123 protein-coding genes and 2 pseudogenes (2 of these 125 running past the window's edge) are annotated in these 107906 nt (G+C 61.1%); 58 read left to right on the top strand and 67 right to left on the bottom strand.

Annotated elements, in window-relative coordinates; all coding sequences use genetic code 11:
• From ACMVPR_RS08445 to ACMVPR_RS08435, 3 genes and pseudogenes are all read left to right on the top strand, one after another.
• A protein-coding gene (locus ACMVPR_RS08445; protein ID WP_416882478.1) for a DUF6455 family protein crosses the window boundary here: on the top strand, positions 1–788 show its 3' portion. It extends 10 nt beyond the left edge of the window; the window shows 788 of its 798 coding nt (coding positions 11–798); its start codon lies off the left edge, out of view; it ends in the stop codon at positions 786–788.
• Between the two features lie 287 nt (positions 789–1075).
• Positions 1076–1213, top strand: a pseudogene (locus ACMVPR_RS08440) (transposase); the annotation flags it as partial.
• 559 nt (positions 1214–1772) lie between these two features.
• The gene (locus ACMVPR_RS08435) at positions 1773–2483 is read left to right on the top strand and encodes a GntR family transcriptional regulator (RefSeq protein WP_416882477.1); all 711 of its coding nucleotides are present in this window, start codon (positions 1773–1775) and stop codon (positions 2481–2483) included.
• Between the two features lie 3 nt (positions 2484–2486).
• Here the strand turns inward: ACMVPR_RS08435 and pqqE are convergent, their stop codons facing one another.
• From pqqE to pqqA, 5 genes are read right to left on the bottom strand one after another with little or no spacing between them, the layout of a single operon-like run.
• Positions 2487–3560, bottom strand: coding sequence for a pyrroloquinoline quinone biosynthesis protein PqqE (pqqE, locus tag ACMVPR_RS08430; protein WP_416882476.1), 1074 nt, complete (start codon positions 3558–3560; stop codon positions 2487–2489).
• A complete protein-coding gene (gene pqqD / locus ACMVPR_RS08425) occupies positions 3553–3831 on the bottom strand; it encodes a pyrroloquinoline quinone biosynthesis peptide chaperone PqqD (RefSeq protein ID WP_416882475.1) in 279 nt (92 codons plus the stop codon). The genes pqqE and pqqD overlap by 8 nt, the downstream gene beginning before the upstream one ends.
• Complete coding sequence (gene pqqC / locus ACMVPR_RS08420) at positions 3828–4562, bottom strand: pyrroloquinoline-quinone synthase PqqC (RefSeq protein ID WP_416884639.1); 735 nt, start codon at positions 4560–4562, stop codon at positions 3828–3830. Before pqqC ends, pqqD begins: the two co-directional genes overlap by 4 nt.
• A gap of 5 nt (positions 4563–4567) precedes the next feature.
• A complete protein-coding gene (gene pqqB / locus ACMVPR_RS08415; RefSeq protein ID WP_416882474.1) occupies positions 4568–5455 on the bottom strand; it encodes a pyrroloquinoline quinone biosynthesis protein PqqB in 888 nt (295 codons plus the stop codon).
• Between the two features lie 16 nt (positions 5456–5471).
• Positions 5472–5579 carry a pyrroloquinoline quinone precursor peptide PqqA gene (gene pqqA, locus ACMVPR_RS08410; protein ID WP_416882473.1) on the bottom strand — a complete coding sequence of 36 codons (108 nt, stop codon included), beginning with the start codon at positions 5577–5579 and terminating at the stop codon, positions 5472–5474.
• Between the two features lie 242 nt (positions 5580–5821).
• Here pqqA and ACMVPR_RS08405 point away from each other — a divergent pair, with 242 nt between their 5' ends.
• The 18 genes from ACMVPR_RS08405 (at position 5822) to ACMVPR_RS08320 (ending at position 25406) form a co-directional block, all read left to right on the top strand.
• Entirely contained in the window at positions 5822–6223 is a 402-nt protein-coding gene (locus ACMVPR_RS08405) for a c-type cytochrome (protein ID WP_416882472.1), read from the top strand.
• 77 nt (positions 6224–6300) lie between these two features.
• Positions 6301–8031, top strand: coding sequence for a PQQ-dependent dehydrogenase, methanol/ethanol family (locus ACMVPR_RS08400; protein WP_416882471.1), 1731 nt, complete (start codon positions 6301–6303; stop codon positions 8029–8031).
• Positions 8032–8102: 71 nt separating this feature from the next.
• On the top strand, positions 8103–8900 hold the full coding sequence (locus ACMVPR_RS08395) for a hypothetical protein (RefSeq protein WP_416882470.1): 798 nt from the start codon (positions 8103–8105) through the stop codon (positions 8898–8900).
• On the top strand, positions 8897–10201 hold the full coding sequence (locus ACMVPR_RS08390; protein ID WP_416882469.1) for an ABC transporter substrate-binding protein: 1305 nt from the start codon (positions 8897–8899) through the stop codon (positions 10199–10201). The genes ACMVPR_RS08395 and ACMVPR_RS08390 overlap by 4 nt, the downstream gene beginning before the upstream one ends.
• Positions 10202–10204: 3 nt before the next feature.
• Entirely contained in the window at positions 10205–11203 is a 999-nt protein-coding gene (locus tag ACMVPR_RS08385; protein WP_416882468.1) for a beta-propeller fold lactonase family protein, read from the top strand.
• Entirely contained in the window at positions 11193–11960 is a 768-nt protein-coding gene (locus ACMVPR_RS08380; protein ID WP_416882467.1) for a hypothetical protein, read from the top strand. The genes ACMVPR_RS08385 and ACMVPR_RS08380 overlap by 11 nt, the downstream gene beginning before the upstream one ends.
• Complete coding sequence (locus tag ACMVPR_RS08375) at positions 11957–12748, top strand: ABC transporter ATP-binding protein (protein ID WP_416882466.1); 792 nt, start codon at positions 11957–11959, stop codon at positions 12746–12748. The genes ACMVPR_RS08380 and ACMVPR_RS08375 overlap by 4 nt, the downstream gene beginning before the upstream one ends.
• Positions 12745–13626 (top strand): ABC transporter permease, encoded by an 882-nt coding sequence (locus ACMVPR_RS08370; RefSeq protein ID WP_416882465.1) that lies wholly within the window; start codon positions 12745–12747, stop codon positions 13624–13626. Before ACMVPR_RS08375 ends, ACMVPR_RS08370 begins: the two co-directional genes overlap by 4 nt.
• A 42-nt stretch (positions 13627–13668) precedes the next feature.
• On the top strand, positions 13669–15258 hold the full coding sequence (locus ACMVPR_RS08365) for a class I adenylate-forming enzyme family protein (RefSeq protein WP_416882464.1): 1590 nt from the start codon (positions 13669–13671) through the stop codon (positions 15256–15258).
• Positions 15255–16982: a thiamine pyrophosphate-binding protein gene (locus ACMVPR_RS08360; RefSeq protein WP_416882463.1), complete on the top strand. Its 1728-nt coding sequence runs from the start codon at positions 15255–15257 to the stop codon at positions 16980–16982. The genes ACMVPR_RS08365 and ACMVPR_RS08360 overlap by 4 nt, the downstream gene beginning before the upstream one ends.
• Positions 16979–17782, top strand: a complete 804-nt coding sequence (locus ACMVPR_RS08355; RefSeq protein ID WP_416882462.1) for an SDR family NAD(P)-dependent oxidoreductase — start codon at positions 16979–16981, stop codon at positions 17780–17782. The genes ACMVPR_RS08360 and ACMVPR_RS08355 overlap by 4 nt, the downstream gene beginning before the upstream one ends.
• 11 nt (positions 17783–17793) lie before the next feature.
• On the top strand, positions 17794–18771 hold the full coding sequence (locus ACMVPR_RS08350; RefSeq protein WP_416882461.1) for a quinone oxidoreductase family protein: 978 nt from the start codon (positions 17794–17796) through the stop codon (positions 18769–18771).
• 11 nt (positions 18772–18782) lie between these two features.
• A complete protein-coding gene (locus ACMVPR_RS08345; protein WP_416882460.1) occupies positions 18783–19247 on the top strand; it encodes an Ohr family peroxiredoxin in 465 nt (154 codons plus the stop codon).
• A gap of 3 nt (positions 19248–19250) precedes the next feature.
• Positions 19251–20477: an acyl-CoA dehydrogenase family protein gene (locus tag ACMVPR_RS08340; RefSeq protein WP_416882459.1), complete on the top strand. Its 1227-nt coding sequence runs from the start codon at positions 19251–19253 to the stop codon at positions 20475–20477.
• Positions 20474–21499 carry a phosphotransferase family protein gene (locus ACMVPR_RS08335; RefSeq protein ID WP_416882458.1) on the top strand — a complete coding sequence of 342 codons (1026 nt, stop codon included), beginning with the start codon at positions 20474–20476 and terminating at the stop codon, positions 21497–21499. Before ACMVPR_RS08340 ends, ACMVPR_RS08335 begins: the two co-directional genes overlap by 4 nt.
• Before the next feature lie 102 nt (positions 21500–21601).
• A complete protein-coding gene (aldA, locus tag ACMVPR_RS08330) occupies positions 21602–23035 on the top strand; it encodes an aldehyde dehydrogenase (RefSeq protein ID WP_416882457.1) in 1434 nt (477 codons plus the stop codon).
• 55 nt (positions 23036–23090) lie between these two features.
• Complete coding sequence (gene bktB / locus ACMVPR_RS08325) at positions 23091–24287, top strand: beta-ketothiolase BktB (RefSeq protein ID WP_416882456.1); 1197 nt, start codon at positions 23091–23093, stop codon at positions 24285–24287.
• A 3-nt stretch (positions 24288–24290) separates the two neighbouring features.
• The gene (locus ACMVPR_RS08320; RefSeq protein ID WP_416882455.1) at positions 24291–25406 is read left to right on the top strand and encodes an epoxide hydrolase family protein; all 1116 of its coding nucleotides are present in this window, start codon (positions 24291–24293) and stop codon (positions 25404–25406) included.
• Between the two features lie 433 nt (positions 25407–25839).
• Here ACMVPR_RS08320 and ACMVPR_RS08315 read toward each other — a convergent pair whose 3' ends face one another.
• The 4 genes from ACMVPR_RS08315 to ACMVPR_RS08300 form a co-directional block, all read right to left on the bottom strand.
• Positions 25840–26085: a hypothetical protein gene (locus tag ACMVPR_RS08315; protein ID WP_416882454.1), complete on the bottom strand. Its 246-nt coding sequence runs from the start codon at positions 26083–26085 to the stop codon at positions 25840–25842.
• Entirely contained in the window at positions 26082–27719 is a 1638-nt protein-coding gene (gene groL, locus ACMVPR_RS08310; RefSeq protein ID WP_416882453.1) for a chaperonin GroEL, read from the bottom strand. The genes ACMVPR_RS08315 and groL overlap by 4 nt, the downstream gene beginning before the upstream one ends.
• Before the next feature lie 44 nt (positions 27720–27763).
• Positions 27764–28051, bottom strand: a complete 288-nt coding sequence (locus ACMVPR_RS08305; protein ID WP_416882452.1) for a co-chaperone GroES — start codon at positions 28049–28051, stop codon at positions 27764–27766.
• Between the two features lie 195 nt (positions 28052–28246).
• Positions 28247–28483, bottom strand: a complete 237-nt coding sequence (locus ACMVPR_RS08300) for a hypothetical protein (protein ID WP_300583006.1) — start codon at positions 28481–28483, stop codon at positions 28247–28249.
• Between the two features lie 158 nt (positions 28484–28641).
• On the opposite strand from ACMVPR_RS08300, the gene ACMVPR_RS08295 reads away from it, so the two are divergent.
• Both ACMVPR_RS08295 and ACMVPR_RS08290 read left to right on the top strand, forming a co-directional pair.
• The gene (locus tag ACMVPR_RS08295; protein ID WP_300583008.1) at positions 28642–28770 is read left to right on the top strand and encodes a hypothetical protein; all 129 of its coding nucleotides are present in this window, start codon (positions 28642–28644) and stop codon (positions 28768–28770) included.
• Positions 28771–28794: 24 nt separating this feature from the next.
• Positions 28795–29367 (top strand): annotated as a pseudogene (locus ACMVPR_RS08290) (Crp/Fnr family transcriptional regulator).
• 58 nt (positions 29368–29425) lie between these two features.
• On the opposite strand, the gene ACMVPR_RS08285 reads toward ACMVPR_RS08290, so the two are convergent.
• The 3 genes from ACMVPR_RS08285 to ACMVPR_RS08275 all read right to left on the bottom strand — a co-directional run bounded on the left by ACMVPR_RS08285 (position 29426) and on the right by ACMVPR_RS08275 (position 30664).
• Positions 29426–29743, bottom strand: coding sequence for a hypothetical protein (locus ACMVPR_RS08285; protein ID WP_416882451.1), 318 nt, complete (start codon positions 29741–29743; stop codon positions 29426–29428).
• A gap of 85 nt (positions 29744–29828) precedes the next feature.
• A complete protein-coding gene (locus tag ACMVPR_RS08280; RefSeq protein WP_416882450.1) occupies positions 29829–30242 on the bottom strand; it encodes a hypothetical protein in 414 nt (137 codons plus the stop codon).
• Positions 30239–30664, bottom strand: coding sequence for a hypothetical protein (locus tag ACMVPR_RS08275; protein ID WP_416882449.1), 426 nt, complete (start codon positions 30662–30664; stop codon positions 30239–30241). The genes ACMVPR_RS08280 and ACMVPR_RS08275 overlap by 4 nt, the downstream gene beginning before the upstream one ends.
• 276 nt (positions 30665–30940) lie before the next feature.
• Between ACMVPR_RS08275 and ACMVPR_RS08270 the strand changes: the two genes are divergently transcribed.
• Together ACMVPR_RS08270 and ACMVPR_RS08265 are read left to right on the top strand one after the other, a co-directional pair.
• Positions 30941–31249, top strand: a complete 309-nt coding sequence (locus tag ACMVPR_RS08270) for a hypothetical protein (RefSeq protein WP_416882448.1) — start codon at positions 30941–30943, stop codon at positions 31247–31249.
• The gene (locus ACMVPR_RS08265; protein ID WP_416882447.1) at positions 31246–31590 is read left to right on the top strand and encodes a hypothetical protein; all 345 of its coding nucleotides are present in this window, start codon (positions 31246–31248) and stop codon (positions 31588–31590) included. The genes ACMVPR_RS08270 and ACMVPR_RS08265 overlap by 4 nt, the downstream gene beginning before the upstream one ends.
• A gap of 434 nt (positions 31591–32024) precedes the next feature.
• On the opposite strand, the gene ACMVPR_RS08260 is transcribed toward ACMVPR_RS08265, so the two are convergent.
• Entirely contained in the window at positions 32025–32240 is a 216-nt protein-coding gene (locus ACMVPR_RS08260; protein WP_416882446.1) for a hypothetical protein, read from the bottom strand.
• A gap of 14 nt (positions 32241–32254) precedes the next feature.
• Between ACMVPR_RS08260 and ACMVPR_RS08255 the strand changes: the two genes are divergently transcribed.
• Positions 32255–32725: a hypothetical protein gene (locus ACMVPR_RS08255; protein ID WP_416882445.1), complete on the top strand. Its 471-nt coding sequence runs from the start codon at positions 32255–32257 to the stop codon at positions 32723–32725.
• A gap of 283 nt (positions 32726–33008) precedes the next feature.
• A complete protein-coding gene (locus ACMVPR_RS08250) occupies positions 33009–33974 on the top strand; it encodes a transglutaminase family protein (RefSeq protein WP_416882444.1) in 966 nt (321 codons plus the stop codon).
• A gap of 177 nt (positions 33975–34151) precedes the next feature.
• On the opposite strand, the gene ACMVPR_RS08245 is transcribed toward ACMVPR_RS08250, so the two are convergent.
• The 3 genes from ACMVPR_RS08245 to ACMVPR_RS08235 form a co-directional block, all read right to left on the bottom strand.
• Complete coding sequence (locus ACMVPR_RS08245; protein ID WP_416882443.1) at positions 34152–35402, bottom strand: cation:proton antiporter; 1251 nt, start codon at positions 35400–35402, stop codon at positions 34152–34154.
• A gap of 6 nt (positions 35403–35408) precedes the next feature.
• Positions 35409–35753: a hypothetical protein gene (locus ACMVPR_RS08240; protein ID WP_416882442.1), complete on the bottom strand. Its 345-nt coding sequence runs from the start codon at positions 35751–35753 to the stop codon at positions 35409–35411.
• An 89-nt stretch (positions 35754–35842) separates the two neighbouring features.
• Entirely contained in the window at positions 35843–36079 is a 237-nt protein-coding gene (locus tag ACMVPR_RS08235; protein WP_416882441.1) for a hypothetical protein, read from the bottom strand.
• 153 nt (positions 36080–36232) lie between these two features.
• Here ACMVPR_RS08235 and ACMVPR_RS08230 point away from each other — a divergent pair, with 153 nt between their 5' ends.
• The gene (locus tag ACMVPR_RS08230; RefSeq protein WP_416882440.1) at positions 36233–36961 is read left to right on the top strand and encodes a Crp/Fnr family transcriptional regulator; all 729 of its coding nucleotides are present in this window, start codon (positions 36233–36235) and stop codon (positions 36959–36961) included.
• Positions 36962–36984: 23 nt separating this feature from the next.
• On the opposite strand, the gene ACMVPR_RS08225 is transcribed toward ACMVPR_RS08230, so the two are convergent.
• The 10 genes from ACMVPR_RS08225 to ACMVPR_RS08180 form a co-directional block, all read right to left on the bottom strand.
• Positions 36985–37149 (bottom strand): DUF3309 family protein, encoded by a 165-nt coding sequence (locus ACMVPR_RS08225; RefSeq protein WP_416882439.1) that lies wholly within the window; start codon positions 37147–37149, stop codon positions 36985–36987.
• Between the two features lie 80 nt (positions 37150–37229).
• Positions 37230–37370, bottom strand: a complete 141-nt coding sequence (locus tag ACMVPR_RS08220) for a hypothetical protein (protein ID WP_165617216.1) — start codon at positions 37368–37370, stop codon at positions 37230–37232.
• 117 nt (positions 37371–37487) lie between these two features.
• Positions 37488–37661, bottom strand: a complete 174-nt coding sequence (locus ACMVPR_RS08215; protein WP_416882438.1) for a CsbD family protein — start codon at positions 37659–37661, stop codon at positions 37488–37490.
• A gap of 92 nt (positions 37662–37753) precedes the next feature.
• The gene (locus tag ACMVPR_RS08210) at positions 37754–38389 is read right to left on the bottom strand and encodes an OmpA family protein (protein ID WP_416882437.1); all 636 of its coding nucleotides are present in this window, start codon (positions 38387–38389) and stop codon (positions 37754–37756) included.
• Positions 38390–38755: 366 nt separating this feature from the next.
• Positions 38756–38977: a hypothetical protein gene (locus ACMVPR_RS08205; protein WP_416882436.1), complete on the bottom strand. Its 222-nt coding sequence runs from the start codon at positions 38975–38977 to the stop codon at positions 38756–38758.
• A gap of 102 nt (positions 38978–39079) precedes the next feature.
• The gene (locus ACMVPR_RS08200; RefSeq protein WP_416882435.1) at positions 39080–39802 is read right to left on the bottom strand and encodes a GNAT family N-acetyltransferase; all 723 of its coding nucleotides are present in this window, start codon (positions 39800–39802) and stop codon (positions 39080–39082) included.
• Positions 39799–40788, bottom strand: coding sequence for a carbamate kinase (gene arcC / locus ACMVPR_RS08195; RefSeq protein WP_416882434.1), 990 nt, complete (start codon positions 40786–40788; stop codon positions 39799–39801). The genes ACMVPR_RS08200 and arcC overlap by 4 nt, the downstream gene beginning before the upstream one ends.
• 1 nt (position 40789) lies before the next feature.
• Positions 40790–41791: an ornithine carbamoyltransferase gene (gene argF / locus ACMVPR_RS08190; RefSeq protein WP_416882433.1), complete on the bottom strand. Its 1002-nt coding sequence runs from the start codon at positions 41789–41791 to the stop codon at positions 40790–40792.
• A 10-nt stretch (positions 41792–41801) separates the two neighbouring features.
• Complete coding sequence (locus tag ACMVPR_RS08185; RefSeq protein ID WP_416882432.1) at positions 41802–43025, bottom strand: arginine deiminase; 1224 nt, start codon at positions 43023–43025, stop codon at positions 41802–41804.
• The gene (locus tag ACMVPR_RS08180; RefSeq protein ID WP_416882431.1) at positions 43022–44473 is read right to left on the bottom strand and encodes a YfcC family protein; all 1452 of its coding nucleotides are present in this window, start codon (positions 44471–44473) and stop codon (positions 43022–43024) included. The genes ACMVPR_RS08185 and ACMVPR_RS08180 overlap by 4 nt, the downstream gene beginning before the upstream one ends.
• Positions 44474–44723: 250 nt before the next feature.
• Here ACMVPR_RS08180 and ACMVPR_RS08175 point away from each other — a divergent pair, with 250 nt between their 5' ends.
• A complete protein-coding gene (locus tag ACMVPR_RS08175; RefSeq protein ID WP_416882430.1) occupies positions 44724–45059 on the top strand; it encodes a DUF1992 domain-containing protein in 336 nt (111 codons plus the stop codon).
• A 73-nt stretch (positions 45060–45132) separates the two neighbouring features.
• On the opposite strand, the gene ACMVPR_RS08170 is transcribed toward ACMVPR_RS08175, so the two are convergent.
• The 11 genes from ACMVPR_RS08170 to atpD form a co-directional block, all read right to left on the bottom strand.
• Positions 45133–45495, bottom strand: a complete 363-nt coding sequence (locus ACMVPR_RS08170) for a hypothetical protein (RefSeq protein ID WP_416882429.1) — start codon at positions 45493–45495, stop codon at positions 45133–45135.
• A gap of 44 nt (positions 45496–45539) precedes the next feature.
• Positions 45540–45956, bottom strand: coding sequence for a hypothetical protein (locus tag ACMVPR_RS08165; RefSeq protein WP_416882428.1), 417 nt, complete (start codon positions 45954–45956; stop codon positions 45540–45542).
• Between the two features lie 182 nt (positions 45957–46138).
• Positions 46139–46993 carry a F0F1 ATP synthase subunit gamma gene (locus ACMVPR_RS08160; protein ID WP_416882427.1) on the bottom strand — a complete coding sequence of 285 codons (855 nt, stop codon included), beginning with the start codon at positions 46991–46993 and terminating at the stop codon, positions 46139–46141.
• On the bottom strand, positions 46990–48513 hold the full coding sequence (locus tag ACMVPR_RS08155; protein ID WP_416882426.1) for a F0F1 ATP synthase subunit alpha: 1524 nt from the start codon (positions 48511–48513) through the stop codon (positions 46990–46992). Before ACMVPR_RS08155 ends, ACMVPR_RS08160 begins: the two co-directional genes overlap by 4 nt.
• Positions 48503–49240 (bottom strand): F0F1 ATP synthase subunit delta, encoded by a 738-nt coding sequence (locus ACMVPR_RS08150; RefSeq protein WP_416882425.1) that lies wholly within the window; start codon positions 49238–49240, stop codon positions 48503–48505. Before ACMVPR_RS08150 ends, ACMVPR_RS08155 begins: the two co-directional genes overlap by 11 nt.
• A gap of 4 nt (positions 49241–49244) precedes the next feature.
• A complete protein-coding gene (locus ACMVPR_RS08145; RefSeq protein ID WP_416882424.1) occupies positions 49245–49493 on the bottom strand; it encodes a F0F1 ATP synthase subunit C in 249 nt (82 codons plus the stop codon).
• Positions 49490–50188: a F0F1 ATP synthase subunit A gene (locus ACMVPR_RS08140; protein ID WP_416882423.1), complete on the bottom strand. Its 699-nt coding sequence runs from the start codon at positions 50186–50188 to the stop codon at positions 49490–49492. Before ACMVPR_RS08140 ends, ACMVPR_RS08145 begins: the two co-directional genes overlap by 4 nt.
• The gene (locus tag ACMVPR_RS08135; RefSeq protein WP_416882422.1) at positions 50185–50475 is read right to left on the bottom strand and encodes an ATP synthase subunit I; all 291 of its coding nucleotides are present in this window, start codon (positions 50473–50475) and stop codon (positions 50185–50187) included. Before ACMVPR_RS08135 ends, ACMVPR_RS08140 begins: the two co-directional genes overlap by 4 nt.
• Positions 50472–50765, bottom strand: a complete 294-nt coding sequence (locus tag ACMVPR_RS08130; RefSeq protein WP_416882421.1) for an AtpZ/AtpI family protein — start codon at positions 50763–50765, stop codon at positions 50472–50474. Before ACMVPR_RS08130 ends, ACMVPR_RS08135 begins: the two co-directional genes overlap by 4 nt.
• Positions 50762–51172, bottom strand: a complete 411-nt coding sequence (locus ACMVPR_RS08125; protein ID WP_416882420.1) for a F0F1 ATP synthase subunit epsilon — start codon at positions 51170–51172, stop codon at positions 50762–50764. Before ACMVPR_RS08125 ends, ACMVPR_RS08130 begins: the two co-directional genes overlap by 4 nt.
• A complete protein-coding gene (gene atpD, locus ACMVPR_RS08120; RefSeq protein ID WP_416882419.1) occupies positions 51169–52647 on the bottom strand; it encodes a F0F1 ATP synthase subunit beta in 1479 nt (492 codons plus the stop codon). Before atpD ends, ACMVPR_RS08125 begins: the two co-directional genes overlap by 4 nt.
• Positions 52648–52915: 268 nt before the next feature.
• Between atpD and ACMVPR_RS08115 the strand changes: the two genes are divergently transcribed.
• The 5 genes from ACMVPR_RS08115 (at position 52916) to ACMVPR_RS08095 (ending at position 57033) form a co-directional block, all read left to right on the top strand.
• Positions 52916–54736, top strand: coding sequence for a PHA/PHB synthase family protein (locus tag ACMVPR_RS08115; RefSeq protein WP_416882418.1), 1821 nt, complete (start codon positions 52916–52918; stop codon positions 54734–54736).
• Between the two features lie 245 nt (positions 54737–54981).
• Positions 54982–55413, top strand: coding sequence for a cupin domain-containing protein (locus ACMVPR_RS08110; protein ID WP_416882417.1), 432 nt, complete (start codon positions 54982–54984; stop codon positions 55411–55413).
• Positions 55414–55419: 6 nt separating this feature from the next.
• Entirely contained in the window at positions 55420–55806 is a 387-nt protein-coding gene (locus tag ACMVPR_RS08105) for a hypothetical protein (protein WP_416882416.1), read from the top strand.
• Positions 55807–55922: 116 nt separating this feature from the next.
• The gene (locus tag ACMVPR_RS08100; RefSeq protein WP_416882415.1) at positions 55923–56192 is read left to right on the top strand and encodes a hypothetical protein; all 270 of its coding nucleotides are present in this window, start codon (positions 55923–55925) and stop codon (positions 56190–56192) included.
• Between the two features lie 85 nt (positions 56193–56277).
• Complete coding sequence (locus ACMVPR_RS08095; RefSeq protein ID WP_416882414.1) at positions 56278–57033, top strand: SDR family NAD(P)-dependent oxidoreductase; 756 nt, start codon at positions 56278–56280, stop codon at positions 57031–57033.
• 18 nt (positions 57034–57051) lie between these two features.
• Here ACMVPR_RS08095 and ACMVPR_RS08090 read toward each other — a convergent pair whose 3' ends face one another.
• From ACMVPR_RS08090 to ACMVPR_RS08080, 3 genes are read right to left on the bottom strand one after another with little or no spacing between them, the layout of a single operon-like run.
• Complete coding sequence (locus ACMVPR_RS08090) at positions 57052–57729, bottom strand: ABC transporter ATP-binding protein (RefSeq protein WP_416882413.1); 678 nt, start codon at positions 57727–57729, stop codon at positions 57052–57054.
• Positions 57726–58931 (bottom strand): ABC transporter permease, encoded by a 1206-nt coding sequence (locus ACMVPR_RS08085; RefSeq protein ID WP_416882412.1) that lies wholly within the window; start codon positions 58929–58931, stop codon positions 57726–57728. Before ACMVPR_RS08085 ends, ACMVPR_RS08090 begins: the two co-directional genes overlap by 4 nt.
• The gene (locus ACMVPR_RS08080; protein WP_416882411.1) at positions 58931–60004 is read right to left on the bottom strand and encodes an efflux RND transporter periplasmic adaptor subunit; all 1074 of its coding nucleotides are present in this window, start codon (positions 60002–60004) and stop codon (positions 58931–58933) included. The genes ACMVPR_RS08085 and ACMVPR_RS08080 overlap by 1 nt, the downstream gene beginning before the upstream one ends.
• 297 nt (positions 60005–60301) lie before the next feature.
• On the opposite strand from ACMVPR_RS08080, the gene ACMVPR_RS08075 reads away from it, so the two are divergent.
• Both ACMVPR_RS08075 and ACMVPR_RS08070 read left to right on the top strand, forming a co-directional pair.
• Positions 60302–61246, top strand: coding sequence for a DnaJ C-terminal domain-containing protein (locus ACMVPR_RS08075; RefSeq protein WP_416882410.1), 945 nt, complete (start codon positions 60302–60304; stop codon positions 61244–61246).
• Positions 61243–61572, top strand: a complete 330-nt coding sequence (locus ACMVPR_RS08070; protein WP_416882409.1) for a chaperone modulator CbpM — start codon at positions 61243–61245, stop codon at positions 61570–61572. The genes ACMVPR_RS08075 and ACMVPR_RS08070 overlap by 4 nt, the downstream gene beginning before the upstream one ends.
• Positions 61573–62726: 1154 nt before the next feature.
• Here the strand turns inward: ACMVPR_RS08070 and ACMVPR_RS08065 are convergent.
• The 7 genes from ACMVPR_RS08065 to ACMVPR_RS08035 all read right to left on the bottom strand — a co-directional run bounded on the left by ACMVPR_RS08065 (position 62727) and on the right by ACMVPR_RS08035 (position 68683).
• Positions 62727–63428, bottom strand: coding sequence for a VIT1/CCC1 transporter family protein (locus tag ACMVPR_RS08065; RefSeq protein WP_416882408.1), 702 nt, complete (start codon positions 63426–63428; stop codon positions 62727–62729).
• A gap of 62 nt (positions 63429–63490) precedes the next feature.
• Complete coding sequence (locus tag ACMVPR_RS08060; protein WP_416882407.1) at positions 63491–64444, bottom strand: FAD:protein FMN transferase; 954 nt, start codon at positions 64442–64444, stop codon at positions 63491–63493.
• Positions 64425–66632, bottom strand: a complete 2208-nt coding sequence (locus ACMVPR_RS08055; protein WP_416882406.1) for a PepSY domain-containing protein — start codon at positions 66630–66632, stop codon at positions 64425–64427. The genes ACMVPR_RS08060 and ACMVPR_RS08055 overlap by 20 nt, the downstream gene beginning before the upstream one ends.
• A 12-nt stretch (positions 66633–66644) precedes the next feature.
• A complete protein-coding gene (locus ACMVPR_RS08050) occupies positions 66645–67115 on the bottom strand; it encodes a DUF2271 domain-containing protein (protein ID WP_416882405.1) in 471 nt (156 codons plus the stop codon).
• Positions 67116–67159: 44 nt separating this feature from the next.
• The gene (locus ACMVPR_RS08045) at positions 67160–67558 is read right to left on the bottom strand and encodes a hypothetical protein (RefSeq protein ID WP_416882404.1); all 399 of its coding nucleotides are present in this window, start codon (positions 67556–67558) and stop codon (positions 67160–67162) included.
• Positions 67559–67746: 188 nt separating this feature from the next.
• Positions 67747–68406 carry a cytochrome b/b6 domain-containing protein gene (locus ACMVPR_RS08040; RefSeq protein ID WP_416882403.1) on the bottom strand — a complete coding sequence of 220 codons (660 nt, stop codon included), beginning with the start codon at positions 68404–68406 and terminating at the stop codon, positions 67747–67749.
• Positions 68399–68683 carry a PepSY domain-containing protein gene (locus tag ACMVPR_RS08035; RefSeq protein ID WP_416882402.1) on the bottom strand — a complete coding sequence of 95 codons (285 nt, stop codon included), beginning with the start codon at positions 68681–68683 and terminating at the stop codon, positions 68399–68401. Before ACMVPR_RS08035 ends, ACMVPR_RS08040 begins: the two co-directional genes overlap by 8 nt.
• Before the next feature lie 145 nt (positions 68684–68828).
• Between ACMVPR_RS08035 and ACMVPR_RS08030 the strand changes: the two genes are divergently transcribed.
• The 3 genes from ACMVPR_RS08030 to ACMVPR_RS08020 all read left to right on the top strand — a co-directional run bounded on the left by ACMVPR_RS08030 (position 68829) and on the right by ACMVPR_RS08020 (position 71287).
• The gene (locus tag ACMVPR_RS08030) at positions 68829–69488 is read left to right on the top strand and encodes a response regulator transcription factor (protein WP_416882401.1); all 660 of its coding nucleotides are present in this window, start codon (positions 68829–68831) and stop codon (positions 69486–69488) included.
• Entirely contained in the window at positions 69485–70825 is a 1341-nt protein-coding gene (locus tag ACMVPR_RS08025; protein ID WP_416882400.1) for an ATP-binding protein, read from the top strand. Before ACMVPR_RS08030 ends, ACMVPR_RS08025 begins: the two co-directional genes overlap by 4 nt.
• Before the next feature lie 300 nt (positions 70826–71125).
• Positions 71126–71287, top strand: a complete 162-nt coding sequence (locus ACMVPR_RS08020; RefSeq protein ID WP_416882399.1) for a hypothetical protein — start codon at positions 71126–71128, stop codon at positions 71285–71287.
• Between the two features lie 187 nt (positions 71288–71474).
• Here the strand turns inward: ACMVPR_RS08020 and ACMVPR_RS08015 are convergent, their stop codons facing one another.
• Positions 71475–72860 carry an IS1182 family transposase gene (locus ACMVPR_RS08015; RefSeq protein ID WP_416882398.1) on the bottom strand — a complete coding sequence of 462 codons (1386 nt, stop codon included), beginning with the start codon at positions 72858–72860 and terminating at the stop codon, positions 71475–71477.
• 367 nt (positions 72861–73227) lie between these two features.
• Here ACMVPR_RS08015 and dusA point away from each other — a divergent pair, with 367 nt between their 5' ends.
• From dusA to ACMVPR_RS07995, 4 genes are all read left to right on the top strand, one after another.
• The gene (dusA, locus tag ACMVPR_RS08010) at positions 73228–74235 is read left to right on the top strand and encodes a tRNA dihydrouridine(20/20a) synthase DusA (RefSeq protein WP_416882397.1); all 1008 of its coding nucleotides are present in this window, start codon (positions 73228–73230) and stop codon (positions 74233–74235) included.
• Between the two features lie 116 nt (positions 74236–74351).
• Positions 74352–75014: a hypothetical protein gene (locus ACMVPR_RS08005; RefSeq protein ID WP_416882396.1), complete on the top strand. Its 663-nt coding sequence runs from the start codon at positions 74352–74354 to the stop codon at positions 75012–75014.
• 164 nt (positions 75015–75178) lie between these two features.
• A complete protein-coding gene (locus ACMVPR_RS08000; protein ID WP_416882395.1) occupies positions 75179–76282 on the top strand; it encodes a calcium-binding protein in 1104 nt (367 codons plus the stop codon).
• A gap of 101 nt (positions 76283–76383) precedes the next feature.
• Complete coding sequence (locus ACMVPR_RS07995) at positions 76384–76842, top strand: hypothetical protein (protein ID WP_416882394.1); 459 nt, start codon at positions 76384–76386, stop codon at positions 76840–76842.
• Between the two features lie 91 nt (positions 76843–76933).
• On the opposite strand, the gene ACMVPR_RS07990 is transcribed toward ACMVPR_RS07995, so the two are convergent.
• The 3 genes from ACMVPR_RS07990 to ccmI are packed head-to-tail and all read right to left on the bottom strand — an operon-like array spanning position 76934 to position 78889.
• The gene (locus ACMVPR_RS07990) at positions 76934–77164 is read right to left on the bottom strand and encodes a DUF1289 domain-containing protein (RefSeq protein WP_416884638.1); all 231 of its coding nucleotides are present in this window, start codon (positions 77162–77164) and stop codon (positions 76934–76936) included.
• A gap of 14 nt (positions 77165–77178) precedes the next feature.
• Positions 77179–77610, bottom strand: coding sequence for a Holliday junction resolvase RuvX (gene ruvX / locus ACMVPR_RS07985; protein ID WP_416884637.1), 432 nt, complete (start codon positions 77608–77610; stop codon positions 77179–77181).
• Positions 77611–77659: 49 nt separating this feature from the next.
• A complete protein-coding gene (gene ccmI / locus ACMVPR_RS07980; RefSeq protein ID WP_416882393.1) occupies positions 77660–78889 on the bottom strand; it encodes a c-type cytochrome biogenesis protein CcmI in 1230 nt (409 codons plus the stop codon).
• A 184-nt stretch (positions 78890–79073) separates the two neighbouring features.
• On the opposite strand from ccmI, the gene ACMVPR_RS07975 reads away from it, so the two are divergent.
• From ACMVPR_RS07975 to rarD, 9 genes are all read left to right on the top strand, one after another.
• The gene (locus ACMVPR_RS07975) at positions 79074–80318 is read left to right on the top strand and encodes a sarcosine oxidase subunit beta family protein (RefSeq protein WP_300580975.1); all 1245 of its coding nucleotides are present in this window, start codon (positions 79074–79076) and stop codon (positions 80316–80318) included.
• Entirely contained in the window at positions 80318–80587 is a 270-nt protein-coding gene (locus ACMVPR_RS07970) for a hypothetical protein (protein WP_416882392.1), read from the top strand. Before ACMVPR_RS07975 ends, ACMVPR_RS07970 begins: the two co-directional genes overlap by 1 nt.
• Positions 80578–80907 carry a sarcosine oxidase subunit delta gene (locus ACMVPR_RS07965; RefSeq protein ID WP_292307667.1) on the top strand — a complete coding sequence of 110 codons (330 nt, stop codon included), beginning with the start codon at positions 80578–80580 and terminating at the stop codon, positions 80905–80907. The genes ACMVPR_RS07970 and ACMVPR_RS07965 overlap by 10 nt, the downstream gene beginning before the upstream one ends.
• 68 nt (positions 80908–80975) lie before the next feature.
• A complete protein-coding gene (locus tag ACMVPR_RS07960) occupies positions 80976–83993 on the top strand; it encodes a sarcosine oxidase subunit alpha family protein (protein ID WP_416882391.1) in 3018 nt (1005 codons plus the stop codon).
• Positions 83986–84558 (top strand): sarcosine oxidase subunit gamma, encoded by a 573-nt coding sequence (locus ACMVPR_RS07955; RefSeq protein WP_416882390.1) that lies wholly within the window; start codon positions 83986–83988, stop codon positions 84556–84558. The genes ACMVPR_RS07960 and ACMVPR_RS07955 overlap by 8 nt, the downstream gene beginning before the upstream one ends.
• A 65-nt stretch (positions 84559–84623) precedes the next feature.
• Positions 84624–85031 carry a hypothetical protein gene (locus ACMVPR_RS07950; RefSeq protein ID WP_300580964.1) on the top strand — a complete coding sequence of 136 codons (408 nt, stop codon included), beginning with the start codon at positions 84624–84626 and terminating at the stop codon, positions 85029–85031.
• A gap of 166 nt (positions 85032–85197) precedes the next feature.
• Positions 85198–85806, top strand: coding sequence for a superoxide dismutase (locus tag ACMVPR_RS07945; RefSeq protein WP_416882389.1), 609 nt, complete (start codon positions 85198–85200; stop codon positions 85804–85806).
• A 70-nt stretch (positions 85807–85876) separates the two neighbouring features.
• Positions 85877–86524, top strand: coding sequence for a glutathione S-transferase family protein (locus ACMVPR_RS07940; protein WP_416882388.1), 648 nt, complete (start codon positions 85877–85879; stop codon positions 86522–86524).
• 73 nt (positions 86525–86597) lie between these two features.
• A complete protein-coding gene (rarD, locus tag ACMVPR_RS07935) occupies positions 86598–87548 on the top strand; it encodes an EamA family transporter RarD (protein WP_416882387.1) in 951 nt (316 codons plus the stop codon).
• Here rarD and ACMVPR_RS07930 read toward each other — a convergent pair.
• Complete coding sequence (locus ACMVPR_RS07930; RefSeq protein ID WP_416882386.1) at positions 87455–88006, bottom strand: TIGR00730 family Rossman fold protein; 552 nt, start codon at positions 88004–88006, stop codon at positions 87455–87457. The genes rarD and ACMVPR_RS07930 overlap by 94 nt on opposite strands.
• A gap of 113 nt (positions 88007–88119) precedes the next feature.
• Between ACMVPR_RS07930 and ACMVPR_RS07925 the strand changes: the two genes are divergently transcribed.
• Entirely contained in the window at positions 88120–89754 is a 1635-nt protein-coding gene (locus tag ACMVPR_RS07925; RefSeq protein ID WP_416882385.1) for a LysM peptidoglycan-binding domain-containing protein, read from the top strand.
• A 167-nt stretch (positions 89755–89921) separates the two neighbouring features.
• A complete protein-coding gene (locus ACMVPR_RS07920; protein WP_292266997.1) occupies positions 89922–90506 on the top strand; it encodes an HNH endonuclease in 585 nt (194 codons plus the stop codon).
• Between the two features lie 47 nt (positions 90507–90553).
• Here the strand turns inward: ACMVPR_RS07920 and eda are convergent, their stop codons facing one another.
• Together eda and edd are read right to left on the bottom strand one after the other, a co-directional pair.
• Complete coding sequence (eda, locus tag ACMVPR_RS07915) at positions 90554–91195, bottom strand: bifunctional 4-hydroxy-2-oxoglutarate aldolase/2-dehydro-3-deoxy-phosphogluconate aldolase (protein WP_416884636.1); 642 nt, start codon at positions 91193–91195, stop codon at positions 90554–90556.
• Between the two features lie 44 nt (positions 91196–91239).
• Positions 91240–93051 (bottom strand): phosphogluconate dehydratase, encoded by a 1812-nt coding sequence (edd, locus tag ACMVPR_RS07910; protein ID WP_416882384.1) that lies wholly within the window; start codon positions 93049–93051, stop codon positions 91240–91242.
• Between the two features lie 205 nt (positions 93052–93256).
• Between edd and ACMVPR_RS07905 the strand changes: the two genes are divergently transcribed.
• Genes ACMVPR_RS07905 through ACMVPR_RS07895 form a run of 3 tightly spaced genes read left to right on the top strand, consistent with a single transcriptional unit; the run spans position 93257 to position 95721 of the window.
• On the top strand, positions 93257–93895 hold the full coding sequence (locus tag ACMVPR_RS07905) for a DUF6778 family protein (protein WP_416882383.1): 639 nt from the start codon (positions 93257–93259) through the stop codon (positions 93893–93895).
• A gap of 51 nt (positions 93896–93946) precedes the next feature.
• Positions 93947–95143 (top strand): RSP_2647 family RNA methyltransferase, encoded by a 1197-nt coding sequence (locus tag ACMVPR_RS07900; RefSeq protein ID WP_416882382.1) that lies wholly within the window; start codon positions 93947–93949, stop codon positions 95141–95143.
• Entirely contained in the window at positions 95140–95721 is a 582-nt protein-coding gene (locus ACMVPR_RS07895; RefSeq protein WP_416882381.1) for an RSP_2648 family PIN domain-containing protein, read from the top strand. The genes ACMVPR_RS07900 and ACMVPR_RS07895 overlap by 4 nt, the downstream gene beginning before the upstream one ends.
• A gap of 38 nt (positions 95722–95759) precedes the next feature.
• Here ACMVPR_RS07895 and ACMVPR_RS07890 read toward each other — a convergent pair whose 3' ends face one another.
• The 4 genes from ACMVPR_RS07890 to ACMVPR_RS07875 form a co-directional block, all read right to left on the bottom strand.
• Positions 95760–96956 carry a peptidoglycan DD-metalloendopeptidase family protein gene (locus ACMVPR_RS07890; RefSeq protein ID WP_416882380.1) on the bottom strand — a complete coding sequence of 399 codons (1197 nt, stop codon included), beginning with the start codon at positions 96954–96956 and terminating at the stop codon, positions 95760–95762.
• Between the two features lie 58 nt (positions 96957–97014).
• The gene (locus tag ACMVPR_RS07885) at positions 97015–97656 is read right to left on the bottom strand and encodes a protein-L-isoaspartate(D-aspartate) O-methyltransferase (protein ID WP_300580934.1); all 642 of its coding nucleotides are present in this window, start codon (positions 97654–97656) and stop codon (positions 97015–97017) included.
• Positions 97656–98441: a 5'/3'-nucleotidase SurE gene (surE, locus tag ACMVPR_RS07880; protein WP_416882379.1), complete on the bottom strand. Its 786-nt coding sequence runs from the start codon at positions 98439–98441 to the stop codon at positions 97656–97658. The genes ACMVPR_RS07885 and surE overlap by 1 nt, the downstream gene beginning before the upstream one ends.
• 130 nt (positions 98442–98571) lie before the next feature.
• Positions 98572–99228, bottom strand: coding sequence for an SDR family NAD(P)-dependent oxidoreductase (locus ACMVPR_RS07875; protein WP_300580930.1), 657 nt, complete (start codon positions 99226–99228; stop codon positions 98572–98574).
• A gap of 111 nt (positions 99229–99339) precedes the next feature.
• Between ACMVPR_RS07875 and ACMVPR_RS07870 the strand changes: the two genes are divergently transcribed.
• Positions 99340–99897 carry a biotin transporter BioY gene (locus tag ACMVPR_RS07870; protein WP_416882378.1) on the top strand — a complete coding sequence of 186 codons (558 nt, stop codon included), beginning with the start codon at positions 99340–99342 and terminating at the stop codon, positions 99895–99897.
• Between the two features lie 131 nt (positions 99898–100028).
• On the opposite strand, the gene ACMVPR_RS07865 is transcribed toward ACMVPR_RS07870, so the two are convergent.
• The 9 genes from ACMVPR_RS07865 to ACMVPR_RS07825 all read right to left on the bottom strand — a co-directional run.
• Positions 100029–100295: an amidophosphoribosyltransferase gene (locus ACMVPR_RS07865; protein WP_416882377.1), complete on the bottom strand. Its 267-nt coding sequence runs from the start codon at positions 100293–100295 to the stop codon at positions 100029–100031.
• Positions 100296–100391: 96 nt separating this feature from the next.
• Positions 100392–101846, bottom strand: coding sequence for an amidophosphoribosyltransferase (gene purF, locus ACMVPR_RS07860; RefSeq protein ID WP_416884635.1), 1455 nt, complete (start codon positions 101844–101846; stop codon positions 100392–100394).
• A gap of 120 nt (positions 101847–101966) precedes the next feature.
• Positions 101967–102539, bottom strand: coding sequence for a CvpA family protein (locus ACMVPR_RS07855; RefSeq protein WP_292267024.1), 573 nt, complete (start codon positions 102537–102539; stop codon positions 101967–101969).
• 32 nt (positions 102540–102571) lie between these two features.
• A complete protein-coding gene (gene radA / locus ACMVPR_RS07850) occupies positions 102572–103939 on the bottom strand; it encodes a DNA repair protein RadA (RefSeq protein ID WP_416882376.1) in 1368 nt (455 codons plus the stop codon).
• Positions 103940–103996: 57 nt separating this feature from the next.
• Positions 103997–104830 (bottom strand): DNA repair protein, encoded by an 834-nt coding sequence (locus ACMVPR_RS07845; protein WP_416882375.1) that lies wholly within the window; start codon positions 104828–104830, stop codon positions 103997–103999.
• A 165-nt stretch (positions 104831–104995) separates the two neighbouring features.
• A complete protein-coding gene (locus tag ACMVPR_RS07840) occupies positions 104996–105436 on the bottom strand; it encodes a paraquat-inducible protein A (protein ID WP_416882374.1) in 441 nt (146 codons plus the stop codon).
• 3 nt (positions 105437–105439) lie between these two features.
• Positions 105440–105826 (bottom strand): hypothetical protein, encoded by a 387-nt coding sequence (locus ACMVPR_RS07835; protein WP_416882373.1) that lies wholly within the window; start codon positions 105824–105826, stop codon positions 105440–105442.
• 13 nt (positions 105827–105839) lie between these two features.
• The gene (gene alr / locus ACMVPR_RS07830; RefSeq protein ID WP_416882372.1) at positions 105840–106877 is read right to left on the bottom strand and encodes an alanine racemase; all 1038 of its coding nucleotides are present in this window, start codon (positions 106875–106877) and stop codon (positions 105840–105842) included.
• Positions 106878–106991: 114 nt separating this feature from the next.
• Positions 106992–107906: the 3' portion of a replicative DNA helicase gene (locus ACMVPR_RS07825; protein ID WP_292267040.1), read on the bottom strand. It continues 576 nt past the right edge of the window; 915 of the gene's 1491 nt are visible here — the last part of the coding sequence; the start codon falls outside the window, past its right edge; it ends in the stop codon at positions 106992–106994.

Genomic DNA, 107906 nt, shown 5'->3' with positions numbered 1-107906 from the left:
CGAACAGAGAATTGTTGATGGAGCGCATGGCGTTCAGATGCGGCGTCGATCTGGATCAACAAATTTTGGTCGGTTCGATAAACCCAGACGATCTGAGCGTTGCAACTCAAGAGTGTTACTTGTGTTCCAAATGGTGCGAATGCCAAAGCCTGCTGAACAGTGGCATACCTTTGGTCAACGTGCCATCTTACTGCGTTAACTCTGCATTCTTCAAAAAGATTGAACAGTTGGCTTTCTCATTCTGGAGCGAAATTGAGCTCGACGGCTCAGATGGTACTGCCGTCATCTCGAGCGAATTACATGAAGAACATCTTTCTGGCGTCGAGACATATCTCGAATTGGAAGGCGAAGGCCTTTGGGTAGAGAGTTGGGTGCGCCTTGAAAAACAAAGCCGCTCTTGGGAGTGGCACTACAAATGTGAAAATTGGTTGTTAGAGAACGCGGAGCCCAGTGGCCAGGCTGCAATCGAGGGACACACGTCTGCAAGTCAATCACAGGCAGGCCACACCCTTGGCTTGATCGTGCAGAATGCCGAGTTTTGCTTTTGGCTGGCTCTGAGCGTGACAAGGGCGATGGGCCTGAATCTTAAGGCCGCGGTCGAAACCGAAACGCTAACGCAAACCCAATATGCAAATGTGGTTTTGAAGTGTTGTTCCTGTCCATTGCATGAGCAATGCCAGACATGGTTGAACGAAACCAAGGTGCCCGCAGATACAGCTCCACCGGGTTGCGCCAACGCTTCGGCATTTGAACGGCTCTCTACCATCGGGACGGTGTCGTCACGTTAAGTTGCGCAATCTTCAAGTTGGTGCACCGATGGTATCTCAAGAGACCCTTGCTGCGGATGTCCACGCTTGGGATACTTCGAGCGGATAGTGAGCGTGGAACGACGGCGGGCTGGGGTTTTCGGAGGTGAGGTGCAAACTTGCGCCAATAAAAAGCTCTGGCTGAATGTTTTTTTGGGCGTGATCGATGGCTTCCCGGGCACAAAAGAGGTGGCCCGAGAAATCTGAACAGTTGGCTAGGTGGATTTTCCGCTCCTGATCCGGCAGCATGCCGGGATGAAGCAGCGAGCATGGCAAGACGACCAAGACGGAACCACAGCCCAGCATTTAAGGCGAGCGCCGCGTTGGCGGCGTTGAAAGGCGACAGAACGATGAGCGAGTTGGCGACGCAGTTTGATGTGCATCCCAACCAGATTAAGCATTGGAAAAGACACCCGTGGCCCGTGAACAGATTGAGTTTCGGGGTTGGTGTCAGCTGTGGACCCACCCAAAAACCGCCTATTGCCTGTCTTTGCACGGGGCAGGGTGGCGGTACGTCTTTCGTGTGCGTATGATGTGCACAGTGGGTCCGTCCCAAGCGATGGTGGACCCTTGGAGATTGCTGAATGCCTTTGAACGCAGCCACCGAGGCGGCGCGCCTTTCTTCTGCGCCGATGATGGATGGCTGCGATTTCGTCTTGATTTCAGATACTTGCGAGATGCCGTGTGCAGCGCATGTGCATGTTCCGATCGCTTGATTTCGCACTGTGTCGTGTCGGCGTCGGTCAATTGAGGCCGTTTTTGATCAATGATACTGACAAAACCCTCTCCGTCGCGATAACGAAGGTTGGGCTGCTGGAAATGCGTGCATGGTGATTCAATTGCCGCCCGCAATAGAAACGCAACTTTTTCCGGTCTTCCACGGTCTAGCGTCGTGACAAGAATTCATTATCTGCCTAAAGTCTCCTAAGACTAGTGAATTCAGAACTCAAAGCTGTTGGAGAACCCGTGGAAAAACTGTCCAGTGTCCCCAGCAGAACGGAACAGGTCTACCATTCCGTTCGCGAAAGTATTTGCGATTGTGTCCTCGAACCCGGCACGCATCTGGTGCAGGAGGAGCTGGCGGAGATGCTCGGTGTTTCGCGGCAGCCAATCCAGCAAGCCATGCTGCTTCTCAAGAACGACGGACTTGTTGTCGAAAGTGGCAAGCGCGGGCTTTATGTGGCGCCGATTGACCGGGTCGGGATGCAGGATCACTATCAGATCCGCCTCGTGCTTGACCAGCTTGCGGCGCGGCTCGTTGCGGAACGGGCTCGCATCGATCCAGGGTTTCAGGCGCGGCTCCGGCGTGAAGGCGATGCGATCCTAGCCGTAGGTCAAGGCGCGGAAAAATCCGGAAGTGCGGCAGAGGCGGTGCGGCACGACGTGGCATTTCACACCTTCGTTTACGAGATGTCGGGCAATCCGCTAATCCAGCCCACGGCGGAGGCGCATTGGATGTTTCTGCGCCGCGTGATGATCGGGGTGCTTCTGCATGCCGAGCGCGGCCCATTGGTCTGGGCGCAGCACGAACACATTCTTGATGCTCTGGTCGCGGGCGACATCGATGTTGCTGTCTCGCTTGCCACCGAGCATGTGACCGGGGCACAAAACGCGCTGTTGCAGGCCATGGCCTCCGGCAAGGCGGACCATATCTTCGGGCCACCGTCCTATGACTGAGGCTCAGGCCCTGCGGTAGATGTATTCCGCGTCCTGACCTGATTCCTCCGTCAGCAGGGTGTCGAGCAAGGCGCGGCCCGGACTTTTGCGGCAGACAGGGTCCGGCGCGGAAGCATCACCGAGGATCGCCATCGCCTGACAGCGGCACCCGCCGAAATCCACGTCGCGCCGGTCGCAGGACTGACACAGCGGCGGCAGCCAGTCGGTGCCGCGATAGGCGTGGAAGGCCGCGCTGTCATGCCAGATCTCGGCCAGGGGACGATCCTTGACCAACTCGTAGGTCAAATGCGGGATTGTCTGCGCCGCGTGGCACGGAAGAACTGTGCCGTCCGGGGTAACATTCAACCCGGTCGTGCCCCAGCCGCTCATGCAGGCCTTTGGAAAGTCGGAATAGTAATCGGGCGGTACGAAATCGATCACCAGCGTCCCGGCGGTATCGTGGATCGCATCGCGCACCACCGCCTTGGCACGCTCCACTTGCGCGCGGGTGGGTTGCAGGCGCGCGCGATTGGCCAGCGCCCAGCCCTGGAATTGCACGCAGGCTATCTCGATCCGACGCGCGCCCAGCCGCTCGGCCATGGCGATGGTTGCGGGCAGGTCGCCGATATTGTCGCGATGCATGACCGCATTCAGCGTCAGGGGAAAGCCAAGCCTCGCAATGTGTTCGGCCACGTGCATCTTGCGGTCGAACCCGCCTTTGTAACCGCCGATCCGGTCGGCGATGTCGGCGTTGACGCCCTGCACCGACAGTTGGATATGATCCAGCCCAGCCGCATTCAGCGCTTCGAGCCGCGCTTCGGTCAGGCCGATCCCCGATGTGATGAGATTGGTGTAAAGGCCCACCTCGCGGGCGGCGATCACCAGATCGAGCAGATCGCGGCGCGAGGCCGGTTCGCCCCCCGACAGGTGGAGTTGCAGCACGCCCAAAGCCGCCGCCTGCCGGAATACGTCCGTCCATTGCTGCGTCGTCAATTCCGCCTCGCGCGCTGTCAACTCTTGCGGGTTCGAACAATAGGGGCACATCAGCGGGCAGCGGTGCGTCAGTTCGGCGAGCATTGCCAGCGGCAGGTCAGCCATCGCGGGTCTCCAGAAGGCGTTTCTTGGCCAGATCACCCAGATAGGCCAGAACATCGGTTTCGATCTCGTTGCGCGGTGCGGAAAACGTCTGGGCCAGGTCTTCGCTGATCGCACGCACTGACTGGGCTCCATCGACGCGGGACAGCACCGCATTGCCGATCTGGTCCAGAATCAACACCCGCTCGGGCCCCAGCAGGACGCGCAGGCCGCGCACCCGGTCGTTGGCTAGTCGCACGCCGCGCGGTAGGTAAGGCACGCACAGCGGGGTCACAGCAGACCCTCGCCGGGCTGCCATGCGCCGGGTGGGATGCGACCCGGCCCAACATAGGCCGACCACAGCGCATCCAGCTGCGCCCAGAGCACCTCGGTCTTGAAGGTCAGGGCGCGCGCGGCGGCGTCCTGATCGGCCTTGGTCACGGCGTGATCCAGCACCCAGGCGAGTCCGAATGCCACGTCCTGCGGAGCCTCGGTCAGTCGGTGCTGGAAATAGGAGATCGTGGTCTCATTGGCGAAAGCGTAGTGTTTCAACAAACCGGTGATGCGGTCCGTGTGGATCTTGGGTGCAAACAGTTCGGTGAGCGAAGAGGCAACGGCGGGCAAAAGCGGCTCATCCCGTACAAAGCGCACATAGGCGTCCACGGCAAAGCGCGTCGCGGGCAGGATACCTGCCTCGGAGGCGACATAGTCAGGATCCAGCCCCACGCCTTCGGCCAGCTTCAACCAGCGGGCAATGCCGCCTTCACCGGGTGCGCGGCCGTCGTGGTCTTCGATCCTCGACCGCCACGCGCGGCGCAGGTCAGGGTCGGACACGCGCGACATGAAGGCGGCGTCCTTCATCGGGATGCGCGATTGGTAATAATATCGGTTGATCACCCAGGCACGGACCTGATCCGGCGTGCAGCCGCCCGAATGCAACAGGTGATGGAACGGGTGTTTGTCGTGATAGCGCTCTGCGCCGATGGCGCGCAGGCGTGCCTCAAAAAGGGTGCGGCTGTCGGGCATGGCGGTCATGGCATGATCTCCTGTCCGTCCTGCGCGATCTCCCATCCGGCGGCGGCAAGCGCGGCGCGCTCTGGACTGTCCGGTTGCAGCACGGGGTTGGTATTGTTGATATGGATGAACATCTTGCGCGCGTTCAGACGGGACAGCCGGGCAATGCTGCCTTCGGCCCCTTGCATCGGCAGGTGGCCCATGCGGGCGCCGGACTTTTGGCCCGTGCACGTGCGAGCCATGTCGTCGTTTTCCCAGACCGTGCCGTCAAACAGCAGCAGGTCGATCCCGTCGAGCCGATCCAGCAGCCAGTCGGGCAGGGCGGCGCAGCCGGGGATATAGGCGACGCGTCGCATGTCGTCTTCGATCATCAACCCGACGGTCTGTTCGCCGACCTCCTGAAGCCCGACGCTGTCGCCTTCAAGAAACAGCGCCACCTTGCCCGGCACGGCAAAGGGCGTAAGGGTCAGGCCGGGCACGGGCGTGAAGGGGGTATCAAGCGCAATGGTGCGGCGGGGGATCAGGCCGCGATCCATCACGTCGAAAACGCGGTTCGCATGCAGCGTGGCGTGGATGTAGGCGGTGGCATAGAGGTCAAACCCGGTCTTTTCCCGCAAGGTCAGCAGCCCGGCGATATGGTCCACATCCGCGTTGGTCACGATCACGGCCTTGACCGGCGTGTCACGCAGGCCCCGCGGATGCAGGCCAGGGGTGGCCGCCAGTTGCGCGCGGATGTCGGGTGAGGCGTTCAGCACCACCCAATCCTCGCCATCCGGTGAGACCGCGATGGACGACTGGGTCATCGGTGCGATCCGCCCGGCGCGGGCATCTGCGCAATTAAGGCAGCCGCAGTTCCATTGGGGCAGCCCACCTCCGGCGGCTGCCCCAAGCACCTTCACATACATGGGTATGTCAGGTGTTTCAGATCACGTCGCGGCCGGACTGGCGATCGTCATCTTCGCCGGGGCCGTACATGTTGATCTCCATGCCGCACTTGATTTCGCGGGCGATTGGTTTGCTCCAGGCCATGGGTTCCTCCTCTTGGTGAAAGCGATTCGAGAATACCGAACTCTGAATTCAAGACAAGGCCGTTTGATCAGGGAAGACTTCGAACCCGTGCGGTTTAAGGGTGATTCGGAGTGGGGTTGTGCGGTAAGTCCCTGAAAAATAGCAAAGATAGGGCTGGAATTTTTGTTTTCTTGACAGCCGCATCGCTTCTCGTAATTCTGAATTCAGAATGCCGAACTCTGATTTCGGCTTGGGAGAACATCATGATCACCAGCAAGAATGCGCTGTTGTCAGTGCACGCTATCGCCTTGTCTGCCGCACTGTCTGGCCTGCCCCAATCGGGTGCCGCGGCCGAGGAGGCCGCAGGTGCAGGGCATGCCGCCATCCCGGTCGACATCATGGAACAAGGCAAGGCGCTTTACCTGAAGAACTGCCGCCTCTGCCATGGCTCAAAGGGCACCTCCGGCAAGCCGCTGAAGGGCAATGAGATGATGGAAGACGCCGAATACGTGGCCAGCGTGATCCTTGTCGGACCCGGCTACATGGCCGCTTTCGAGGATCACCTGACCGACGATGAGATCGCACTGATCGTGACCTATGTACGCAACGCCTGGGGCCATTCTTACGGCCCGGTCGATGCGTCACTCGTGGCGCCTTTGCGCTGAGATTGCCCGGGCGGAGGAGCCCCGGGTTTTTGTGAATGCCCATCGGCAACAGGCCGGGGCGAACAAGGGAGACTGACATGAAACGCACATCCTGGCTCTGGGCCACGTCCTTTGTGGCCCTGGCGGCAGGCCTGCCGGTGCAGGCAAGCGAGATCGCCGACTACGCACCGGTGACCGCCGAGCGGCTCGCTGCGCCGGAAGACGGCAATTGGCTGCTCACGCGCCGCACCTATGATGGTCAGGCGCACAGCCCGCTGACCGAGATCACGAAGGACAATGTGGCCGACCTGCAGGTCGCCTGGAACCTGCCGACAGGGCCCTACGCCAAACTGTCGGACTTTGCGGCCCTGCCTGCGCGCCCGGCGCATCAGTCGCCCGCGCTGGTGAATGACGGCGTGATGTTCATGACGACGCCCGACCAGCAGATCATCGCCCTCGATGCGGCCACCGGCGAAGAGCATTGGCGCTTCCGCCACGATCTGCCTTCTGACATCATCCCCGTGCACCCGACCAACCGTGGCGTGGCGCTGTGGGAAGACAAACTCTTCATGGCGACGCTGGATGCCAAGGTTGTGGCCGTGGACGCCAAGACCGGCGAAAAGCTGTGGGAAGCCACGATGGAAGACTGGCGCAACGGCTATTACAGCACGCTTGCTCCACTGGTCGTAGATGGCGTTGTGATGGCCGGTGTTTCGGGCGGCGAGTTCGGCATTCGCGGCTTTGTGCAGGGCTTTGATGCCCAGACCGGCGAAAGTGTCTGGAAGACCTACACCATTCCGTCACCCGAAGAGGCTGGCGGCGACACCTGGCCCGGCGACACCTGGAAGACCGGTGGCGGGTCCGTCTGGATCACCGGCAACTACGACGTCAAGAACGGCCTTGCCATGTGGGGCGTCGGCAACGCAGCGCCCTGGATCGGTGACATGCGACCGGGTGACAACCTCTATACCACCGGCACGATCGGGCTCGACCCGAAAACCGGTGAGATCAAGACTCACTTCCAGTATCACCCGAACGGCAATTGGGACTGGGACGAGGTCGTTCCGCCCACGCTGATGGAACTGGACGGAAAGGACCTTGCTGTGCGCTTCGCGCGCAACGGCTGGATCTACAAGCTGGACCGCACTGGCGGCGAATTCAGCTTCATCGACGGTCGTCCCTATGTTTATCAGGATGTGTTCACAGGACTGGATCCGGTAACCGGCCGCCCTTCCTACCGCGCAGAAAAGGTGCCTGGCACCGGAAAGCGTGCGAATTTCTGCCCCTCTGCCTGGGGTGGCCGTGATTGGCCGGGCGACGCCTATAACCCGGGCAGCGCGACGCTGTTCATCTCGGTGAACGAGAACCATTGCGGTTCAGCCGAAGGCGCGGTTGTCGAATATGAACCCGGCGTTCTGTATCTTGGCTCGGGGCTTGAGATGTATCCGACCGAAGACGCCAAGGATCACATTGGCGCGCTTCAGGCCTGGGACATCCGCACGCTCAAGAAGAAGTGGCAGGTCAATTTCAAGATGCCGAACTGGGGGCCTGTCCTGTCGACCGAAGGTGGCTTGGTCTTTGTCGGCGGCACCGGCGACGCGATGTTCCGTGCCTTCGATGCCGAAACGGGCGACCTGCTGTGGTCGCGTGAAATGGATGGCGGCATCGTTGCGCCGCCCACCAGCTTTGAAGTTGACGGGAAACAATACATTGCCGTGACCACCGGCTGGGGCGTCGACGGCGACCGTTTCCAGGGCTTCATTGATGCCGGAATGGGCATCGAAACGAAAATCCCGCAAGGCGGCTCCATCTGGGTGTTCGCACTCTGATCCTCCCACGGGGCGGACGCTGCCTGTCCGCCCCGCTCCTACCTGTCTGACTATCCCCGAGGTTAAAGGCCATGTTTAGCAAAATTGCCATCCCGATGCTGACGCTGGCACTGGCCACACCGGCTGCGGCGTGGGAGCTTGCGGTCTGTGCCGATCCCTCGGGGCTTCCTTATTCTGCGCAGGACCAAAGCGGCTATGACAACCGCATCGTCGCGATCCTCGCGGATGAACTTAGCGCCGATCTGCGCTTTGTCTGGATGCCGGATCATCGCAGCCGCACAGCGCGGGGCTTCCTGCACGAGGGAGCCTGCGACGTTGTCATGGGGGTAATGGATGGCCAGAAGGGCACGCTGACCTCCCACGCTTACTATCGCACGACCTATGTTTTCCTCAGCCGCGACGTCAGTGTGACCTCGCTGGACGATCCGTCGCTGACGGGCAAGCGCATCGGCGTTCCGGGCGGTGCGCGGCGCACCACGCCGCCTTCGATCGCGCTTATGCGGCGCGGCCATATGGGGCAGCTGGTGCATTTCGGCGCATCCGGCACCGCAGGCGAAACCGAAGGCGAGATCGTCGATGCGCTGCTGTCTGGCGAGATCGATCTTGCCATTCTCTGGGGGCCGATGGCCGGGCATCTGGCGCAGGACGGCCTGAGCGCGCAGCCGGTCAGCCCGGAAATCGACATACCCTTCCTGCCGATGTTCGCCGCGCTCTCTGTCGGGGTGCGCCCGCAGGACGAGGCGCTCCGCGACGCCATCGACCACGCGCTGGCCGCGCGCTGGGACGACGTGCAGGCGGTGCTTAAGGACGCGGGCGTCCCGCTCTTGCATCTGCCGCAACCTGTTCTGCAAGAGGAGGTGCGCCAATGACCCGCCTGACGCGTCGTAGATTGCTTGGGGCAGGCTTGGCCATGCCTGCGCTGGTCTCTCCGCTTGCGGCCATGTCCGGTTTCGATTTGCGCATCGGCGTGGTTCTTCCGCTGGGTGGCCCGTCGCGGCCCGAAGAGGCGGCAAACCTTAAATCCATCGCCGAAATCGCGCGTCAGGGCGCGGTCTTCGGCGAAGAGGAAATGCAGCGCAATGGCGCTTTGTTCGGCCACCGGGTCACGCTGTTCACGGCAAACGCACCCGGGGCAGAGGCCGCGACGCGCGCCGCGCGCCGTCTGGTGGCGCTGAACGGCGTGCAGGTGCTGGTCGGGGGCTTTACCGCAGATGAGGCGCGCGCGCTGTCGCGCGTGGCTGACGAGACCGGGGCGCTGTTTCTCAACATTGCCTCCACCAGCGATGCGCTGCGCGAAGACTGTAGCGCGCAAAGCTTTCATATCGAAGCCAGCGCCGCGATGTATCTTGATGCACTGGCCGGGTGGTACGTGCGGGCGGGTCATCGCAACTGGGTGGTCCTGCACGGCGCGGATGCCGAGGGGCAGGCCCGCCTGGATCGTGCCCGCCAAAGCCTTGGCAAGCGGCATTGGGGCGCTAAGATCGTATCGGAAATCTCTGTTTTCGAAAGGGATTTCTCCGATGCGCTGGGCGCGGCGTTCCGCAAAAAGCCGGACGCGGTTCTGCTCTTGACCAACTGGCACGCACAGATTGATTTCCTCGCGCGATATGCCGCTGAAGGCCTGACCGCGCCGGTGGTTTCCTTCCCCGAAGCCGCAACGCAGACCCGCAGCTATTACGCCGCCGCCATGGCGGCAGGTCGCGGTGCTGGTGCCGGGCATCGCGCAACCCTGTGGGAGCCGACACTGGACGCTTATGGCGCGCGCGAGCTGAACGCCCGCGCTGCGGCACGTTGGGGCCGGCCGATGGATTCGACCGGATGGGCCGCTTACCAGGCGATGAAGATCGCCTTTGACGCGGCGCAATTCTGTGGCTCGACCGACGGCCGCGCTATGGCGGCGTGGCTGGCCCGTGATGGCAGCGTGCTCGACCTGCACAAGGGGATCGGCGTCAGCTTTCGGCCCTGGGATCACCAACTGCGCCAGTCGTTGTACCTTGTGTCCCTGAACCCGCAGGCCGGGACGGAGCGCGATCTGGCGTCGGTTCAGGATCGCGCGCAACTCGTGGGCGAATTGCCCGCCATCTACATGCCGGGCACCGACCCGGTGGAGCGTCTGGACCAGCTTGGCGATATCGCGGGGCGCGCTGTTTGCCATTCAGAGGGAGGGTAAAAAATGCTGCGTAACTATCTGATATTCATGTCATTTTTAGTGGGAACTTCTGCCGCCGCATCGGAAGATTTCAGGTTGTTCGTCTCCAACGAATACGGCGCCAACCTGTCCATCGTCGCGCCAGAGGGCGGACTGCAGGGCGAGGTGTCGATCTCGGGCCGACCGGGTGATGTGCGCCCGCGCGGCATGGCGCTTTCGCCCGACGGGCGCACAGTCTATGTGGCGGTCAGCGATTTCCTGCCCCAGACCGAAAAGCCCGAGGATGCCATCGTCGCGATCGACGTGGCCACGGGCGAGATCCTGCGCCGGTACCGTGCTGGCGGCAATCCCGAACGGATCGCGATCAGCCCCGATGGCAAGCAGATCTGGGCCGCGTTGGAGGCCATCGCGCAGGCTGTCGGAATCGACGCAGAGACGGGTGAGGAACTGGGCCGTTTCCCCACAGGCGTTGAGCCCGAAGGCGTGGACGTCAGCCCAGATGGCCGCTGGGCCTACATCACCGGCGAGACAAGTCACACGGTCACGGTGATCGACACGCAGGCCTTGCAGCTTGTCACGCATATGCTGGTCGGCAACCGTCCGCGCGACGTGGTGTTTTCGCCCGACAGCAGCCGCGCCTATGCCAGCGCGGAAATCGGCGGGACGATATCGGTGATCGACGTGGCGCAGCACCGGGTGATCGACACGATCTCGCTTGGTCTGGATTCGCGGCCCGTCGAGGTGGATCTGAGCCCTGATGGTAAATTGCTCTACGCCGCAGGTGGCGGGACCAGCGCGGTCTATGTGGTCGACACCGAAAAGGGCGAGGTGGCCCATGTCATCAAGGAAAAGATGGGTCGCCGCCCCTGGGGCGTGACCGTCAGCCTTGATGGCGGCACCGTCTACACCGCCAATGGCCTGTCCGACAGCGTGAGCGTGATCGACGCCGCCTGCATGTGTGTGAGCGGTGAAATCGCAGCGGGCCGAGGTGCCCATTCGATCGAGGTTGGCCATGTGGACTGATCGGATTGTCTTGGGCACCGCGCTTGCGGCTTTGGTAACGCCTGCGGTGGCAAACTATGCCAACGCGCCATTTCAGGATCGCCCTTTTGAGGTCGCAGACCTTGCCTTGCGGGTACTGGACGGTGAGGCAGTGGTGCCGCCGACCGGCGATGCGTCATTGGCGGCTGCCGTGGCGGCGATGCTTCTGGTGTCAGAACTTGGCGTGGCCGAGGCCTATGAAGAAATCTTCGAAGCCGAGGACGAAGACGAGTCGGACGAGGCCGAAGAGGGCGATCCCTATTCCAAGGCCTATGCCCAGCTTCAGGTCGTGCGCACCTGGATCGCGGCGTTGCCGCAAGACGCGGATTTGGCGGACCTTGTCGCCCGACTGGATGCCTTGATGCCCACGGCGGAGCAGCCCGCAGTGATGGACGCGGACCCGGAGGCGGCAGAGGTGGTGGCGCAGGCGCTGGTGGGGCAGCTTGAGCGCGTGGCCAATGCCGATCTCTATCTTGGCCGCGACCTGTCGCGCGCGATGGAGACCGTCTCGCAACTTGCCGCGCATGGCTGCGCCCATGACGAGGCGGCCCGGCCACGCTGGTTCCAGATCTCCGCACTCTATTTCGAGGACGCGCTTGAGGCCCCGCTTTCGGTGATGGCGGCAGAAGAGGCCGAGCGGATCGAAGAGGGCTTCGACGCGCTACTGGACGATGACATGGCCGCCTGCGACGCTGTTGGCGCGGCCTTTGTCGATGCGCGCGCAAGGCTGTTCCCATGACCTGCGCGGCGATCCTCGAAGCCAGCAACCTTGGCCGCCGTTTCGGCGGGCGCGAGGTCGTGTCGGGCCTCAGCCTCACGCTGGCCAAGGGCGACACCGTGGCACTGATCGGGCCGAACGGGGCGGGAAAGTCCACGACGCTGGGCATGCTGACAACGGCGCTGCGCCCCGACACCGGCAGCGTGCACATCGGCGGCCTAGATGCGCGACGTGATACGCGCCGGGTGCGGGCGATGCTGGGCGTTCTGTTTCAGGAACCCGCGCTGGATGACAGCATGACCCCCCGCGAAACCCTGCATCTGCATGCAGCACTTTATGGTTTGCCACGGCGCGATGCGCATGCACTGATTTCTGACGCGCTGGAGGGCGCGGGCCTTTCGGAAGCAGTCGACCACAAGATACGCGGCTTTTCCGGCGGCATGAAACGGCGGCTGGAACTGGCCCGCGCGCTGATGCATACACCGCGCCTGCTGGTCCTCGATGAGCCGACGCTGGGGCTCGACCCGCAGGGGCGGCTGGACCTCTGGGCTAGGATTGGGGCGCTGCGCGTGTCCGGCATGGCCGTTCTGATGACGACCCATGTACTGTCCGAGGCCGACACATTCGACCGTGTCGGCATTATCGACAAGGGCCGCCTCTTGGCTTTGGACAGTCCCGATGCGCTGAAGCGCGCCCATGGCGGGTCCGCCGATGCCGGCCTCGACGACGTCTTCTTTGCCCTTACGGGCAAGGCACTGCGGGATACGGCGCAGCCCATGCGGCCAGCGCTCGTGCGGAGGCGGGCATGACGGCGGTAGTGGATATCCCAACGGCGCTGGACCTCCGCGTGATCGCAATGCTGTGGCGGCGCGAGGTCTCTGCCTACCTGTCCGACCGCACGCAGATTTTCGGCGGATTTTCCCGCACGGTACTGTGGCTGGTGATCCTCGGTTTCGGCCTTGGCGCGACGCTGCGCGAAATTGAAGGCTATACCTATTCGCAATATATCCTGCCCGGCGTCATGGTGCTGAACGTGCTGTTCGCGTCGATGCAATCGGCCTTCGCGCTGGTCTACGATCGCAAGCACGGGCTGCTGCGGCAGGTTCTGGTATCGCCCGCGCCGCTTTTGTCCGTCACGCTGGGCAAACTGACTGGCGGGGCGACCATCGCGGTCTTGCAAGGGTCGATCCCGTTGCTGTTCGCGCCGCTTGTCGGGGTGCCGCTGACCGTATCGGGTCTGCTGATCGCGTGGGCCGTGATGCTCGCCATGGGGTTCGCGCTGACCGGGGTGGGGGTGCTGATCGCGACCCGAATCAAGGGGCTCAAGGGCTTTGGCAGCCTGTCCAACGGCGTGATCCAGCCGCTGTATTTCCTGTCCGGATCTATCTTTCCACTCAAGGGCATCGTCGGCGGAATAGGTTTCCTCGACATCCCGCAATCGCTGCGTGACGAGCTGCGCCAATACGGCATCTACGCCATCGGCGGCGGCTGGGTCGTGGAGCTTCCGCTCTGGCTCGAAGCGATCGTGCGCGCCAATCCGATCAGCTACCAGCTTGACCTGATGCGCCATGCGCTTCTGGGCTTTAACCAACTTCCCCTGACCACCGGCGCCGTGGTCTGCGTCGCATTTCCGCTGGCGGCCCTGGCGCTGGCCCAGTGGAGCCTTCAGCGTTTGACGCAGGATTGAAAAAATGCGAATACTGAATTCAGAATTCAATGAGGTTATCGAATGACTCGCTCTCTGTTGACCTTTGGCCAAATGCTGGACGGTTTTGCCCGCCTGCGCCCCAATGCTCTTGGTGCGCGCGATCTGGAACGTGACCTGACCTTCGCGCAGTGGAATGACCGGTCGCGCCGTCTTGGCAATGCGCTGTTGGGGCTGGGCCTGCAGAAAGGCGACCGGATTGCTGTGCTGGCGTATAACCGGTTGGAATGGGCCGAAATCTACACCGCTTGCGCAAAGGCCGGGCTGATCACGGTGCCGCTGAACTTCAGGTTAAGCGCGACCGAGATGCGCTTTATCATCAAGGATTGTTCTGCCTCGGCCATCCTGTCCGAACACGGTCTGTACGGGTTGATTGAAGAGGTGCGCAATGATCTGGATATCCCCGAATCGCGGTTCGTGCTGTTTGGTGGCCAGGCGGCGGGCTGGCAGGATTACGAAGACCTGTTGCTACGCGCGGCGTCTTCGGCCCCGGACGTGGCCGTCGCCGACACAGACCCCTGGGCGCTGATGTATACCTCGGGCACGACCGGAAAGCCCAAAGGCGTAATCCGCAGCCACCGCAGCCAGGCCCTTGTCGGCATGACCACCGAGATCGAACTTGGCATCGGCGGCCGCGATGACGCGCTGCTGGTCATGCCGATGTGCCACGCCAATTCGCTGAACTTTTTCAGCGCCTTCAGCTATCGCGGCGGCGTGACGTCGATCTACTCGCGCGCCAGTTTCGACGCGAAAGAGGCGCTCGACGTGATGGAGCAATCCGGCGCGACCTTCACCTCTTTGGTGCCTACACATTACATCATGATGCTGGAACAGGCCCGGTCCGAGGCGCGCGCCCGCGACCTGGGTCGTATGACCAAGCTGATGATTTCCTCCGCCCCAGCGCGCGCGGACACCAAGCGCGCGGTGATGGAGATGTTCCCCAATTCCGGCCTCTTCGAGCTTTATGGCTCTTCCGAGGGCGGGTGGGTCACGATGCTGCACCCGGACGAGCAGTTCACCAATCTCGGCACGGTGGGCCGTGAATGCGTCGGCACGGCGCCGATCCGTATGCTGGACGACGACGGCAATGAAGTAACCGACGGCCAGCCCGGGGAACTGTTCCACTGCACGCCCTACACCTTCGACGGCTACTGGAACCTGCCGGAAAAGACCGCCGAAGCATTCCGGGGGGACTATTGCACCGTCGGTGATATGGCGCTGCGGGATGAGAACGGCTTCATCAAGCTGATCGACCGCAAGAAGAACATGATCATTTCGGGCGGCGAAAACATCTATCCGACCGAGGTCGAGGCGGTTCTTGGCGCGGCCCCGCAGGTGCGCGACGTTGCTGTGATCGGCCTGCCCGACGACAAGTGGGGCGAGCGGGTGCATGCGGTCGTGGTCCTGAAGGACGGTGCGCAAGCGACAGAGGCCGACGTGATTGGCTGGTGCGGCGACCAGATCGCCCGCTTTAAGCGCCCGCGCGGCGTTAGCTTTGTTGCAGTAGACGATATCCCGCGCACTGCCACGGGCAAAATCCAGCACGGACTTCTTAAAGAGCGGTTCCTGAACGGAGCGTTCGACAATGCACAAGCAACAAGGGCAGCGGAATGACACAGGACCTCAATAGCGATGGGCTTTCCGTCGCCGCATGGATCGCGAAATTCCTTCAGGCACGCGGCGTGGACCGTATCTTTGGCCTGCAGGGTGGGCACATCCAGCCGATCTGGGACTTCGCGGCGCAACGCGGCATCCGCATTGTCGATGTTCGCCATGAATGCGCGGCTGTGCATATGGCCCATGCGCATGCGGAACTGACCGGCGGCTTTGGCGTGGCGATGGTTACCGCGGGGCCGGGGGTGACCAATACTGTGACCGCCATAGCGAATGCCTCGCTCGCGCGCATTCCGGTGCTGGTGATCGGCGGCTGCACCTCGCGCCCGCAAGCGAATATGGGGCCGCTGCAGGACATCCCGCATGTGGATATCATCAAGCCGGTCGCCCGCCTGTCGCGCACGGCGCGGGTGGCCGATCAGGTGATCCGGGAGCTGGACGAAGCTGTCGCCCGTGCCATGGGTGATGGTGGAGAGCCGGGGCCGGTCTATGTGGAGATCCCCACCGATGTGCTGCGCCAGCATGTGCCCGCGCATCTGGTTCTGGACGACTGGATTGCGCCAAAGGCACCGCGCGTGATGCCGCCCGACCCGGCGGCTGTGGCCGAGGCGGCCAAGGCGCTTTGGTCGGCAAAACGCCCCGTGGTCGTCGCCGGGCGCGGCGCCAATGGCGCGGAAGAGGCGCTGAACCGGCTGCTGGATGCGTCGGGTGCGCTGTATCTGGACACGCAGGAGGCGCGTGGACTGGTGTCGGGCGATCACGCGTCCTTTGTCGGCGCGATGCGCGGGCAAGTCATGCAGGAGGCCGATCTGGTCATCACCGTGGGCCGCAGGCTGGACTATCAGCTTGGCTACGGCTCTCCGGCGGTTTTCCCGCATGCCCGATTCATGCGCATCTCGGACACCGCGTCCGAATTGATCGACAACCGCCGCGGTACGCCGGAACTGCTGGCCACGCCCGCGCTGGCGCTGGACGCCATTTCCGAGGCCGGAGCGGCGTTGGGGGCAAGCGCGCTCGACACCGAATGGGCCGACGGCACGCGGGCCAAACACGTGGCGCGTGCGTCTGGCGGCAATCGCGAAAGACCTCAGACCGGCAAGGACGGAAAAATCCATCCGATGGCGATCTTCGACGCGCTTAAGGATGTGGCGGAGTCCAATTACATCGCCGTGGCCGATGGCGGCGACTTTCTGTCTTTCGCACGCGTGGGGCTCGAGGCAAAAACCTATCTCGATGCCGGTGCCTTCGGCTGCCTTGGCGTGGGCGTTCCTTACGCCAATGCCGCCTCTCTGGCTTTCCCGGACCGGCAGGTGGTTTGCGTGACCGGCGACGGGGCCTATGGCCTCAATGCGATGGAGATCGACACCGCCGTTCGCCAGGGCGCCAAGCCCGTCATCATCATCTCGAACAACGCTGCCTGGAACATCGAACGCTTTGATCAAGCCGACAATTACGGTGGCCGGGTGGTTGGCACCTTGCTGCGCCATTCCGACTACGCGGGCATGGCCACGGCGCTTGGGCTGCATGGCGAACGGGTCGAAGACCCCGCCGATCTGCCCGCCGCGATCAAGCGCGCGCTGGAAAACGCGCCTGCGGTGGTCGACGTGGTCACCTCGCAGGATGCGGTGTCGTCGGATGCGAAGAAGGGTTTGGGTTTCGTGCCCGATTACCAGCCGCTGACCGTCTGGGACGATGCCGAACGCAAGCGGCGGGGGCTGGCATGACGCTCGACATGCCACAGACCTTGCCCAATGCAGCATCGCGCTTCTCGCTGAGCGGGCGGCGTGCGCTGGTGACGGGTGCCTCTGGCGTTCTGGGCGCGCGGTTCGCCGAGGTGCTGGCCGGGGCGGGCGCGCAGGTGATGCTGGCGGCGCGGCGCACCAGCGCGATGGAGCCGCTGCAATCCCGTATCGCCGAAGCGGGCGGGCACGCGGCCATAGCCGCGTTGGACCTTGCGCAGCCCGACACCATCGCCGCGACCTTTGACGCTGCCGAAGCGGCGTTTGGCGGGCCGGTCGACATCGTGCTCAACAATTCCGGCATCGCGGCACCCGGCCTGTTGCTGGAACAATCCGATGACGACTGGGCACAGCTCATGGCCGTCAACCTCGACGGCGCGCGCCGTGTCGCGCGTGAGGCCGCGCAAAGGTTGGTCGCGGCGGGCGAGGGTGGCAGCATCGTAAACGTGGCGTCAATCCTCGGCCTGCGGCAAGGGGGCGGCGTTGCAGCCTATGCCACGTCCAAGGCCGCGCTGGTGCAGTTGACCAAGCAGCAGGCGCTGGAATGGGCGCGGCACGGCATCCGCGTGAACGCGCTCTGCCCCGGCTATATCGAGACTGACCTGAATCGAGATTTCTTTGCCTCGGACGCAGGGCAGGCGCAGGTCCGGCGTATTCCAATGCGCCGCCTGGGCAGCTCGTCCGAGCTGGACGGCGCGTTGCTGTTGCTGGCCTCTGACGCGGGCAGCTTCATCACCGGCATAGCGCTGGTCGCCGATGGCGGCCACATGGTCAGCCCGTTGTGACGGAGGCCGGGATGCAGGATTACACCATCGTCGCGCGCACCCCCGGAGGCTCCGACGTGCTGGAGCGCCGGGAGATCCCCACACCCCAGCCCGTTGCGGGCGAGGTGCGGGTACGCCACAAGGCGATCGGCCTGAACTTCCTCGATATCTACCACCGCAGCGGGCTTTATCCTTGGGCCCAACCGCGCGACCTGATCCCCGGCTCTGAAGCCGCGGGCGTGGTCGAGGGAGTGGGCGAGGGCGTCACTGCGCTGGAACCGGGCGACCGCGTGGCCTACACGCATCCTCTGGGTGCCTATGCGTCAGCGCGGGTGATCCCCGCCGACCGGCTGCTGAAACTGCCGCAGGACATCACCGACGAGGTCGCGGCGGGCGTCATCCTGAAGGGACTGACGGCGCATTACCTGATCCATGACAGCTACCCGGTGCGTGCGGGTGACACGGTTCTGGTCCACGCGGCGGCGGGCGGTGTCGGGCTGCTGCTGGGCCAATGGCTTAAGGCCAAGGGCGTGCGTGCCATCGGCACGGCAGGCGGACCAGAGAAGGTCGCGCTGGCGCAGGCCCATGGCTACGACGCGGTCATCGACTACCGCGCCGGGGGTTTCGTTCCCCAGGTGATGGATCTGACCGGCGGGCAGGGGGTGCAGGCGGTCTATGACAGCGTCGGCGCCGATACCTGGCGGGGGTCGCTAGACTGCCTGCGCGCACACGGGTCATTCGTGAATTTCGGCCAGTCCTCGGGGTCGATCGACGGCTTTACCTTCGCCGATCTAGCGCGAAAATCCCTGCACGCGACGCGGCCCACCCTGTTTCACTTCATCGCCGACCCGGCGGAGTTGGATCGCAGGGGCAAGGCCCTGTTCGCAGCGCTCACCGATGGCACGCTGACTTGCGAAATCCGCAACCGTTTCCCGCTGGAGGAGGCCGCGCGCGCACATGACGCGCTGGAAGCTCGCGCCACCACCGGCACCACCATCCTTATTCCCTGAAAGGCCCCGCCATGAAAACGATCTATGCCACGTCCTGCACCGCCACCCACGAGGCTCGCAACGGGTCGGTCCGGTCCGAGGACGGCAATCTCGACGTCAAGCTTGCCATGCCCAGGGAACTGGGCGGGCCGGGTGGCGCGACGAACCCTGAACAGCTCTTTGCCGCGGGCTATGCCGCCTGTTTCACCTCTGCCATGCTGCGCGTGGCGCGTGAGGGAAACACGCAGATCGGCACGCCTTCGGTCACGGTGCATTCGGGTCTTCGCTCGGACGGGGTGGATCGCTACGCGTTGATTGCCGACGTCAAGGTGTCGCTGCCCGATCTGGACCGCGACACAGCGCTGAGGATCGCTGAAGGTGCACACCGGATTTGCCCGTTTTCCAAGGCCGTGGGCAACAGCCTTGGCGTCACCGTCACGCTGATAGACTGGCAGGGCGCGGATGCAGGCGAAACGCTTGCCCTTGAAGGGGCGTAAGCCATGGATTTCATGCTGCCCCCCCGCGTCGAGGATTTCCGCGCCCGCATCGCGCGGTTTGTCGAGGACGAGATCCTGCCGGTCGAGGAAGACCGGGGCAACTGGGACGCCCACGGCAATATCGCGTCGGAACCGCTTGAAATCTTGCGTGAAAAGGCAAAGGCCGATGGGCTGTGGTGCCTGCAACTGCGCCCGGAAACCGGCGGTCAAGGTCTGGGCAAGGTCGGGATGGCGACCTGCTACGAGGAAATGAACCGCTCGATCTTTGGGCCGGTGGTTTTCAATTCCGCGGCACCCGATGACGGCAACATGATGGTGCTGGAACAGGCCGCGACGGATGCGCAGAAAGCGCAATGGTTGCAGCCCATCGTGCGTGGCGATGTGCGCTCTGCCTTTGCGATGACCGAACCGCATCCCGGTGGCGGGTCGGACCCCGGCATGATGCTGACCACGGCGAAAAAGCAGGGCGACCGCTACGTGATCCGAGGCCGCAAGTGGTTCATCACCGGGGCCGAGGATGCGGCGCATTTCATCCTGATGGCGCGCACCTCGGACGATCCGCGCCGTGGGTTGACCGCCTTTCTGCATCACCGCGACGAGCCCGGCTGGCGCATCGACCGGCGCATCCCGATCATGGGACCAGAGGAACATGGCGGCCATTGTGAACTGGTCTACGAGGACATGGAACTGCCGGCCGACCGCGTGCTTTTGGGCGAGGGGCTGGGGCTGAAGCTGACCCAGATGCGGCTTGGCCCGGCGCGGTTGACCCATTGCATGCGCTGGCTGGGGCTGGCCAAGCGTTGCACCGAGATCGCGCAGGACTATGCTCAGAACCGCCACGGGTTTGGCGTGCGCCTGTCGGAACGCGAAAGCATCCAGATCAAGATGGGCGATCTGGCCATGGGCATCGAGATCGGCCGCTTGCTGGTGATGAAGGCCGCCTGGGCGCTGGATCAGGGCAGCTTTGCCCGCAAGGAAGTCTCGATGGCCAAGATTCATGTGGCCAACCTGCTGCACAAGGCCGCCGATGTGGCGATTCAGGTCAACGGCGCGCGCGGCTATTCCTGCGACACGGTGCTGGAGTGGATCTACCGCTATGCCCGTCAGGCACGGTTGGTCGATGGCGCGGATGAAGTGCACCAGATGGTGCTGAACCGCTTCCTCGGCGACGAGGGGCGCGGTTTCTGGACCTGGGACACCGCGCCGGCCTATGCGGAGGCGGCGGAATGAGCGATCTGGACCTTGTCGCTTTGGAATGCTGGCTGGCGGCAAAGTTGCCGGGAGGCGATCTGCGTATCGAACGTATCGGCGGTGGCCAGTCCAACCCAACATGGCTCGTGGATTGGGGCGGCGCACGCATGGTGCTGCGCAAGAAGCCCGCAGGACCGATCTTGTCCGGCGCCCATGCCATCGAACGCGAGTTTCGCGTTCTGCGCGCGCTGGAGCGCACGGATGTGCCCGTGCCAAAAGCGCTTTGGCTGGAAGAGGACGAGACCATCCTCGGAACGCCTTTCTACCTGATGGAGCGGCTGTACGGGCGCGTGTTCACCGATTGCACCTTGCCCGGCCTCACACCCGAAGAGCGGCGCGAGATCTACCTTGATATGGCCCGCACATTGGCCCGGCTTCATGCTGTGCGCCCCGAGGCGGTGGGGTTGGGCGACTACGGCAAACCCGGATATTACTTCGAGCGTCAGATAAACCGCTGGGGGCGGCAGTATCGAGAAAGCCCCGGCGGGGTGGTTCCCGCGCTGGACAGACTGCTTGATTGGCTTACTGCGAACATGCCCGAAGAGGACGGCGCAGTGTCCATCGCCCATGGCGATTTCCGGCTGGGCAACATGCTGTTCCACCCGACCGAGCCGCGCGTGATCGGCGTGCTGGACTGGGAATTGTCCACGCTGGGTCATCCGCTTGCCGATCTGGGGTTTTGCGTTATGCCCTGGCACACCGCGCCGGACGAGTATGGCGGGTTGCTGGGCAGCGGCTGGGAAACTTCGGGCATCCCGAGCCGCGCCGAGTTCGAGGCGGAATATCACGCCCACGCCATCCCGACGCCGCCGCTCACCGCGTTCCACATTGCCTTCGCGCTGTTCCGCTTTGCCGTGATCTTCGTCGGCATTGCCGACCGCGCGCGGGCCGGAAACGCCGCCAGCGCCGAGGCGGCAACGCTGGCACCATTGGCAGAACGCTTTGCTTTCCGCGCGCTCGACGTGATCGACGTGCGGCAGTCGGTGGTGTGCCGGGCATGACCAAACTCAAAATTGAATTCGGAATTCGAAATTGGCAGTGCCATGGTGGCGCTTGCCTGCATACCATCGCCGTTGCGCGATGACACTCTTGGGAGGAAAAACATGACACTGCACCAGAACTTCATCGGAGGCCGCTTCATCACCCCCGCACCGGGCGAGGTGATCGACGTGTTCAACCCGGCACGGGACAACAAGATTTCGGAAATCCCCGACACCACCGCCGAAGGCGTGGCAGAGGCCGTCGCCACTGCCAACTCGGCTCAGCGCGCCTGGGAAAAACTGCCGCCGATCCAGCGTGCGGGCTATCTGCGCCAGATCTCGGCCAAAATCCGTGCCAATGCCGAGGAAATCGCGCGCGTGATCTCGGAAGAGCAAGGCAAAGTCCTGCCGCTCGCGCGCGTCGAGGCAGCCTTTACAGCTGATTACATTGATTACATGGCCGAATGGGCGCGCCGGATCGAAGGCGAGATCCTGCCCTCGGACCGTCCGGGCGAAAACATCTTCCTGTTCCGCCAGCCGGTGGGAGTCGTCGCGGGCATTCTGCCCTGGAACTTCCCGTTCTTCCTGATTGCCCGCAAGATGGCGCCTGCGCTCATCACCGGCAACGCCATCGTCATTAAGCCGAGCGAGGAAACGCCGAATAATGCCGCTCTCTTCGCCCAACTCGTGACGGAAACGGACCTGCCCGAAGGGATCTTCAACATCGTTTATGGTCGCGGTGCCACGACCGGCAAGGCGCTGACCACGAACCCGGATGTCCGCATGGTCAGCTTCACCGGCAGCGTCGACACCGGCGCGCGGATCATGGCGGACGCCGCACAGAACATCTGCAAGATGAACTTGGAACTGGGCGGCAAAGCTCCGGCCATCGTCACCGCGGATGCGGATCTCGACCTCGCTGCGAAGGCGATCACCCAGTCGCGAGTGCTGAACACCGGGCAGGTCTGCAACGCGGCGGAGCGCATCTATGTCGACCGGACGGTCGCTGCGGAATTCACGGATAAACTTGTCACTGCGATGAGGGCGGTGCGCTATGGCGATCCGCTGGCTTCCGAAGATCTCGATATGGGGCCGATCATCAACCGCGCAGGTCTGGACAAGATCGACACTCTGGTAAAGTCCGCCATCAGCAGTGGCGCCGAGGTGGTGCTAGGCGGCAAACCCGCCGATTTGGGAGCAGGCAGCCACTACGAGCCTACTGTTCTGATCAACTGTCGGCAGGACATGGAAATCATCCAGAAGGAGACCTTCGGCCCCGTTCTGCCTATCGTTGAGGTCAGCGGTCTAGACGAGGCGATCGAGCGTTCCAACGATACGACCTATGGTCTAACCTCGTCAATCTACACGAGCAATGTGGGTGCCGCGATGCGCGCAGCAAATGAGCTTCGCTTCGGAGAGACTTACATCAACCGTGAGAATTTTGAAGCGATGCAGGGTTTCCATGCCGGGCGCGGCAAGTCTGGCATCGGAGGTGCGGACGGCAAGCACGGTTTGCTGGAATACACCGAGACCCACATGGTCTACATGCAGAACTGAAACGCCAAAGTGGGGCGGACCAAAGATTGGTCCGCCCATTTTCTAGAAAGAAATCATGGATATGCAACACCCGATGAAGGACATCGTCATCGTCTCCGCCGTCCGCACCGCCATCGGTGATTTCGGCGGCGCGTTGAAGGATCTGAGCCCCTGCGCGCTTGGTACACTGACCGCGCGCGAAGCCATCGCCAGAGCAGGACTTGAGGCTGCGGAAATTGGACAGGCCTTCTACGGCAACGTCATCCATACCGAACCGCGCGACATGTACCTTGCCCGCGTCATCGCGATGGAAGCGGGCGTACTGCAGGAAGCGCCTGCGCTGACTGTAAACCGGCTATGCGGCTCTGGTCTTCAAGCCATCGTTTCGGGCGTTCAGGCAATCGCGATGGGCGACACCGAGGTCGTTCTGGCCGGTGGGGCCGAGAGCATGAGCCGCGCAGGGTATATGCTGCCGGCCGCGCGCTGGGGAGCCAAAATGGGCGATGTTCAGGCCATCGACATGATGACCGCAGCTTTGCACGATCCATTTGGCCACGGCCATATGGGGATCACCGCCGAGAACGTGGCAGAACGCTGCGGGATCACCCGTGAGGCGCAGGATGCCTTTGCAGCGGAAAGCCACCGGCGCGCGGCGGCGGCCATCGCGGCGGGGCATTTCCGCGATCAGATCGTGCCGGTGGTCCAGCAGACGCGCAAGGGCGAGGTGGTCTTTGACACCGACGAACATGTGCGCCTTGATGCGACCGTTGAAGGCATGGCCGGGCTGCGCCCGGTTTTCAGAAAGGATGGAACCGTAACGGCCGGCAACGCGTCGGGGATCAATGATGGCGCGGCCTCGGTCATCCTGATGACCGCCGAAGCCGCAAAGCGTCATGGCGCAACGCCGCTGGCGCGCGTGGTCTCCTATGGGCATGCCGGGGTCGCGCCCGAGGTCATGGGGCTGGGGCCGGTGCCCGCCATGCGCGTCGCGCTGGAGCGGGCAGGGCTCGCGCCTGATGCGCTCGAGGTGGTCGAAAGCAACGAAGCCTTCGCTGCGCAGGCCTGTGCCGTGACCGCCGAACTGGAGCTTGATCCGGCGCGGGTGAACCCGAACGGGGGTGCTGTGGCGCTTGGTCATCCGATCGGGGCGAGCGGGGCAATCATCACCACCAAGCTGGTCTATGAAATGCAGCGCACGCGGGCGACGACCGGTGCCGCCACCATGTGCATCGGCGGCGGGCAGGGGATCGCTCTGATCCTAGAGGCTGCCTGAGCCATGACCCCGTTCAAGCTGCACGTTTCGCAAGAGCAGATCGACGATCTGAATGACAGGCTCACCCGCACCCGATTGCCGGACCGGACGCCGGGGCCAGACTGGGCCTTCGGCACCGATCCGGACTGGCTGGCCGATCTGATCGGCTATTGGCGCGATGGGTTCGACTGGCGCGCACAGGAGGCGGCGCTGAACGCGTTCGATCAGCTCATGGTGCCACTGCACGGGATCGACCTGCATGTCATCCGGGCCGAGGGCAGGGGGCCTGCGCCGCGCCCGCTTTTGCTGCTGCATGGCTGGCCCGGATCGGTGTTCGAGTTTCTCGACATACTGCCCCTGCTTACCGATCCCGCGCGTTTCGGCGGCAGGGCGGAGGATGCCTTTACTGTAATAGCCCCGTCCCTGCCGGGGTTCGCTCTGTCCTTCACGCCGGGACAGCGCCGGTTTTCGACGGCAGAGATGGCGGATGTCTTTGCCGATCTGATGACCGCGCTTGGGTTTGATCGCTTCGGCGTGCAGGGCGGCGATTGGGGTGCGTTCACGGGCGCTGCGCTGGCGCTGCGTCACCCGGGCAGGGTTGAGGGCCTGCATCTGAATTACCTGCCACTGCGCCCCGAACCATCCGCCTTCGAGCAAGAGGAAACCGCCTATGCCATGATCCAGGGCACCAAGCCGCAGACGCTGGCCTATGCCCTGAGCGACAGCCCGGCAGGGCTGGCTGCATGGATCGGTGAGAAGTTCCATCGCTGGACGGATCACGATGGCGATCCTTTCACCGCCGTGTCGCGGGACCGGATGCTGGCCAATATCGCGCTTTACTGGTTCACCGGCGCGATCGGATCGTCCTTCTGGCCCTATTTCGCACGCCTGCATGGCGACTGGCCTGTGCCGGATGGCGCGCAGGTGACGGTGCCGATGGGGCACGCAGTTTTCCCGCGCGAGATCCGCCGGCCGGGCCGCGAGGCCGCCTCGCGGATGTTCACGGATATCCGTCACTGGACCGAGATGAAAAAGGGTGGTCACTTCGCGGCGATGGAACAACCCGTCGCCCTTGCACGCGATGTCGGCGGCTTTTTTCTGAGGTGCACTAGGGACAATACAGCGGTGCCTTGCCCATGACGGCGACGAAACCGTCCCATACACCGCCGAACGCCTTTCACTGTACGGGGTAGGGTAGCGAACTCTGAAGTGTGTGCGTATGGTAGGCATAACGGGTCCGCTCCAAGTGCAGGTACACCCGAGGAGATCGCTGAATGCCACAGAACGCAGCCACTCAGGCAGCGAGCCTCTTTTCTGTGCCGATGATGGATGGGGGCGATTAGGACAACATTTCAATAACTTGCAGGGTGTTGTGTGCAGCTCATGTTCATGTTTCGATCGCGTGATTTCGTGCGAGGTCGCGCTTGCTGCGACGGATTGGTGTATCCGCTGCCAAGCAGCATTCTGCATAGCTCGGCCCGAGGTGAGATAGTGGTCGAGGCAAAGAAGTGGTGGCTTGGGGAAATCGAGAGCCGTGTCTATCGAGTGCATCGAATAGGGCTTCAACCAGCGCCTATTTCTTCTTGTGCTCGCCAAGATTGGTCAAGGCTTTACCCTTCGTGAAGTCGGCTGTTGCAACGACCTTTTCCTTCACCTTCTTGGGCTTCTTCGCCTCACGGTTGCCGCGTTGCTTATCACCTTTGGACATTTTGGTTTCTCCTAGTTCTGAGTTTTTTCCGAAGCAGTGCTCGGTGTTTGTTTTCATCAACACCGTGGATTGGTGTCCCGGGGCTTCTGCCCACGGGACGCCGCCGTTCACATCATTCCGCCCATTGCACCCATGTCGGACATTTCGCTGCCGGCGCTGGCCTTCTCGGGCTTTTGCGCGACCATCGCTTCGGTCGTGATCAATAGCCCGGCAATGGACGCGGCGTTTTCGAGAGCGATCCGAACGACTTTCGTCGGATCGATGACACCGGCCTTCAGCATGTCGCCGTATTCTTCGGCCTGTACGTCGAAACCGAAGCTCGGGCTGTCGTTCTCAATCACCTTACCGACAACGACCGATCCGTCGATCCCGGCATTTCCGGCAATTTGGCGCAGCGGCGCCTGGATTGCGCGGCGGACGATCTTGATCCCGGCATCCTGATCGTTGTTCTCACCCTTCAGGGTCGCAAGAACCTTTCCGGCATGAACGAGGGCCACGCCGCCACCGGGCACGACGCCTTCCTGAACTGCGGCACGGGTGGCATTGAGCGCATCGTCGACGCGGTCCTTGCGCTCCTTCACCTCAACCTCGGTTGCGCCTCCGACCCGGATCACGGCAATGCCGCCGGCAAGCTTGGCCAGCCGTTCCTGCAGCTTCTCCTTGTCGTAGTCCGAGTTTGTGTCCTCGATCTGCGCCCGGATCTGCGCGACGCGCGCCGCGATCGTGTCCTTGTCGCCAGCACCGTCAATGATGGTCGTGTCATCCTTGGTAATCGCGACCTTCTTCGCCGTTCCAAGCATGTCGAGCGTAACGTTCTCCAGCTTGGTGCCCATTTCCACGGAAATCACCTGACCGCCCGTTAACACGGCAATATCTTCCATCATCGCTTTCCGGCGATCCCCGAAGCCAGGTGCCTTGACGGCCGCGACCTTCAACCCGCCGCGAAGCTTGTTGACGACCAGCGTCGCCAGCGCCTCGCCCTCGATGTCCTCGGCCACGATCAGCAGTTGCTTGCCGGCGTCGATCACGGCTTCGAGCAACGGCACCATTGAGGCGAGCGAGGTCAACTTCTTTTCGTGAAGAAGAATGACGCAGTCATCCAGTTCAACGATCATCTTCTGAGCGTTTGTGATGAAATAGGGGCTCAGATAGCCACGGTCGAACTGCATGCCCTCGACCACTTCGGTCTCGGTCACCAGTCCCTTGTTTTCCTCGACGGTGATCACGCCTTCATTGCCGACCCTAGCCATCGCATCGGCGATCTGTTGGCCGATTGCAACCTCTCCGTTTGCCGAAATTGCGCCGACCTTCGCGATCTCGTCGCTGTCGCCGACGGGGCGGGACATGGCCTTGATTTCGGTCACAACAGCGGCGACGGCCTTGTCGATCCCGCGCTTGAGATCCATCGGATTCATACCAGCGGCGACCGACTTCATGCCTTCACGGACAATCGCATAGGCGAGCACGGTTGCGGTCGTCGTGCCGTCGCCCGCCTCGTCATTGGTGCGCTGCGCCACCTCTTTGACCATTTGCGCGCCCATATTTTCGAAGGGGTCTGACAGCTCAATTTCCTTGGCTACTGACACGCCGTCCTTTGTTATGCGTGGCGCACCCCATGATTTATCGAGTACGACGTTTCGGCCCTTTGGCCCGAGGGTGATCTTCACGGCGTTGGCCAGCGTGTTGATGCCTTTCAGCATACGGTCGCGGGCATCAGTACTGAATCTGACATCTTTGGCGGACATGATCGGGCGCTCCTGAGAATGAAAATTCGACGTCGCTGTCGGGGTCAGGTCATGACGCCGAGAATGTCGCTCTCCTTCATGATCATGAGATCTTCGCCGTCGAGTTTGATTTCGGTCCCGGACCATTTTCCGAACAGGAACCGGTCGCCAGCCTTGACGTCCATTGCGATGCGCTCGCCATCCTCGTCCCTAGCGCCAGCGCCGACCGCAACGATTTCACCCTCCTGCGGCCTCTCTTTTGCGGTGTCAGGGATAATGAGCCCGCCTGAGGTCTTCGCGTCGCCTTCGATGCGGCGGACGAGAACCCGGTCGTGGAGTGGATTGAACGACACGTAAGTGCTCCTTCTTCAGATATTAAAGGGAGCATGGCGATGTTCGGAAGTTCATTGGTACTCGCCATACCGGAGCGCCAATGCTATAGAAGTGATGGCTTAGCAGGGGTTCTACAATAGCGCCTCAAAGAATATCTTTCAGCTTCCAATCAAACGATATCCATAACTGCTCCTGCAGTTCGTCGACGCTCGACGTCACAAGCGTCTAACCGAGGTAGCGCCAGCGATGATCGCGTTGATCAAGTGCGCCACGGCGCGGTGCCTTTCCATTTCGAGTTCGGTGCCGACGGCGTTCTCATGTGTCGCGGCGGCGTCCAGAAGAACACCCATGATCTCGTGCTCCGGAAGCAGTCCACGATCGTTCAAGGCAAGCAGAAGCGCCTCGCAGATCGACAGGGCGGCCTCGCCTGCATGTTCGCTCGCCGTGGACATCCGGGGTTCCTTTCTTGGCATCGTGAACCGGGAAAGATGAGGTTCAAATACATCCGTACTTCTCGCAGGAATTGCCTTATGCTTGACTGATCCAGAGCAGTGTCCGGGCCGATTTCCGCTCTTGGGTCACGACACGCCGGGAGGCCCCATGACATCAGTTGAACACAGCCCACCTGACCCGCAAGCTCTCGGCCTTCGTCGCCCTGTCTGATGTCGAGCTGGCCGTGCTTGAACGACTGCACCAGCGCCGCCGATCCTTTATCGCGGGGCGCGATATGGTGCATTAGGGCCAGACGGCTCAAGCCGCCTATATTCTGTCGGCGGGTTGGGTCTGTTCCTACAAGCTGCAGGCCGACGGAACGCGGCAGATCGTGGATTTCCAGATGCCGGGGGATTTTCTGGGGTTGCGGAGTGTTCTCTTGCGCACCTCGGACCACAGTTTCGAACCCATCGTGGATATCGAGGACGCCTAGGTCCTCAAGTCCGATCTTCTGGCGGCCTTCGCGCAGACCCCGCGACTCGCCACGGCCATACTCTTGGCGGCATCGCGGGACGAGGCGATGGTGGTCGAGCATCTCGTGGGGATCGGCCGGCGCGATGCGGAAGCGCGCATGGCGCATTTTCTGCTGGAGCTGGGGTCAAGGCTGGCGTTGGTGTGGATGGGCAGCAGGGAAGGCTACGACTGTCCGCTGACGCAGTACCATCTCGCCGATACTCTGAGGCTGAGCGCGGTCCATGTGAACCGCGTCCTGCGGCAGCTACGCGAGAGCGGACTGGTGACTTTTCGGGACGGCCATGTGGCGTTCCACGACTATGGCGGGCTGGTGGACCTTGCCGAATTCGATCTGGCCTATCTGGATCAGATCGGACCGCTCCTGAAATGAGAGGGCCGCCCTCCCTTGTTTGGCAGGCGGCCCCGGTGATCAGGTCAAACGCCGAAAGTCACGCGAGGGCGTGGGTCGCCGCGTCGAGTTCCTTGTTGGTCTCGGTATCGTTCTTCGCCGTGTGCGCCTTCTCGGCTGCCTGGAAATGCTTCAGAGCAGAGTCCTTCTTGGGGCCGGAGGGCGCCTTGTCCCAGGCTGCTTTGACGGACTTCATCTTGTCGGCGGTTTTTGTTTGTTCGGGAGTCATTGGGATTGTCCTTTCATGGACGTTCCGAGAAATAAGAAGCGCGCCGACATGCCGATCTTTTGGAGATCGGCACGCCCACACGCTTCTCAGATACTCGGAAAACTGCGCCACCGAATATTCGATGGACACGGTTCAACTAACCTTTGTCAGCGCCTCGCCGCACTGATGTAGGTTAGTCCAGGCGAATGCGGCTGGTCGATTGCGTCTTTGCTTGTCAATTCACCGCAGTTTGCTGGTGGGAAATCCTCAGCCAAGTGTCGTCATCGTTGAGGTATGTTGAGGCGCAGAGTGCTTTGTAGATTGATATGTCGGCTTTCTCTGCCGAGACACGGTAGGTGAGAATGGCGATGTCATGACACCGCGTGACGCGGCGTTCGGCCATGGCGACGGAGCGCCAGCCGGTGCTCTGCTTTAGATGTGGCCAGATCTGGTCGCCCTGAAGGATGCCGGGCGGATAAGGGAAGATCATGATGCCGTTGTTCGCTGTAGTCGCCCGCGCGTTGTCCGCCCCACTGGTCCAGAAGCGTTCCTCCATGTCCCAGAGAACGCCCTGTTCGCGCGGTGATAGCGTGCCGTTCTTGTGCGCAGAATGACCCATTGGCGTCGATGTCTGAGCGGAAACGGTCATTCGCCTGACCCCGATCCGCCAATCATGAACATGAGAAATAGAAGGAGGACAACCGCGAGCATTGCCCAATTCGCTCCGCTTTTTGCCGAGCGGCCACTGGCAACGGTTGTGGCAGCTTGCTTCAGACTAGCTGACGCCCGGTCTTCGGGGAGCAGCTGACTCAAGACCCGTGCGATCCTGCCGTGATCGCTGGCGAGCGCAGGAACGTCCCGAAATCGAGCGAGTAGTGTGCCCAATCGCGCACGCGCGTCATCGCGTCCCAGCGAGACCAGTTCAGCGGTTTCTTTCCATGGATCGAGGCCGAGCCGCGCAAGCGTGGAGAGGACCGTCACGACATATCCGTTTCGATCCTCGCCGACGGACGCATAGAGAAACCGGTCAAACTCGGGTGGGTGCGGGTTGAGTACATTGGGGTCGGCCATAGTCATTAATACCTTGTTTGCAGGAACGCCGATCGCCCCTGTTTCCCAAAGGTTACGCGCGGGTCGGTTTCCCCGCCCTTACACAGGTCAGTGCGGACGAGTGCCCCCCGGGAAGGTCGCAGCCGGTTAGTTGCCTGGGACTAACATGCGTCAGCGCAAGGTGAACGAACCCGAGGTAAGAGAAGAGAAATCGTTCGACTGGACAGGCCGGAATCCAAGGGGCCTTCACAGCGGTGGACGACGAACCTGCCAACATCGCGGAGATCAGAGATGACCATGCGGTCGACCAGATCGACGGTTACGTTTTCGAGCCCGTTCACCTTGTCAGGATATCCGGGCGATTTACCGGCGGGCGACTACGAAGTTCTCGTCGAAGAGGAGCTTCTACAGGGGCTGAGCTTCGAGGCTTACCGACGGACGGCAACGTATCTGACAGTGCGCGGCAGCGGCAACCATGCCGGACGCACCGAGTTGAGGGCCATTTCCGAAAACGACCTGAAAGAGGCGCTGAGCCAGGATCAGGCCGCGGCCGATACAAACAATCACAGCGATGCGGCGCTTTCCCCGCAGGAGGATGGAACATGAACACTCCCGAATGGCTAAAACCCGGCATTTATGGCGCGCTGATCGGCGCGGTCTTCGTAGGTACGGTCGGATTCACATGGGGCGGTTGGGTGACCGGCGGAACCGCGAATGACAGGGCAATGGCGATGTCCAGAGACGATGTCGTCGCCTCCATGGTACCGGTGTGCCTCGACATGGCGCGCTCCGACCCGGCGCGGGTGGACAAGATGGAGACGATCCGGGCCGCCTCGACCTACCAGAGGCGCGACGCGCTCATGGCGGCGGGCTGGTCGACCATGCCTGGAACCAACGCTCCGAACCGCGACATCGCGCAGGCCTGTCTCGCGGAACTCGAACTCTGAACGAGACAAGGTAAACCGACATGGTTTGGGGTGGTGCGCAGCAGGCCATGACACAAGCGAAAGCTCTTGCACGTCCGGCTTCGGAGTTGACCGATCTCGAACGGCGTGTGCTGGCCCGCGAACGCATCCTGCAAGCTCTGATCGCCTACATGGCCCACACGGAGTCGCGGTTCATCGATCATTTGAGACCACGGTTCGTCGAGGTTTGCGAGAATTCTGATCGCGCGCGGCCGCGATGCCGCCGATGTGCCGCTGATCCAGACATTCGGGGACAACACTTTGACGGAATTCAATGTCTGGACCGATGAATTCGGCTGACGGACCTTGTTTCCTTCGCTGTGCACCATCGTAAATCTGGTAGCCAGTCCCCATATAGGTAACATCGATGCAAAGTATCCCGGTCCGACATGGACGAGGAATTTAGCATCGGCCAATCAAAGGATCGATGACATGTCCTTCAAGGACCTGGCCGCCAGGGCTGTGGCCGCAATTAAGCCGAAGCCTGCCGAAACAGCAAAAGCACCAGCCAAGGCGAACGAGCCCAAGGCCGCCGTCAAGGAAGCGCCAGCGAAATCCAAGACATCTTGAGACGTATAAAGGCCGCGCGCCGCATTCTCAAAGGGGGCGCGGGCCACCTGCAGCAGCAACATGGAGGAGCCAAGCGATGGAAGATCTGACGAGCAAGACCGTCGCGGTGTTCGCCCGACCGTTCACTGTACCCGGCTTCAACGAGACGCTGCCGGCGGGAGATTACGAGATCGAAACGGAGTTGGTTTCACCCCCGGATCAAAAGGATCCGGCAGCCTGGAAGGCCTCCGTCCTGGTGAAGCTTCATCCCCGGATATCGCATCCCGGGCTTGCGCGGGCCCTGACCGTTTCCCTTGCCGACCTCGACCACGCACGCGCCAGGGACAAGCTGACGGGCAAGGCGTTGTCCGAGCTCTTTCTCGAGGAAATGCTGGCAGATCCAATGGTGCGTCTCGTGATGAAGGCTGACGGAGTCTCCGAGGCGCATTTGCGACATCTCTATTCTGAGCGTGGGGCGCCTGATCCCGATCTGAATGGGCCGGCGTCGGCGAAGACCACTCAAAGAACGCGGGACGATGCGTCAATCCGGGTCGCTGAGAACGAATGAATGCCTTGAAGATCGGAAACGCTGTCGCGATCGCGCAGCCACCACTTAACGGGACAGACTTGATGTCGGGCAGGGCCATGGCCGAAGGCGCAATGTCATACACCGTGACCGTAAGGGCTCGGCGCGACGTTCCGCAGGAACGCCAATGCCTGCGGTGCGAAACCCTGTTCTGGAGCGAAGGGTTCGGAGAGCGGATCTGCAGGCGCTGCAAGGGATTAAAAGCCTGGCGAAACGCCGTGCCCGATAGCGCCGGGTCATCTCGCCGCCGCTGATCCGCATCGGCGTGCGTGCCGTCTTCCTCGAACCACACTGGACGCCTTTTTTGACCTGCCTCGACATCGTTCACACCACAACCTACCGGTACCGTCAGGCGGTCTCTCTCGGACCGCACAGGTTGATGCTACGTCCCCGCGAAACGCGGGAATTGGGTCTCTTCTCTAACGAGCTGTTCATTACCCCGGCGGCGACCGTGACCTGGGCGCATGACGTGGCGGGCAACGCGATCGCCACGGCCATCTTTGACGGTCCGACAGATCATCTGGTGATCGAAAGCCGCGCCAGCGTGGAACTGACCGCGCCAGCCTGGCCGGTGTTTGCCATCGCGGCCTCGGCCGCCCAATACCCCTTTGTTTACGCCGCCGACGAATGGACGGACCTAGGTGCGTTGACGGTGCCGCAACACGATGACGTCGATGGCCGCCTTGCCCAATGGGTCGAAGGCTTTGTCATGGCGCGCCCGACAGACACGTTGTCTCTGCTGAAGGACATCAGCAACGGCGTGTTTACGCAGATTTCCTATCAGTGCCGCGATGACAAAGGCACCCAGTCGCCGATCGAGATCCTCGATCGGGGATGGGGCTCGTGCCGCGATTTCGCGGTCCTGCTTGCAGAGGCAGCCCGCAAGCTTGCACTTGGGGCTCGCATCGTCTCCGGCTACCTGTCCGATCAAGAAGACAGCCTTATCGGGTCCGCAGGTACCGGGTCTACCCATGCCTGGGTCGAGGTATACCTGCCCGGCGCAGGGTGGATCGCCTTCGACCCCACAAACCGAAGCGTCGGGTCGCAGAACCTTGTGCCGGTGGCAGTCGGCCGTGACATTCACCAGGTCATACCCGTCTCAGGCAGTTTCTCAGGAGGGCAGGGTGCCCCTTGCGATCTCGCGGTCCAAGTTTCGGTTCGTCTCGCAGTCCAGGATCATGCAGCGGCTATGGCGGAACGCAGCGAAATGGACTTTGCACAGATAAGCTAGGGTTGGCCTGCAAGTGAATGCCACGGGTTTTCGTGCCTTCCGTTAGACCTTGTGTCGGTCGGTTCTCGTCTTGGACAAGCGATTGAGCAAAGGAAGAACTCTCAAACCCCAGCGCTGGTTTGAGGTTTGAAGACGCGACGAAGGCCACTCAACCAACCCCTGCGTGATGGGCGTGTCCTAATTCGACGCCGGTTCTCGCCTCAGAAATCTGGCCAGAGGCGCGATGGTGAGCCCTTGCACGATGATCGAGAAGATGACGGCAATGAACGTTGCGGTGAGGATCAGGGGCTTCCACGCGTTGTCTGGCAAGCTGAGTGCGAGAGCAACCGAGATACCCCCCTTGAGCCCACCCCACGTCATGATTGGAACCACCCCACTCGAATATTCTCGAAACGGCTTGATCAATGTGACCGGCAGCGCAACAGCCACAAGGCGTCCGATCAGAGACAGGCCAATCGCGGCGACCCCTGCGGAAATCGTATCGAAGTTCAGCGTGACGACGAAGACTTCGACGCCGATGAGAAGAAACAGAACGGCGTTGAGAACCTCGTCGATGACGGTCCAGAACCCGTTAAGGTATGTCTGGGTCTTCTTCGACATGCCATGTTTGATGCCGATATCTCCGATGAACAGCCCGGCCACCACGGCCATGATCGGACCTGAAACATCAAGCGCCACAGCAAGCTGGTACCCCCCCAAGGCCAGCCCGAGCGAGAGCAGGATTTCGAGGGGATAGTCGTCGATCCGGCGCATCACCCGGTAGACCAGAAATCCAAGGACACCGCCGAGCAGCGCGCCGCCGCCGACTTCCTTCATGAAAAACAGGATGATGCTGATTGGGTCGGCGGCCGCATGCCCGCCGACCGGTTGGAAGGCCAGACCGACCAGCACCAGAAATACCACGTAGCCAACGCCGTCGTTGAACAGCGATTCCCCGATGATCTTGGCCTCAAGCGACTTCGGCAGTTTGGCTTGGCTCATGACGCCCAGCACGGCCACCGGATCGGTTGGCGAGATTAGCGCGCCGAAGACCAGTGCGACCAGCAACGGCATGCCGGTGACCCAATGGAAGCCAAATCCGACGATCGTGACCGAAAGCGCTACTCTCAGTGTCGCCATGACCGCGATCGTCCATGCCTGTTCACGCAGGTCCTCGACGCGGACATGCAGGGCCCCTGCGAACAGCAGCAGGCCCAGCATTCCTTCGAGCAGGGTCCGGGAAAACTCGGCGTCGGCCACGAACCGTCGCATCTCCTCGGCAACGCCTAGATTGGGATTGAACGCGTCCAGTCCGAGGACGCCAAGGGATGCGACAAAGGCAACGATCAGGATGCCGATGGCCGATGGCAATCGAAAAATGATGTGATTAACGGCTCCAAAAGCCCCGGCGAAGACGATCAGTAGTGTTGCGATCTGGAGAGCGTTCATCGAAACCTACGTTTTGCGGCGTGCCGACTTACTGGAAGGCTTGGTTGGGCCATCAGGCTCGGGCCCACACCAGCGTGGGATCGTCAGTTTGTTGTCAAGCCGCCGTCCTGGAAGCCGTCTGTCACCGGGTGTTTCGAACGCATCATTGCCAAGGCCCAACCCGGTCCCGGCATGTGTGTCATCAGACGATCCACTCAGGTCAAAGCCGGGCCGGTCGACCTTGACACCGCTGTAGCCACCCGCATCAGGTTCGTTTTGTGCAGGCGTCTTCTTGATTTTCTTGTTGGCGTCACGCGTCATGCCTTGCGACTTGGGCGCAGACGAAGTGGCTGGTTTTTGGGGATGTTTCATGGAGGTCTCCATTCATGTGCTTGCAGTGTTTCTCCCAGCCCCAAGGGACCGCGCCATGATCGTCTGACCCAAACGCGGCATACGCTAAGTCACGGTCTGCGGACTGAATTCCCTCCGGCGATGATCCGGCGGATCAGTGCTGCAGCGGCGCGGTGCTTTACGACATCAGCTTCGGACCCGACCGCGTTCTCATGGGTTTCAGCTGCATCCTTGAGGACACCCATGATTTCTTTCTCGGGCAAAATCTGTGCGTCATTCAGTGCGAGAAGCAGGGCTTCGCAGATGGTAAGCGCGGCCATTCCTGAATGCATTTGGTCGTCCGTCATGGGGTGTTGACCTTTCCGCCAAGTGCGACGCGGGAGGTACCCGTGCTGCTTGCGAGGCAGACTTGCAAGAAATCTGCTATGCTGTGCTGATGGACATCAGTCCCGGGTGCGATTTCTTTTGCTAGGACTTCGCTGACTGCCGAAGAGGGACATATGATCGAAAACACACCGCTTGTCCGCAAGCTTGGCGCATTCGTCGCCCTGTCGGACCCCGAATTGTCGGTGCTTGCGTCCTTGCACAAGCGCCGCCGTACGTTCGTGGCGGGGCGCGATATTGTCCATCAGGGGCAATCGGATCAGGCCGCCTATATCCTCGCCTCTGGCTGGGCCTGTTCCTACAAGCTTCTTGAGGATGGTCAGCGGCAGATCGTGGATTTCCAGATCCCCGGCGATTTCCTGGGGTTTCGCAGTGTGCTTTTGAAGGTGTCGGATCACAGCATAGAGCCCGTGACGGATATCGAGGTGACGGAAATCCATGTTGCCGACCTTCTGGATGCATTTGCGCAAACGCCCCGGCTGGCCACCGCAGTTCTGTGGGCCGCGTCCCGGGACGAGGCGATGGTGGTCGAGCATCTGGTGGATGTAGGACGCCGCGATGCAGCCGAGCGCATGGCGCATTTCCTGCTGGAGCTTGGTGCGAGGCTTGCCTTGGTCGGACTGGGGAGCAAGGACGGCTATGCCTGTCCGCTGACGCAATACCTTCTGGCTGACGCGCTTGGGCTTAGTGCCGTCCACGTCAACCGGGTGCTGAGGCAGTTGCGCGAAGCGGGAATGGTCACGTTTCGGGACGGGTTCGTCGCGTTCGATGACTATGATCAACTGGCCAAATTCGCCGAGTTTGATCCATCTTACATGGATCAGAAAGGGCCACTACTCCGTTGAAGTCGTGCTGTATTTGCCTGCCATTAGATGCGGCCCAGCAGCATTAGGATGACCACGATGATCAGAACGCTGCCAAGCACACCGGTTCCGGCATGACCGAAGCCATAGCCATAGCCACCAAAGCGTCCGCTGAATCCGCCGAGAAGAAAAATAACAAGAATGATGATCAGGATTGTACCGAGTGACATAGTGCTTTCTCCGTTGGTGGGGCGCTGCTCGCCATGCGGGGAGTCCCGATGGTGACCTGTGCGCCGCGAGGCCGGTCGTTTCAGTTCCCCTCGATGGTCACGCCATGCTCGTTGATCTCGATATCGATGCCGCTTTGGCGTTCCTGATAGTAGAAATAGCCTGCGCCGATGAGGCAGACCGCGAGGACTCCGATCAAGACGAGAAGAAGATTTCGGCTCATTGGAACTGTCCTCGCTGGCACGTTGAGCTCTTGGCAAAGATGGAACATTGATCGCTAGGAAGCCGCGCCGCCGGGACCATTGCCTTCGAATGAGTGGACGCTCGACGCACTGGGGCTCTAGGCGTCACGGATCGTATCCTTGATGCCGCCGACAGCGTTCTGAACCTTGCCCTCGACCTTGTCGACCTGGCCTTCCGCTTCGAGCTTGGCGTCGCCGACCGCCTTGCCGACGGCAACCTTGGCCTTGCCTTTGACGACCTTTGCGGAGCCGATCACCCGATCCTTGTCCATTGCGTATTCCTTTCTGAGGGTAGGTGGTCGCCAAATCCGTTGGGACCGGGATTTATGCTGCGGGCGATGTCCTGCCTTCGCATTGATGACAGTCAGCGCGTGGGCGTGATCACGATTTCGACCCGACGGTTCTGCGCCCTGCCGGCGGCAGTGGCGTTTGTCGTGATCGGCTCGTTGTAGCCGCGACCGGAATAGGCAATCCGCGACGAGGACACGCCGTCCCTGATCAGGATGCGGGCGACGGCCAGAGCGCGATCCCGGCTCAGTTGCATGTTGTAGGCGGCAGAGCCGACGTTGTCGGTATGGCCCACGACACGGACGGTTGAATTCGGATGCGCTTCCAGCGACCGCGCGACCTCGCGCAGGGCGGGCCTGAAACTGGAGGCCACCGTGGAGGACCCTGTCGAGAAGGTTACACCCTCGGGCAGAATAACACGCAACTGGCTGCCGGTGTTGGTGATAACCGCGCCAGTGCCTGCGAGCTGCTGGTTCAACTCGCGTTCCTGTTGGGCGATGTTGGCCCCGATGGCACCTCCGACTGCAGCGCCGATCGCGCCGCCGATGATGGTGGATCGCGTGTTATCCCCAACGGCGTTGCCGATAGCTGCGCCTGTCACACCTCCGATAACCGCGCCGGTTGCAGGTTGGTTCGGCGTACCATTGTTGTAGGTGCAACTGGTCAGTGCGATGATGGTTGCGGCAGAGAGAATTCCAGTAATCTTGATCATGGAACTTGTCCTTTTGGAGAAAGCCTTTTCAGAAAATGACGTGGTGCCTATTTCCGAACCCGGCGATTGAGTCTTTTTCGCCTGTTGTCTCAAGAACCGCACTAACCCTGATCAGCCTATGGAATTGAAACCTGTTGTGTCGTCAAACCTACTCCACGAGATGACTCAGCTTTCCCAATGCGTGGCGGTGATGAAATGATATTCGGCGGCCCGAATTGCCCATGAGCGTCGGCAAAAAGATGACGGGCGACACGCCAAAAAGACCGGCCAGGCGAAAGTTTTTTTAATCAGGTCTTGATGAAATGGTTGTGAGGGTTTGAGTGGGAACTCCTGGATCGGTTCCCCGTGTACGTCTGCCCGGCTTGTTTAGCCGCGCAGACCTGTGCTGTCGTTATGAGAGAGCGTGGTCGCAGCGTCGAGGGACTTGTGTGTGTCGGCGTCGTTCTTGGCTGTGTGGGCCTTCTCGGCCGCCTGGTAATGCTTCAGCGCCGCATCTTTCTTGGGGCCGGAGGGTGCCTTGTCCCACGCGGCTTTCACGGTCTTCATCTTGTCGGCGACGTTCGTGGATTTATTGGTTTCGGGTGTCATTGACTTGTCCTTTCGCGGACGGTCCTTTGGGAGGAAACACGCGGGACGGGGGACAGTCTGCCCCACGTGCCTCTAGCTCACTCGGACTGGTTACACGTTCACCTAATTTCGGGGAACACTGGGGACTATCGCGCCGCCCTCGTTCTCCCACACTGATGTAGGTTGGTCTGGACCTATTATTCCCGGTAGTTGCGGATGCAAGTTCGCAAACCGGCGGAGTTTAGCCGACGTTCGATTGATGATTGCCGAGGCGGCTTCACTCGGCGTTTCGCACTTGTATGGCGTTGAATTGGGAACTTGCACGGAAATGGCAGAGACCGGAAATGTAACCTCAATATCTTTGCCGCCAAGTGCTCTTTGGACGCCGCCGAATTGATCCAGAAGCCCCAGCATTGCTGTATTTTCGCTGTGAACCAAAGCATTGAACTCGGTAACTCCGCCGCGCTTCGCGAATTTCGCCAGCACTCCAAGGAAAAGATTGCCCAGGCCCTGATGTTGATGGCTATCCACAATGGTGACTGCAATTTCAGCAATATGCTTTTGATCGGGCAGCCGTATATATCGAGCGATGCCAATCGGGTTTGGTATTGGTCCATCTATGAGCAAAGCTCCGACCGCGACGTGGTCCGGGTCGTTTGCGGCTGCGAATTTGTCCAGCTCTTTCTCGGAGAGGGTGTTGTGCGCCCCCAGAAACCGAAAATATCGCGCACGATCAGACAAATGCGCGAAACCAATCTCCAACAAATGGCGATCTGACGGTGTCACTTCTCTCACGAGAACGGATACGCCGTTTTTGGGGGTTGTTGGGAAAGGGATGAGTTTCACCGCTTGCCTCGAACGGCTGATACGCCTTGTTGCCCTGCCAAAGTTTCATCTGTCGCGCCTTGCCGCGTCTTGGGCATTTCATCCAGAATGCGTGTCCCGGCACGGCCCTCGATGATGGCGCGGGCATCTGTCAGCTGTCCTATTCCGGCGAGTTTGCCACTGGCGGTTGCAAAGGCCACCGCAGCGGCGACTTTGGGACCCATCGACCCGGGTGGAAGGTCAAGGTTCTCAAGTTTTGCTGGCGTTGTCGTGCCGATAGCGCTCTGACTTGGAGCGCCAAAATCTCGGTAGACGGCTGGTACGTCAGTCAGCAGCAAGAGCGCGTCCGCGTCGAGACCAAGGGCAAGAAGGGCTGACGTTCTGTCCTTGTCGATGACCGCCTCCACGCCCATCATCTCTCCATCCGCGTTACGCATGACGGGGATGCCGCCACCCCCGGCGCAGATCACAATGTGTCCTGCGCCCAGAAGGACCTTGATGGCGTCCAGCCCCACGATCCTGATGGGTAGGGGCGAGGCAACGACACGGCGCTGGCCGCCTGTTGCTTCGGCTATCATCGTCCAGCCATGATCTTTCGCAGCCTGCTGTGCCTCAGCCTTCGTGTAAACAGGGCCAATGGGCTTGCTTGGATTTTCAAAGGCGGGATCTCTCGGATCGACCTCGACCCTGCTCAGCAGGGTGGCGCATTGCGATCCCTCGGGCAGGGCGTTCATCAATTCCTGCTCGATCAGATATCCGATCATGCCCTCGGTTTCGGCGCCCAGCACATCCAGCGGCCAAGGCTTTGCCGGATCATACGCCGCGCCGTGCAGCGCCAGAAGGCCGACCTGTGGCCCGTTGCCATGCGCCACGACAATCTGATGATCGCGGGCCAGGTCTGCCAGCGCCGTTGCAGCGATCCGCACATTCGTGTGCTGCGCTTCGGCCGTCATCGGCTCTCCACGCTGCAAAAGTGCGTTGCCGCCAAGGGCCACGACCAGGCGCATCTCAGCCCCCCATTGTGGCGACGAGGACCGCCTTGATCGTGTGCATCCGGTTCTCTGCCTGATCAAAGACGACGGATGCGGGGGATTCAAAAACCGCGTCGGTCACTTCCATGCAGTCGATTCCGAATTTCTGGAACGTCGTTTCGCCCACTTCTGTGTCACGGTTGTGGAAGGCAGGAAGGCAGTGGAGGAACTTGGCGTAAGCGTTGCCGGTCATCTCCATGACCTTTGTGTCGACCTGATAGGGCGACAGCAGGGCGATCCGCTCCTCCCAGACCTCGTCCGGTTCGCCCATCGAAACCCAGACATCCGTATAGACGAAATCGGCCCCTTCCAATCCTTCGGCATGCTTCTCGGTCAGAGTTATCCGGGCTCCTGTAGATTCCGCGATGGTCCGGCACTGCGTGACGAGGCCCGCGTCAGGCCAACAGCTTCGTGGGCCACACAGGCGGATGTCCATGCCGATCAGGGCGGCGCCCACCATCAGGCTTGAGCCCATGTTGTTGCCTGCATCCCCCATGAAGCAAAAGGCGATGTCAGACAGGTGTTTGTGCGTGAACTCGCGCATGGTCATCAGGTCGGCGAGGATCTGTGTCGGGTGGAAATCATCCGTCAGCCCGTTAAACACCGGCACGCCGGAGAACTCCGCCAACACTTCGGCATCCTTTTGGCCAAAGCCGCGGTATTCGATGCCGTCATAGAACCGGCCCAGCACGCGCGCGGTGTCCTTCATCGTTTCCTTGTGGCCGATATGGCTGCCCGATGGCCCCAGATAGGTGACATGCGCGCCTTGATCGTAGGCGGCTACTTCGAACCCGCTGCGGGTGCGGGTGCTGTCCTTCTCGAAGATCAGGGCAATATTCTTGCCTTGAAGTTTTTGCTGTTCATATCCGCCTGCCTTGGCCATCTTGAGGGAGGCTGCGAGGTGCAACAGGTGCCGAATTTGGTCTGGCGTGAAATCGAGCAGCTTAATGAAACTGCGTCCGCGAAGGTTCTGTGGCATGGGATGTTCCTTAAATGGGGTCGCGGATCAGGGGGCAGGTCATGCAGTGTGATCCACCGCGCCCGCGTCCAAGTTCCGATCCGGGGATGGTGATGACCTCGACACCCGCCTTGCGCAGAAGGGTGTTGGAGTAGACGTTACGCTCGTATCCGACGACGACGCCGGGCTCGAGACACAGCAGGTTGTTGGCGTCATCCCACTGTTCGCGGGCGGATTCGTAGGCATCGCCGCCGGTTGGGACGGTGCGCAGTTTCTTGAGGCCAAGGGCGGCGGCCACGACCTCAAGAAACGGTTTTGTCTCGGCCTCGACCTCGATGTCCTCACCTTTGCCGGGGCGCAAGCTGTAACAACGGATGGCGTCGGTGACTTCGTCAAAGACCGTGACAAGATCGCGGTCGCAGAAGGTAAAGACCGTATCCAGGTGCATTGGCCCGCGCGAGCGAGGAAACTGGCAAGCGATGACACGGGTGGCACCACCTCCGGCGAATAGTCCGCGCGCGACTTGGCCCACGGCCTGCGGTGTTGTACGTTCACCCATGCCGACCAGTACGGTGCCGTTTCCGATGGGCATGACATCCCCGCCTTCGACCGTCGCCGGGCCGTGATCCTGCATCGGGTCGCCCCACCAGACGGGAAAACCCGCGTCCTTGAAGTCTGGGTGGAATCGATAGATTGCGGCAAGGTTCAACGTTTCCAGTCGTCGCGCGGGCCAGTGCATCGGGTTGAGAGTGACGCCACCGTAGATCCAGCAGGTCGTGTCGCGGGTGAAGAGGTGGTTAGGCAGCGGCGCGAGGATGAAATCTGCTGGCTCCAGCATGGGGGCCAACACAACCTTGTCCGGGATCGGCAGTTCGGCCCGGCTCATTCCACCTATCAGAATGGTCGACAACAGATCGGCGTCGACCTCCATCAGGTGGGCCATGAGGTCATCCGCCAGACCGACGCCGACAGTATTGTCGTTGATCCGAGCCTCCAGCAGCCAGCGGCGAGCGTCCATGTCTTTCAGCGTTTCCATCAGCAACTGGCGCAGATAAACCACTTCGACCCCGCGATTGCGCATCGCATCGGTAAAGGTCATATGGTCAATCCGCGCTTGCTTGACCCACATCACATCATCGAACAGCAGCTCGGCGCAGTTGGCAGGTGTGAGCCGCGCCATGGCGGCACCGGGCTTGTGAACCAGAACGCGCCGCAGTTTGCCCGCCTCGGAATGGACGCCGTAGGTGATGCTCATGTCTGGGTTCCTTGCAAAAGAACACCAAGGCTGAGGGCGGCCATGACAATGATCGTGAGACCCAAAAGTACCGGCCAGACAAAGCGCAACCAGCGTTCATAGGGCACCCGTCCTATGGCGAGGCCACCCATCACAACCGCAGAGGTGGGAGTGACCAGATTGACCACGCCTTCTGCCGACTGAAACGCGGTCACCACAAGGCTGCGAGAGACCCCGGCAAAGTCGCCGACGGGGGCAAGGATGGGCATGGACAGGACCGCGAGGCCAGAGGTCGAGGGCACGAAGAACGACAAGACAACCTGAATCCAGTACATCACATTGATGAAGACAACCTCATTGAGGCCCGCGACGGTGCCTTCGGCCCAATGCAGGACCGTATCGGTGATATGGCCCGCGTCCATGATCACGACGATGCCGCGCGCAAGCCCGATGATCAGCGCCACGCCTAGCAGGTCGCGCGCGCCACCGACGAAGGCGTCGACCAGTCCCTTTTCGCCCAGCCGTCCTATTAACCCGATGGCGATACCGGCGAAGAGGAACAGCCCGCTCATTTCGGCCATCCACCAGCCGCCCAAGGACACGCCCCAGATCATCACCGCAAAGGTCGCGCCGAAGAGAAGCAGGACGATCTTGTGCAAACCCGTAAAGTCGCTCGCAGCGGCCTCGGTCGTGCTCAGGAAATGCGTTTCGTTCTCGGCCTTTCTGTCAAAGACCAGCGACTGCGACGGGTCGGCCTTCACCCGAGCGGCATACCGCATGACGTAAGTGACGGCCGCGGCGAAGGTCAGCGCAAGCAGGACCAGCCGCAGCATCAGCCCGTCAGTGAAGGGCACTCCGGCGGCGTCCGAAGCGATCACGGTCGAAAAGGCGTTCACGGTCGAGCCGAGCACACCGACTCCGGCGCCCAAAAGGATCACCGCAACAGCCGTCAGCGCGTCATAGCCCGCCGCGATCATCACCGGCGTCAGGATGACGTAGAAGGCCAGCGTTTCCTCGTCCATGCCATAGGTCGAGCCGCCTGCCGCAAACAGCGCCATGAGGATCGGGATCATCCATTTCTCCCGCCCCTTGAGCCGGGCCATCGCACGCTTGATGCCCGCATCGATTGCTCCAGTGGCCGTCACCACACCGATGAACCCGCCGATTATTAGGACGAAGAGCGCGACGTCGATGGCATTGGCAGAGTAGCTGCCCGGATCGTAGAATCCTGCGATGGGGGCCAGGATGACGTCGAAGAAGCCCTGGCGATTGGCGTCTGTGGGCGCGTAGGTTCCCGCCACCGGAACGTCTTTGCCAAGCGCCTCGGACGCCGCCCGCTCATACTGACCGGCAGGGATCACCCAGGTCAGGCCAGCGATGATCACGATCAGCGCGAACAGGATGGTATAAGCAGAAGGGAAGTGGAAGCGGGACGCAGTTTCTGTAACGGGCGGGGTGGGGGTTTCCATCGACGTCGTCCTTTGCCAGCAGGGGCCGCGAAAAATCAACTGCGGCCTTCGTGACAAGCCTACTTGACGATGGCAGCAGGCAGACTGACAGAGGTTAGTGGGGCGTGTCTTGTGGACGAGTATGCAATGCGGACCAAAGCTGTCGGCCCGTGCAAGATTTCGAGTGGCGCCATTTTTTGACCGGTGAGTATGGTTGGTGGGCTATGGTCAAAATGCGTACATGTATTTGGTGAAAAGGCGGGAATACACCATGACGCAGTCCTTTGAGCGCCTCGTGGAGCAGCAAATCCAGAAGGCCATTGCGGAAGGCAAGCTGCGCGGCCTCGAAGGTGAGGGCAAACCGCTGCCCGACCGCTCGGGCGAGGCCTTTGTCGACATGGCAACCGCAGTGGCCGCCCGCATCATGGCCGAAGCAGGCGCACTGCCCGAGGAATTCAAAATCAAGAAGCTGCTGGACGCGGCGCAGCAAAGCTACAGAGAGGCCGAAAGTGAGGAGGCCAAACGCGTTGCTATGGCGCTTATCGCCGATCTCGAAATGCGCTACAACATAGCCGTCGAAGCACGGCGACGGTTCATGGGGCCTTAGAAGAACACGATCCCGCGTCTGTTGTGCTGTATTCGATAGAATGGGCGCAAACCAGACAATCCCGCCTTCAGGCTCATTCTTTGCGCGCAGGATCAACCGGCGTTTGCTGGTGTACCAGACGCAGCCATGTGCCCTCATCGTTCAGGTAGGTCGAGGTGCAGAGCGCCTCATAGATCGGCTCTTCGCCCCGTTCGGCGGAAACGCGATACGCGAGGACGGCAAGGTTCTTCTCGCGAGACAAATACCGCTCGCTCATCACAATTGACCGCCATCGCTGGGCGACGTCTTTTTCCCTCCAGAGCGCGTCGCCCTGGAGAATACCGGCAGGCAAGGGCAAGACGAAGACAGCACCCTTTGCACTCATGTGTCGCGCACTGTCGGCGCCTTGTGTCCAGAAGCGTTCTTCCAGGTCCCAGAGCGTGTCATTCGCTATCATGGCGGGCTCCTTTCCAGCGGTGGTGTTGGGATAAGCAGCTCATGTCACTGGCCTTGAGCGAGCATAGTGATCCAGATGAAAATCAACGCTGTCGCGACGATCCAGGGGAACCAAGGCTTTCGCAGCGGGATGACAAGTTTTGGTATCGCACTCTCCGAATCCGAACTTGCCGACTTCGCCTGCTTGGGAAGAAAGGCAAGAAGCTTCAAAGCGATCCTGCCGCGATCCGAAACCTGAGTCGACACGTCATGGAACTTGCCAATCAGCGCCTCTAGCCTCTGCTGCGCAGCGCGTCGTGGCAATTTGGAAAGATCCGCCGCCTCGGTCCAAGGGTCTACACCCAGCCGAGCCAGCATCGATAGAACCGTGACAGAAAGACCTTGGTGGTCCTCTCCGAGCGGCGCGTAAAGAAAAGCCTCGTATTGCGGGTCCTGTCGGAGTTGTTCGGGGGCATAGGCCATGGTGGGATCCTTGCTGGTGCTGTTTTCCTGGCCGCAATTGGCCGTAGGTGACGCACCTGTTGAACCGAAGCTGGCGACGACCAAGCTTTCGCCAGTCCAAACATGGCTCAAACTTTGCGCCCACGCGCTGACCCAGATCAGTCAGGGCCAAAACACCCCGGCAACATTGTTATTGAAAGAAGCTACCTTGCGTCGCGCGCGGACGCCGTGCCGGTCCCCAATTCGATGATTTCGGCTGTGATCGCTTCCTGTCGTACCTGGCTCAGCGTCGCCTCGAATTCGCCCAGCTCGCGCGTGATCTGGCTGCCTGCGGCGGACATGGCCTCCATGCGCGCCTCGTTCTCTGCGGCAAAGGCATGCAGTGCCGCCTTGCACACCAGGGCATGGAGATATTCCCCGCTGAGACTGCTGATCAGGGCGTCCGTTGGAAGCTGGGTCAGCGGACGTGTCGCCTCGGGCGGTGGCAGGGCCGACAGATCGACCGGCAGCAAACCCTGCCGGAGGACTTGAGGTTGCCCGGACGCCCATCCGGCATGGATCATATCCATACGCTCAAAACGACCCTCGCCCAGGGCGCGGTAGATCGCCTTGGTAATCTGATCGGCCAGTTTCGGGATGCCCGGCGTGTCCGAGGGCATCGGCGCAGACCAGACCGGATCGAGCCCACGCGCGGCAGCGATGGACAGGCCGCGGGTGCCGATCAGAAACAAGCTGGTGTCGGGCAGGTCGCCTTCGATGCTGTCCAGAACGCGTTCGCTGAAGGTTCCTGCGAAGCCCTGTTCGGCGCAGAACACCAAAAGACCAATTCTGCGGTCGGCTTGGCTTTCTGAGATATTGGCCGATGATGCGGGACTCGTGGGGCCAAGTGCATCGGATATGGCGGCGGCAATGGTGGCGGCATAGCTGTCGACGGCTTTGATCGCGGTGCGTGCGGTGTTGGCGCGCGCCGCGGCGATGCCCTTCATCGCGTTTACCACGGCCCCCAACTGGCGAATGCCGTCGATCCGGGCGCTGACATCGGCCAGTCGTTCGGTCATGTCGCTGGCTCCGCATCGCCAAGCTGCGTCGCAAGGCGGGTCATCGCGGCCATCAGGGCGGCCCGGGCCGTCTCATTCAGCTCCCCGGTCCCGGAAAGGACGCGCAACGCATCGGCGGCGTCCCGGTCAAGGATATCCGGCAGTTCATCCCGAAAGGCGGCAACAGCATCAAGTGACAGGGGGTCCAGCAGTCCCGACTGCACGGCGAGCAGGATCGCCACCTCATCTGCCAGGCGAAGGGGTGCATTCTGCGGCTGACGCAGGATTGCGCGGATCCTTTTCCCGCGTCTGAGTTGGTCGCGGACCCGACCTTCGGGCATGCCCCCGAACCGGGTAAACACCTCGAGTTCCAGAAACTGCGCATAGTCGAGCCGAAGCGTGCCGGCCGCCTCGCGCAGCACAGGCGCCTGGGTCTTGCCGCCCACACGGCTGACGCTTAGTCCCACATCCACAGCCGGTTTCTGCCCCTGATGGAACAGATCGGCATCCAGCACGATCTGCCCGTCGGTGATCGAAATCAGGTTGGTCGGAATATAGGCCGACAGGTTTCCAGCATCGGTTTCCGCAATCGGCAAGGCGGTTAAGGACCCGCCGCCACGCGCCTTTGACAGCTTGGCCGCCCGTTCAAGCAGGCGGGCGTGGATGTAGAATACGTCCCCCGGATAGGCCTCGCGCCCCGGAGATTGCCGGGTCAGGAGGGCGATTTCGCGGTGTGTGGCGGCGTGTTTGGAAAGGTCGTCGATCACCACAAGGGCGTGCCCGCCCTGGTCGCGGAAATACTCCGCCATCGTGACGCCCGCATAGGGTGCTATCCATTGCAGCCCCGGCGCAGAGGCGGAGCCGGCGACCATCACGATGCAGCGCGCGAAATTCCCATGCGCCTTCAGCGCGTCGATGGCGCGGCGCACGCTGGAGGTCTTTTGCCCCACCGCGACGTAGACGCAGATCATGTCGCTGTGCGCCTGCGCGATCATCGCGTCGGTGGCCAGCGTGGTTTTGCCGGTGGAATCGTCGCCGACGATCAATTCGCGCTGACCCCGGCCAAGCGCGAACAGCGTGTCCATCACGAGTATCCCGGTTTGCACCGGCTGGGTCACCAGATCGCGTTCGATGATCGACGGCGCCGGGCGCTCGATCGGCCACCGGTCCTCGGCCTCGATCACACCCTTTCCGTCAAGCGGGCGACCAAGTGGGTCGACAATGCGTCCGAGCAACGACTCTCCCACAGGCACGCTCACGACTTCGCCCGTGCCGAAGACGGCGTCGCCTGCCTCGACCTTGGTCGCGGCGTCAATGAATACGCAGCCAATCAGATCGGGGTCCAGAACCCGTGCGAACCCGAATTGGCCGCCCTCGAACCGCAGAACCTCGTCCAACCGCACATCGCGCAAGCCCGAGATCATCGCCACACCGTCCCCGATCTCTTCGACGCGGCCTCTGTGTTCGGGTCGCGGACCAAGACTTGCGCGACGCACTGCGACCCGTGCGTTGGTCAGCCAGTCCTTGGCATCAGGCCGCATCCTTCATCTCCTTCAGGAGTTTTTCGAGGTCTGCGCGCCAACTATTGTGCAGCACGAAATGCGCGCCGCGCAGTTCCACTCCGGCGATCAGATCAGGATCGGTGACGAACCGCAGCTTGGGCGCGCCGCCCAAAGCGTCAATGACGGTCTTTTCTATCATTGTTCTTTCAGCGTCCTCTGGGTCGGTCGCGGTGACGATCTCGATATCGGCATCGGAGGCGACCAGCGCCTTGCGGTCCGACGATGACATCCCCGCGATGGCTTTGACCAGCAGATCAAGAAATGTGGCTTCAATGGCGGGTGTTTTGAACCTCTCCAAGAGCTTGGTAGCAATCTCCACCGAAAGAGCGGAGGCTTGCGCGGCGGTTTCCTGGCGCGCGGCGTCAGTATCTCGGTTGATGGTGACTTGCGCGGCGGCCACTAAAGACTTGGCCTTGGTCCGCGCCTCTGACAAAGCGGCTTTTGCGGTGGTGTCTGCAGTTGCCTTTGCCTCGGCCAGAATGGCTTCGCGTTCGGCCGCGATGCCTGCGCGGGCCTCAACCACTTCTGCAAGCGCCGCATCGGCTTTCGCTTGTGCTGTCTTGCCTTCATCCAACATGGCTTGCGCCGCTTCCTGCCGCCGGGTGATGGCCCCGGCAACCGGACGCCAGAACACGCGGCTGAGCAACCAGACGAGGATCAGAACGTTGATGGCTTGAAGACCCAGTCCCCACCAATCGAGGGTCATGCGCTCATGCCAGTAGCGGGTTGGCGAAGAGCAGCAGGAGCGCGATCACCAGACAATAGATTGCCGTCGTCTCGATCATCGCAAGCCCAACGAACAGCGTGCGCGAAATCGTATTTGCAGCGTCAGGCTGTCGGGCAATGGCGTCCATCGCGGCGGCGACGGCGCGCCCTTCGGCAAGGGCGGGACCTATTGCGCCAAAGGCGACCGCAAAGGCGGCGCAGAAAATGCTGGCAATGGCAGCGTAGTCCATCATGTATCCTTTTTCTTTTGGGACAGATCGGTTTTGGGTGCGCCGTCCTCGACCGCAGAGGTAATGAACACCATCGCCAGCACTGCGAAGATGTAGGCCTGCACCAGCCCGGTCAGCAGATCGAGCGCCATCAGCGGGATCGGCACCAGCAGGCCCGCCAGCGAGGCGACGATGCCGATGACGAACACGCCGCTCATCACGTTGCCGAACAGACGGACGAACATGGAAAAGACCCGCGTCAGGCTTTGCAGGATGTTTAGCGGGATCATCACCGGGTTTGGTGCGGCAAAGGATTTCAGCCAGCCACCAACGCCGCCTGCGCGTATCCCGAACCAGATCACGGACAGGAACACCAGAACGGCGAGGGCGGCATCGGTTTCAAGCTGTGCGGTCGGAGGGTCGATCCCCGGCACAAGCGAGGACCAATTCGCTACAAGAATGAAGAGAAAGAGCGTGCCAATGAACCCGCGATAGGGTGCGGGCGCAGCACCCGTCGTCTCGGTGATCTGGGTGTCGAGCGTGGCGACCATCAGTTCCAGCGCCGCCTGCCGCCGGGTTGGTCTGAGGTCTAAGCGGCGGGTTAGGGCATAGGCCCCGATCACCAGTATTGCCATGATCGCCCATGTCGTGACGATGGCTTGTGTGATCGGAACCGGTCCGATCTGGAACAGAACGGTGGAGTTGAGCGGAGAGTTCATGTTTGGATCTCCTGCATCCTGCGGAGCATGATCCACTTGGCGCAGAGGAGTCCCGCAAGGGCCGCCAACAGGGCAAGGCCGCCTGCGAGAACGGCGATGAAGAAGCCAGTGGCCAGAAGCGAGATGCGCGCGAGGGTCAGGGCGATCGCCCTGAGCGGTTTGTCTCCGCCCACGATCAGGTTGGCGGTCTCGCGAAGCGCACGGAAATAGCCCCATCCGATGAAGAGCCCGCCCAGAAAGCAGATCGGAAGAAGGACGATGAGCGGGAGAGTGGAGGGATCGGTCATCGTGCGTTCATCCATTTCCAAGCGGTCCAGCCGCCTATGCAAAGCCCAAGCAGCATCATCGGGGCGCTCCAGAAGATGCCCGTCTCGAATTGCGCATCGAGCCAGCGTCCGAAGAACAGGCCCGCCAGTGTCGGCACCACAAGGATCCAGCCCAGCACGCCGATCTGCGCCAGACGCCTCCCGACGGACATGTCACCTTCGCGCAGCCACTGTTCGCGCCGGCTGCGATGCTTGCGGATTTCCTCGACGAGAGGATCGGTCTCTGGGGGCTCAGAGGGGTCTTCGGTCACCGGAACTTTCCCGTGTCTGCGCCCCGACGCAACCCGCTGATCATCTGGCGGATGGCGTTCATCTGCAGGCGCATCGTCTCGACATGCTCAACCCGTTCTTCGTCCGCGTCGGTCTGAAACCGGGTCAGAACCTCCGCGTCCAGCGTGGCCAGATCGTCGCCCGCCACTGCCTCGCGGGTGGCGATCGTGACACTGCTGCCGCCGGTCACGGTCAGCACCCCACCGCGCAAGGCGCAGAACCGCTCGAAACCGGCGGTCTTCCAACTGAGGATGGAGACCGAGAGCGCTGTCAGGAATGCGGCGTGGCCGGGCCGAATGCCGAAGCTGCCGCTGGCGTCCTGAGCCCGCAAGCTTTCGGCATCTTCGTCCACAGCGACGGACAGGGGAGTCACGATCCGCACTCTCATGCCGCTTCCTCGGCGTCGGTGGCGGCGTTGGCATTTGCGACCGCCTCTTTCTGTCTTGCGTCCTCCAGCGTTCCGATCATGTAGAGAGAGCTTTCGGACCACGCGTCGGCGTCGCCGTCCAGAATGGCGCGGCACCCCGAGAGGGTCTCGGTAAGGGGCACGCTCGCACCCGGTGTGCCGGTAAAGGCCTCGGTCACCATGAAGGGCTGGGTCAGGAACCGTTGCAACCGGCGTGCGCGTTTGACGATCAATCGGTCGGCAGTGCCCAATTCCTCCACCCCAAGCAGCGAAATGATGTCGGTCAACTCGCGGAACCTGGCCAGCGTTTGACGGACAGCTTCGGCAGTCTGGTAATGTGCGTCACCGACAACCAGCGGATCGAGCAGCATCGATGACGACCCCAGCGGGTCAATCGCCGGATAGAACCCTTCGGAGGCCTGGGCGCGGGACAACATGATCACGCAATCCATGTGCCCGGAAATCGTGGTCACAGCGGGGTCAGTGAAATCGTCGGCAGGCACGTAGACCGCTTGAATCGCGGTCACGGCAGAGCCTGCCACAGAGGCAATACGCTCTTGCAGGCCCGCCACCTCGGTCGCCAGCGTTGGTTGATAGCCGACGCGCGAGGGCAGGCGGCCTAGCAAGCTGGAAACCTCGGCTCCGGCTTGAACAAAACGGAACACGTTATCCATCAAAAGAAGGACGTTCTTGTGCTTCTGGTCGCGGAAGTATTCCGAAATCGTCAAGGCTGTGAGCGGAGCCCGCCAGCGCGCTCCGGGTGGCTCGTTCATCTGACCGTAGACCAGCACGGTGCGCTCCAGCACGCCCGAGTCCTGCATTTCGGTCAGCAGCTCATGCCCCTCGCGCGATCTCTCACCGACGCCCGCGAAGACGGAGATACCTTCATAATTCTCGACCATGGCGCGGATCAGTTCCATCACCAGAACGGTCTTGCCCACGCCCGCGCCGCCGAACATCGCGGCCTTGCCGCCCTGCGCCATCGGCGTCAGCAGGTCGATCACCTTGATCCCCGTCTCGAACACATCGGTGGCGCCAGTCTGGGATGTCAGAAGCGGCGGCAGGGCGTGGATCGACCGTCGCGGCGTATCGTCAGGAAGGGCAGGCCCGTCGTCCTGCACGTTACCCACGACATCCAGAAGCCTTCCAAGAACGGCTTCGCCCACGGGCACGGTCACCGGCACGCCGCTGGCCTGCACCGGCACGCCACGGGCAAGGCCGGCGGTGGATTGGAACGCCACCGCACGGACGGTTTTCTGATTGAGGTGGCTGTGGACTTCGAGAATGAGGGCAGTCGGCCGGTCCCATGCCACCACCAGTGCAGAATTGATTGACGGCAGGTCAGGCCCGGCAAAGACAACATCTACAACCGCTCCTCTGACGGCATGCACAACACCGTGGATAGGCAAGTCGCAATCATCCACCTGTGCGCCGTTCCCGACCCGGGTAGGGTCCATCTTCGGTGTCGGATCTGAGCGTTTGGGTGTCAAACGGGGCCTCTTTGCTTTCCTGTCGCGGGCAACCAGCCAAAAACGGCAGCCTGCGGGGAACACTTTTGAGAAGCATAGAACTCTGCGCGACGGTGGGCGCTAACCTGCATCAATGCGACCAACACGGTCGTTTGCCACACAGGGCGTATGCGCCGCTCCGGCTTTGGTCAGCCCGAACAGATCAATGCGGAAGATGGCGTTCAGACACAAAACGCATAAGCATAGGATCGCAAAGATGACCAAGCGCACTCAGCAGACCAAGGCACCTGCGCGAGACGCGCCGCGGGTCCAGCTTCCCGCTAAGATCGCCACTGCATCACAGCAGCAAGCCGAGTCAACAAAGACCCATCCACACGAAAACCTTGATCGCGCCTCACGGGCAGCGGTCGCCTACATGTCGGCCGGCGTGTCCCCCCATGCGTTCATCGAAGCCTGGAGCGATTGGGCACAGCATCTGGCCCAGGCACCGGGCCGCCAGCTTGAGTTGGCCGAGCGCGCGCAGGAAAATATGACAAGGCTGTTGGGGCAGTCGCTTTCGCCAAACAGCGACGCGCAATCGGCCTTTGTGCCAAAGGCCTACGATCATCGTTTCCGGCATCCCGGATGGGAAAAGCCGCCGTTCAGAAACATGCAGCAGGGGTTTCTCGCGGTGCAGGACTGGTGGGATTATGCAACCGACCATCTGCGCGGATTGCGCCCCGAGGACGCAGAAAGGACCCGTTTCATGGCGCGTCAGATGCTTGACCTGTTGTCGCCGTCCAATTTTCCCGCCCTAAATCCCGAGATCATCGAGGAAACGCGCAAGAGCAGCGGCAAAAATCTGGCTGAGGGTGCGCACAACTTCATACATGATTTTGTAAGCACCGTTGCTCAGGTCCATGAACCCGCACCAGAGGGCTTTCAGATCGGCAAGGATCTGGCCTGCACACCGGGCGAGGTGGTGTTCCGCAATGATCTTTTCGAGTTGATCCAGTATGCGCCTCAGACCGATAAGGTGCAGGCCGAGCCGATCCTGATCGTTCCGGCCTGGATCATGAAGTACTACATTCTTGATCTCTCGCCGCACAATTCCATGGTCAAATACCTTGTGGATCAGGGGTTTACCGTCTTCATGATCTCGTGGTGCAACCCGACCGCCGATCAAGCGGACCTGTCGCTGGAGGACTACCGCGAACGCGGCGTGATCGCGGCTCTCGATGCGGTGAATGCCATCGTGCCGGAGCGCAAAGTTCATGCGGTCGGCTATTGCTTGGGCGGCACAATCCTCGCGATTGCGGCGGCCACAATGGCGCGTGACAACGACGAACGGCTTGCGTCAATCTCGCTCATGGCAGCACAGGTCGACTTTGCCGAGGCGGGCGAGTTGCTGTTGTTTCTGGACGAAAGCCAGATCGCATTCCTTGAGGACATGATGTGGGAGAAGGGCTATCTTGACCGACCCCAAATGGCGCGCGCCTTTTCGGCTATCAGGTCGGAGGATCTTATCTATTCCCGTGCCGTGCGGCGCTATTATCTTGGGAAAGAGGAACTGCCGACCGATATGGGTGTCTGGGTGTCCGACACGACCCGGATGCCTGCCCGAATGCATTCTGAATATCTGCGTGGCTTATTCCTCGAAAACCGGCTGACGGCAGGCCGGTTTGCCATCAACGGACGGGTGATCGCGCTCAAGGACATCTCGGCTCCGATATTCGCGGTGGGCACAGAAACTGACCATATCGCGCCGTGGAAGTCCGTCTACAAAACCCAACTGTTTACCGACAGCGATATGACATTTGTCCTGACAAGCGGGGGCCACAACAGCGGGATCATCAACGAGCCAAAGCTGGCGCGCGGTCACCATCGGATGTCGCGTCGGACGGCTGGGGCGTTTTACGTGGGTCCCGAAGCGTGGGTCGCGCAAAATACGCCGCAACCGGGCTCATGGTGGCCCGCGTGGACGAGCTGGCTGGAAGAGAAAAGCAGCGGTGTTGTGCCTGCACCTTCCATCGGTGCGCCAGACAGGGGCTTGGTCCCGATCGTAGCGGCGCCTGGCACCTACGTTCACCAAACCTGATCCCAAGCCCGCTTTTGGCGGTGGTAGGTCGCCTCGAGTGGCCGCGTCATCGGGCCATGAAGCGAAGCGGCGCGATTCATGACGCCTGTGGTGAGGACGCTCGACCAAAGGCGGATTATGGCCAACCGCACCGCAACGAAATGAAACGCATCATGCTGCTAACGCCGATCAGTGCGGTGAAGATTTATCTGCGGCACACAGGGTCATGTCTTCGAACCAGACGATGAAATGAACGGAGAGGCACCATGATCGGATATGTTGCGAATATCGAAGAACTGACGGACGAGAACACCGACTTTCGGCACGTTCTTTATTCTGGGACCAAGTTGCAATTGGTTTTGATGTCGCTTGAGCCTGGGACGGAAATCGGTGGTGAGATACACGCTGACACGGACCAGTTCTTTCGCATCGAAGAGGGCAAGGGGATGGTCGTGATCGACGGCGTGACGCACAAGGTCAAGGCTGGCGACGGTATCGTCGTGCCCGCGGGTGCGCATCACAATGTGATCTGCACAGGGCATAAGGCGCTCAAGCTGTACACCGTTTACGGGCCGCCGCATCACGAGGACCAGCTGGTTCAAAAGACCAAGGCCGAGGCTGATGCATCCGACGAGGGTTTCTTAGGAACAGCCACCGAGCAGGCGGCAGAGGTGGTCCGGGTTTCGGCCCAAACATGATGTGCGATGCAAAAAAGCCGCTCTCGGACACCAGGTTCGACGGCACAACACCACAATCTCGAACAACCAAAGGAAATCAAAATGTCACTTGATAGCAAGACGAACCCGCAACCCACCGCCGCAACCGATATCGAGGCGGTCAGTCGTCAATTGGTCGCCCTTCGGCAGGATATGTCGCGTCTCACAGAGACTGTCAGCGCGATCGCGGGACGGCGAAGCAGCCACATGGCAGCGGACATCGCGGAAGGCTTTGACGAAGCGAAGCATTATGCAGAAAGCAAGGGCCGCTCTGCAGAGGCGCAACTGGAGATGTCCGTTGCATCTCACCCTTTTATGACAATTGGCCTCGCCGCGGGCGCGGGTTTTCTGGTTGGCACCCTTTCGCGGCGGTGATGGGTATTGTCGATGACGTCGTGCACAGCATTGGTCGCAGCGTCCGAAAAGACGCGCGACACTTGTTGGTGCCGACCCTGCTGGCTCTGGCCGGAGTGCTGGCCGGAGCCGCAGGAGTGGCGTTCCTGACGGTCTCGGCGCATCTCATGCTCAGTGTTGTCGTAGGGCAAGCTTCTGCGTCGTTCTTGATCGGCCTCGGATTGACAGTTTTGGCTGCGGTCTTTCTGGTCCTCGCCGGAAATCGTTTTACGAAAAAGACACTGACTGACCCGCCGGTGTCCCAACCGGCGGCACCTGCAATCGGTGAAACCGACCTTGCCTCTCAGATTGCATTCACCGCAGCATTTGTCATCGCCCGAAACCTAGGCAAGGGCAGGCAAGATTGAAAGCGACCGCTTTGACACAGGTTAGCGCGCAGCGATGCAACCTGTGCATCCTCTCCTGAACATTTCCATTTTCAGGAGAGCCATCATGACATTTGATTTCGACGACAAGACAGCCATCGTGACCGGTGCCGCGTCGGGCATCGGTGCCGCAATAGCGCATGATCTGGCACGTTATGGGGCCAGAGTGGTCTTGGCGGATATGGACGAAGCGGGGATGTCCGCCGTGGCCGAGCAGATCAAGGCGTCCGGTGGCACCGCCTTCACCCACAAGACCGACACAAGTGTCGCCGCTGATGTGGAGGCCCTTGTAGCGTTCGCTGTGGCGCAGACGGATGGATTGCACCTTCTTGTTAACAATGCCGGTATTGGCGGTCCGGCGCATCCGGTTGGAGAATACCCTCTGGATGGCTGGCAACAGGTCATCGACGTCAACCTGACCGGCGTGTTTCATGGCATGCGCTTTGGCCTTCCTGAAATGGTCAATGCAGGCGGCGGCGCGATCGTCAATATGGCGTCTATCCTTGGGTCAGTCGGTTTTGCGACTGCCGGAGCCTATGTCGCTGCCAAACATGGGGTCGTCGGCCTGACAAAGGTTGCCGCTATCGAATATGCCAAAGCCGGGGTTCGGGTAAACGCGGTCGGTCCGGGATTCATCGCGACGCCGCTTTTGGAAAAGCACCTGGATGAAGCCGCACTCGACGGCATCGCCGCCCTGCACCCGGTCGGACGTCTTGGTGAGGCCGCGGAGGTGTCGGCGCTGACCTGTTTCCTGCTTTCGGATCATGCCAGCTTTATCACCGGAAGCTACCATCTTGTCGATGGAGGCTATACCGCGCAGTAGGCGGTCAGTCATCCAAGCCTACCCTGTTACAACCCCATCGCCCACCACGATCTGGCGCCGACAGAAACCTGCAATCTTTTCGTCATGGGTCGAGATCAGGAACGTCGTGCCTTCCTCACGGTTGATCTGCTCGATCAGGTCCATCACCTGATTTGCTGAGGCGCGGTCGAGGTTGCCGGTCGGCTCGTCCGCCAGCACCAGTTCCGGACTGTTCATCAAGGCGCGTGCAACAGCGACCCGCTGTTTTTGCCCACCCGATAGGTTGGCTGAAGGGAAATCGATCCGGTCGGCCAGCCCCATGCGGGACAGCAATTCTCGGCCACGCGCACGGGCGGCGGGCGTCTCGCGCCCATCACGTACAGCGGTGGGGAAAATAACGTTTTCCAGCGCAGTGAAATCCGGCAGAAGGTTGTGGAACTGGAAAACGAAGCCGATATGGGCATTGCGAAAGTCGGTCAACGCTTTGTCATCTGCGGCGATCATGTCCTGACCGAGCATTTCGTAACTGCCGGACGTGGGCTTCATCAATGTGCCAAGGATCGTCAGGAGTGTGCTTTTGCCTGAACCGGACGGACCCAGAAGCGCTGCCATTTCACCCGCCTCAAGGCACAACGACAGGCCGCGCAGCACCCGTGTTGCCGCTTCTCCCGTCCCGTATGTCTTGAACAGGTCGTGGACCTCGAGAAGCGCGCTCATTGGCCGATCGCCGTGACCGGATCGACCCGTGCGGCTGAACGTGCAGGCAGGATCGAGGCCAGGATCGCGCCGATCACCGTGAGTGTGATGGCCAGACCATAGGATCCTTGTGTGATGTCCATCGGCAGGGTTCCCGGCTGGAACGCGTCACGCGAGGGAAAGGGCAGCAGTGCGAGATATCCCAGCGCTGCGCCCGTGACGCCGCCCATCAGTCCGATCAGCGCCCCTTGCGTAACAAAGACAAAGATCACAAACCCGCGTCCTGCCCCCATCGCCCGCATGATCCCGATCTCGGGGCGACGGCGATAGGTGGAGAGCAGAAGCGCTGAGGCGACTCCGATCACGATGGTGATAAGCGCGAATGTCTTGAGGAAATACCCGGTCTGGGCTTGAGCATTCAGCGCCTCCATCAATTGTTCAGCCCCGTCCGTCCAAGGCGTGGCATCAAGCCCCGTCAAGGCGCGTATACGCTGAGCAGTGGCGTCGGCGGCATTCAGATCGTTCAGCTTGATCTCGATCCGCGTGACGCCTTGCGGCATGGAAAACAATGTTCGAGCGGTCGAAAGACTGACAAACGCACGTGCGCCGTCCATCCCACCATTGCCGGTCTTGAATATGCCGCTGAGGGTCAGCGTTGACGTGACGCCATTCGAACTTTGGAGCCGAAGTGACTGACCGACCGACAGCGCAAGATCATCGGCCAAGTCACGTCCAAGAACGATCAGCCCTGAGCCGAGCCGCACATCTCCCGCAACCATGTAGCCTGCCAGATCAAGGATCGCGGATTCGCGCCCCGGCTCGACCCCGGTCACGCTAACCTGAGAAACCTGCGCGCCGCGGGTGAGAAACCCGGCACCAGTGATCTGTGGTGAGACGGCGCGCACGCCAGGAACGGCCTCGATCAGTGGCAACCACGTGGCGGCCTCGGCCAGATTTGCCGCGCGTGCGCGACTCCGTTCGGCGACGACCAGCACATGTCCTTCTGGCGAGATCAGCACGGCCGGGTCGGCAGTTTCCGCTTCTATGGTGATATGTGAAATGTCACCTACGGTGCGCGAAAGGATGAATTCGGCCAAGCCGCCTATTAGGGCTGACATAAAGATGAAGATGAACACGCCTACCGCGACACCTGACACCAGAAGGGCGGTCTGGGCCTTGTTGGCCGTGAGGTAACGGGTCGCAATCTTGAGCGCGTAAAGCATCAGGGTTTATCCACGGCGACCAACTGACCGTCCGAGATGCCTGTTGCATCGAAGATCACGGCGTTGCCTTCCTCCAGCCCCGCCGTTGCAATCAATCGTGCTGCGGGCCATTCGACAACCGTCACGGGGTTCAGCCGTGCCACGCCGTCTACAACCACGAAAACTGCGTCACCATTCACCAAGGCGGTGCGCGGCACGGTCAGCGCCGCATCGCGCTGGTCCACGATGATATTCGTAGTAACGGTCAGGCCGACCGGTGCCGCAACCGGGGCATCAAAGCTGATCTTGATCGCAAGCCCACCGGTCGCTTCATCCACGCGGTTTGATACGAAGCTGACATGTCCCTGGTGCGTTCCGGTGTTACCGGCCAGTTGCAGCACGGCGGGCTGGCCTGCGGCGATCTGGGTCGCATAGGCCTCGTCGACATCGGCCTCGACCAGTATCTCGCTCAGATCGGCGAGGGTGAGCAGGCGGCTGGTGGGGCCAACGATCTGCCCCTCTTCGGCGTCCAGTTCAAGAACGGTTCCGGCGACGGGGGCACGGATCGTATAATCCTCCAGAACGATTTGCGCCTGATCCAGAGCGGCCGTGAGGCGGGCGACCTCCTGTGTTGACGACTGGACGGCGTAGGCGTTCGCCTCCAGTTCAGATCTGGGAATGTTGTTCCCCAGTGTGGCCGCGCGCTCATAGATTTCGGTTGCCTGCTGCTGCGCCACGAGAGCGGCGTCCAATGCGGCCATGGCCTGCCGGACAGTGGCATTCTGCGCCGCCGCGTCGACTTGCGCCAGGATCTGGTTTTTCTCCACGATGTCGCCCTCTGCAACCTGAAGCCCCACCAGGTTGCCAGGCACAACGGATCTTACATCGACGGATCGAAGTGCCGCGATCCGGCCGTTGACCGCAAGCACACGCGTAACCGGGGCGAGAGCCGCGATCTCAACCGCGACCGCTGTTGGCCGCGCCATCCAGAACTGGGACCAGACGAAGCCAGCGAGTGCCAGGCCCAGCAGCCCGGCAGCGCCCCAAAGCCAGAGTCGACGCTTTGTGGCAGGCTTGGGCGCGACCGGACGCAAAGCTGGAACAAGGGGCGCGGATACCGGCTTGTCTTGCGACAGGGAGATCCTTTCGCCCTTTGTTTGTTTGTTTGTTTTTTTCGCCTCCAAGCCTGCTCCTTCCGAAAGGTCTTTGCGCACTGGTGAGTCGAATTCTTCGGTGAAACACCACCTTTCGAATTACACCGGATCATGCCTTTCCCACCCTGACATAGATCAGCGACGAAGCACGCGAGGCTATGGCATTGTGAACGCGTCAATTCCGTTTGCAGGGGCTTGCCGCCTCTCCATGTGATGGGTGTCGAACAAGGAGCCCGGATGTCCAACGATCCATACGAAGTGCTCGGCCTCACGAAGGCCGCCACGGCTGACGACATAAAGAAGGCGTATCGGAAACTGGTGCGGACAAGCCACCCCGATCTGCACCCAGACGACGCAGGGGCCGAGGCGCGGTTCAAGTCGATTTCTGCCGCCTACGAGATCCTGAAAGACCCCGAGACCCGCGCACGATACGATGCGGGAGAGATCGACGGCCTCGGCGCAGAGCGCCCTCAGCGGCAGTACTATCGTGATTTCGCAGGTGCCCCGAACAACACTTACCAACAAGGGCGCGGGTTCGGCGCGGATGCCGATCCAGCTGACATCTTCGCAGAAATTCTGCGCAATCGTACGGGGTCGTCCGGTGCTGACTTTGCCGACCGTGGATTTTCGGCCCATGGACCAGATATGCGCTATACGCTCGAGGTGCCGTTTCTGGATGCTGCAAGAGGCGCCGAGACTCGTATCACCTTGCCTGATGGCCAGAGCCTTGCAGTCAAGATCCCGCAGGGCACCGAAGACGGACAGACGCTGCGACTGCGCGGCAAGGGCGCGCCTGGCATGGGTGGCGGTGCAGCAGGTGATGCGCTCATCACCGTTCATGTCCGGCCCCATCCGGTTTTTCGTCGCGAGGGCGACGACATTCTCCTGACGCTCCCGATCACCATCGACGAGGCTGTTCTCGGCGGCAAGGTCACGGCACCGACCATCGACGGCCCGGTGGGCCTCACCATTCCGTCGGCGGCAAGCTCGGGCCAGGTCCTGCGTCTGCGGGCGCGCGGGGTTACACGTGCGGGGAGCAAGACGAAGGGAGATCAGCGGGTCGAGCTGAAGATCGTCGCGCCGCCTGACGTGGACGTTGGACTACGCGAGTTCCTTGCGGAATGGCGCAAGACCCATGCCTACGACCCGCGTGCCGATCTGATGAAAGGGGCCGGGACATGACAGACCGCTATTCCGAAGACGATGTCGTCGCGACCGTGACGCGGCTCACGCGCAGCCAGCTTGTCAGCTTCATCGAATGTAATTTCGTCAAGCCAGAGCGCGAAGCGGGCGCATATGTCTTTGGCCGCATAGATCTCGCGCGGCTGGAGCTTTTGTGCGATCTGTCCCAAGACCTCGATCTGGATGAGACCGGCCTGGGCATCGTGATTTCGCTCATCGACCAATTGCACGCCGCGCGGCAGGACCTTGCGACCTTGGCTGGCGTTATTGATGCCCTGCCAACAGAACTCCAGACAGGGATCATGGCAGAACTGAAAAAATCCTGAGCGGGACTTGGGCTGGACCCAAGAGGTTGTCCGCAAAAAAGACAAAACGCCACCCTTGTCCTCGGCACTTGCTTTGGCAGGTGGACCACACTGCGTCTGCCCCCATCACAGAACAACGACTGCTCTTGTCGGAAATTATTGGCAAGGTCTTTCTGGGTCTCGTCCGCTTACAGTGCCGATGGAGGAATGGAGCGAAACTGATTTAGCAGCAATCAGCAAGGCGGTGGTATGCACGTGAAAAGCGCAGGGGATCGCGCAACTTCGCAAACGTTTCTTGACGATCGCGTCCTGTCTGGATCGTGCGATGGAGAAAGGGGGCAGGTTCACAAACCCACCTAAACACCGCCGTTTGCCTGTCTTCACCCTCGGGGGGCTAGACTGCCCCAATTCGTGTGCAGTAAGTGTCCAACATGGTCCCGAAAACCGGATCGCGGACCATAGGAGAATTAGGAATGCCCCACAACGCAGCCACCGAGGCCGCGCGGTTATCTTCTGCGGCCATGATGGACGGTGGAGATTTTGATTTTATTTCAATCAGTTGAACGGCATCGTGTGCAGCGCATGTTCATGTTTCGATCGCGTTATCTCGCACTGCGTCGTGTGCATTTCGGTTTATGAAGCCGATTGGAACGAGATTGTATTTGGTATTGCGACATCGACGCTTTGAGTTGATGGCGACGTGCCCCCCCCGGCCTTTGGCTCTTTTGCGTCAATAGTAAGAACGGCCCAAAGCTGCCCTTCGCCGGTGCAGCCTTTGCCGCAGTGCAGCTTCTCTAGAACAGCCGTTTGTACATCGCGCGGCATTTTGTCGGTGTAAACGTCCGACAGTGGGTGTAGGATGAATGCGCTGCAACTGCAAGTTTGGCTGCAATACCATTGATTGCGGAAGTTAATTCTGAGTGTCTGAAGTCAGCGCGTTTTGCATCGATTTGAGGATTAGAACAGCGGCTGAGCTGTCTTTCATCATAGTTTTCAATCAACGAAGCTGCGCAAGACCATCCGCCGGAAGAAAACATCCGCATTGATTTCAAAAAAGATATCGAACCGGATGTCCTTCGCTAAACCTCAACTACCTTAGGTTTTGTTCGGCCTTGTATTTTCGAATACACCGAAGCTTTTGAACGATAGCAGCTCTTCCCCACGTGGGCGAATTTTTAGCCAGCTGCAACCCCGAAAACCATGCCCACAACAGCAGTCGCCGCCATGGCAAGCGCCCCCCAGAATGTCACACGCACAGCCCCCTTGATGATCCCGGCCCCACCTGCCGATGCGCCAAGTCCACCCAGAACGGCCAACGCAACAAGCGTTGTCACAGCGACGATCGAAGTGATCTGCGCCGTTGGCGACAGCGCAGCCACGACCAGCGGCACAACCGCGCCAATGCTGAAGGTCGCCGCTGAAACCAGCGCTGCCTGAAAGGGATGCGCCACGACGGTTTCAGAGATGCCAAGCTCATCGTGCGCATGCGCGCCAAGCGCGTCATTTGCGGTCAGTTTCTCAGCGACCTGACGGGCGAGTGTTTCATCCAAACCGCGCGCCACATAGATCCCGGTCAATTCAACCAACTCAGCCTCAGGCGTTTCCGCCAACTCCTTCGTTTCGCGCGCGATATCTGCCTGCTCCGCATCGGTTTGCGAACTGACCGAGACATATTCTCCCGCCGCCATGGACATGGCACCAGCTACAAGGCCTGCAAGTCCGGCAATCAGTACTTCGGGGCGTCCCGACCCCGCAGCGGCAACCCCGACGACAAGGGTCGCCGTCGAGACAAGGCCGTCATTTGCACCAAGGACCGCGGCCCGCAGCCAGCCGATCCGATGCACCATATGGGTTTCCGAGTGTGTCAGGCGGCTCACTATGCTTTTTCTTTTCGTTCAGCTTGGTTTGGAACTTTTCGGTCAAGTCCTTAAACACCCACTTACGGCTGTTCCGAAAACAGGCGACCAACGGCTTGGCTTTGAAAGCCGTTCTGGTCATCGCGCACCAGAAACAGCACATCCAGTCCACGTTGCTCGGCTAGCGTCGCCCCTGCATCAACCCCAAGAACCATCAGCGCAGTGGCCCATGCATCGGCTTCGGCACAGGTTTTCGCGATCACGGTCACCGAAGCGGGCGGCGCAAGGAGCGGCGCACCCCGTGAAAAGTCCATCGTGTGGGACAGGCGGCGGCCCTGCACCTCGACCCAATGGCGGTAATCGCCTGACGTGGCCACAGCGGCGTCGTGCAACGCAAGAACCGAATGCGGCGCTCGGCGCTCGGGATCAGGTGCTTCGACGGCGATGGTCCATGGCGAGCCATCAGGCCGCAACCCCACCGCGCGCATTTCACCGTCGATCCCGACCAGAGCCGCCGGAATACCGAGCGCAACCAACGTATCAGCCAGACGGTCAACCCCATATCCCTTGGCGATACCGTTCAAATCTAGTGTAATATCGGCGGTCTTGCGGACACGGGCGCCAGCAACATCAATCTCGAGCGCAGTCTCAACTCGACGACGCGCCATCGCAGCCCTGATGTGCGTAGGGTCGGCTTCATCCGCGCCGAAACCCCAAGCCGCCACCGCATCACCAAGCCCCATGTCAAACGCCCCGCCAGAGGCCCGCCCGACATCGCGCCCGAGCACCGAGACATCCAGCAACCGCGCTGGGACCGCCTGCCATACGCCGACAGGTGCCGCATTCAGGCGCATCAGGTCGCTGTCGGGTTTCCACGTTGACATCTGTGCGTCCACTTCATCCACTGCAGTCTGTAGCGCCCCGCGCGCGGACTCCGGATCAAAGCTTGGGTCTGCATGGAACTGCGCTGACCAGCGCGTGCCCATTGTTGGCCCATGCAGCGCGTAGCGAGTTGGATCAGTAGACATCTTCGACATAGCGTCCCTCTGCCCTCAACGCCTGCGGCGTCAGTCCCATTGGTTTCAGAATATCAGCTAGCGCATCCGTGACACCGGCCGCCATGCCTCGCCCGCCGCAAACCATAATGCGTGCACCGCCCTTGATCAGGCGGGCCACTTCGACACCCTCGGCACGCAGCGTGTCCTGCACGTAGCTTGGGTTGGCCGCGCGAGAGACCGCGGTGTCCAGACGGGTCAGACGACCCTCGGTCTGCCAATCTGAAAGGTCTTGCCCGTAAAGAAAGTCATTCTGCGGATGGCGCATACCAAAGAAGAGGTGAATGGGGCGATGCCCTTTGTTGCTACGAATGAACCCCGCCAGCGGGCCAATGCCCGTGCCGGCACCGATCAGGATCAGCGGTGCGCGGCCCTTGCCCGGTTTGAAGCCGGGATTGCGACGGATATATCCCTTGGCCGTATCCCCTAGAGCAAGCTGGGTCAGTTGCGCGGAACACAGCCCGCTAGGCTGACGCTTCACGACGATCTCGACGAACCCGTCGCGCCGGTCAGAAGCCAGAGAATACAGACGCGGGATTGCGGAACCTTCTGGCACGATAGCCAAAAGGTCACCCGCCTCAAATCGGGCAAAGCCTTGCCCTGTCAATTTTTGCCAAAGAGTCACGCGTGGCAGTGCAAAGCGCAGGATTGCGGTAGGTGCCTGCATTTCCGCCCCGTAGTCGCGGCGCGAAACCAGGGTCAGCATCTCGGTTGGGGGCACAATGGGCTGGTGGACCAGTTCAAGGTTAATGCCAAGCGCCTGACCCAACAGACGCCCCCAGCGCGCGAAATCCTGCGGCGACTGGCGGTCGATGGTGTCGAAGGGCAAAAGCATGTTCCAGCCCCGCGTTTTAGCCATTTCCGCAACCCTTTGGGCGTAGCGGCAATACTCCGGATAGCTGCGATCGCCAAACCCAAGCACTGCAATCGGTGCTGCGGGCGCGGTTCCCAGCGCTTTCAGACGATCAAGGAACCCTTTGGCGGTTTCCGGCGCATCGCCGTCGCCATAGGTTGCCGCAAGGATCACGAACCGCTGTGCCTTTGCGTGGTGCGCCGGATCAAAGCCGGACATCAGCCCGACATGGACTGTTTGCCCCGCCGCACTCAGTGCCTGATGAAGCGTCGCCGCAAAGCCCCAAGTGCTGCCCCCTTCGCTGCCAACCAGCAGGATCGTTTCGGCCTTGGCGGCCGGCTGGTTCCCGGGGATGCGCGGTCTGCTGCGCCGTCCTGCCAGCCAGACAAGGACACCCGTGACCCCCAACACCGGCACGCCCAATGCCATCAGCCCGAGAACCAGCCCAAGAAGTGCCGCCCCCTGACCGGTATGCAGCATGTAGATCGTCTCCGAAACGCGCTCCCAGCCGATCAGATCGGTCCAACCCAACGCCGCACCTGTCCCCTGGTCCAGATATCCTGTCCCCAGATCCGTCTTGAGGGTGAAGACGTCAGTCGCGTCATCCGGATAGGGAAAGTTCATTTCGCGCAGTTCAGCCACAGGGGTCTGTCCCAGCAAGTCGATGGACGCGATCGCAACGCCTGTCTCACCGCTGACATCGTTCGGAAAGGCTGGTGCGGATGCCGCGATGGGAAGCAGGTCGAAGGTAGACGCCGACATCCAGAGGGCCGTCATCGACGACAAGGCAAGACCCAGAACCGCGACCCGCGCAATTTCAACATGCAATCGGCCAGACAAAGGGCCCCGCAACGGCGCGAACCAGCGCCGCCAGCCACCGGCACGGCGCGCCACGAGGACAGACCCGGAAACGGAAAGGATCAGCATCGCCGCCGCACCAATGGCCATGGCGATCCGTCCGCCATCACCCAGAAACAACGACCGGTGCAGATTGGTCAGCCAGCGCTCGACCTGATTGGGGTCGGCAGACCCCACGCCCTGTCCCGTCGCAGGGTCGATCACCGCCGCCCCCGGCGTACCATCCACAAACCAGTAGGCCGTGATCTGACCCGAAGGAGACCGCCGGATCTGCTCGACCCCGGGATAGGCAGTCTGGATACGGGTTGCGAGCGTTGCCACGCTCAACTCGGATTGAGCCTGCGGCGCGGTCAGGCGCTCTGCCGCCGGAAAAACCGAAAGAGCGGCCCCGCTGAGGGTCAGGACAATGAGAAGGGTTGCGGCCAGAAGACCCGGCCAACGGTGTAGAGCGCGGATCATCGCCGGGCCTCCTTACATGTCGTAGGTGAAATCAGCGATGTATCGGCGGCCTTTGACCGGCGTGCCGGACCCGCCTGTCGTCAGGGGCACCGCAACTTCGTTCGGGCTGTCGCGCATGTCCTCGACTGCGGCGTCGATGTGGAGCGTATAGCCTGCATCAAACAGCGCATCAGCCAGATCAAGCGTGATCTCGAGCGTCCGACCTGCCCCAACACTGGCCCCGGTGATCCCGTTAATCTGTGCCGTGTCACCGGCAGTGGCGCGGTACCAGTCGCTCAGGTGTTCATAATATTTCGACTTGCCGCCAGCCATCCAGAGGCTGCCAACATAGGCCCCGGACGTGTCGGTGACATAGAGCGCAAGATACGCCCCGTCGCCGCCGTAACTGTTCATCGTTGTGGTCAATGTGACCGGGCGCGCCATTGCGAGCCCGGGAAGTGTGAGCGCCGTGGTCAGCGCCAGTGTTGCGAGAAGCGATTTCATGCGGAATGTGCCTTCTTATGGGAATTGGAATAAGTAGATATGCATCAGTTCATCTGAACTTTTGGCGCAGCCCCGTTGCCGAACAGACCGTTTTGCGGCGGAGCGACGGTGCCAGCAGGTGCTGCATTGCGCGCGCTGTTCCCGCAGTCATCGTCATCGTCATCGCAGTCATCATCGTCATCGTCGTCGTGGCGAGACCCGCTGCGGTATTTGCCGTCGTCGTCGTCATCGTCGTCCTCATACCTCGCGCCATTGCGATATTCGCGATCGTCATCATCGTCGCTGCTGGCAAGGATCAGCGGCATGGCGTCCTGACCGGCCTCGAAAACTGCCGCGAAAGGCAGAAATTCGCTATTGCTTGTGCGCGTAGCACTCCAGGCCGGTGCGGTGATGGCTGCGGATAGCGCGGTTGTTGCTGCAAGAAGGGCGAGTGTCTTTTTCATGGTCATGTCTCCGTTTGTGTGCTGAAATCAATCTGGAGACACCACCTGAGGTCTTCCTGACGTGACACGGTTTTTTGCTTCAGCTTGCCGTCAGAAAGACGTCAGAACGACGCCGGAAAGAAAAAAGGCCCCACCGAAGATAGCGGGGCCAGGGAAGCGTCGAAGGGACATTCGGCGCGGGGGAACGTTCAGGAAATATCGCCGGGACTTGGTGCGCGCTTGTCACCGGTGACCATGGACCGTGCGAGGTTTTCTTTGTGGCGGAAAGAGGTCAGAACAACCCCGCCGACATGGACTGCAATCAGCAATAGCATGAGGTAGGCCAGCACCTCATGTGCCTCTTCGACGGCTTCAGAGCCGCCTCCGCCATACCCTTCGTCGTCGCCATCGGCATAGGCCGGAGATACGATCTGCGGCAGGGCAGGCAGCATTGCAACACGGCCCTCATCTTCGAGCAGCCATCCCGTAAAGGCGGTGCCTGCGAGTGTCAGGAGCAAAGCAACGGTCATTGCGGCACCAGCAGGGTTGTGGCCGAGATACCGATGCTCCTTGCCGCGCACGACATCCCCGATATAGCTGATCGTCTGCGACGGTCCCCGCAGGAACTGTGAGAAACGGGCGTATTTGCTGCCGACAAGGCCCCAGATCAAACGGAACGCAATCAGTCCAGCAACAATGTAGCCCGCAATCTCGTGTACCGTGCTTAGCTCCTCAGCACTCAGATAGGCCACGACAAACGTGACAACCAAGCTCCAGTGAAAGACCCGGACCATAGGATCCCAGACACGGACTTTGGCTATAGATCTTTGCTCGGCTGAAGAAGCATCATGTGCAGATGTCTCAGTCATCGTCGTCATCCTCGTATTCGAATTCGATCATTTGAAGGGTCTGCGGATGAACGGTCACTTCGATCCGGCGCCCCTGTGCATCACGGCCATCAATTTCGTAACAACCATCATCGATCTTGATCCGACGCACGGTCCAACCGTTGTCCAGCGCCATCTGCGCCACTGCTTCCCGCGGCTGCCAGTCAGCCATGGGGACAAAACAGTCATCATCGTCGGCAATCGCAGCGCCCGCCGAAAGCGTCGCCAATACTGCGAGCATTGTCAGTGTCTTCTTCATGCGGCAAACTCCGGATTGCGGCCAACTTCACCAGACCATGCGCCATCAACCTGACAGGTTCCTGAAGCTCGCGGGCTGATGTGCGTCAGCCTCGCGTAAGCTGGACTGTTCAAAACGGCATAAGACCCAAAGGAGCCCGACACCTATGCGTATCCTGCTGATCGAGGACGACACCGTTCTGGGAGAAGCCGTACGCGACCAGATCGCCGCAGATGGCCACTCTGTGGATTGGGTGACACGGCTTGATGCAGCGGGGGATGCAATGGCGGTTGCCGCCTATGATCTGCTTCTGCTTGACCTCATGCTGCCCGATGGTCGTGGCATTGGCTTTCTGAAGACGATCCGAAATCGGGGTGACGTGACCCCGGTGATCATCCTGACAGCCCTTGACCAGATTTCAGACCGGATCGAAGGATTGAATGCGGGGGCTGACGATTATCTGGTCAAACCTTTCGACCTGTCGGAGCTCACCGCCCGGATCGGATCGGTCGCACGCCGGTATAGCGGCAATCCAAACCCAATCATTACCCACGGCGCGCTGGACATCGACCTTGCCTCGCGCAGCATCCACCGGAACGGAAAACCAGTCCAGCTGACCGCGCGCGAATGGGCGCTGTTCGATGCGTTTCTGGCACGCCCGGGGCAGCTGCTGTCGAAAACACAGCTTGAAGACAAGCTCTATGCCCACGGGGCCGAAATCGAAAGCAACACCATCGAAGTCCATGTTAGCCGCCTGCGCAAGAAACTTGGGGCTAACGTGATACAGACCGAACGCGGCATGGGCTATCGTCTGGGCCCATCATGAGGCTGCCACGGAGCCTCCAGGCCCGTTTGGCGCTGTCCTTGGGTATCGGGCTGACGCTTTTGTGGATCGCGACTGCCTCGGTGACGGCGGTAAACCTGCGCCACGAAATGGACGAGGTCTTCGACTCCGCCCTGCAGGAGACGGCGCAACGCCTTCTTCCGCTGGCCGTGCAAGAGATTGTCGGCCGCGAAGATGACGGCGTGACCCAGCGCCTTGGCGCCATCCGCGAACATACCGAGTTTTTTACTTACATCGTTCGGGACTCGCAGGGGCGCATCCTGCTGCAATCGCATGCCGCTGATCCGGACATATTCCCTGCTTATGACGGGACCGGGTTTCGTCAGACCGCAACCCACAGGCTTTACAACGAGGATGCCTTGCAGGGCAGCGTTCGCATTTCGGTGGCCGAACCGCTGGACCACCGCGCCACGGTCGCACAGGAAATCCAGATGGGGCTGGGCCTGCCGCTTCTGGTCGTGATACCGCTTGCGCTGCTCGCTATCGTGCTGGCGGTCCGGGCAGGCCTTGGACCCATTCGCCGTTTTCGAGAACACTTGGAGGCTCGGGATGCGCGCGACCTTTCACCTGTTCCGACGACAGGAATTCCATTGGAAATTGTTCCGATGGCGACAACCCTGAACGGACTTCTTGGACGTTTGAAAGACGCGTTCGATGCGGAACGCAGCTTTGCCGCCAATGCCGCACATGAGTTGCGAACACCCCTCGCTGGGGCTATCGCGCAGGCGCAAAGGTTGCAGTCAGAAACAGATGACCCCGCAGCTTCTGCGCGGGCAGCAGACATCGAGGCCACGCTGAAACGGCTGACACGCCTGTCAGAACGCTTGATGCAACTCGCCCGCGCAGAAGGCGGCCGTCTGCGACTGGACAAAACCTCAGACTTGCGCGGCATCGCGCGGATTATTGTGGACGAGATAGAACGCGCCTCATTGCCGGGCCGCATCGTGCTGACGCTTCCCAACGGACCGGTCGTTTCAGATCTGGACCCGGACGCCTTTGGCATCCTCTGTCGCAACCTGATTGAAAACGCGATCCGACACGGCGCGGAGAACGAAGCAATAGACGTGTCCCTAGCCCAAGACGGCACATTGAGCGTGGCAAACGCAGGGCCCGTCGTTCCGCAAGAAAGACTGGAAAACCTGACCACCCGTTTTGAACGAGCAGGCCCGAACACCACCGGAAGCGGTCTCGGCCTTGCGATTGTCGCGGCTATCGCGGAACGGGTCGGGAGCCAGCTCATACTCAATTCGCCCCGCACGGGCATGGAAGATGGTTTCGAAGTGAGCATCAGGCTACCCACCTCACCGTCGCTCAGTTAGCACTCAGTGATTAAGAAGCGTCCAGTTTTTCTGAGTCTCGGCATTCTGTCGCAGCAATTGCAAAGCCAGGCCGCGTGAAAGTCCAATCGCAATGGTGAGGTCGGCAAACGCAATCATGCGTCGCATAGTGCGTTAAGCGTGGTGGATATATTTTGATCCGGCTGTTCTGCATATCTATTCCGGCGCACGGAAGGCGACAAAGAAGGTCTCGCCATGATCCGCTGCCAGTCGCGTTCTCTGGCCATGGGCAAAAGCCTCCATAATCTCCGGCAGGGTCAGTTCTAGATCGCGCAGAATGGCATGGTTGGTGACCGTGAACCCGGCGGCCTGCAAGGGCTCAAGATGCACGGGCTGCAGGAACTGGACAATTGTCGCCTCGGCATCGCGGACCGGGTCGTAGCCGTCGCGGAACTGCTGATTTTGATGAAGGGGATCAATTACTCAGTCACCGCAAACGAGTAGATACCTGCGCTTATCAAAGCGCAATTTGATGTATCGACGATTTCGATCATCAAAGTCCGCTTTGGAGCACTCTAGAGTGTGTCCGCTGCAGAGCGGCGAACTTCCGCTTTCCGCCGATTCTGTGGAAAAACAACGTGTTGCTGGCGCAGAAAGTGGTGATCTGCACAGCGAGCGAGCGCCTTTCTGGTCAGGCTTTTCGCATTTTCTGCGGTGCAGGAAAGATCTTGGCCAGTTTTCGGAGATTCTGGGCGGTGGCGGCGAGCAGGAATTCGTCATTCGCACCGCATGGTCCACGTAATCGGAGTCGGTTCAGGCCAAGGATCCGCTTGAGGTGGGCGAAGAGCATTTCGACCTTCTTTCGCAGCTTCATCGAGATCACGTATTGGTCGGTCTTTGCAATGTCGCGGGCGACCTGCCGAGCATCTTCATGTTCCTCGCGGGTGATAGACCGGAAGCCCATGTTCGGGCAGCAGCGCGCCTTTGATGGGCAGGCCTGGCAGGTGTGCTTCAAACACCGGTATTTGGCGACGCCCTTGCCGGTCGGGCCGCGATTGGGATCGGAGTAGTTCCGGCGGAACTGCTTCAGCTCGTGGCCCTCAGGGCAAATGTATTGGTCGTTCTTCGCATCCCATTCAAAGTCGGCGCGGGTCCATGTCCCGTCATTGCGCCCTGACTTGTCGAAGACAGGGATGTGCGGAGCAATTTTGCGGTCAACCAACCATCCTAACATCGGCGCGGTACCATAGGCGGTATCCGCGATCAGCCGCTCTGGATGAAGGTCGAACTTGGTCTTCACGCGCTCCAGCATGGTCTTGGTCGAACCGACCTCGGCCTGGCGGATTGAGCGCGTGGCCTCAACGTCCACGATGACACCATGGTCGGTGTCGATCAGGTAGTTGTCGGAATAGCTGAAGAATGCCGGGCCCTTGCGGGCGGCCGTCCATTGGCTGGCCGGGTCGGAATGGGACGTGAACTTGGGCTGCACCTCGCTCGCGGCACCGAACGCCGCCTCATCCAGGGTGGCGAGATACTCACGCACAGCGCGGGGCGCGTCGGCCGGATCGACCTGCGCCGGATCCCACTCTTCCTTCGGCGTCGAGTTCTGCTTGTTGGCATCCGCCTCAATGAGGCTGGCATCAACCGCCATGCGCTGGCCGCTGACCAGGCCCTCATCGATACAGCGGGAGACCGTCGTCTCGAACAAATGCCGTAGCAGTTCGCTGTCACGGAACCGACCATGTCGGTTCTTCGAAAAGGTCGAATGATCAGGGACACGGTCACTCAGATCAAGCCGACAAAACCAGCGATATGCCAGGTTCAGATGGACTTCCTCGCAGAGTCGGCGCTCCGACCGGATGCCGAAGCAATAGCCCACCAGCAGCATCCTGATAAGGAGTTCAGGGTCGACCGACGGCCGCCCGGTATGGCTGTAGAAATCGGCGAGGTAGCTGCGGATCCCTGACAGATCGACGAACCGATCGATAGACCGCAACAGGTGGTTCTGCGGGACATGATCCTCGAGCGAGAACTCATAGAACAGCGCCGGTTGCGCCTCCTGCCGCCGTCCCATCATCGCCAATCCTCCCATCCCCTACAGGAATTGAATCAGCCGACGGCCCTCCGATCAAGGGCGAGTTTTTCAACAGAATACGCCGTTCGTGTCGAATGCTGCACGCAACGCGAAGGTTTGAGAAACGCTTGTTCATTTATCGTTGCGCGTCATAGCAATGTCCGCCCCTTGGATCGCTTTGGCGGTGAGCATATTTCAGCCGTGGCTCGTGAACAGATTGAGTTTCGGGGTTGGTGTCAGCTGTGGACCCACCCAAAAACCGCCAATTGCCTGTCTTTACACGGGGTAGGGTGGCGGTACGTCTTTCGTGTGCGTATGATGTGCACAGTGGGTCAGTCCCAAGCGATGGCGGACCCTTGGAGATTGCTGAATGCCTTTGAACGCAGCCACCGAGGCCGCGCGCCTTTCTTCTGCGCCGATGATGGATTGGACCGATCGTCATTGTCGGTTCTTCCATCGGCAAATCAGTCGGCAGGCGCTGCTGTATACCGAGATGGTCACGGCACCGGCGCTCGTGCGTGGGGGGGCGGTGCATCTGCTTGACCACAGTCGCGAGGAGCATCCGGTGGCGTTGCAGCTCGGCGGTTCGGACCCGAGCGAATTGGCTGAGGCGGCGCGGATGGGGGCTGAGGCCGGGTATGATGAAATCAACCTCAATGTTGGGTGTCCGTCCGACCGGGTTCAGTCGGGCACATTCGGGGCCGTGTTGATGAAGACGCCAGCGCTGGTGGCGGATTGCGTCGCGGCCATGAAAGCCGTTGTTGCGGTGCCGGTTACGGTGAAGTGCCGCATCGGGGTTGATGATCAGGACCCGGAAACAGTGCTGCCCGATTTCATTCAGCGGATTGCAGATGCCGGCTGCGACTACCTCATCATCCACGCGCGTAAAGCTTGGTTGCATGGATTGTCCCCTAAAGAGAACCGGGACATCCCGCCTCTGGATTACGACCTTGTCCTTCGCATGGCGGCCCGCTTTCCCGATATGCCGATGTCGATCAATGGTGGCATCGAAACGCTGGATGCTGCCGAGGCGCTGATCGCACGTGGTTTGCACGGTGCGATGATTGGGCGCGCAGCCTACCATCGTCCCTGGGATATTCTGTCCGAGGTCGATGCGCGGCTGTTTGGAGTTCAGCCGATACGCAGGTCGCGGGAAGATGTTATTGACGCGATGCGTCCCTACATCGAAATGCATCTGGATGAGGGTGGCAAGTTGCATCAGATCACACGGCATATGCTGGGGCTCTTTGCAGGGCAGCCGGGCGCGCGGACGTGGCGGCGGGTGTTGTCAGAAAAGGCCAACCGGCCGGGTGCCGGTGTTGCGCTTCTTGACGAGGCGCTGGAGCAGATGCGCCAGCCGGACGCGATGACGGGCTGACGATGCTGAGGGATTGGCCGGATTGCGGCTTTGTGCGTTTCGGGTGGCACACGGATACGTTTCGCTGGGCCGAGGCCGCACATGTGGTTGCTCAGAAGGTCGCACGGGATCCGGAGATGATCTCGAAATGGCTGCAATGCCAGGGCACCTGGTTTGTCGGTGTCGATGCATTGCCATCGAGTCCCAACGGCTCTGTCTCTGGAGTTCCGCTCGCGGGGCCGGCCAAAGACCGGATCGGGGCAAGAGATGACCTGCATCCAGCGCAGCTTTCGATCATGTATCCGGGGTATCCCCAACCGCGCGCCGGCGAAAAGGAGGCGGCATTCCGATATCGCCTGAAGCGCGATGCTGCCCACATGGATGGTCTGATAGCCGACGGAGAACCAAAGCGGCGGTATCTACGCGAGAGGCATGACTGGATTCTCGGCCTGCCGCTCACCGAGACCTCGCCGGGAGCCAGCCCTCTCGTGGTCTGGGAGGGCAGCCATCTCATCCTTCAAAGCTGCATGATCGAGGCATTGGGCCATTTGCCAGAAGCAGACTGGCCGTACATCGACATAACGGACGTCTACCAGACGGCCCGAAAGCGCGTTTTCGAGACATGCCGACGGATTCCGCTCTTTACACGTCCGGGCGAGGCGGTTTTACTAAACCGGTTTCTGTTGCACGGCGTCGCGCCATGGCAGCCGGGTTCAGTTGCCCCTCGTGAGGGTCGAATGGTCGCATATCTGCGTCCTGAATCACGTAAATCAGGGGACGACTGGATAAGGCAAAAATAAGGCGTTGCCACATTCCAAAGAGGTTGCCGCGACAATGCGCAGGTCGCGGTCGAAACTGTTGCGAGTTTCCTAACAATCTCGTTCAAATTGTCGATTTTATTATGGGGACAGGTTAGGCCGGGCGTAAGTTGAACGCCAATCGGTAATCTTGGGATTAACGTTCAATGGAATACGCAGCACTTTTGGCCCTCACGCTCATTGGCCTGACAGCAGGCCTTTTCGTGGATTCGGGCGACGATGACGACGATACGGATGGCGCAACGGATGGATCGGGCGGCACTGGCTCGGGCGGCACGGACACTGGCGGCACGGACACTGGTGGAACTGGTGGCGGTGGCTCCGATACGGACGGCATTGTCACATCCGATGGTGTGGCCTTTGGCACCGAGGGTGGTGACAGCATCACAGCGACCGCAGGAGCGGAGACCGTCGTCGGCGGCGGAGGTGACGATCAGATCACCGGGAACTCCAGCGACAATATCCTCGACGGTCAAATTGGCGACGACAGCGTTTTTGGCGGCGGTGGCGATGATCAGGTGTTTGGCAGCGAAGGCAATGACTCGGTCGATGGCAACTCGGGTGATGACCTTGTTGCAGGCGGTACGGGCAATGACATCATCGCCGGTGGGCTTGGCAATGACTCGCTCTTCGGGGATGCCGGAAACGATCTTCTCAACGGGCAGGAAGACAATGACGTGCTGTCCGGCGGCGATGGCAATGACACCATGTTCGGTGGACCCGGCAGCGACACCTTGTTTGGCAATGCCGGTAACGACAGCCTTGTCGACGGCGATGGTGACGATTCGCTGATCGGTGGCGCCGGTTCCGACACGCTGGACGGTGGCCCCGGTGACGACCAACTCTTTGGCATCTGGGACGGGAATGATGATGCCATTGTGAGTGCGCGCGATCTCGACGATCCTGACGTTCTGTTGGGCGGCGAGGGCAATGACGATATCCAGATGGGCAGTGGCGACACCGCCTTTGGTGAAGGTGGCGACGACGTCTTCTATACCGGCACTTGGGTTGACCCGAACAACGCACCTGAAATCATCGACCTCGATTCAGATGAAGTGGTGATTGTATCGGTACCCGTCGGGGCCTCTGCATCAGGATCGGTTACAATTGAAACCGACGGGGTGACAGGCGACAGTGTGGTCCAGTTCAATGGTCAGACCGTTGTCGTGGTCTCTGCAGGTGCGGGACCGGTCTCACTTGACCAGATCCTCGTTGTGGAAAGCACTTCGATCGCTCAACCGACAGTCTGAGTTTCCAGAACTTTATGCCGCGCCAAAAACTGTGATTTTTCAATGGCGCAGGAACATGATAACCATAGCCGCAGAGTAAGCGGTACCCGAAGGGAAAAGAGATGAGACTTGCCCTGTTGATATTCGCCCTGATCGCGTCTCCCGCGTTCGCGCGCGATGTGCCACCAGAGCCGCCGACCTACGACAAGCCGACCTTCGAGCGTCCGTCGACGCCACCGTCAACGCCACCGAACGGGACGCCGCAGAATCCGGAAGACCCGGATGATAAACCGCGTCCGGTCAAGGCCGTTCCGAAACCGGCGCCGGTGTCGTGTCCGAAGGTGAAATGCGTCACCGATGAAAACGGTCACCGCCGCGCCATGTTCACGGCGGATGTGCAGCCTGACATGTATTACCTTGGCCGCAATTTCTGCGCCACGGCGCCCAAGGATGTCGAAGTGACGGCCTGCTGTCTCGAGAAAGAGGATCACACTTACCAGATCCTCTACAATGTTCAGGTCAGCAAAAAGGCCCATTGGAAGGCGAAACAGTTCTGCACCTGTGTGCTCGAACTGGACTGAAGACGAGATTTACGTCGACGATCAAAAGAACCTCCGGGGCCAATGGCCCCGGTTTTTTTGTCTGCGTTCGAAAGTTCCCGAATAGGGCAGGTCAGCGCAGCAACCGGGCCGCGCGTCCGCCGCGGCGCTTGGTCAGTTGTCCCGCGCGCGACGGCAGTTCCGCCATGACCGCGCGGCGGGCCTCGGGCGACATCCGCGACCATGCGCCGATCTCGTCGATGGTGCGCAGACATCCTGTGCAAAGACGGCTTTCCGGATGCACCACGCAGATCTTCACGCAGGGGCTTTCGATCTCGTCACGGCTCCAGATGTCGTCTTTCATCGGTGCGGCTTCCTTCATGCGTGCGCCTGAATATGGCGCAACCGGTCCAGCGCCCCTTGCAGGATATAGCTTGCGGCCACGTGGTCGATCACCTCTGCGCGACGCTTTCGTGACGTATCCGCCTCCAGCAGTGCTCTTTCTGCCGCAACTGTCGACAAGCGCTCGTCCCAAAAAGTGATCGGACGGTCCCAGAGCGCCGCGAAATTCCGCGCAAAGGCCCGTGTCGACTGGCAGCGCGGACCTTCTGAGCCATCCATGTTGCGGGGTAGACCAAGCACCAGCCCGGCGATGTCGCGCTTGGCCAGAATCGTCAGCAGCGCTTCAGCATCCAATCCGAACTTCTTGCGTTTGACGGTCTCGAGTGGTGTCGCCACGCTGCGCATCCCGTCGGACACGGCCACCCCGATGGTCTTGGTGCCAAGATCCAGTCCAGCAATCGCCCGCATCGGCGGCAGCAAAGGGGCGAATTCAGAGATGTCCTCGTAAACCAAGGGCTTACAGCACCAGTCCGGCGGCGCGTGCACCCTCGCGCACGACCTCAAGCGCATCAGGATTGTCGGCAAAGACTTCCTGTGCGTTATTCCAGACGGCAATCGCCTGCGCCTCGTCACCCAGAACACCCAATGATGAGATCAGCCGTGCCCATTCCTCCGGCGTGCCACCTTCTGTGGCCAGCCGGTCCGAGAGGCGCGCGACCATGCCGCGGATCATCTCCTGACGGTCCTCGGCGCTCATCTCGCCGGCGGCTTCGACATCGTCGGCGCTGGGTCCGGGCAGTCCGGCAATCGTAGGCACCTGGTAATCGGAAATCCCGGCGCGGAAGGCCATTTCCTCGATCTGCGACAGGATCGGGGGCAGCCACGCCGCGTCCGCCGGGCTCTGCCGCAGCAGCCGGTCCCATAGCCGGAACGCGACATCCGGCCGTCCGGTCTGCGCCATCATCAGCCCCATGTAATAAAGCGACACGCCATTATCCGGCTCACGCGTCAGGGCAGCCTCAAGCACGCGCTCGGCCTCGGGCGACACGTAACCTCCGGCAGCCAAGACCATCATGTCCGCAAGATCTGCATAGTCCTTGCCGGTGGCCGCATCGCCCTTGATCGACAAAACCTGCTGCTGCGCGGTGTAGGCGGCCACGTAATTGCCCATCGCCGCCTCGGACCGCGCCAAAAGCACATGCCCCTGAAGATCGCCCGGTCGCTCTGCAACGGCGCTGCGCAGGCGCTGAACCAGTGCCGCATATTCCGGCTGTATCTCGGTTGCATCCGTCGCCGGGATCTGACCCTCCGCCTCTTGCTGGGACGGGCGGTTCTGGCGCGCCAGTTCGGCCATCTCCATCCGCGAGGCAAGTCCCAGATCGCCATAGCCCGGAGCGCCGATTTGCGCATAAAGCCAGTAGCTTCCACCGACGAGCGTGGCCGCAATCACCGCCGCGACCACCAGACCCAAAGAGCGCGGCTGCGCTCCGGCGTCCCCGGTCGACTGCGTCTTGGCATCCGCCACGAGAATGCGCCGCGAAATCTCGGTCCTCAGACGCTCTGCATCCTCTTCGGAAATCACCCCACGGGCCAGATCGCGGTCCACCTCGGTCAATTGGTCGCGGTACACCTGCAGGTCAAACGCCTCTGCCGGACCGGTGTGCCGCTGACCCCGCAACAGGGCCAACGCCAAAAGGCCGGCCATGCCGATGGCAAGAAGAGCGGTCGCGATCCAGAAAAACGTCATCGTTTGCAAAATCCACAAGCTGTTTCACCGTCATGTATAGTCGCAAGCCGCTTGAAAAAAGGGCAAAACCCCGTGACAAAGCGCCATGTCGCAAAATCACGTCAAAAGGGCGCTGTGAGTATCCGCTTGCCGCCCCGTTCGGTCCACATATCCGTCAAATCACCCAAGCTTCGAGTCGCGCCCCATGAAACGCTATTCCGCCTTTGCCGTTGCCCGTGAAGCCCTCCGCTACCACACCGGATGGGAACGGGCCTGGCGCAAGCCCGAGCCGAAGAAGAAATACGATGTGATCATCGTGGGGGCAGGGGGCCACGGCCTCGCCACGGCCTATTACCTTGGTAAGAATTTCGGCATCAAGAATGTCGCGGTGATCGAAAAGGGCTGGCTGGGCGGCGGCAACACCGGCCGCAACACCACGATCATCCGCTCGAACTACCTTCAGGATCCAAGCGCCGCGATCTATGAAAAGGCGCGGTCCCTCTATGAGACTCTGTCGCAGGACCTGAACTACAACGTCATGTTCAGCCCGCGCGGCGTGATGATGCTCGCCCAGACCGAACACGAGATCCGGGGCTACAAGCGCACCGCCCACGCCAACAACCTGCAAGGCGTCGAGACCCAGTTCATCGGCCCCGCCCGTGTGAAGGAACTGTGCCCGATCATCGAACTGAAAGGCCCGCGCTACCCGGTCCTCGGCGCGCTCTGGCAACCGCGCGGCGGCACCGCGCGCCATGACGCCGTGGCCTGGGGCTATGCCCGCGCCTGTTCGGACATGGGTATGGACATCATCCAGCAATGTGAAGTCACCGCGATCCGTCAGGAAGGTGGCAAGGTCAAAGGCGTGACCACCACCAAGGGTGAAATCGACTGCGACAAGCTCGGTATCGTCGTCGCCGGTCACTCCGGCGTGCTGGCCGAAATGGCGGGCTTCCGCCTGCCCATCGAATCCGTCGCGCTTCAGGCGCTGGTCTCCGAGCCGATCAAGCCCTGCATGGACGTGGTCGTCATGGCCAACACCGTGCACGGTTATATGAGCCAGTCCGACAAGGGCGAAATGGTCATCGGCGGCGGTGCCGACGGCTATAACAACTACACCCAGCGCGGGTCGTTTCACCATGTCGAGGAAACGGTGCGTGCCCTGATCGAGACCTTCCCGATGATCTCGCGCCTCAAGATGCTGCGCTGGTGGGGCGGGATCGTCGACATGACCGGCGACCGCTCGCCCATCCTGTCAAAAACGCCGCTCGACGGCTGCTTCATCAACTGCGGCTGGGGCACCGGCGGCTTCAAGGCGATCCCCGGCTCCGGCTGGGGCATGGCAGAGCTGATCGCCAAGGGCTACTCGCCGCTCACCGCCGAGTTTGGCCTCAACCGCTTCCGCGAGGGCCGGTTCATTGATGAGAGCGTTGCGGCGGGGGTGGCGCATTGATGGATGGGTTCGGTTCTTCAACGCCCGTCATCGTCGAAACGGCTGCTAAGGTAATCCGCATTTCGGATACCTCCGCCATCACGATGCGGCCCGCGCTCTTTTCGTTTCCAAAGGACGAAAATTACAAAGAAGAGGCCAAAGAAAACAGCCTCACGAAGCAAGTGTTCGAAAAAATACGCCATGTGACCTGCAAGAAAGTGGGTTCGCCAAGCAATAGCCAAACACTGTGGCGCTATTTGGACAGATCGGAAGTCGCAAAATGCTCCTAATCACCTGCCCCTATTGCGGCGTGGCGGCCGAAGAAACCGAACTGCATGGTGGCGGCGAAGCGCATCTGAAACGCTTTGGCCCCGACTCCAGCGATGACGATTTCACCGGTTACCTGTTCCACCGCGAAAACCCCAAAGGCGTGCATTTCGAACGCTGGCGGCATGTGAACGGCTGCGGCAAGTGGTTCCACGCGGCGCGCTGCACCAACACGCTCGAAGTCTTCGGCACCTACAGCGCCCAGACGACGGAGCCGCCGAAAGACATCCTCGACACCATCCGCGCCAAACGCCCCGGATTCAAATGGAGGGACATCGCATGACCCTTCATCTTGCCAAGAAAACTCCCGCCGGAGGCTCCGACGCTTCCGCCAGCGCCAAGGTCTGACTTATGAGCACCCGCGTTCAAACCCAGGGCCGCCTGATCAATCGCGACCGGCCTGTGTCCTTCAAGTTCAATGGTACCCTGATGAAGGGCTACAAGGGCGACACGCTCGCCTCGGCGCTTTTGGCCAATGACCAGATGCTGATGGGGCGCAGCTTCAAGTACCACCGCCCGCGCGGCGTTGTGGCGTCGGGATCCGAGGAACCCAACGCTCTGGTCAATCTTGGGACAGGCAATCAGCTTGAACCGAACCAGCGTGCTACGACGACCGAGATTTTCCACGGCCTGACCGCCACCAGCCAGAACCACTGGCCGTCGCTCGATTACGACATCGGCATCGTCAACAACGTGCTTGCCCGCTTCTTGAGCGCGGGCTTCTATTACAAGATGTTCATTCATCCGCGCCCGTTCTGGAAATGGATCTACGAACCCTTCATCCGCCACTCCGCCGGTCTGGGCAAAGCCCCGGATGCAGAGGCCCGCGACGAAGACCGCTACGAGCATTTCTACGCGTTTACGGACGTTCTGGTGATCGGCGGCGGGGTTGCTGGCTTGCAATCCGCTCTGACCGCCGCCCGCGCCGGGGCAAAGGTGCTTCTTCTGGAGCAGACCGCCCATTTGGGGGGGCGTGCCCCGGTCGATGGCGGCACCATCGACGGGATGACGCCCGAGGCATGGGTCGAGAAGGCTCGCGCCGAGCTTGAGGCGATGCCCAACGCCCAGATCCGCACCCGTACCATGGGCGCGGGCGTCTATGACCACGGCTACGTGCTGGGCTACGAACGTCTGACCGACCATGCGCCCGAAGCCCCCGGCCCGCGCCACCGCCTGTGGCGCATCCGTGCGGCCCAGATCATCACCGCAACCGGGGCCATCGAACGCCCGCTGTCTTTCGCGGGCAACGACATTCCCGGCGTGATGCTGGCCTCTGCGGTGCGCGATTACCTCGTGAACTACGGCGTCAGCCCTGGTGACCGCACGGTTGTCGTCACCAACAATGACGACGCCTACCGCACCGCGATTGCGCTGGTGCTGGCGGGTCTCAAGGTGCCCGCGATCCTTGACGCCCGTCCGCAGGGGGGTGGCGCGCTGATGGACGAGGCCAAGGCGCTTGGCATCCGGGTCGAAACCGGCGCGGCAGCGGTCAAGGTCAAAGGCGCGAAACGTGTGCATTCCGTCTGCCGCGGCGTGCAGGCAGGCGAAGGCGAAGTGCTGGAAGAGATCTTCTGCGATGCCGTCGCTATGTCCGGCGGCTGGTCGCCGGTGGTGCATCTCTGGTCCCATTGCGGCGGCAAGCTGACATGGGATGCATATCAGGCCGCCTTCCGCCCCGATCACGACCGCGCACCGACCAGCCATGATGGGCAGGCATTTGTCATCGCATCTGGTGCTGCCGACGGTGCGTTCCATCTTAAGGACGTGCTGCAGAACGCTGCTAACGCTGGAAAAACCGCCGCAGAGCGTGTCGGTGCAGAAAAGGGCGACAGCGCCGCGCCAACCGGCGATGCGCCCGATGAAGCGCCGCTTGTTCCGGTCTGGATGATGCCGCAGGGCGCGCAGAAGAAACTGCGCATGAAAGCATGGCTCGACTATCAGAACGACGTGAAGGTCTCGGACGTGCAACTGGCCGCGCAAGAGGGGTTCGAGAGCGTCGAACACACCAAGCGCTACACCACGATCGGCATGGCGACAGACCAAGGCAAACTCAGCAATATCAACGGTCTTGCGACCCTTGCTCATGCATTAGATGCAGAGATTCCGCAGGTCGGCACAACCACCTTCCGCCCGCCATACACGCCCATCTCGATGGGCGCGATCGCCGGTGAAGCGCGCGGCGAGATTTTTCAGCCGATCCGCAAGACCCCGATGCACGGCTGGCACGAAGCCAACGGTGCGCATTGGGAACCGGTCGGCCATTGGCGGCGTCCCTATGCCTTCCCGCGCAAGGGCGAAAGCGTGCATGACGCGGTGAACCGCGAAGTGCTTGCCACCCGCAAGAGCCTCGGCCTGCTAGACGCCTCGACCCTTGGCAAGATCATCGTCAAGGGGCCGGACGCGGGCCGTTTCCTCGACATGCTCTACACCAACATGATGAGCACGCTGAAACCGGGCAAATGCCGCTATGGGCTGATGTGCACCGAAAACGGGTTCCTGACCGATGACGGCGTGGTCGCGCGGATCGACGAGGACACGTTCCTCTGCCACACCACCACCGGCGGCGCGGACCGCATCCATGCCCATATGGAAGAGTGGCTGCAAACCGAATGGTGGGACTGGAAGGTCTGGACCGTCAACGCCACGGAACAGTTCGCACAGGTCGCTGTCGTGGGCCCCAACGCCCGCAAGCTCTTGGAAAAGCTGGGCGGCATGGAGGTGTCCAAAGAGGCGCTGGCCTTTATGGAGTGGAAAGACGGCGAACTGGGCGGCTTCCCCGTGCGGGCCTATCGCATCTCGTTCTCTGGTGAACTCAGCTATGAAATCGCCGTGCCCGCCAATCTGGGCCGCGCGTTCTGGGACAAACTGATCGAGGCCGGGAAGGAGTGGGACATCACGCCTTACGGCACCGAGGCGCTGCATATCATGCGGGCCGAAAAGGGCTTCATCATGATCGGCGACGAAACCGACGGTACGGTGATCCCGCAGGATCTGGGCCTCGACTGGGCGATCTCGAAGAAGAAGGAAGACTACATCGGCAAACGCGCACAAGCGCGGTCGCACATGACCGATCCCAAACGCTGGAAGCTGGTGGGTCTGGAAACTCTGGATGGGTCGGTCCTGCAGGACGGCGCTTATGCGATTGCCGAAGGTACTAACGAAAACGGCCAGACCAACACCGAAGGTCGAGTGACCTCGACCTATTTCAGCCCGACCCTGAACAAGGGCATTGCGATGGGGCTTGTCCTGAACGGGCCTGACCGGATGGGCGACGTGATCACCTTCACCAATGGCGGCAACCCGCCCAAGAAAGCCCGGATCGTGAACCCGGTCTTCTTTGATCCCGAGGGGGAGAAGCAGAATGTCTGACGTGGCACTGGCGCTGGGTGGCGCATCCTTTGAGGGTCTGGTGACGATCAAAGAACTGGCTGGGCAGGGCATGGTGACCCTGCGTGGAGATCTGACCGATCCCACCATCATCAATGCGGTCAAGGACGTGTTCGGCGTGACCCTGCCGGGCACCCGCGAAACCGCCTTCCACGGCAACGCGGGCGCGCTTTGGATGTCGCCTGACGAAGCGCTTTTGCTGTGCCCTTATGAAGAGGCGCAGAACAAAGCCAATGACTTGGTCGCCAAACTGGCAGGCGCGCATGCCTTGGTTGTCAATGTCTCGGACGCCCGCGCGGTGTTCCAGCTCAAGGGCAGGGCACTCCGCGAAGTGATCGCCAAGCTCTCTCCCGTGGATATGAGCCCGGAAGCATTCCAGCCCGGAATGGTCCGCCGCACGCGCATGGCACAGGTGGCTGCTGCGTTCTGGATGGATGATGTGAGCACTGCGCGGGTGGTCTGTTTCCGGTCGGTGGCTGCATATATGTTCAAATTGCTCAGCACCGCTGCCGACGAAAATTCGGCTGTCCGACACTTTTCGTCTTAAAGTAGACTTGCGTTGGTCAAATTCGCCTGTTCTTCTCCGTCGAAGAGATATTGACGGAGACAACAGTGAAACGACTAATTGCATCAATCGGCACAATTTTCATGCTGGCCACCCCGGCCATTGCGCAAACGACCTATACCTGTGCATTGAAAGAAGCAGGGACATCCAAGTGGATTCCAGCAGTCCTGTTTGTCGGTCATGATCCTGCAAATGACCGCGTCGTGATCTCGGATGACATTGTTCTTACGTTCAACAATCGCAAACCGATTGAAGGCCAGGTTGTTACGGAAAACAACAAGCGCGTTACCTTTAGCTGGGAAGTCAAAATTAAGGATTCGCGCGGACAGACGGCCCGGATGCAGTATCGGGCCACATGGGTCAAAGCCGCGAAACGCATGAATGTCGTGGCGACCCCATTCGGATATGCAAATGGCTTCCAAGGATACGGCTCCTGCCAGGTTGCTTCCCGCTGATCCATGTCCCCAATTTACAACTGCGCTGATTGGGCGAATTTATTGAGTGAACCAATGCCGCCTTCGGAGCGTTGAGGAAAAGAAGGCCGACCTGAGGCTTGACCTCGGCGTAACGCCGCATCAGGTATGCCTGTGTAATTTGACGCACCAACGAGGGGACACCACCATGGCTTTCGAACTTCCTGACCTGCCTTACGCCCACAACGCGCTGGCCAGCAAAGGCATGTCCAAAGAGACACTCGAGTACCACCACAACCTGCACCACAAGGCCTATGTCGACAATGGCAACAAGCTGATCGCCGGGACCGAATGGGACGGCAAGTCGATGGAAGAGATCATCAAAGGCACATACAACGCCTCTGCCGTTGCTCAGAACGGGATCTTCAACAACATCAGCCAGTTGTGGAACCACAATCAGTTCTGGGAAATGATGGGCCCGGGCGACAACAAGATGCCGGGCGAGCTTGAGTCGCGCATCGCCGATGCGTTCGGCTCGGTCGAGAAGTTCAAGGAAGACTTCTCTGCTGCTGGCGCAGGCCAGTTTGGCTCTGGCTGGGCATGGCTGGTTGTCGATACCGACGGCACTCTCAAGATCACCAAGACCGAGAACGGCGTGAACCCGGTCTGCTTTGACCAGACAGCACTTCTGGGCTGCGACGTGTGGGAGCATTCCTACTACATCGATTTCCGCAACAAGCGTCCGGCGTATCTGGCCAACTTCCTCGACAACCTCGTCAACTGGGAAAACGTGGCAGAGCGACTGTCGAACGCCTGATCGGTTTGACACTGACATCGAAAAGCCCTGTCACTGCGACAGGGCTTTTTGCATTTTGAACAGGTGACACTTGCTGCGCATCTACACCTCAGATCATTCGCTTTACTGTGCCAAGCTGCGCATTCTGTTGCGGCATAAGCAGATCCCATTCGAAGAAGCGCCGCCCCCCGGAGGCGGTGGATCGGCGGATTATCTGTCGATCGTGCCGTCGGGCAACATCCCGGCGCTGGTCGATGGTGATCTGGTGCTGACCGACAGCGAGGCGATTGCAGAATACCTTGAAGAAAAATTCCCCGACCGGCCCATGCTGCCCGACACATTGATCGGCCGGGCGCTTTCGCGCGAACGGTCGCGGTTTTCCGACACACGCTTGGAACCGGCTTTGCGCCTGACCTTTCCACATGTTGCGCCTGCTGCGCGCGACCAAGTGGCGATTGAGGAAGCGCATGCCTTGATCACCAAGCGACTGTCGGCATTGGGCGTGATGCTGGCGCGGTCTGACCTGCCCAGAGACCGTCTTTGGATGGGGGATTGCGGAACCATCGTCACGCTGGAATGGATCGCGCTTTTCGAAGGTCCGGTCATTCCCGCCTTGGATTGGCCGGACGCAGTCGCCACTTACCGCGCGCAAATGCTGGCCCATGCCGCCGTCGCGGATGAGATGACCGCCTACCGCCCCGAGATGTTGCACTACATGCACCAGAAAGGTGCGCTCTGAGCCGGACTTGCGTGACCAGATTCCCTTGCGCATCCCTGCGCCGCCCAGTACCGCTGAGGGTGGAGGCCAAAATATGACAGACACCCAGAAAGGCGTTCTTGCGCTGGTCGCCGCCTGCTGTGTCTGGGGGCTGTCCGGCTTGCTTTACAAGGCGTTGAGCGGCGTTCCCTCGCACGAAGTGTTGGCCCATCGCACAGTCTGGTCGCTTGTGTTCTTTGGGATCGTTATTGGTCTCCAACGTCGGTTGAACGTTCTTTGGGGTGCGGTTCGGAACCCGGCATCGCTGAAGGTGATCGCAGCGGCCGCGCTGTTCATATCCGTAAACTGGTTCTTGTTCATTTGGTCGATCCACGCCGGTCGCGCGACCGAGGCTTCGATGGGGTATTACATATTTCCGCTCGTCGCGGTGCTGATCGGTCGCGTTGTTCTGGGAGAACGGTTGAGCCGCACGCAATGGGTTGCGATCACGCTTGCTGCAACTGGTGTGATGTCGCTCACCATCGGGCTGCACATCGTTCCGTGGATCTCGCTCGTGCTGGCCAGCACGTTCGGCCTTTATGGGCTGATCAAGAAACGGCTCGATCTGGGACCTGTCATTTCGGTCTCGGCCGAGGTGCTGTTGCTCTGCCCATTGGGACTGGGTTGGCTGATCTACCTGCACGCAGGGCAGGGCGGTGCCTTCGGTCAGGACCTGACGCAGTCGCTTTTGCTTATGGCGTCGGGGCCGGTCACCGCGCTGCCGCTGATCCTGTTTTCCTATGGCGCACGGCGACTGACCCTGTCGACGGTGGGCATTGTCCAATACATCAACCCGACGCTTCAGTTCCTTGTCGCGGTGCTGATCTTTGGTGAACCCTTCGGCGTCGTTCACATGATCGCCTTTGCGCTGATCTGGACTGCGCTTGCGATCTATTCGAGCAGCGCGTTCACTCAGGACAGGGCGCGGCGCAGGGCTGTGATGGTGTCAGAAGCCGAAGTGGTGGTCTCAACGAACCCCAGCAGCGACGCATCGGCAAAGCCCTGATCGACCACATGGTCCAACAACGCGGTCAGCGGTGCCCAGTAGTCGTCCACGCTCAAGAGAATGATCGGCTTTCCATGCAGACCCAACTGGCGCCAGGTGAGCACTTCGAAGAACTCGTCAAGTGATCCGGCACCGCCTGGTAGAACCACGATGGCATCAGCATTCATCACCATCACCTTTTTGCGCTCATGCATGGTTTCGGTGATGATGAAACGGGTGAGGTCGGTTTTGCCCACCTCGAGTTTCATGAGATGCGTCGGGATCACACCGAAGGTGTCGCCGCCCGCATCCTGCGCCGCGCGTGCGACGGTGCCCATCAATCCGACATCGCCCGCACCGTAAACCAGCCGCCAGCCTTCGCCAGCAATGGCGCGGCCAAGCGCATCGGCTGCTGCAGCATAAGCGGTGTTTCGACCGGGACGTGAGCCGCAATAGACACAGATGGACTTCGAGATCATGGGCGCATGTCCTTGACGAGAGGTGGGAAGTTGCCTCGTGATACCTGCCTTGATAGATACGCTCAACTGCGGGAATGGCGTATCGCCATTCTGTCACGGACACTTGGGGAAAAATGAGTAAATTCGCTTTGGCAAAAGGCACGTCCGGGCTGGTTCTGGGCGGCGTGGCCGCCGCAGGTGCGGTGGCATTGGCAGTTTATGCCAGTGGCGTTCTATTTCCGAAGAAGGGCGCCGAAACGACGCCAGCGGAACTGGTCGCGCAACCACAGCCTCAGCCTGATGCAGACGCAGCGCCGTCCTCGACGGTCAATGTGCCAAGCCCCGAGGCGGAAGCACCTGTCGTTGAGGTGATCGATCCCGAACCGACACCGGCCATCGTTGAGCCTGAGCCAGCGCAAGAAACTCCAGTTGCGGAGGCCGAAGCCGCGACAGATGAAAGCACAGCAGCGGCCGATGACGTAGCGGACACTCAAGACGATGTGCAGGATGCGCCGGCAGCCGTTGCCCCCGCTTTCGATATCGTTCGGGTCGCTCCGGATGGTCAGACGCTGGTGGCAGGACGCGCATCGGGTGCAAATGTCGTGGTTGTTCTGGTCGACGGGGTTGAAGCCGGTCGTGCCGAGGTGGACGGTTCCGGGAAATTCGTGGCCTTCCTCGACCTCCCGCCCGGCGACGCACCGCGCGTCGTCAGCCTCTTGTCCGAGACAGAGCAGGGAAGCGTTGAAAGCGCAGATCAGGTGATCCTTGCCCCTGTCATCCGCGCCGCCGAAGCGCCAGCACCCAGCGCCGAACCGGAACCCGCACCACAGGCAGACCCGCAGCCTGAAGCCGTCGATGTTGCGGCCGCGCCGGAGGCGGTAGCGCCAATCGCAACGACCAAATCCGCACCGGAAACAGCAGGGCAACCCCTCGATACGCCAGTAGACACCACAGATGCGCCGTCTGAGAGCACACAAACCATTGCATCGGAAGCGACGGTGGCCCCGGACCAGACCGAAACCACTGCTGTGGCACCGGCGCCTGAAGTTGTGGCGTCTGAAGATGTTGTGGCTGCACCCGTCGAGACTACGGCACCCGAACAAATAGCCGAAGCGCCAGCGACGGGTGACGCGACCGAACCGATTTCCGAATTGGCGCAGGCTGACCCTGCACCTCAATCCGAACCCGCGGCAGCATCACCCGTTGTCGAAACGACAGCTGCACCAGCGGCCCCTGTGGTGATCCTGTCGAACGAAGCGGGCGTGAACGTGCTGCAAACCGGCGAAAGCGCTCCCGAAGCGCTGGACCAGATCGCACTGGACGCCATCACCTACGAAGATGCCGGTGCGGTCGCGCTGACCGGTCGCGGGACGGCAGATGAATTTGTGCGCGTCTATCTCAATAACCAGCCGATCCTCACAACCGAGATCGGCACGGACGGGCAATGGCGAGCCGAACTGCCCGATGTGGACACCGGCACCTATACATTACGGGTCGATGCGGTGGATGCCTCTGGCGACGTGACATCGCGTGTGGAAAGCCCGTTCCGTCGCGAAGATCCGGTTGTCTTGGCGCAAGCTGCGGATCGCATCGGGGGGCCGTCTGTCATCAAGGTGGTCACCGTTCAGCCCGGTAACACGCTTTGGGCCATTGCACGCGACCGCTACGGAGAAGGCCCGGCCTATGTCAAAGTCTTCGAAGCCAACCGCGACCGCATCCGTGATCCGGATCTGATCTACCCCGGTCAGGTGTTTTCGATCCCTGATTGACCCTTCTGTCACGCAGCTGTGATTTTATTGGGCTAGCCGTGCAACAACACCGCATATTGCGGGGCTTGCCCGTAGCCATCCGCGATATATAGTGTTGATCATAGATTGGGGCGGGGCGCCCGTCCTGAGGCTGAAACAGGCAGGCAGGGCAGGAGACGAGTCCCCCAATGGATGGCAATTTCAGAACAGCTTTTGTACGCGAACCGGGTGCGTTGCGGCACCACCCGGCGCTGGTGCTGAATGCGGATTACAGGCCATTGTCCTATTATCCGCTGTCGCTTTGGCCATGGCAGGACGCGGTCAAAGCGGCGTTTCTCGACAGGGTCGATATCGTCGCAGAATATGACGAGGTGGTCCGAAGCCCGTCTATGACGCTCCGAATACCGAGTGTCGTGGTGCTCAAGGACTACGTCAAACCGCAAAAGCGCGTGGCCTTCACGCGCTTTAATCTTTTCTTGAGGGACGAATTTCTCTGCCAATACTGCGGTGCCAAGGGCGAACTGACCTTCGATCACGTCGTGCCGCGCGCTTCGGGGGGAATCACATCCTGGGAAAACGTCGTTGCCGCCTGTGCGCCGTGCAATCTGCGTAAGGGGTCGAAAAGCCTGCGGCAGGCGGGCCTGTCCCTGCGCAAACCACCGCGTCAACCGGGGGCGCAGGAATTGATGAACTTGGGACGCAAATTTCCGCCGAACCACCTGCATGACAGCTGGATGGATTTCCTTTACTGGGACGCCGAGCTGGAGGCGTAGCGCACCAGTTTGTGCGATAGACACGCGTTGAACGCGCTTTCCGGTGTTTACCTCGAAAGCTGCGCCGCCTCGCGGGCCAACTCTTCGATCGCTTTCCAATCACCCTTGGTCACAAGGTCTTTCGGGGCCACCCAGCTTCCTCCTGCACAAAGCACGTTCGACAGGCCCAGATAATCCGGCGCGTTCTTGAGCGAAACGCCGCCTGTCGGGCAGAACCGAACCTGCGGGATCGGCGCGCCAATGGCCTTGAGCGCAGGTGCGCCACCATTAGCTTCGGCCGGGAAGAATTTTTGAACGGTATAGCCCCGCTCCAGCAGCGCCATCGCCTCGGATGCCGTTGCGGCCCCCGGCAAAAGTGGAAGATCGGCAGCTTCGCACGCATCGAGCAGTCGATCTGTTGCACCTGGTGATACGCCAAAGCGTGCGCCCGCAGCCACGGCGTTCTGCACGTCCTGTGGAGTAAGCAGGGTGCCCGCGCCGACAACCCCACCCTCGACCTTTGCCATCTCGCGGATCACGTCCAAAGCGGCGTCCGTGCGCAGCGTCACTTCCAAGACAGGCAATCCGCCAGCCACGAGGGCTTCGGCCAAGGGCCGTGCAACACTGGCATCATCCACCACGAGCACCGGGATGATCGGCGCAAGGCGGCAGAGTTTTTCACTTTCAACACTGGCTTGAAGGGGCGTCATCATATCGAATCCTGATACTTGTAAGGTCTATTTGAAGTGATGCGTTAAACAACGACGCCAGCCCCATGTTCTGCAAGGCCAACATTCGCGCGGAAGGCCGCAAAAAGCTCGCGTCCAACCCCGTGACCGTTACCGCTCAGATCGGCCGTGACCGGCTCACGCTGATCGAAGTCTTCGGCCAGGCAGTCGATCCGGCCGCTCACCGCATCTACCCTAACCAGATCTCCATCCCGCACACGCGCCAGCGGGCCGCCTTTCGCCGCTTCGGGCGAGACATGGATGGCCGAAGGCACCTTGCCCGATGCACCCGACATCCGCCCATCGGTGACCAACGCCACCTTCAAACCGCGATCCTGCAGAACAGCAAGAGTGGGCGTCAGGCTATGGAGTTCCGGCATCCCGTTTGAGCTTGGGCCCTGGAAGCGGACAACCACCACCGTGTCTTCCGTGAATTCGCCATTCTTGAAGGCGACCTTCACATCATCCTGATCATGGAACACACGGGCTTTGGCTTCGATCACATGACGTTCGGGGGCCACGGCAGATGTTTTCATCATGCCTTTGCCCAGATTGCCTTCCAATTGTTTGAGCCCGCCCGTGGACTGGAACGGATCGTTGGCCGGGCGGAGGATCTTGTCGTTCTGTGTTTCGCCTGCACCGGGTCCATAGACCACGCGCCCATCCGCGACCTTGGGTTCCTGCGTGTAAAGATGCAGACCGTCGCCCGCCACCGTCTTGACCTCTTCGTGCAGAAGGCCGTGCTTGAGCAGTTCGCCGATCATAAAGCCCAGACCGCCCGCCGCGTGGAAATGGTTCACGTCAGCCAGACCGTTCGGATAGACCTTGGCCATCAGCGGTGTCACGGACGAAATGTCCTCGAAATCCTCGAGCCGCAGATCCACTCCGGCAGCACGTGCCATCGCGGGCAGGTGCAGCACGAGGTTGGTGGATCCGCCGGTTGCCATCAGACCAACGATGCCATTCACAAAGGCCTTTTCGTCCAACACATCGCAGACCGGTCGATAATCATTGCCCAGCTGCGTGATTTCCAGCGCCCGTTCGGTGGCCGCAACAGTGAGTGCTTCGCGCAAAGGCGTGCCCGGATTGACAAAGCTGCTGCCCGGCAGATGCAGCCCCATGAATTCCATGAGCATCTGATTGGAATTCGCGGTGCCGTAGAAGGTACAGGTGCCGGGGCTGTGATAAGAGGCCATCTCGGCCCTCATCAACTCGTCACGACCAACTTCACCGGTGGCGAATTTCTGACGCACCTTGGCCTTTTCATCGTTCGGCAGGCCAGAGGGCATGGGGCCTGCGGGAATGAAGATGCCCGGCAGGTAGCCAAACGTCCCGGCCGCAATGATGAGACCCGGTACGATCTTGTCGCAAACGCCAAGATAAAGCGCTGAATCAAAGGTGTTGTGGCTGAGCGCCACACCAGCGGCCAAAGCAATCACATCGCGCGAGAACAGTGACAGTTCCATCCCGACCTGACCTTGAGTAACACCGTCGCACATGGCGGGGACACCACCTGCGACCTGTGCGGTCCCACCGGCCGCGCGGGCCGCGTTTCGGATGATATCTGGATATTTTTCAAAGGGTTGGTGCGCGGACAGCATGTCGTTATAAGCGGTGACGATGCCGATGTTGGGGCTGTGCTCGGTCGCGAGCTTGTTTTGATCCGGTCCCATTGCGGCATAAGCGTGGGCCTGGTTGCCACAACTCAGATGGGCCCGGCGCGGGCCTTCGGCGGCGGCCTGACGCATCCGCTCCATGTACCGGCCCCGCAGAGCTTCGGACCGTTCCTGAACACGATCGGTCACGCGTTTGATCGTATCATTCAGAGTGTGTGCCATGTTGCCTCCGCGCAAGATCAGCCTTTGGTTGGTGGTTCATGTAGTGAGGTTAGCGCTAACAGTAAAGGTCAATCTCCGGCTCTGCAAGCCTGCACGCCGGTCACATTTTGCTGTAAATTGTACCGATTTCGCCCCGATCAGGTCCATTTGTCGCGTCAGTCTTTGCATGAGGATTCGAGCAAGGCCCAGAAAAAGAGGCACCCAAATGCGTAACTTGATCAAACCCCTGTTGACCGCGATTCTGTTGGTGACACTGACAGCCTGTGGCAGCGTCCCTGCGGCGACCCGGTCCGCGATGCCGGACGACACAATGCTTGGAGCGCCTTTGCCTCCTGACGTGCGGATCGACAGTTTCACCGTGAATGTCCCACGGTCGCTCAAGGTGAACGAACGCAACCTGTATTATCCAATCGGCGACATCGTCTGGCGCGGTGAACCGCGTGGCGACCGGTATCAGCAGGTCAAGGCGATCTTTGAGGCCGGTCTTCGGGATGCCGCCACGCGCATCGATGGTGCGCGCCCGGTGCGACTCGATGTGCAGGTGATGCGGTTCCACGCGCTTTCTGAAAAGGCGCGCTACACGGTGGGGGGCGTCCATGACATCGAATTCCGGTATCGCCTCGTCGACGTTGCCACCGGTCAGCCCATTGGCCCCAGCAAAGAGGTCAGCGCGGATCTCGACGCGCTTGGGGGGCAAGATGCCATGGCCGCCGAAGGGCGCGGCGAAACCCAAAAGGTGCGCATCGTCGCGCATCTCTCGAAGGTGTTCCGAGAAGAACTGACGGTGCCCGGTGGGCATGTCACAGCAAACCTTGGTCTTTTGCAGGCCATCAACGATCTCTGAGCCGAAAAAGACGGCTTCCCCCTTTGGAGCGAGGGGCGTAAAGGGGGCGGTATGACACCGTCCCCTTTACCTGTAATCCGCCTCCTGCCCAAAACCAAACCGCAAGCCATTCGGCGCGGCTATCCTTGGGTCTATGCCAACGAGGTTGTCACTGACCGCCGCACCCGCGCCATGGCGCCCGGCACCATCGCCGTGCTGGAGGATGCCGAGCGCAGCCCGCTTGCGCTTGTCGCGGTGAACCCGAATTCCAAGATCATCGGTCGTGTTCTGGATAACCCAGAGGCGGCGCATCCGGATCAGGATTGGTTTGCGAAGCGGCTGCGCAAAGCATTGTCGCTGCGCGAACGTCTTTTCCCGACGCCTTACTACCGGCTCATCCATGCCGAAGCCGATGGTTTGCCGGGTGTGATCATCGACCGTTTTGGCGACATCGCCGTGGTGCAACCCAACGCCGCATGGGCAGATGTGCTCTTACCGGACCTGACCGCCGCCTTGGCCGACGTCACCGGTGTGACCACCATCCTCAAGAACGCAGGGGGGCGGGGACGGTCTCTTGAAGGTCTGGACGATGTGGATGCCGTGCTTTTGGGCGATGCGCCCACAGCCGCGGTTCCTGTCGAGATGAATGGCGCGACTTACATGGCCGACCTCATGGGTGGTCAGAAAACAGGTCTCTTCTTCGATCAGCGCCCAAACCACGCCTTCGCGGCGCGTCTTGCCCAAGGGGCTCGGGTGCTGGATGTCTTTTCCCATGTCGGGGGGTTCGGCCTTGCTGGTCTGGCAGGTGGCGCGGTGTCGGCACATTGCGTCGATGGGTCAGACCCCGCTCTGGAGCTTGCGATCCAAGGCGCGTCGCATATGGGTGCGGGTGACCGTCTGACAACCACAAAGGGCGATGCCTTTGCTGTCCTGACGTCTTTGGGGGAAGAGCAGGCAGAATTTGACCTCGTGGTCTGCGATCCCCCGGCCTTTGCGCCCTCCAATAACGCGCGCGAAGCCGGCCTGCGTGCCTATGAGCGCGTGGCACGGTTGGCCGCGCCCTTGGTGGCAGAAGATGGGTATCTCGTTCTCTGCTCCTGTTCTCATGCGGTTGATCTTTCGGCCTTCACCGGTGCCTGCCTGCGGGGAATCGGTCGGGCTGGCCGCCGCGCGCAACTGATCCATACGGGGCAAGCGGGACCGGACCATCCTTTGATGCCGCAACTGGCGGAATCCGGTTATCTCAAAGCGCTGTTCTTCCGACTGTGAAAGTCTGCCTCGACGCCTGTGTCCTTTATCCGACGGTGATGCGAGAGGTCTTGCTGGCGGTCGCCGCAGAAGGACTGTTCGAGCCGCTATGGTCGGAGCGTATTTTGGGGGAATGGTCTCGTGCTGCGGCCAAGTTGGGGCCCCAAGGACAGGTTCAGGCAGATGCCGAGATCGCCATGGTCACGGCGCGCTGGCCAAAAGCGACCGTGTCGGTACCAGACGGATTGCGGGCCAGGTTGTGGCTGCCCGATGCCAATGATGTCCATGTCCTTGCGGCCGCCATTGCTGGCCATGCCGATGTGATCGTGACCGTCAATGCCAAGGATTTCCCGCGCAACATCCTTGCAGAAGAGGGGCTGTCGCGGTCCGATCCGGACGACCTTTTGGTTGGGCTGTACGTTAGTGCCTCTGACGCGGTCGAACGTGCGGTGGTGGCGGTGCATGACGAAGCGAACCGTCTGTCGGGACAAATCTGGGACGTGCGCAAGCTGTTGAAGAAAGCCCGCCTGCCGCGTCTGGGCAAAATGATCGCGTCCCGCGGCGCCGATTATTCGCAGAATAATCGGGCACCCGTTTAAAAATCGTTTATGTTCGACTGTCGAATGGGGTGCGTTGCTCAGCGCAGGTAGTCCATCGGATCAACGCTGTCGAAGCCTTTGCGCACCTCGAAATGCACCCGCGACGGTTCAAAATCAGCCACCTTTGCGATCGATTGCCCCCGGCTTACCGCATCACCTTTGGCGACCGTGATATTGTCCACATGCGTATAGACTGTCAGCAGATTGTCCGGGTGACGGATGACCAGAATGTTGATGCCTTCGGTGTTGCGCGTGATCGCGGCCACCTGACCGCTGGCAGCCGCTTTGACGGCGGTGCCAACCGATGCGCCGATATCGATCCCGTCGTTCCGCCCCTTTGAATACTCGCGAATGATGCTGCCCTGCACCGGGAAGGCCATCGCGGCATTTGATGCACTGGCAGACGTCTGGTTTCCGACATTGGCGACAGGCGCCGCAGCCGCAACCGTGGCAACAGGCGCTGCGGCCGGAGGCGTAGGCTCGTCCGGCAGGGGCAGCGATGCCGAGGGCGGTTCCGGTGTGCGCGATCCTGCGCCAGGCGGTGGAGGCGTAACCTCGTCGCGCGGGGCTGCTGCGGTGACGACAGGGATCAGCAGATATTGGCCTTCCCGCAGGGTGAACGAACTGTCCAGACCATTCCAGTCGGCCAGGGACCGCACCGACACGTTGTAAAGGCGGGCAATCGTGAACGCGGTTTCTCCGCGCTTGACCTGGTGACGGATCGGCTCCGCGCCTGTCTGGGGCGTGGCGGGACGCGCTGCGGCCGGTGTCGCCGGTGAGCGGTCGATGGCGTCGCTGGCCAGCGTGGTGATGTCGATTTCGGAGGCGGGGCGGATCGGACCTGTGGTCACGGCACCCGTGGCGGGCGACGGTTCGGCCACACGGCGGGGCAGGGCGATGATTTCACCCGCGCGCAACGTGTCTCCGGTCTGAACGCCATTGTAGCGGGCAAGCTCGTCTGCGGGCAGCCCAACGCGGGACGCAAGCTGCGCCAGCGTGTCACCCCGTCGCGCGACGGCCACTTGGTAATTGGGGTACGAGATCACGCCCCGGTCATCGGGCTGAGGCCGAGGGGCGGTTGCAGCGCGGGCGGCGTCCGCGGTGTTGAAGCCGCCATTCATCAAGCCGCGCATGTCTATATCAATCGGTTCGGAACAGCCGGCCAGAAGCGCCAGAAGCGAAAGACTGGTGCCAACTCTAAAACCAAAATGTCGGGAAACTGTGCGATCAGCCATGTCGATATCCTCAAATGCGCCGGTTGTGCCCCGGTCGTCGCCCGCCATTATGCCTTGATTACCCGTCGCGGGCTACCCCTTCGACCAGCGGAACAAAGCGTACTGGCCTCAATTCGTCGTAATCGAGCCCCTCGGGCGTCCGTCTCACCCGGATCAGATGCTGCACCGCATCCGATTGACCGACCGGCAGCACCATGATGCCGCCCACCTTGAGCTGCGCCAACAGCGGCCCCGGCGGGTCCTCGGCAGCGGCCGTGACCAGAATGCGGTCGAAGGGGGCCTGGTCCGGCAAGCCAAAGCTGCCATCCGCGGTGAAGGCTGTCACGTTGGTCAGGCCCAGCTGGTCAAACACTTCGCGCGCCTCGCGCACCAGTCGCGGGTGGCGGTCCACCGTGTAGACGCGGCGCGCCAGTTGGCTCAGGATCGCAGCCTGATACCCAGACCCAGTCCCCACTTCGAGCACCGTGTCGCGCGGCGTGATTTCGAGCGCCTGGGTCATCAAGCCAACCACCGAAGGCTGGCTGATGGTCTGGCCGCAGGCGATGGGCAACGGCATGTCCTCATAGGCCCGTTCGGCGAAATAGCCACGAATGAAGGGGGCGCGGTCGATCTGCTCCATCGCGGTGAGCACCGCCGCGTTGGTCACGCCGCGCGACCTGAGCGCATATAGGAACTGCATCTTGAGTTCCGCGTCGTCCATCAGAGGAAGGCGTCCTGCAATGCGCCCAACTGGTCACTGGCGGTCAGATCGGCCCGCATCGGCGTGACACTGATATAGCCCGCAAGGTTCTCCGATGCATCGCTGCCGGGGGCTGTGGGCGCACGCTGGTCGCCGCCCTTGATCCACAGGAACCGGCGGCCCGACGGCGAGTTGTGCGGCTCAACCGAAAACCGGGTGCCTTCGCGAATGCCCTGCGGGGTGATCCGCGTGCCTTTCACTTTAGCGGAAAGCACCGGTGGGAAGTTCACGTTGTAGAACAGGCGGTAGCCGGTCTGGTCTTTGGGATCATGGGCAAGAATCCGCCGGACCACCTCGGCCCCGTGCACGCGCGCGGCGTCGAACGGGTCGTCGGCCTGCGCATTGTCGGGACCATAGTATTGCGACAAGGCAATCGCCGGGATGCCTTGAAGGGCGGCTTCCATCGCACCGCCCAGAGTGCCGGAATAGAGCGCGTTCTCGGCCGAGTTGTTGCCCCGGTTGACCCCCGACAACACAAGATCGGGGGGACAATCAACCATGACGTCATGCAGGCCCGCCAGCACGCAATCCGCTGGGCTGCCTTCCGTCGCAAAGCGCCGCTCGCCCATTTCGCTGACCATCATCGGATGGGTGTAGCTGATGCAATGACCGACGCCCGATTGTTCAAAGGCCGGGGCCACGGTCCAAACCTCGCCCTTGGGTCCGGCGAGGTCGTGGGCGATGTGGCTCAGGACCTTGAGGCCCGGTGCGTTGATCCCGTCGTCATTGGTAATGAGTATGCGCATCTGCTCTGCCTTGCTTTTGTTCTGAATAGGCCAAGCCCCGCCCTGCGGCAAGCATCCGCCGGGTTTCGGCCGCTGGCGGATTTTGCGTTGACGCAAAATCGCGGATGCGTCGGCGCATCCGCAACCCGGATCACCCGCCGAGGAGTTCCGGCAATAACCGCGCTGCTTCGGCCGCTGGCAAGGCCAGAACGCTCCGGTCTTCGCCCGGGAAGAATCGTGCCCGGACATGGGTTGCCATTGGTTTGGGCGTCAGGATCTTCACCTTCGGTCCGATCGACACCGTCTCTGCCTGCCACGACCGCGCCAGCGCAATCTGCGCCGACTTGGTGGTGCCATAATGGCCAAAGAACTTTTCACCGCCATGCGGATCATCAAAGAACACCGCGCTGCCGTCGCGTTTCAAGAGCGGCGAGATATAGGGCACCAGATGGGACATCGCGTCGAGATTGATCGACACCGACTTTTTCCAATCCTTGGGATCAAGGTGATCCACCGGCGACAGGGGCCCGGCATGGATCGCCGTATGAACCCAAAGCGAAATCTGACCCCAGCGGTCATGCACCGAACGACACAGCTGGGCCATCGCGTCCGGCTTGGTGATGTCCATCGGCGCCAGCGTGGCGCTGCCGCCCTTGGCCTGAATGCGATCATCCAGCTCTTCCAGCCCGCCTACGGTGCGCGCGACGGCAATGATGTGATGCGTGTCGGCCAGCGCCTCTGCCAATGCAAAGCCAAGACCGCGTGAAGCGCCGGTGATCAGCGCGAGGGGGCGAGATGTGTCCGTCATGCTCTGTCACATGCCTTTTTGCCGCCCCGCCCGCAAGAGGGCAGTGCTTGACTTGATGGGGCATTTGCAGAATTAACAGGGGAAATAACAGACACATGAGGGACATTCGCCATGACACTGACGCAAGCTGCCTTGGGCAAGACCACTCTTCTTCGTCAGGCGCTCCTTGCGCTTGGCGGTGCCGCCTTTATCGCGGTGGCCGCGCAGGTCAGCATCGGCTGGCCTGTGCCGATCACTCTGCAAACTCTGGCGATCCTGATCGTCGGTCTGACCTTCGGGTCGCGCCTCGCCCTTGCGACGATGATTGCCTATCTGGGCTACGGCGCGATGGGCCTGCCGGTATTTGCCAATGGCGGGTCGGTTGCATCGCTGGTCGGCCCGACCGCCGGCTTCCTTTACGGCTTTGTCGCGATGGCATGGCTGGCGGGGCTGGCTGTGGAGAAGGGCATCGCACGCGGCGCGGTCTCCACCGCGCTTGTGGGCATTGCGCTCTCGGCGCTGATCTACATCCCGGGCCTTGCATGGCCGGCGGCTGTTCTGGGCAAGACGATGCCCGAGCTTTGGGCCGGCTGGATGGCGCCTTTCCTGCTGGGTGACGCGATCAAGGCAGTCATTGCAGCCTTGCTTGTGACCGGGGCTTGGAAAGCCCTGTCGGCGCGCAAAGCCTGATACTTTACCAAGCGGTAAAATTTGCCCCCGTCGAGAGATCGGCGGGGGTTTTCTTTGTGGGGCCGGGATTGGGGGCGCTGCCCCCGTCGCGCAAGCGCGACTCCCCCGAAGTATTTTCGAACCAGAGAAGATCAGGAGTTGGGTGCTGGCATGTCCAGCCAGCGGGCCGTGCCATTGCGGGCCAGCGCCACACGGCCTTCCTCGATGGCGACGACGGTCTGGCCGTTCACCTGGTCGCCGCGTGATACGGTTTCGGTCTGGCCATTGCGCAGCTTGAGAAGCGCCTGCGGTTTGGACTGCGGGCCGAAGGTGCCCAGCAAGGTCAGTGCTCCGCCAAGGTCATTGGTGGTTTGCGTCGCCGTTGCGGCGACCTGTGGAGGGGTTGTTTCCTGTGCCATGTGCCACTGTCAGTTGTTTCGCTGACGGGCCACATGGGCGCTTTTGCCGGCGATGAACAGAGGTGCTCGTGACGCTGCGCGGAAGGCTGCCGAGGGTTACTCGGCCGCCTTCATCTGGAAGCCTTTTTCCACCATGTCGGACGGTTTCACTGGGTATTCGCCCGAGAAACAGGCGTCGCAATATTGCGGCGACTTGGGGTCACGCCCCGAGGCTTCGCCCACCGCGCGGTAAAGACCATCAAGCGAGATGAATTTCAGGCTGTCGACGCCCAGATGCTCGCGCATCTCGTCCTCGGACATGGTGGCGGCCAACAGCTTTTCCCGCTGCGGGGTGTCCACGCCATAGAAACACGGCCACGCTGTGGGGGAGGCGATGCGGAAATGCACCTCGGCAGCGCCTGCGTCGAGGATCATTTCCTTGATCTTGCGGCTCGTTGTGCCACGCACCACGCTGTCATCCACAAGGATCACCCGCTTGCCCTTGATCAGCGCACGGTTGACGTTGAGCTTGAGGCGCACCCCCATATTGCGGATCTGTTCCGTCGGCTCGATGAAGGTGCGGCCCATATACTGGTTGCGGATGATGCCCATGCCGTAGGGAATGCCCGACTCGTGCGCATAGCCGATGGCAGCAGGGGTTCCGCTGTCGGGCACCGGGCAGACCAGATCAGCCTCGACCGAGGTTTCGCGGGCCAGCTCGACACCGATCTGGCGGCGGGTCTCATAGACCGAGCGGTCGCCGATGATGCTGTCGGGGCGCGAGAAATAGACATGCTCAAAAATGCAGAAGCGGGATTTCTGCGGGCGGAAGGGGCGGATCGATTCGACACCGTGTTCGGCGGTGATCACCACCATCTCACCGGGTTCAATCTCGCGCACATAGTCTGCGCCGATGATGTCGAGCGCGCAGGTTTCCGAGCTGAGCGCCCAGCCATCGCCGATCTTGCCCAGAACCAGTGGGCGCACACCCAGCGGGTCTCGCACACCGATCAGCTTGGTGCGGGTCATGGCAACCACCGAGAACGCGCCTTCGACGCGGCGCAGCGCGTCTTCCATCCTTTCGGGGATGTTGCGTTGAAGCGAGCGGGCCATCAGGTGAATGATGCATTCGCTGTCGCTGGAGCTTTGGAAGATGGAGCCGCGTTCGATCAGTTCGCGGCGCAGAGCGTCGGCATTTGTGATGTTGCCGTTATGGGCAATCGCTGCTCCACCCATTGAAAACTCGCCGAAGAAGGGCTGCACGTCACGGATCTGGGTTTGGCCCTTTGATCCGGCGGTCGAATAGCGCACATGGCCGATGGCCAGTTCGCCGGGCAGTGTCTCCATCAGCTTCTGGCTGGTGAAGTTGTCGCGCACATAGCCAAAGCGGCGCGCGCTGTTGAAGCCGTGGTCGGGGTGGTGGCTGACGATCCCTCCCGCTTCTTGCCCGCGATGCTGCAGGGCGTGCAGGCCAAGGGCAACGAAATTCGCCGCATCGGTGACACCGACCACGCCGAAGATTCCGCACTCTTCTTTCAGCTTGTCATCATCAAATGGGTGGGCGGGTGGCATCTGGGTGTCGGACAAATCGGTACTCCAAATCCGTGGCAGCAGAGATTGCCCCCTCTTAAGCGCCATGAGGGCCGGTGTCACGAAACTATCATGTTTCCGCGACAGGTTGATGGATGTTTCTCAGGTGTCGCTGTCCGAAGGGGCATCACACACGCCCACCAGCGCTTCGTATTGCGCAGTAATCCAGCCCAAGGCCTGTTCGGGGTTCTGCTCTTCGATCTGGCCCGTGAAGCGGCTGAAGACCACGGCGGACCGACTGTCGTCGATCATCGCGATATCCTGCGAGGTGACCACAACCTGGTAGACAAAGAACGCCACCGCCACGAGCAGAATGCCGCGCGCCACGCCGAAGAGGAAGCCAAGTGCCTGATCGACGCCACCCAAGGCGGAGCGTTGCACGATGGTGGAAAAGAGCGGGGTAAAGAACGACATGATGACAAGCGCCACCGTGAACACGGCAGCAAACCCGCCGATCACGCTGAGTTCGCAGCTTCCTGTCATGAATTCACCGATGACCGGGATTTCCGTCATCAAAGGACGTACCTGAGGTCCGAACATGAAGCCCAGAACAGCCGCGGCGACCCAGCCGAGAATGGCCATGGCTTCACGGACGATGCCGCGCGAATAGGCCAGAAGCGCAGACAGCACGATGACGACGGCGACCACGCCGTCAATAATGGTGAACCCTTCCATCGGTCCCTTGCCCTTCTTTTCTACAAATGGCGCTACCCTGCGCCGAACACATCACCAACAAAGCTTGCCAAGGCGTCAATCTCGGTCGCCGTGATCCCGTCACGGGGCACGGATTTGCCACCCTTTGGCACTATCGCGGCGGTAAAACCAAGTTTTTGTGCTTCTTTCAACCGATTTTCGGTTTGCCCCACGGGGCGGAGCGCGCCGGAGAGACTGATTTCCCCGAAAACCACGGTCTCGGCAGGCAGAGCAATGTCCTCGCGGGCCGACAGCAAAGCTGCCGCAACGGCAAGGTCGGCGGCGGGTTCGCTGACCTTCATGCCGCCTGCAACATTGAGATAAACATCCAATCCGGCAAACGGAATACCGCAGCGCGCTTCGAGTACGGCAAGGATCATCGCAAGGCGCCCGCCATCCCAGCCGACCACAGACCGGCGTGGTTGGCTGTGTGGCGTCGGAGCCACAAGCGCCTGAAATTCCACCAGAACCGGACGCGTGCCTTCGATCCCGGCAAAGACCGAAGAGCCGGGGGACGGGTCGCCCCGTTCGCTCAGGAACAGAGCCGAGGGATTCGCAACCTCGGCCAGACCGCTGCCGGTCATCTCGAACACACCGATTTCATCCGCCGGGCCGAAACGGTTCTTGACGGCGCGCAGGATGCGGAACTGGTGCCCGCGTTCGCCTTCGAAATAGAGCACCGTATCGACCATGTGTTCGACAACGCGGGGGCCTGCGATCTGTCCGTCCTTGGTGACATGACCCACAAGGATCACCGATGTGCCGCGCCGCTTGGCAAAGCTTGTCAGTTCATGGGCCGAGGCGCGCACCTGAGACACGCTGCCCGGTGCAGAGGAAACGTTGTCAGCCCACATGGTCTGGATCGAGTCGATGATCGCCAGATCGGGCTTTTCGTTTTCCAGAGTCGTCAGGATGTCGCGCAGATTGGTTTCGGTCGCCAGTTTGACCGGCGCGTCCCGCAACCCCAGACGGGCGGCGCGCATCCGAACCTGTGCGCTGGCCTCTTCACCCGAGATGTAGATGACCTTGAGACCGGCATTGGCAAAGGCCGCCGCTGCCTGCAACAGAAGCGTTGATTTGCCGATACCGGGATCGCCGCCGACCAGCAGCGCCGAGGCAGGCACCAGCCCGCCTCCAAGCACGCGGTCGAGTTCGTCCAGTCTGGACATGGTCCGGGGCGGTGGGGCTTCATGACCCGACAGATCGCTGAGGGGCAGGGACCGGCCCTTCGATGCACCCAGCGTCTTGGTCGCGGGGCCGGCGGCCAGCGGCACCTCTTCAACAATGGAGTTCCATTCGCCGCAGGCATCGCAGCGGCCCGACCATTTGGTGGTCGTGCTTCCACAGGATTGGCAGACAAAGGTTGCGGAGGATTTCGCCATGACGACGCTTGTGACCCAAGCCGCGCGGGCCTGCAAGCGGCGGCTGCTGTGCCGCGGTTATTCGGCTGCTCGCCGCGCGAGGAGGGCCACGATGCGGTTGTCGTCATTTTCAGGGAAATCTGGCGGTTCGTCCCATTGATCCGATACGTCGCGCAGGTTCGACACCTTGCGGGGTGGCAGGGTCGGCGCCGCCTCCGGGCCGAACAGTTCGGGTAGCAGGTCGGACAATTCGCCTTGCAGACGGCTCAACTGCGCCTGCGCCACGCTTTCCTCAAGCTCCACCTTGTCGATCCAGACGCGCATTTCCGTAGCGGTGGCTTTGGCCGCATCAAGGCGCGTGTTGAAGTCTTCAATTTCTTGCTGGCGCTGGATCAGGAAATCGCGGGCGCGTTCGATGCTGCGGTCGGAATAGGTGTCCGCCAGATCGCGCGAGACATGGCTCATCTGGCTTGCGATCTCGAGCACGGAGGGCTCCAGTTCGGCCAGATCCGGGTGATCGCGCAGGTAAGCCATCCGTTCGCGCACCGAATCGAATTCCGACTTCAGCTTGAACACGCCTTCGCGGTCAGCAGCATGGGAGGCCCGGTAGGCGCGCGCCACATCCTCCATCCCGATATGGAAGCGCCGGTGCGAAGTCTCGAGCGCCATGATGCGGGCGTTTGCAGGTAAGAAAACGCATAGGCCCAGCAACAGCACTGTGACGCCGATCTGCACAACCTGTCCGGCTTGGGGATAGCCGACACCCCCAAATGTAGCGGTCATCTCAAGCCAAGGCGCGAAGCCGAACGTGCAAGCCAGCGTGTATCCAAGCGAACCAAGCCCAAGCAGGGCCACGGACAAAAACATCAAACGCTGCATGACCCAGCCCGTTGAAACAACGAGCGACCGCATCGCACCAATCATCGGATACCCCCAAGTAACCATCTAAGCGTCGGCAACATCGGCGACTTTATGCCGAACGCGTCTTTCGACATACTGTTTTTTAACGATTTTTCCGACTGCCAGCGCAGATGTGAACAATCCGCCCCAGTTTGAGGGTTTGTTTCCAATCTGTGATCAATCCGGTGTGCGACGGCTTTCCACGACGCTTATGAGCAGAGAGGCAAGGATACAGGCGGTGAAAAGGTAAAGTCCCCAGGCCGTTTCGATCCGGCCTATGCCGATGCCCTTTACAACGGTGATATAGATGGCAATCAGAAACACATCTGCCATCGCAAGTTTGCCCATCAGGGCAAGCGCAGGCAGCGTGCGTCGGCTGAGACGTTTGAACTGAACCAGCGCCAGACCAACAGTTTTCAGGTAGGGTGCCACAAGCGCGAAGAGCGTGACGATCAACGCCAGTAGGATATCGGTTTCCCACAGGGCCTGAAGCCCGGTCAGGACACTGATTTCACTCAGTCCGAACAGCGGCAATAGCCCGGCACGCATCAATGGTGCGGCCCATGCCACCGGGTAGAGCACCAGCAGCGTCAGATTGATCCATTTGAACACCGCCATCGCCTAGACGCGCGTCGCGACCCAGAGGCCCAGAAAGGCAAGCATGCCCACAACATGAACGAGGTCGATCCAGCGCCAGCGGCGTTGTGGCAAAAGAAGGCTGAGAGCGAACACTGCCGATGCCACAAGGGGCAGGACCATGCCGCCTCCGGCTGCCATCAAGCGTGCGATGTCCGCGTAGAGTGGCAATGACTGCAGGTTTAGGGCAGGGGCAAAGGTGGCAAAGATCGCGGCTGCGCTGATCAGCAGGGTGAGAAGTGCCGGGACGCGCGCGATCCCGCGCCCGACGATCAGGCGCAGCAGGGCTAAACCGCCTAACACTTCGAAAAACACGAAGCGCTGCACAAATATGAATGCCAATAGAACGGGAGAGGGTTCGAAAAAGCTCATGCCCGCCCCGCCGTCACGGGTTGAGATACTTGCGGGCGTAACGCGATCCCAACGAGGTCAGGATCTCGTATCCGATGGTGCCTGCTGCGTCGGCGAGGCTGTCGACTGATTGATGGCGCCCCAAAAGCTCGACCCTGTCGGGCATCTCCTTGACTGCGCTGACGTCGACGCCGATCAGGTCCATGGAGATGCGACCCACGATCTTGCAGCGGGTCTCACCAGCCCAGACATGGGCTTTGGGGCCCATCGCTCGGATAATCCCGTCAGCGTAACCGGCAGAAATCGTCGCGATCTTACCGGGGACACGGGCAACCCAACTGTTGCCATACCCGACGGATTCGCCCGGGTTCACGTCGCGCACCTGGATCACCGGAATCTCAAGCGACACGACAGGGCGTGCATCGACGAAAGGCAACCCACCGTACAAACCAATGCCTGGGCGGGTCATGTCGAAATGGTAGTCCGGGCCAAGCAGCGTGCCGCCCGTCGCCGACAGAGACCGGGGTGCTTCGATGCCATCGGTCATCTGGCGAAAGGTCTGAAGCTGAAACTCGTTCATGCCGTGGCCGGGTTCGTCAGCACAGGCAAGGTGGCTCATCACAAGAACCGGTTTCTGGCTCAGTGCGATGTCACGCAGTGCGGACCATTCCGCCGGTTCCATGCCCAGACGGTTCATGCCGCTGTCCAGCTGGACACCAAACGGGTGGCCCGGCAGAGCTTCGACATGGCGCAGCATCTGGTCGATGGAGTTGATCATCGGGGCAAGATTGGCGTCGCGCAGCAAAGGCGCATCGCCTTCCATATGCCCGCCGAAGACGCAGATTGTCGGACCCGGTCCAAGCGCCTCGCGCACGATGACGCCTTCTTCGGCTTGCGCCACAAAGAACGTTCTGACCCCTTCGGTCGCCAGCGCCTTTGCGACTTTCGCAGAGCCAAGCCCATAGGCATTGGCTTTCACGACGGCTGCGGTCTCACCCGCGTTCATCGCGGCCAGTGCCCGCCAGTTGGCGCAAATCGCACCCAGATCAATCGTTAATACAGACTGTGCCATGCGCGGTGTTTGTGCATCTATGCGGTTTCGGTCAAGCGTGAAAAAGCGCTTGGGGTGCTTTGCCTTTGGACTGCGGCGGTTTTGGTAACGACGGTGCTGTGCCGTGGATGCTGCTTACATGTCGCCAGCGTTGTTCTGCCACGGTTTGACAAGGTTGCCAAAGCGCGTGAAGCGACCTTCGAAGCTGAGTTCGACGGTGCCGATGGGGCCATGTCGCTGCTTGCCGATGATGACTTCAGCGCGACCGTGCAGGCGCTCCATTTCTTCTTGCCACGCCGCCATCTTTTCCAACTCGTGCTCGCCGGGTTTTTCGCGTTCCTTGTAGTATTCCTCGCGGAACACGAACATCACCACGTCGGCGTCCTGTTCGATGGAGCCTGATTCCCGAAGGTCGGACAATTGCGGGCGTTTGTCTTCGCGGCTTTCCACCTGGCGCGACAGCTGTGATAGCGCGATCACGGGGATGTCGAGTTCCTTGGCAATTGCCTTGAGGCCCTGGGAAATCTCGGAAATCTCGTTCACGCGGTTTTCGCCTTTGCCGGTCCCCTTGACCAGCTGAAGGTAGTCGATGATCAACACGTCCAAGCCATGCGTGCGCTTGAGGCGGCGGGCGCGGGCCGCAAGTTGGCTGATTGGCAGGGCAGGCGTGTCGTCGATGAACAGAGGACAGGCCTCGAGCGATTTGGCGGCATCCACGAAGCGGCGGAATTCGGTCTCTGTCATGTCGCCGCGGCGGATCTGCTCCGACGGCACTTCGGCCGCTTCTGACAGAATCCGCGCGGCCAACTGCTCGGCGCTCATTTCAAGAGAGTAGAAACCGACAACGCCCCCTTCGACGGTGCCTTCGGTGCCATCGGGACGAATGCCCTTGCGATAGGCTTTGGCGATGTTGAAGGCGATATTCGTTGCAAGCGAGGTTTTCCCCATCGACGGACGACCGGCAAGGATCAGAAGGTCGGATTTGTGCAGCCCACCCAGCTTGCGGTCCATATCAACCAGTCCGGTCGACACACCGGCAAGCCCGCCTTC

Source organism: Marivita sp. (assembly GCF_048006345.1).
Taxonomy (GTDB): Bacteria; Pseudomonadota; Alphaproteobacteria; order Rhodobacterales; family Rhodobacteraceae; genus Marivita.
This window is presented reverse-complemented; position numbering and strand designations above follow the sequence as displayed.

What these genes read in the sequence shown, in the direction of transcription:
- pqqE (WP_416882476.1), bottom strand. Translation starts at nt 3,560, where the DNA reads ATGGCTGACCTGCCGCTGGCAATGCTCGCCGAACTGACGCACCGCTGC.
- pqqC (WP_416884639.1), bottom strand. Translation starts at nt 4,562, where the DNA reads ATGCCCGACAGCCGCACCCTTTTTGAGGCACGCCTGCGCGCCATCGGC.
- pqqB (WP_416882474.1), bottom strand. Translation starts at nt 5,455, where the DNA reads ATGTATGTGAAGGTGCTTGGGGCAGCCGCCGGAGGTGGGCTGCCCCAA.
- pqqA (WP_416882473.1), bottom strand. Translation starts at nt 5,579, where the DNA reads ATGGCCTGGAGCAAACCAATCGCCCGCGAAATCAAGTGCGGCATGGAG.
- ACMVPR_RS08405 (WP_416882472.1), top strand. Translation starts at nt 5,822, where the DNA reads ATGATCACCAGCAAGAATGCGCTGTTGTCAGTGCACGCTATCGCCTTG.
- ACMVPR_RS08400 (WP_416882471.1), top strand. Translation starts at nt 6,301, where the DNA reads ATGAAACGCACATCCTGGCTCTGGGCCACGTCCTTTGTGGCCCTGGCG.
- ACMVPR_RS08395 (WP_416882470.1), top strand. Translation starts at nt 8,103, where the DNA reads ATGTTTAGCAAAATTGCCATCCCGATGCTGACGCTGGCACTGGCCACA.
- ACMVPR_RS08390 (WP_416882469.1), top strand. Translation starts at nt 8,897, where the DNA reads ATGACCCGCCTGACGCGTCGTAGATTGCTTGGGGCAGGCTTGGCCATG.
- ACMVPR_RS08385 (WP_416882468.1), top strand. Translation starts at nt 10,205, where the DNA reads ATGCTGCGTAACTATCTGATATTCATGTCATTTTTAGTGGGAACTTCT.
- ACMVPR_RS08380 (WP_416882467.1), top strand. Translation starts at nt 11,193, where the DNA reads ATGTGGACTGATCGGATTGTCTTGGGCACCGCGCTTGCGGCTTTGGTA.
- ACMVPR_RS08375 (WP_416882466.1), top strand. Translation starts at nt 11,957, where the DNA reads ATGACCTGCGCGGCGATCCTCGAAGCCAGCAACCTTGGCCGCCGTTTC.
- ACMVPR_RS08370 (WP_416882465.1), top strand. Translation starts at nt 12,745, where the DNA reads ATGACGGCGGTAGTGGATATCCCAACGGCGCTGGACCTCCGCGTGATC.
- ACMVPR_RS08365 (WP_416882464.1), top strand. Translation starts at nt 13,669, where the DNA reads ATGACTCGCTCTCTGTTGACCTTTGGCCAAATGCTGGACGGTTTTGCC.
- ACMVPR_RS08360 (WP_416882463.1), top strand. Translation starts at nt 15,255, where the DNA reads ATGACACAGGACCTCAATAGCGATGGGCTTTCCGTCGCCGCATGGATC.
- ACMVPR_RS08355 (WP_416882462.1), top strand. Translation starts at nt 16,979, where the DNA reads ATGACGCTCGACATGCCACAGACCTTGCCCAATGCAGCATCGCGCTTC.
- ACMVPR_RS08350 (WP_416882461.1), top strand. Translation starts at nt 17,794, where the DNA reads ATGCAGGATTACACCATCGTCGCGCGCACCCCCGGAGGCTCCGACGTG.
- ACMVPR_RS08345 (WP_416882460.1), top strand. Translation starts at nt 18,783, where the DNA reads ATGAAAACGATCTATGCCACGTCCTGCACCGCCACCCACGAGGCTCGC.
- ACMVPR_RS08340 (WP_416882459.1), top strand. Translation starts at nt 19,251, where the DNA reads ATGGATTTCATGCTGCCCCCCCGCGTCGAGGATTTCCGCGCCCGCATC.
- ACMVPR_RS08335 (WP_416882458.1), top strand. Translation starts at nt 20,474, where the DNA reads ATGAGCGATCTGGACCTTGTCGCTTTGGAATGCTGGCTGGCGGCAAAG.
- aldA (WP_416882457.1), top strand. Translation starts at nt 21,602, where the DNA reads ATGACACTGCACCAGAACTTCATCGGAGGCCGCTTCATCACCCCCGCA.
- bktB (WP_416882456.1), top strand. Translation starts at nt 23,091, where the DNA reads ATGGATATGCAACACCCGATGAAGGACATCGTCATCGTCTCCGCCGTC.
- ACMVPR_RS08320 (WP_416882455.1), top strand. Translation starts at nt 24,291, where the DNA reads ATGACCCCGTTCAAGCTGCACGTTTCGCAAGAGCAGATCGACGATCTG.
- groL (WP_416882453.1), bottom strand. Translation starts at nt 27,719, where the DNA reads ATGTCCGCCAAAGATGTCAGATTCAGTACTGATGCCCGCGACCGTATG.
- ACMVPR_RS08300 (WP_300583006.1), bottom strand. Translation starts at nt 28,483, where the DNA reads ATGTCCACGGCGAGCGAACATGCAGGCGAGGCCGCCCTGTCGATCTGC.
- ACMVPR_RS08280 (WP_416882450.1), bottom strand. Translation starts at nt 30,242, where the DNA reads ATGACCGTTTCCGCTCAGACATCGACGCCAATGGGTCATTCTGCGCAC.
- ACMVPR_RS08275 (WP_416882449.1), bottom strand. Translation starts at nt 30,664, where the DNA reads ATGGCCGACCCCAATGTACTCAACCCGCACCCACCCGAGTTTGACCGG.
- ACMVPR_RS08270 (WP_416882448.1), top strand. Translation starts at nt 30,941, where the DNA reads ATGCGGTCGACCAGATCGACGGTTACGTTTTCGAGCCCGTTCACCTTG.
- ACMVPR_RS08265 (WP_416882447.1), top strand. Translation starts at nt 31,246, where the DNA reads ATGAACACTCCCGAATGGCTAAAACCCGGCATTTATGGCGCGCTGATC.
- ACMVPR_RS08260 (WP_416882446.1), bottom strand. Translation starts at nt 32,240, where the DNA reads ATGTTGCTGCTGCAGGTGGCCCGCGCCCCCTTTGAGAATGCGGCGCGC.
- ACMVPR_RS08255 (WP_416882445.1), top strand. Translation starts at nt 32,255, where the DNA reads ATGGAAGATCTGACGAGCAAGACCGTCGCGGTGTTCGCCCGACCGTTC.
- ACMVPR_RS08245 (WP_416882443.1), bottom strand. Translation starts at nt 35,402, where the DNA reads ATGAACGCTCTCCAGATCGCAACACTACTGATCGTCTTCGCCGGGGCT.
- ACMVPR_RS08240 (WP_416882442.1), bottom strand. Translation starts at nt 35,753, where the DNA reads ATGAAACATCCCCAAAAACCAGCCACTTCGTCTGCGCCCAAGTCGCAA.
- ACMVPR_RS08235 (WP_416882441.1), bottom strand. Translation starts at nt 36,079, where the DNA reads ATGACGGACGACCAAATGCATTCAGGAATGGCCGCGCTTACCATCTGC.
- ACMVPR_RS08230 (WP_416882440.1), top strand. Translation starts at nt 36,233, where the DNA reads ATGATCGAAAACACACCGCTTGTCCGCAAGCTTGGCGCATTCGTCGCC.
- ACMVPR_RS08225 (WP_416882439.1), bottom strand. Translation starts at nt 37,149, where the DNA reads ATGTCACTCGGTACAATCCTGATCATCATTCTTGTTATTTTTCTTCTC.
- ACMVPR_RS08220 (WP_165617216.1), bottom strand. Translation starts at nt 37,370, where the DNA reads ATGAGCCGAAATCTTCTTCTCGTCTTGATCGGAGTCCTCGCGGTCTGC.
- ACMVPR_RS08215 (WP_416882438.1), bottom strand. Translation starts at nt 37,661, where the DNA reads ATGGACAAGGATCGGGTGATCGGCTCCGCAAAGGTCGTCAAAGGCAAG.
- ACMVPR_RS08210 (WP_416882437.1), bottom strand. Translation starts at nt 38,389, where the DNA reads ATGATCAAGATTACTGGAATTCTCTCTGCCGCAACCATCATCGCACTG.
- ACMVPR_RS08205 (WP_416882436.1), bottom strand. Translation starts at nt 38,977, where the DNA reads ATGACACCCGAAACCAATAAATCCACGAACGTCGCCGACAAGATGAAG.
- arcC (WP_416882434.1), bottom strand. Translation starts at nt 40,788, where the DNA reads ATGCGCCTGGTCGTGGCCCTTGGCGGCAACGCACTTTTGCAGCGTGGA.
- argF (WP_416882433.1), bottom strand. Translation starts at nt 41,791, where the DNA reads ATGCCACAGAACCTTCGCGGACGCAGTTTCATTAAGCTGCTCGATTTC.
- ACMVPR_RS08185 (WP_416882432.1), bottom strand. Translation starts at nt 43,025, where the DNA reads ATGAGCATCACCTACGGCGTCCATTCCGAGGCGGGCAAACTGCGGCGC.
- ACMVPR_RS08180 (WP_416882431.1), bottom strand. Translation starts at nt 44,473, where the DNA reads ATGGAAACCCCCACCCCGCCCGTTACAGAAACTGCGTCCCGCTTCCAC.
- ACMVPR_RS08175 (WP_416882430.1), top strand. Translation starts at nt 44,724, where the DNA reads ATGACGCAGTCCTTTGAGCGCCTCGTGGAGCAGCAAATCCAGAAGGCC.
- ACMVPR_RS08170 (WP_416882429.1), bottom strand. Translation starts at nt 45,495, where the DNA reads ATGATAGCGAATGACACGCTCTGGGACCTGGAAGAACGCTTCTGGACA.
- ACMVPR_RS08165 (WP_416882428.1), bottom strand. Translation starts at nt 45,956, where the DNA reads ATGGCCTATGCCCCCGAACAACTCCGACAGGACCCGCAATACGAGGCT.
- ACMVPR_RS08160 (WP_416882427.1), bottom strand. Translation starts at nt 46,993, where the DNA reads ATGACCGAACGACTGGCCGATGTCAGCGCCCGGATCGACGGCATTCGC.
- ACMVPR_RS08155 (WP_416882426.1), bottom strand. Translation starts at nt 48,513, where the DNA reads ATGCGGCCTGATGCCAAGGACTGGCTGACCAACGCACGGGTCGCAGTG.
- ACMVPR_RS08150 (WP_416882425.1), bottom strand. Translation starts at nt 49,240, where the DNA reads ATGACCCTCGATTGGTGGGGACTGGGTCTTCAAGCCATCAACGTTCTG.
- ACMVPR_RS08145 (WP_416882424.1), bottom strand. Translation starts at nt 49,493, where the DNA reads ATGATGGACTACGCTGCCATTGCCAGCATTTTCTGCGCCGCCTTTGCG.
- ACMVPR_RS08140 (WP_416882423.1), bottom strand. Translation starts at nt 50,188, where the DNA reads ATGAACTCTCCGCTCAACTCCACCGTTCTGTTCCAGATCGGACCGGTT.
- ACMVPR_RS08135 (WP_416882422.1), bottom strand. Translation starts at nt 50,475, where the DNA reads ATGACCGATCCCTCCACTCTCCCGCTCATCGTCCTTCTTCCGATCTGC.
- ACMVPR_RS08125 (WP_416882420.1), bottom strand. Translation starts at nt 51,172, where the DNA reads ATGAGAGTGCGGATCGTGACTCCCCTGTCCGTCGCTGTGGACGAAGAT.
- atpD (WP_416882419.1), bottom strand. Translation starts at nt 52,647, where the DNA reads ATGGACCCTACCCGGGTCGGGAACGGCGCACAGGTGGATGATTGCGAC.
- ACMVPR_RS08115 (WP_416882418.1), top strand. Translation starts at nt 52,916, where the DNA reads ATGACCAAGCGCACTCAGCAGACCAAGGCACCTGCGCGAGACGCGCCG.
- ACMVPR_RS08110 (WP_416882417.1), top strand. Translation starts at nt 54,982, where the DNA reads ATGATCGGATATGTTGCGAATATCGAAGAACTGACGGACGAGAACACC.
- ACMVPR_RS08105 (WP_416882416.1), top strand. Translation starts at nt 55,420, where the DNA reads ATGCAAAAAAGCCGCTCTCGGACACCAGGTTCGACGGCACAACACCAC.
- ACMVPR_RS08095 (WP_416882414.1), top strand. Translation starts at nt 56,278, where the DNA reads ATGACATTTGATTTCGACGACAAGACAGCCATCGTGACCGGTGCCGCG.
- ACMVPR_RS08090 (WP_416882413.1), bottom strand. Translation starts at nt 57,729, where the DNA reads ATGAGCGCGCTTCTCGAGGTCCACGACCTGTTCAAGACATACGGGACG.
- ACMVPR_RS08085 (WP_416882412.1), bottom strand. Translation starts at nt 58,931, where the DNA reads ATGCTTTACGCGCTCAAGATTGCGACCCGTTACCTCACGGCCAACAAG.
- ACMVPR_RS08075 (WP_416882410.1), top strand. Translation starts at nt 60,302, where the DNA reads ATGTCCAACGATCCATACGAAGTGCTCGGCCTCACGAAGGCCGCCACG.
- ACMVPR_RS08070 (WP_416882409.1), top strand. Translation starts at nt 61,243, where the DNA reads ATGACAGACCGCTATTCCGAAGACGATGTCGTCGCGACCGTGACGCGG.
- ACMVPR_RS08060 (WP_416882407.1), bottom strand. Translation starts at nt 64,444, where the DNA reads ATGTCGAAGATGTCTACTGATCCAACTCGCTACGCGCTGCATGGGCCA.
- ACMVPR_RS08055 (WP_416882406.1), bottom strand. Translation starts at nt 66,632, where the DNA reads ATGATCCGCGCTCTACACCGTTGGCCGGGTCTTCTGGCCGCAACCCTT.
- ACMVPR_RS08050 (WP_416882405.1), bottom strand. Translation starts at nt 67,115, where the DNA reads ATGAAATCGCTTCTCGCAACACTGGCGCTGACCACGGCGCTCACACTT.
- ACMVPR_RS08045 (WP_416882404.1), bottom strand. Translation starts at nt 67,558, where the DNA reads ATGAAAAAGACACTCGCCCTTCTTGCAGCAACAACCGCGCTATCCGCA.
- ACMVPR_RS08040 (WP_416882403.1), bottom strand. Translation starts at nt 68,406, where the DNA reads ATGACTGAGACATCTGCACATGATGCTTCTTCAGCCGAGCAAAGATCT.
- ACMVPR_RS08035 (WP_416882402.1), bottom strand. Translation starts at nt 68,683, where the DNA reads ATGAAGAAGACACTGACAATGCTCGCAGTATTGGCGACGCTTTCGGCG.
- ACMVPR_RS08030 (WP_416882401.1), top strand. Translation starts at nt 68,829, where the DNA reads ATGCGTATCCTGCTGATCGAGGACGACACCGTTCTGGGAGAAGCCGTA.
- ACMVPR_RS08025 (WP_416882400.1), top strand. Translation starts at nt 69,485, where the DNA reads ATGAGGCTGCCACGGAGCCTCCAGGCCCGTTTGGCGCTGTCCTTGGGT.
- ACMVPR_RS08020 (WP_416882399.1), top strand. Translation starts at nt 71,126, where the DNA reads ATGGTTGGTGACCGTGAACCCGGCGGCCTGCAAGGGCTCAAGATGCAC.
- ACMVPR_RS08015 (WP_416882398.1), bottom strand. Translation starts at nt 72,860, where the DNA reads ATGATGGGACGGCGGCAGGAGGCGCAACCGGCGCTGTTCTATGAGTTC.
- dusA (WP_416882397.1), top strand. Translation starts at nt 73,228, where the DNA reads ATGCCTTTGAACGCAGCCACCGAGGCCGCGCGCCTTTCTTCTGCGCCG.
- ACMVPR_RS08005 (WP_416882396.1), top strand. Translation starts at nt 74,352, where the DNA reads ATGATCTCGAAATGGCTGCAATGCCAGGGCACCTGGTTTGTCGGTGTC.
- ACMVPR_RS08000 (WP_416882395.1), top strand. Translation starts at nt 75,179, where the DNA reads ATGGAATACGCAGCACTTTTGGCCCTCACGCTCATTGGCCTGACAGCA.
- ACMVPR_RS07995 (WP_416882394.1), top strand. Translation starts at nt 76,384, where the DNA reads ATGAGACTTGCCCTGTTGATATTCGCCCTGATCGCGTCTCCCGCGTTC.
- ACMVPR_RS07990 (WP_416884638.1), bottom strand. Translation starts at nt 77,164, where the DNA reads ATGAAAGACGACATCTGGAGCCGTGACGAGATCGAAAGCCCCTGCGTG.
- ruvX (WP_416884637.1), bottom strand. Translation starts at nt 77,610, where the DNA reads ATGCGGGCGATTGCTGGACTGGATCTTGGCACCAAGACCATCGGGGTG.
- ccmI (WP_416882393.1), bottom strand. Translation starts at nt 78,889, where the DNA reads ATGACGTTTTTCTGGATCGCGACCGCTCTTCTTGCCATCGGCATGGCC.
- ACMVPR_RS07975 (WP_300580975.1), top strand. Translation starts at nt 79,074, where the DNA reads ATGAAACGCTATTCCGCCTTTGCCGTTGCCCGTGAAGCCCTCCGCTAC.
- ACMVPR_RS07970 (WP_416882392.1), top strand. Translation starts at nt 80,318, where the DNA reads ATGGATGGGTTCGGTTCTTCAACGCCCGTCATCGTCGAAACGGCTGCT.
- ACMVPR_RS07965 (WP_292307667.1), top strand. Translation starts at nt 80,578, where the DNA reads ATGCTCCTAATCACCTGCCCCTATTGCGGCGTGGCGGCCGAAGAAACC.
- ACMVPR_RS07960 (WP_416882391.1), top strand. Translation starts at nt 80,976, where the DNA reads ATGAGCACCCGCGTTCAAACCCAGGGCCGCCTGATCAATCGCGACCGG.
- ACMVPR_RS07955 (WP_416882390.1), top strand. Translation starts at nt 83,986, where the DNA reads ATGTCTGACGTGGCACTGGCGCTGGGTGGCGCATCCTTTGAGGGTCTG.
- ACMVPR_RS07945 (WP_416882389.1), top strand. Translation starts at nt 85,198, where the DNA reads ATGGCTTTCGAACTTCCTGACCTGCCTTACGCCCACAACGCGCTGGCC.
- rarD (WP_416882387.1), top strand. Translation starts at nt 86,598, where the DNA reads ATGACAGACACCCAGAAAGGCGTTCTTGCGCTGGTCGCCGCCTGCTGT.
- ACMVPR_RS07930 (WP_416882386.1), bottom strand. Translation starts at nt 88,006, where the DNA reads ATGATCTCGAAGTCCATCTGTGTCTATTGCGGCTCACGTCCCGGTCGA.
- ACMVPR_RS07925 (WP_416882385.1), top strand. Translation starts at nt 88,120, where the DNA reads ATGAGTAAATTCGCTTTGGCAAAAGGCACGTCCGGGCTGGTTCTGGGC.
- ACMVPR_RS07920 (WP_292266997.1), top strand. Translation starts at nt 89,922, where the DNA reads ATGGATGGCAATTTCAGAACAGCTTTTGTACGCGAACCGGGTGCGTTG.
- eda (WP_416884636.1), bottom strand. Translation starts at nt 91,195, where the DNA reads ATGACGCCCCTTCAAGCCAGTGTTGAAAGTGAAAAACTCTGCCGCCTT.
- edd (WP_416882384.1), bottom strand. Translation starts at nt 93,051, where the DNA reads ATGGCACACACTCTGAATGATACGATCAAACGCGTGACCGATCGTGTT.
- ACMVPR_RS07905 (WP_416882383.1), top strand. Translation starts at nt 93,257, where the DNA reads ATGCGTAACTTGATCAAACCCCTGTTGACCGCGATTCTGTTGGTGACA.
- ACMVPR_RS07900 (WP_416882382.1), top strand. Translation starts at nt 93,947, where the DNA reads ATGACACCGTCCCCTTTACCTGTAATCCGCCTCCTGCCCAAAACCAAA.
- ACMVPR_RS07890 (WP_416882380.1), bottom strand. Translation starts at nt 96,956, where the DNA reads ATGGCTGATCGCACAGTTTCCCGACATTTTGGTTTTAGAGTTGGCACC.
- ACMVPR_RS07885 (WP_300580934.1), bottom strand. Translation starts at nt 97,656, where the DNA reads ATGGACGACGCGGAACTCAAGATGCAGTTCCTATATGCGCTCAGGTCG.
- surE (WP_416882379.1), bottom strand. Translation starts at nt 98,441, where the DNA reads ATGCGCATACTCATTACCAATGACGACGGGATCAACGCACCGGGCCTC.
- ACMVPR_RS07875 (WP_300580930.1), bottom strand. Translation starts at nt 99,228, where the DNA reads ATGACGGACACATCTCGCCCCCTCGCGCTGATCACCGGCGCTTCACGC.
- ACMVPR_RS07870 (WP_416882378.1), top strand. Translation starts at nt 99,340, where the DNA reads ATGACACTGACGCAAGCTGCCTTGGGCAAGACCACTCTTCTTCGTCAG.
- ACMVPR_RS07865 (WP_416882377.1), bottom strand. Translation starts at nt 100,295, where the DNA reads ATGGCACAGGAAACAACCCCTCCACAGGTCGCCGCAACGGCGACGCAA.
- purF (WP_416884635.1), bottom strand. Translation starts at nt 101,846, where the DNA reads ATGCCACCCGCCCACCCATTTGATGATGACAAGCTGAAAGAAGAGTGC.
- ACMVPR_RS07855 (WP_292267024.1), bottom strand. Translation starts at nt 102,539, where the DNA reads ATGGAAGGGTTCACCATTATTGACGGCGTGGTCGCCGTCGTCATCGTG.
- radA (WP_416882376.1), bottom strand. Translation starts at nt 103,939, where the DNA reads ATGGCGAAATCCTCCGCAACCTTTGTCTGCCAATCCTGTGGAAGCACG.
- ACMVPR_RS07845 (WP_416882375.1), bottom strand. Translation starts at nt 104,830, where the DNA reads ATGCGGTCGCTCGTTGTTTCAACGGGCTGGGTCATGCAGCGTTTGATG.
- ACMVPR_RS07840 (WP_416882374.1), bottom strand. Translation starts at nt 105,436, where the DNA reads ATGGCGGTGTTCAAATGGATCAATCTGACGCTGCTGGTGCTCTACCCG.
- ACMVPR_RS07835 (WP_416882373.1), bottom strand. Translation starts at nt 105,826, where the DNA reads ATGAGCTTTTTCGAACCCTCTCCCGTTCTATTGGCATTCATATTTGTG.
- alr (WP_416882372.1), bottom strand. Translation starts at nt 106,877, where the DNA reads ATGGCACAGTCTGTATTAACGATTGATCTGGGTGCGATTTGCGCCAAC.